The following is a 110,853-nucleotide window of genomic DNA, read 5'->3' on the forward strand; positions in this document are numbered from 1 at the left end:
CGACATCGAAAAGGCGCTGACCCGGGGGCAGAAGGCCTTCGAACCCGGGCTCCTCGCGCGCGCCAACCGCGGCTATCTCTACATCGACGAGGTGAACCTCCTCGAAGATCACATCGTCGATCTTCTGCTCGACGTCGCCCAGTCGGGCGAAAACCTCGTCGAACGCGAGGGTCTGTCGATCCGCCACCCGGCACGCTTCGTGCTCGTGGGCTCCGGCAACCCCGAAGAAGGCGAACTCCGGCCCCAGCTTCTTGACCGGTTCGGGCTTTCCGTCGAAGTCACCTCGCCGCGCGATATCGCCCAGCGCGTCGAAGTGATCCGCCGCCGCCAGGCCTACGAGGCCGACCGCGAGGGCTTCGTCAGGAAATGGGGCCGCCGCGACGCGCGGCTCAGAAGCAAGATCCTTGCCGCGCGCGACAGCCTCGCAGGCGTCGGCACCCCCGATCAGGCGCTCACCGACTGTGCAGAGCTTTGCCTTGCCCTCGGCTCCGACGGGCTCAGGGGCGAACTCACGCTGCTCCGGGCCGCCCGCGCGCTCGCGGCCTTCGAAGGCCGCGACAGCGTGACCCGCGCCGATCTGCGCAAGGCCGCGCCCATGGCGCTCCGCCACCGGCTTCGCCGCGATCCGCTCGACGAGGCCGGCTCTGGCCAGCGGGTGATGCGTGCGGTTCAGGATCTCTTCGGCAGCTTTCAGACCGCGGCCGAGTGATGGATGCCCGGGCGCTTGCCCCAGACCGGCTCGCTGGCCTCGCGCTCGCGCTCCATGCCATCGACCCCCAGGGCACCGGCGCCCTGTGGATCCGGGGCCGCGCCGGTCCCCTGCGCGACCGTGTTCTGACCCTCATCCACCGCGGAACACCGCACGCCCGCAAGATCGGGATCGAGATCAGCGACGAAGCTCTGTTCGGCGGCATCGACCTGTCGCAAACCCTGAGCCGGAACACCGTCGTCCGCATGCCGGGGTTGATGGAACGGACCAATGCACTGATCCTCGCCTCCGCCGAACGCTGCCCTGCCCGCCTCGGCGCGCATCTTTCGGCAGCAACCGACCGGGGCGCGCACAGCCTTGTCCTTCTCGACGAAGGCGCCTCGAGCGAAGAACAACCACCCGAAAGCCTTCTCGAACGCGCGGGCCTCTTCCTGTCACTCGACGGCTGGCGCGAAGTCACGCCCGTCGACCTGCCCGCAGACGGCGATGCCATCGCCCGGGCCCGCCGGCTTTGCGGCACGGTCACGATCACCGAGGATCAGGCCGCCGGCCTCGTCGAGGCCGCGGCGGGGCTTGGCATCGCCTCGCTGCGTGCACCGCTCTTCGCCATCGCCGCCGCCCGCGCCTCCGCCGCCCTCTTCGGCCGCCGCGCCGTCGATCGGGAGGATCTCGAATACGCCGCCGCGCTCGTCTTCGGCCACAAGGCAACCGTCCTGCCGCAAGACATGACAGAACCCGAAGCCGAAGCCGAACCAGAAACACGCGACGCCGAGGCAGACACGCAGGAGGATCGCGCGGGCGAAGACAATATCCCCGCCGAACTGCTTCTTCAGGCAGCCCGCGCGGCACTGACCGGCGAGGTTCTGTCGCTCTTGCGCGGCAACCAGAAACGCGCCCGCCAGGCATCCGGCGCCGGCGCAGGCTCGAAAACCCAGTCGAACCGGCGCGGCCGCCCGCTCCCGCCCCGCGCGGGCCACCCCGACAGCCAGCGCCGGGTCGATCTTGCCGCCACCCTGCGCACAGCCGCGCCGTGGCAGCCGATGCGCCAGGCCGCAACCGGCGAGACGGATCGCCTTCATATCCGCGCCTCCGATCTCAGGCTGAAACGCTACGAGGAAACCTCCGACCGCGTGCTGATCTTCGCGGTCGATGCCTCGGGCTCGCAGGCGCTTGCCCGGCTGGCCGAGGCGAAGGGTGCGGTCGAAATCCTGCTGTCCGAGGCCTATGCCCGCCGCGATCACGTGGCGCTCATCGCCTTCCGCGGCGACGGGGCCGAGATGCTGCTGCCCCCCACCCGCTCGCTGGTGCAGACGAAGCGCCGGCTGAGTGCGCTGCCGGGCGGCGGCGGCACGCCGCTCGCGGCGGGTCTCTCCATGGCCGCCGATACGGCAGACAGGGCGCGCGCCCAGGGCATGACGCCTTCGCTGATCCTCCTTACCGACGGACGCGCCAATATCGCGCTCGATGGCACGGCGAACCGCGCGGCAGCGGCGGCGGATGCCGAAAGGATCTGCCGCGCCATCGCCGCGCGCGGCACCGATACGCTGATCATCGACACCGGGATGCGGCCCAGCCGGCAGCTCGAAACCCTCGCCCCCCTGATCGACGGCACCTATATCGCGCTGCCCCGGGCGGATGCCCAGCGCCTCTCCGCCGCGGTGGCCGAAGCGCTCGGGGACTGACGGTGGACTGGGCGCGCGACAAGGCGATCTGGCCCAATTCGGCCCATTCCCGCTTTGTCGACGTGCGCCCGCACCGCTGGCATGTGCAGGAGGCGGGCAAGGGCCCGACGGTCCTTCTCCTTCACGGCGCCGGCGGGGCGACCCAAAGCTGGCGGGGGCTCTTCCCGCTCCTCGCGGAACGCTACCATGTCGTCGCCCCCGATCTGCCCGGGCAGGGCTTCACCCGCATCGGCCGCCGATTGCGCTGCGGCCTCGGCCCGATGGCCGAAGACGTGGCCGCGCTCTGCCGCCACGAAGGATGGGCGCCGGATGCCATCATCGGGCACTCCGCCGGTGCCGTCCTCGCCCTCGAGCTCACCCGCCACCTCGCGCCCCGCGCCATCGTCGGGCTGAACGCCGCACTCGGAAAATTCGAGGGCGTCGCGGGCTGGCTCTTCCCCCTCATGGCGAAGTTCATGGCGGTGAACCCGGTCATCCCCCCGCTTCTCGCGCGCATGGCGGGCGGCGAGAACCGGGCGCGCGAACTCCTCGCCTCCACCGGCTCGGCGATCGATGACGAGGGCGTCGCCCTCTATCACCGGCTGATGACCGACAGCGGGCATATCGACGGCACCCTCACCATGATGGCGCAATGGAAGATCGACGGGCTTCTGGCCCGCCTGCCGGGCATCGAAACCCCGACGCTCCTGATCGCCGGGGCCAGGGACGAAACGGTGCCCCCCAAAACCTCCGAACGCGCCGCCGCCCGCCTGCCGCACGGCACATATCGCTGCCTCGACGGCCTTGGCCACCTCGCCCATGAAGAGGCACCGGCCCTTATTTTCGACGAGATCACGCACTTTCTCGATCCGATCCTCGAAGGCCGGTCCGCCGCCACGCCCGCGCTTTACGGCTCCTGACGCATTCCCTAGTCTCCGCCGCAGGTTCAGTTTCGCGGAGTGCCCCATGACCCAGCGCCTTCACCTCGTCTTCGGCGGAGAGCTTGTCGATCCCGGCTCCACCGAGTTCGTCAATGCCGACGATATCCATATCGTCGGCATCTTCCCGAACTACGCGGCCGCCTATGACGCATGGAAAAGCGAGGCCCAGCGCACCGTCGACGACGCCCACACACGCTATTTCATCGCCCACCTGCACCGGCTGCGCGAGGAAGGGGCAGAGACGTCCAGCACCGAAGAACTCGGCGGGTGACAGGCGGGGGCCAACGCCTCTGGGTCAATATCGGCAGCGGCATGCAGGCCAATGCCCTGACCGCCCTGTTCGATCGCCTGACCGAAGATCACCCGGGGCTCGAGATCACCGTCACCGCACCGCGCAGCTTCGACGCGCGGGATGCACTCGACCGCAAGGCCCGGGTCCAGACCCGCCCGGTCGACATCCGCCAGATCTTCGACCGCTACGTGGACGAGACGAAACCGGATGTCGCCGTCTTCGCCGGCGGCGATCTTGTGTTGAGCGCGGTGCCGGCCTGCCGCGAACGCGGGATCCCCGTTATCCTCCTGTCCGCCCGGCTTCAGGACAGCGCGGGACTGCGCCAGAAATGGTCGGAATTCCGGATGCGCGCGCGGATGCGGATGTTCAGCCACGTCCTCGCCGCGACCGAAGGCGACGCGGCCCGGTTTCGCGCCGTCACCGGGCCCGAATCCCGCGTCGAGGTACTGGGCGAGCTGGGCGTCCTCGCCGATCCCCCACCCTACGACCAGGTGGAATACGACGCGCTCGCGGGGATGATCGCCGGGCGCCCGGCCTGGTCCGCCGTCGCCGTCCGGGCCGACGAGATCGCGGCCATCGAAACCGCCCAGCGCGAGGCGAGCCGCCTCTCGCACCGCCTGCTGCTGATCGCCGAACCCTCCCTACCTTCGGATGGCCCCCGCTTCGTGGAAGAGCTTGCGCGCCAGGGATGGACGGCGGCGCTTCGCTCCGAAGGCGCCGATCCCGAGGAAGAGGTTCAGATCCTGGTCGCCGACCTGCCCGGTGAACGCGGGCTCTGGTACCGCCTCGCCCCGATCACCTTCCTGGGCTCCAGCCTCGCGCCCCCGGCCGGGCCGATCAATCCGTTCGAGGCCGCCGCCCTGGGCTCCGCCATCATCCACGGCGAAGAGATGGCGGTGACCGAGGAAACCGGCCGCCTCCGCAACGCCGGGGCAAGCCGCATAGTCCGGTCCGGAACAGAGCTTGGAGAAGCGCTCGTGCTCCTGTTGTCCCCCGACCGCTGCGCGCGCCAGGCCCACCGGGCGTGGGAGGTCACTTCCGCCGGGCTCGAGGCCGCCGAACGCGCGGCAGAGGTGATCGGCAGTTATCTCGAACGGGCCCCGGCCTGATGCGCGCGCCCCGCTTCTGGAACCGCCCGACTCCGGGCTGGCAGGCCCATCTTCTGGCACCGCTCGCCGCGCTCTATGCCCGCGCCACGGCGGCGCGCGTGGCGCGCGCCCCGGATCTCGTGCCCGATCGCCCGGTGATCTGCCTCGGCAACCTGAACGCGGGCGGCACCGGCAAGACGCCGTCGGTCATCGCGCTGGCCGAAATGCTGAAGGCCTCGGGCACCGAACCCGCCATCGTCTCGCGCGGGTATGGCGGCACACTCGAAGGGCCGGCAAGGGTCGATCCCACCCGCCACTCTGCGGCAGAGGTCGGGGACGAACCGCTCCTGATCGCCGCCTTCGCCCCGGTCTGGGTCGCCCGGAATCGGGCAGAGGGGGTGCGCGCGGCGCTCGCCGAAGGCGCACCCCTCGTCATCCTCGACGATGGCCACCAGAACCCCGCGGTCGCCAAGGCGCTGTCGGTTGTCGTGGTCGACGCCGCCGTGGGTTTCGGCAACGGGTGCGTGATCCCCGCAGGCCCCTTGCGCGAACCCGTATCGGCCGGGCTCAACCGCGCCGATGCCGTCCTGTCGATCGGTCCGCCCGAGGCGCAGGCGGCGTTCCGGCAGCGCTGGGGTGCGGAAATCCCCGGCCCGCTCCTCACCGCATCGCTCCAACCCCTGCAAACCGGCCTGCCGCTTGCGGGCCTCCGCGTCCTCGCCTTCGCCGGGATCGGGCGGCCCGAAAAATTCTTCGACACGCTTCGCCGCGAACGGGCCGAGATCCTGCGCGCCGTGCCTCTCGGCGATCATCAGCCCCTGACCGAGGGCCTCATGCGCCGCCTCGAACACGACGCGTCCAGCACCGGCGCACAGCTCGTGACCACCGAAAAAGACGCGGTGCGTCTGCCGAAATCCTTCCGTCAGAAGGTGATGACGGTGCCCGTCCGCCTTGTCTTCGACGATCCCGCGGCCGTCCGCGCACTGCTCGAGGCTACGCTTTCCGGCTGATCTCCTCGCGGATTTCCGCCCCGTGCTCGTCCAGCTTGGGCGAGGCGCGCCCGATCGCAAGCTCCGCCTCCGAGAAGGTGAAGGGCGACCGCACGGTCGGCACCCCGTCCACGTCCATCCGCATACCGCGCGCCACCACCTGCGGGTCCGCGAACACGTCCGCCATGTCGTTGATCGGCCCCGCCGGCACGCCCTCCGCCTCGCAGGCGGTCAGAAGCGCATCGCGTCCGAAGGTCAGCGTCGCCGCCGTCAGCCGCGCGGTCATCTCCGCCCGGTGCGCGATCCGGTCGGCATTGGTCAGGTACTCGGGCGCCGTCGCCATCTCGTCGAGGCCGAGGATCTTGCACAACCGCCGGTACTGCGCGTCGTTGCCGGTCGCGATGATGATCCACCCGTCCTTGCAATCGAACACCTGGTAGGGCGTCAGGTTCTGATGCGCGTTCCCGATCCGCTCGGGCGCGACCCCGGTGGTCAGGTAGTTCAGCGCCTGGTTCGCCGTGATCGCCGTCGCCACGTCGAGAAGCGACATGTCGATATGCTGCCCCCGCCCCGTTTCGTCCCGCTGCCTGAGAGCCGCGAGGATGGCGGTGGTGGCATAAAGCCCGGTGAAGATATCCGTCACTGCCACACCCACCTTCTGAGGCTGGCCCACGGGATCGCCGGTGATCGACATCAGGCCCGACATGCCCTGGATGATGTAATCGTATCCCGCGCGGTGCGCATAGGGCCCGGTCTGACCGAACCCGGTGATCGAACAGTAGACGAGGCCGGGGTTGGCGGCGCGCAGGCTCTCGTAATCCAGCCCGAACTTCGCAAGGCCGCCCAGCTTGAAGTTCTCGATAAGAACATCCGCCTCGCCGATCAGCGTCTTCGCGACATCCAGGTCGCCCGCATCCTTCAGGTCGAGCGCGATCGAGCGCTTCCCCCGGTTGCAGCTGTGGAAATACGAGGCCGAGCGATCCCCCTCCCGCTCGATGAAGGGCGGGCCCCAGCGGCGGGTGTCGTCGCCCTCGGGGCTTTCGATCTTGATGACATCCGCGCCGAGGTCGGAAAGCGTCTGGCCGGCCCAGGGGCCGGCCAGGATACGCGCCAGTTCGACGACTTTGAGGCCCTTCAGAGGGGCGGTCATCACCCGCCAAGCGCGGCGTCGATCAGCCGCTTCACTTCGGGATAATTGTTGCCCGAAACCTTCTCGCCATTGATCAGGAACGAGGGCGTGGAACTGACGTCGTCCGCCGTCGCGTTCTCCTGGTAAACCGCCACCATCGCCTGCGCCATATCGGCATCCGACAGGCAGGCGGTGATCGCCTCTTCCTCAAGCCCCGCGGTCCGGCCCAGGCGGCGAAGCTCCCCGGCGATGCCCGCCGGGTCGCCACTGGCAAGCCATTCGCGCTGGTTCTGGTACAGCAGATCCGCGATCCCGAAATACCGCTCTTCCCCGCCGCAGCGGGCCAGCATCCCGGCCCACAGGCCATAGCGGTCGAAATACACTTCGCGGTAGATGAAGTTGATCTTGCCGGTATCGATGTACTCGGCCTTCATCCGCTTGAATTCATTGGCATGGAACGCCCCGCAATGGGGGCAGGTGAACGAGGCGTATTCCACCACCGTTACCGGCGCATCGGGGTTGCCGAGGGTCATCTCGGCCACCATCGAGGTGTCGACATCGCCCGCTTCCTGCGCACTCACCGCGCCAAGATCGACGCCAGGCAGGCCCGCAGGCCGGTTGCTGTTCCAGATGAAGACGCCGAGCGCGCCAAATGCGGCGACGGCAACGATCAGAAGAAGACGGTTCATAGGCGTACCTGTGTTACGAGTTGTCTCTGGAATGTATGTTCGCGCCCAAAAGCGCAAGGGCCCGCTTGAGCCCGGGGTCGGTGACGTCGGCGGTTTCCTCCGCGGCGCGGGCCTGATCGGCCTTGGACGGCATCCGCGTTTTCGCGGGCTTTGGCGCGTGCGCAAACTCCGCCTGCCCTTCGGAAAACCCCGTCGGCGCAGTCTGCGTGATCCGGATGCGCGAGATCGCGGCATAGCCGTAGCAGGCGTTGATCCGCTCCCTCAGCGCCTCTTTCTGCATCTCCACCATCGGCGCCTCGGCCCCGGTGGTCAGAAGCGTCAGGGTCGCGCCAAGGCCGCTTCGGCCATAGGTGATGTTTACAGGGCGGGTGCGCCCGGCCAGATCCGGGCCCGCGATCTCGTCCCAATGGGTCAGCACGCGCGAAACGGCAAAGCCCCGCGCCTCTCCGGCAGTGCGGATATCCTTCGAGACAAGCGCGGCCGCACGGCGAAAGCCGCGCGTTCCCTCGCGTCGCGAATTGCCCGTCTGGCCGGTCATGCGTTTCCCATTCTCTGCCCGGCGCTATTGTAAGGGTCGGCACAGGCCAGACCAGCGTAATCGGACGGGAAGGATCATAAAGATTGTGTGAGGACCGCGCAGCAAGGGAACTTCTCCACTGGTACGACCGCCACGCCCGCGCCCTACCCTGGCGCGTCGGCCCGGCAGATCGCGCGGCAGGCCACACCCCCGATCCCTACCGCGTGTGGCTGAGCGAGATCATGCTCCAGCAAACCACCGTCGCGGCGGTGAAAGGCTATTTCGAACGGTTCACGACGCTGTGGCCCACCGTCGGCGCGCTCGCGGCGGCGCCCGACGAGCAGGTCATGGGTGAATGGGCGGGCCTCGGCTATTACGCCCGCGCCCGGAACCTCCTGAAATGCGCCCGCGCGGTCCTGGCCGATCACGGCGGTGTCTTCCCCGATACGCGCGAGGCGCTTCTCACCCTGCCCGGCATAGGCCCCTACACGGCAGCGGCGATCGCCTCGATTGCCTTCGACCGGCCCGAAACCGTGGTCGACGGGAATGTCGAACGGGTCATGGCCCGGTTGCACGATCACGACACGCCGCTACCCGCCGCGAAACCCGCGCTCACCGCCTTCGCCGCCGCCCTCACCCCCGAAGAACGCCCGGGCGACTACGCCCAGGCGGTGATGGATCTGGGCGCGACGATCTGCACGCTCCGCTCGCCCGCCTGCGGGATCTGCCCCTGGATGGATCGCTGCGCGGCCCGCGCCTCGGGCCGGGCGGCAGATCTGCCCCGGAAAACCCCCAAGGCCGCCAAGCCCGTGCGCCTCGGCTACATCTACGTCGGCCGCCGGGCCGATGGCGCCTGGCTCCTCGAACGGCGCCCCGGCAAGGGGCTTCTCGGCGGCATGCTGGGCTGGCCCGGGTCGGATTGGTCCGGCGCCCCGGCAGAGGCCCCGCCCACCGACGCCCGCCACTGGCGCGATGGCGGCGCGGAGGTGCGCCACACCTTCACCCATTTTCACCTGCGCCTCGCCCTTCGGATTGCCGAGTTGCCCGTCGATACCGCCCCGGACCGGGGGGAATTCCTGCCGCAACACGCCTTCCGCCCCTCCGACCTGCCAACCGTCATGCGCAAGGCCTTCGATCTCGCATCCCCGCAGCTTGCCGGCGATTGAGCAGCGCCCCGCCCTGTCGTAGCCTGCGCCCCATGACCACGGCCACCGCGACACCGAAACCCGCAAGCCTCGGCGACGCCCTGCCCTTCTGGGCCTCGGCGGCACTCCTGCCGGTCCTCGCGCTCTCGGCCACGCTGGGCGGGCTCGCGATCTTCCTCGTTCCGATGACGACCTGGGGCTTCTTCACGATCCTCGATCTTCTGACTGGCGAGGATCGCTCGAACATCGATCCCGACACGCCCGAGGCGCGGCTTGCCTGGTACCTGCGGATCACCCGCCTCTGGCCCTGGCTCCAGCTTGCCGCACTCCTGGCGCTTCTCGCCTATGTCCCCGCCGCCCCGCACCTTTCGATGATCGAGAAATTCGGCGTCTTCTTCGGCATGGGCATCCTCGCGGGCACCATCGGCATCGTCTATGCGCACGAACTGATGCACAAACCGGGCCGCGCCGACCGGTGGCGCGCCGATATCCTGCTGGCCTCCGTCCTCTACGGGCATTTCCGCACCGAACACATGCTCGTCCACCACCGCCATGTGGGCACCCCGCGTGATCCGGTCACGGCCCCCTACGGCGAGGGCTTCCACGCCTTCTTCGCCCGCGTCCTGCCGGGCTGCTTCCGCTCCGCCCTCCGCGCCGAACGGGAAAGGCTGGCGCGAAAGGGCCTCCCCGCCACCCACATCTCGAACCCGTTCTGGCGCTACGCCGCCCTCGCGGTCGCCATGATCGCCCTCGCGATCATTCTCGGCGGCTGGCTCGGCCTCGCGCTATTTCTCTTTCAGGCCCTCGTCGCGATCTGGCAGCTCGAACTCGTCAACTACGTTGAACATTACGGGCTTACCCGGCAAACCCTGCCCGACGGTCGCTATGAACCCGTCGCCCCCCGGCACAGCTGGAACGCGACGCACCGGGGTTCGAACTGGCTTCTGATCAACCTCCAGCGCCACGCCGATCACCACGCCAAACCCGCGCGCCCCTTCCCGCTTCTGCAGGCGGGCTCCCCCGAGGAAGGCCCCGAACTTCCCTATGGCTACCCGGTGATGACGACGGCTGCGCTGGTCCCGCCGCTCTGGCGGCGGATCATGCACCCCCGCGTCAAACGCTGGCGCAAACGCTTCTATCCCGACATCACCGACTGGCCCGCCCGCGCCTGATCTCAGGTCCAGTCCAGCACGATCTTCCCCGAAGACCCGGCCCGCATCGTCTCGAACCCTTCGCGAAAATCGTCCACCTTGAAGCGATGCGTGATCACCTCCCGCACGTCGAGCCCGTTCTCCAGCATCGCAATCATCTTGTACCAGGTCTCGAAGATCTCGCGCCCGTAGACGCCCTTGAGCGTGATCGCCTTGAAGACGATGCGGCTCCAGTCAACCGGCGATTTGCCGGGCGGAATGCCCAGAAGCGCGATCCGCCCGCCCATCACCAGCGCTTCGACCATCTGGTCGAGCGCGGCCTGGCTGCCCGACATCTCAAGGCCCACGTCGAACCCCTGCTTCATCCCGAGATCGCGGATCACCTCGCCCAGATCGCGCTCCCTTGGGTCGATCGCTTCCACATCCTTCACCACCCGCCGCGCCAGGGCCAAACGGTCGGCATTGAGATCGGTGATCACGATATGCCGCGCGCCCACATGCCGCGCGACGGCCGCCGCCATAATCCCGATCGGCCCGGCGCCGGTAATCAGCACGTCCTCGCCCACCAGATCGAAGGACAGGGCGGTGTGCACCGCATTCCCCAGCGGGTCGAGAATCGCCCCGATCTCGTCGTCGATCGCGTCCGGCAGGGGCACCACGTTGAACGCCGGCAGGCGCAGGTATTCCGCGAAGGCGCCGGGTTCGTTCACCCCAATGCCCCGGGTCGCCGGATCGAGGTGAAACTTCCCCGCCCGCGACTGGCGCGACTGCTTGCCGATCAGGTGGCCTTCGCCCGACACCCGCTGCCCGATCGTCAGATCTTCGACATTCCGGCCCATATCCACGATCTCGCCTGCGAATTCGTGGCCGGTGACCAGGGGCACCGGCACCGTCCGCGCGGCCCAGTCATCCCAGTTCCAGATGTGAATATCGGTGCCGCAGATCCCGGTCTTCCTGATCCGGATCAGAACGTCTTCGGGCCCGATCTCGGGCACCGGGCGATGTTCCATCCAAAGCCCGGGTTCGGGTTTCGCCTTCACCAGCGCCTTCATCTCGTTCTGCATCACGTGGCCTCCGGTTCAAGCACAAGCCATGTCCAGGTCACACCGGCGGCGATGTTTCCGGCCTGGTGCGACGGCGCTTCGGCCCGGTGCAGAAGCGTGAACCCCGCCGCCTCCGTGCGCTGAATTTCTCTGTCGGGATCAAGCGCGAAGGTTCCAAGTTCCGGCATTGCCGGGCCAAGCCTCAGCGACAGCACGGCCCGCCCGCCCGGGGCCAGAAGCGCGGCGATGCGTTCAAGCGCCGCGTTCCGCCCGCCGGACGGCACGTGGTGCCAGACGGCATTTCCCAGTACAAGGTCGAACGCGCCCTCGATCCCGTCGAGCCGCGGCAGCGCGGCGTCGATCACCACGATCCCCCGCTCCCGCCCGCGGATCGTCTCGCGAAACTCCTCCGTCGGCTCTGCCGCGGTTACGAGATAGCCACGATCGGCCAGCCACACCGCATCCCGGCCGGTACCCGCGCCGATATCTAGGATACGGGCGGGCGGCGGCGGCAGAAACGCCGCGACCGGGGCCAGCACATCCCCCGACCGGACGGCATCGTATTTGCGCCCCAGCTCCCGCGCGTGCTCGCGGTAGACGTCCAGTGCCGTCGCAGCGTTCATGAAATCGCTCCCACCTGTCGGCCCGCATCTTCGAAGGCCTGAAGCGCGGTTTCCAGATCCTGCCGCGACAAGGCGGCATTCATTTGCGTCCTGATCCGCGCCTGGCCCTTCGGCACGACCGGAAAGAAGAACCCGGCGACATAGACGCGGCGGGCGTAAAGCGCACTCGCCATGTCCTGGCTCAGCCGCGCATCCCCCAGCATCACCGGCACGATGGGGTGTTCGCCGGGCAGAAGCTCGAACCCCGCGGCCTGAAGCCCCGCACGCCAGAAATCTGCATTCTCGAACAGCCGCGCGCGCAGGTCGTCGCCATCGGCCACGATCCGCAGCGCCTCGAGCCCCGCGCCCACCACCGCAGGCGGCAGCGAGTTCGAGAAGAGGTAAGGCCGCGCCCGCTGCCGCAGAAGATCGATCACCGGCTGCGAGGCCGCCACATAACCCCCGATCGCCCCGCCCAGCGCCTTGCCCAGCGTGCCGGTCAGAACATCGGCCTTCACCCCGAAATGCGCGGGCGTGCCGGCGCCCTTCGGCCCCATGAACCCGGTCGCATGGCAATCGTCCACCATCAGAAGCGCGTCGTACCGATCCGCCAGCGCCCGGATCTCCGGCAGGTTCGCAAGGTATCCGTCCATCGAAAACACGCCATCGGTCGCGATCATCACGAAGCGCGCGCCGTCCGCACGCGCGGCCTTCAGCTGCGCTTCCAGATCGTCCATGTCGGAATTCGCATAACGATACCGCTTCGCCTTGCAGAGCCTTATGCCGTCGATGATCGAGGCATGGTTCAGCGCATCAGATACCACCGCGTCCTCGGGGCCCAGAAGCGGCTCGAACACGCCGCCATTCGCATCGAAACAGGCGGCGAAGAGAATCGCATCCTCCTGCCCCAGAAACGCCGCCAGCGCGCGCTCGAGCTCCCGGTGCAAGCCTTGTGTCCCGCAGATGAACCTGACCGACGCCATCCCGTAGCCATGCGCATCGATTGCCGCCTTCGCCGCCGCGGCCAGCCGGGGATCGTCGGCAAGGCCGAGATAGTTGTTCGCGCAGAGGTTCAGCATATCGTGCCCGGCCACCGTGACATGTGCGCCCTGCGGCCCGGTGATCTCGCGCTCCCGCTTCAGAAGCCCGTCCGCCTCGATCTCCCGCAGGGTGGTTTTGAGGTGTTCCGTGAAATCTCCCATAGGCCGCCTCCCGAAGCCGCAGCGTCATTTGCGCGGCCGCCTTGCAGCCGGCGCGCCGCCGCCTCAGACTGCGGCGGAAGTCCCAAGGAGGCAACCATGACCGACACCGTGATTCTTTCCGGCGCCCGCACAGCCATCGGCACCTTCGGCGGCGCCCTTGCCCAGACCCCGCCCATCACACTCGGCGCCATCGCCGCGAAGGCCGCGCTCGAACGCGGCGGCGTCGAGGGCGCGCAGATCGGCCATGTCGCCTATGGCCACGTCATCAACACGGAACCGCGCGACATGTACCTCTCGCGCGTCGCGGCGATGGAGGCGGGCGTGCCCGAAACCACGCCCGCGATGAACGTGAACCGGCTCTGCGGCTCGGGCGCACAGGCGCTCGTCTCCGTCATCCAGGCGATCGAACTTGGCGACGCGGAATTCGGCCTTGCGGGCGGCGCCGAAAGCATGAGCCGCTCGCCCTACATCCTGCCCCAGGCCCGCTGGGGCCAGAAGATGGGTGATGCCGGCGCCTCCGACATGATGCTGGGCGCGCTGAATTGCCCCTTCGGCACCGGGCATATGGGCGTGACGGCGGAAAACGTGGCGAAGGAACACGGCATCAGCCGCGAGGCGCAGGATGCCTTCGCGCTGGAAAGCCAGAACCGCGCCGCGGCGGCCATCGCCGGCGGCCGCTTCAAGGATCAGATCGTGCCCGTCGAAGTGCGCGTGAAGCGCGATACCGTGGCCTTCGACACCGACGAACACCCCAAGGCCACCGATGCCGCCGCCCTCGCCGGGCTGCGCACCGTGTTCCAGAAGGACGGCACGGTGACCGCAGGCAACGCCTCGGGCATCAATGACGGCGCGGCGGCGCTGGTGCTGGCCCATGCCGATGCGGCGGAAAAGGCGGGGCTCACACCCCGTGCCCGCATCCTCGGCTACGCCCATGCGGGCGTTCGGCCCGAGGTGATGGGGATCGGCCCGGTGCCCGCGGTCGAGAACCTCCTCGCCCGCACCGGCCTCTCGATAGACGATTTCGACCTCATCGAGTCGAACGAGGCCTTCGCGGCCCAGGCCCTCGCGGTCAACAAGGGCCTCGGCCTCGACCCGGCGAAGGTGAACCCGAACGGCGGCGCCATCGCGCTCGGCCACCCCGTCGGGGCCACCGGCGCGATCCTCGCCGTCAAGGCGCTCTACGAACTCGAACGCACCGGCGGCAAACGCGCGATCGTCACCATGTGCATCGGCGGGGGCCAGGGCATCGCCATCGCGATGGAACGCCTCGGCTGACGAACACGGTTAAGCGGTTCTTTACGGAACAGGCGCAATGTGACGGCGACTGGGATTGCCCGGAGCTGTCATGCTTGAAACCGACCGGATCACCGAGACGCTGCGCTCGCGCCTTGCCACCGAAAGCCTTCTGACCCAGCGCCAGAAGGAGCTTCTGGCCGCCAACACGCGCATCGCAGAACAGGCCCGCGCGCTGAGTGACGAGGTGATCGGCCATCGCGACGCCGCCGCCCGCGCCCGGCGCGAGGCCGAAACCCTGAAAGGCCGCAACCGCACAGCGCTGATGGATCTCAGGCGCGCGACCAGCCAGGTGCAGATGGCCGAACGCCGGCTCTGGGCCGCGCTGGAGACGATCGAAGACGGGTTCGCCGTCTTCGACCAGACGGGCGCGATCATCGCCGCCAACCACGCCTTCTTCCGCCCGTTTTCGGATATGGAAGGGATCGGCCTCGGCACCACCTATGGCGAACTGGTGGATATCGCTGCGGAAGAGGGGCTAATCGATCCCTCGCCCCACAGCCGCCGCGACTGGGCGGCCTGGATGAAGGCCCGGTGGGAGGCCCGGGTGATCGAGCCCGTCACCCTGCGCTTCTTCAACGACAGCTTCGTGAAACTTTCTGAACGGCGCACCGATGACGGCGATCTCGTCATGCTGGCGGTCAACATGACCGGCACGATGCGCCGCGAAAAGGCGCTCGAGGCCGCGCGCCACAGCGCCGAGGCCGCGAACCGCGCCAAATCCTCCTTCCTCGCGAACATGAGCCACGAAATCCGCACGCCTATGAACGGCGTCCTCGCCATGGCCGATCTGATGGCGGAAGGCACGCTGGACGAGGATCAGCGGCTTTGCCTCGACACGATCCGAAGCTCGGGCGAGGCGCTGCTCGTCATCATCAACGACGTGCTCGACTATTCCAAGATCGAGGCGAAGAAACTCACGCTGGTCGAAGAGCCCTTCGATCTCGAACGTACGGTGTCCGAGGTGATCACCCTGCTCCAGCCCGCGGCCCGCGAGAAAGGGCTGTCGCTCGTCGCCGATTACGACATGTTCCTGCCAACCTCCTTCATCGGCGACAAGGGCCGGGTGCGCCAGGTGCTTCTGAACCTCGTGGGCAATGCGGTGAAATTCACCGAAAGGGGCCACGTCCTTGTCCGCATCGTCGGGTTGCCGGAGGCGGAAGGCGGCCAGATGCGCCTGCATCTTACGGTCGAAGACACCGGCATCGGGATCGAGCCCGGGCAGAAGGAGCTTATCTTCGGCGAATTCAACCAGGCCGACGGCGCCTCCACCCGGCGCTATGACGGCACCGGCCTCGGCCTGTCGATCACCCATCGCCTGGTGCGGCTGATGGGGGGCGAGATCTGGCTTGATTCGACACCGGGCGAAGGCTCGGTCTTCGGGATCTGGTTGAAACTTCCCGTGGACAACCAGAAAAGCCCGAGCCCGGCAGATCTGTCGACAGAAGGGCGGCAGGTGCTCTTGATGGATTCCGACGTGGTCAGCCGCTCGATCCTGGCAAAACAACTCATGGCGCTCGGCTTCAGTGCGCCGCACACCCTGCCTTCGGGCCACCCGGTACGCCTCGCTGCGATCGGGCCCCGCGACGTTCTGGTCCGGGCCGAGGAAAGCGGGCCGGCGGGGCGCATCCGCGTGTCCGTCGGCCCCGGCGAGGACGGGCCGTCGGCCGACCTTCAGAAACCCGTTCTGCGCGACGATCTGGTGGCGGCGCTGGGCACGCTTCTCGCAGAACCCGCCGCACCCGCGCCGCCCGAACCGGTGGTGGAGGCGGAGGCGCCGCGCCGCGCCATGCGCGTTCTGGCGGCAGAAGACAACCGCACCAACCGCATCGTTCTGGAAAAGCTTCTGAAGACGCTCGATATCGATCTGGAAATCGTCGAAGACGGGCAGATCGCGCTCGAACGCTTCACCGCCGATCCCCCGGATCTCGTCTTCACCGACATTTCCATGCCCCGGATGGACGGTTTGGAAGCGGCGCGCCGGATTCGCGCGGCGGAAGAGGCCGCGGGCCTGCCGCGCACGCCGATCGTGGCGATGACGGCGCACGCGCTCGAGGAAACCGCGCGTGATATCGCGGCGGCCGGGATCAACCACTGCCTGACGAAGCCCCTGAAGAAAACGGCGCTGGTGGAACACATCCAGATGGCCTGCCCCGACGGGGCCCGCGCGCCCCTGCCCGAACCCGAACCGGCGTGACCGCGGGGCCGCGCCGCTCAGGCGGCCTTCGCGCCAGCCTCGGGATAGGGGCGGATGAAGACGGGCCGGTCGGGCTCTGACCGGTCCGGGTCAAGCCGGTACCCCCCGGTCTCGAACGCCGCGAGTTCGGCCGCGCGGCTCACCCGGTTCTCCACCACGAAGCGCGCAAGGGCCCCCCTCGCGCGTTTCGCAAAGAAGCTCACCGTCTTCGCCGTGCCGCCGCGCTCCTCGAGGAACACCGGCGTGATCACCCGGGGCATTAGAACGCCCGCATCCACGGCCCCGAAATATTCCTGGCTCGCACAGTTCAGAAGCACATCGCTCCCCGCCGCCTCGGCGGCGGCATTCAGCGCCTTCGCGATCCGGTCGCCCCAGAAATCGTAGAGCGACGCCCCCCGCCGCGTCTTCAGCCGGCTGCCCATCTCCAGCCGGTAGGCCTGGATTGCGTCGCCGGGGCGCAGAAGCCCGTAAAGCCCCGACAGGATCCAGAGCCGCCCGTCCGCCCAGCGGAGCGCATCCGCATCGAGCGTTTTCGCCTCAAGCCCCTGGTAGGTGTCGCCTGCGAACGCGAAGGCCGCCTGCCGCGTTTCGCCCGCCCCCGGCGCATCGGAAAAGGCGCGAAACCGGTCGCGGTTCAGCCGCGCCAGATCATCCGACAGCCCCATGAGACCCTTCAGGTTCGCCAGCGACAGCTGCCGTGCATGGCCCGCCAGCCGGTTCGCATCGGCCAGGAACGCAGGCTCCGTGCCGCCCGCCGGCGCCCCCTCCCAATCGAGCCGCTTCGCCGGGGAAATCACTGTCAGCATCGCCTCACCCTCTCATTCGTCTGCCGGATCACCTAGGTGGCGCCGCCCGGGCCTCAAGAGGCCGCAAGCACATCAAGGAAGGCGGGCCCGAACCGTTCTGCCCGCCGCTCGCCCAGGATCCGTTCAAGCGCCGTCTCGTCGGGCTGGCCCAGCGCCGCGACCCGCGCGATCAGCGCCGCCGAACAGCTCATCGGCTTTTCCGTCCCCGTCTCGCCCCGCAGAAGCGAGGCCTGCGCCTCGAGCAGCCGGTCATACACCGCGCCCTCCGCCCGACCCGACAGCTTCTGGCGTGCGGGATGCACGGGCTCCGGCGCGTGGCCCGTGATCACCTCCAGAAACGTCGCGCCGTAACGGTCAAGCTTCTTCGCCCCCACCCCGCTCACCTGCGCCATCTCGTCAAGCGTCGCGGGCCGCCGTTCGGCCATCTCGATCAGCGTCCGGTCGGGGAAGACGACATAGGCCGGCACGCGCGCGGCCTCCGCCAGCGCCCGCCGCTTTGCCTTAAGCGCGGCCAGAAGCGGCGCGTCCTCTTCGGCCACAAGCGCCTTCGCCGCCGGGCGCGACGCGGCCTTGAGCGTATCCTTCCGAAGCGTGATATCGGCCTCGCCCCGCAAAATCGGGCGCGCGCGCCCGGTCATCCGAAGCGCCCCGTGGCGTTCGGGATCGGGGCGCACCAGGTCGTGCCCCATCATCTGCCGGAAGATCGCCGTCCAGGTCTTGCGGTCGACATCCCGGCCTACCCCGAAGGTCGGCAGCGCGTCATGCCCCCGGTTGCGCACCTTGTCGGTCAGCGTGCCGGTCAGGATGTCGATCAGGTGGCCCGCGCCAAAGCTTTCGCCGGTTCTGAGGATCGCCGACAGCGCCTTCTGCACCTCGACGGATCCGTCCCACGTCTCGGGCGGGCTGTCGCACAGATCGCAGTGGCCGCAAGGGCCCGCCGCCTCGCCGAAATAGCCCAGAAGCGTCTGGCGCCGGCAACTCAGCGCCTCCGCCAGACCCAGAAGCGCATTCAGCCGCCCGTGATCCACCGCCTTCCGTTCGTGCGGGGCCAGGCCCTCGTCGATCTGCGCGCGCCTCAGGCGAATGTCGTCCGCGCCAAACAGCGTCAGCGTCTCGGCCCGGGTGCCGTCACGGCCCGCGCGCCCGATTTCCTGGTAATAGGCCTCGATCGATTTCGGCAGGTCGGCATGGGCGACCCATCGGATATCGGGCTTGTCGACACCCATGCCGAAGGCGATCGTCGCGGTGACGATCAGCCCGTCCTCGGTCTGAAACCGGGCCTCGACGGCACGCCGGCTCTCGGGATCCATCCCGCCGTGATAGGCGCAGGCGCTGTGGCCTTCCCTGGCCAGCGCGGCGGCCAGGGTCTCCGTCTTCGCGCGGGTCGCGCAATAGACGATCCCCGATTGCCCCTTCCGCGCCGCCGCGAAATTCAGGATCTGCTGGCGCGGCCCGTTCTTCGTGGCGAAGGCAAGGTGGATGTTGGGCCGGTCGAAGCCCCGAAGAAACGTCTCGGGCGCGCGCCCCGCGAACAGCCGGGTCACGATTTCGGCCCGGGTTTCGGCGTCCGCCGTGGCGGTGAAGGCCGCGACGGGCACGCCCAGCGCCGCCCTCAGATCCCCGATCCGAAGGTAATCGGGCCGGAAATCATGGCCCCACTGGCTGACGCAATGGGCCTCGTCCACCGCAATCAGGTTCGTCCCGATCCGCTTCAGAAAGGCCGCCGTCCCGCCCGAGGCCAGGCGTTCCGGCGCCATGTAAAGGATCTTGAGCCGCCCGTCGCGCAGGGCCGCATGCACCGCCTCGGTCTCGGCCTCCGTATTGCCCGAGGTCAGGGCGCCCGCGGCGACACCCGCCGCCTGCAACCCCCGCACCTGATCCCGCATCAGCGCGATCAGGGGAGAGATCACCACCGTCACCCCGTCCCGCATCAGCGCGGGCAACTGGAAGCACAGCGATTTCCCGCCGCCTGTCGGCATGATCGCCAGCGTGTCGCGGCCTTCGGCCACCGCACGCACGATCTCCTCCTGCCCCGGGCGAAACTCTGAAAATCCGAATACGGTTGAAAGAAGCTCAGACGGCTCCGGCATGATCCCTGCGATTTTTAGTCAAACTGCTCGTTTCCTTGACCATCGCAGATGAAGATTCGCTGAACAAGCGCAGAAGATCAGATCATCGCCTGTGCAAGCCACGGCAGCAGGATGTCGCGCGCGATGATGATCCCGAGGAACGCCACGAGCGGCGCGAAATCCAGGCCCCCGGTCTGCGGCAGGCGCTGCCGGATCGGGCGATAAACGGGTTCGAGAAGCGCGTTCAGCCCGCTCCAGATCTGGGCCACGATCGGCTGGCGCAGGTTCAGCACCTGAAAGCTGATCAGCCAGCTGAAGATGATGTGCACGATCATGATTAAGAAGGCGACGTCCAGAAGCAGGCGCAGGATTTCGATGATCGGGTTCATGGGCTTTCTTCCGTTCGTCGTGTTCGCTGGCGGATAGGTAAGCGCGCCCGGCCCTCAGGGCAACCCGCGCGATATGGGGCATTGAAGGCGGTGCCCGCGGCTGTCAGGGTTCGCCGGGAACGGCGCGGGCAGGCATATGGACAGAAAACGCATCTGGGGCTGGTATTTCTTCGACTGGTCCAGTCAGCCCTTCGCGACGCTGATCCTCACCTTCATCTTCGCGCCCTACGTGGCGGAGGTTCTGGGCGATGGCAGCCGGGCGCAGGCCGCCTGGGGCTTCGGCGTCGCGGCGGCGGGAATCCTGATCGCGGTGCTCGCGCCGATCCTCGGCGCGCTGGCCGATACCGGGGGCAACCGGGTGCGCTGGGTCGCGGGGTTCTCGGTGCTTTACGTGATCGGAAGCGCAGGGCTCTGGTTCGCGGAACCGGGGGATTTCGATCTCTTCCGCACGATCCTCCTGTTCGGCGTGGGCCTCGTCGCGATGGAATTCGCCACGATCTTCACCAACGCGATGCTGCCCGATCTGGGGCCCCGGGAGGAGATCGGGCGGATCTCGGGCAACGGCTGGGCCTTCGGCTACCTGGGCGGGCTTCTGAGCCTCGTGATCATGCTTCTCTTCTTCGCCGAAAACGCGGCGACGGGGAAAACCCTCATCGGGCTCGATCCGCTTCTCGGCCTCGACGCGGCGGCGCGCGAGGGCACCCGCGCCGTCGGACCGCTGACGGCGATCTGGTTCGCGGTCTTCATGGTGCCGTTCTTCGTCTGGGTGCGCGATCCGCGCCGCAACCCGGTGCCGCCCGGGGCGGTGGGCCGCGCGATGCGCGATCTTCTGGCGACGCTGCGCTCGCTTCCCGGCCGCACCAGCCTGACGGCCTACCTCGCCTCGTCGATGTTCTACCGCGATGCGCTCAACGGCATGTACACCTTCGGCGGCATCTATGCCGCGGGGGTTCTGGGGTGGAGCGTCGTGGATACCGGGATCTTCGGCATCCTCGCGATCATCACCGGCGCCCTTTTCGCCTGGCTCGGGGGCCGCGCCGACAGTGCGCTGGGGCCGAAGCCCGTGATCCGCGTCTGCATCCTCATTCTCACGGCCGTGGCGGTTCTCGTCGTCTTCATCTCGCGCGACAACCTGTTCGGCATCAGGGTGGCGGAGGCGTCGCGCGCCCCCGATATCGCCTTCTACATCCTCGGCGCGCTGATCGGCGCGGCGGGCGGCTCGCTTCAGGCGGCCAGCCGGTCGATGATGGTGCGCCAGGCCGATCCCGATCGGATGACCGAGGCATTCGGGCTTTACGCCCTGGCGGGCAAGGCGACATCGTTCATCGCGCCGCTGTCGATCGGCATCGTCACCTCGGCGACCGGAAGCCAGCAGGCCGGGATCGTGCCTTTGATCGTACTCTTCCTGATCGGGCTTTTCCTGTTATGGTGGGTCAAACCAGACGGAGATCGAGCAGTCCCATGATCATCCGCACGCTTGCGATATGCCTTGCCCTTCTTGCTGCACCGGCGGGGGCCGACCCCCTGGCGAAAGAGCTTTTCGGCGCGAAACGCGCCGCAAGCCCGCACAAGCCCGCGCCCCACGGCAGCTATGCCAAGGGATGCGTCGCCGGCGCTGTGCAACTGCCCGAAACCGGGCCAACGTGGCAGGCGATGCGCCTGTCGCGGAACCGGAACTGGGGGCACCCCGACGCGATTGAATTCATTGAACGCCTGTCGCGGAAAGCCGCGCGGCAGCCGGGCTGGAACGGGCTTTACATCGGCGATATCTCCCAGCCGCGAGGCGGCCCGATGCTGACCGGCCACCGGTCGCACCAGATCGGGCTCGATATCGATATCTGGATGCGGCCGGCGGACAATCTCCAGCTGAGCGCGAAGACGCGGGAAGAAATCTCGTCGATCTCGATGCGCCGGGCCGAGGGCGCCTATGTGAACGGCAACTGGACGCGGGCACATCACGAGATTCTGAAGGCCGCGGCGAAAGACCCGGCGGTGGCGCGGATCTTCGTCTTCCCGGGCGCCAAGGTGCAGATGTGCAAGGACGAAAAGGGCGACCGCGCCTGGCTTCGCAAGATCCGGCCGTGGTGGGGGCACCACTATCACTTCCACGTGCGCCTGAATTGCCCGAGTGGCGGGCGCGGGTGCCAGGAGCAGGTGCCGCCGCCGGCGGGCGACGGGTGCAGGGATGCCGAGGACTGGGTGCGCAACATCCTGAACCCGCCGCCGCCCGACCCGAATGCGCCGCCGCCGAAACCCCGGCGCGAATACGTGATGGCGGATCTGCCCCAGGCATGCGCTCAAGTTCTTACCGCGCGCTGATCGCGGCGATATTTCTTCTCTTCTTTCATGGCGTTGGCCTGGCCCAGGCGGAGTTTCTGGGGGCCTTCACCTGGGAGCGGGAGGAAGAGTACTTCGGCGGAGTGTCGGGCTTCGATTTCTTCGACGACGGCAGCCATTTCGCCGCCGTGGGGGACAACGCCATCACGTTGATCGGAACGTTCGAGCGAACGGATGGCAGGATAACCGCAGTGACCTCTCCCTGGATCGGCGGGCTTCGGGACGTGATGGGAAACAGGGTGCAGGGCAACATGACCGATGCCGAGGGCCTGGCCCTGACACCTGACGGGCACTGGCTGGTCTCGTTCGAAGACGCGCACCGCGTGGTGGAATACGCGGATCGCGAAGCGCGCGGCCGGCCTTATCCGGTGTTCCGGATGATGCGCGATCTGGCGGAAAACCGGTCGCTCGAGGGTATCGCGGTCGATCGGGACGGGGCCATCTTTGTCCTGTCCGAAGGCCGGCTTCCGCGGACACCGGGGTTCCCTGTTTTCAGGTTCGCGGACGGGGTATGGGCCCTGTTCGCCACGCTGCCCGAAGACGGCGCCTATCGCCCAGTTGGTGCGGATTTCGGCCCGGATGGCAGGCTTTACGTGTTGTGGCGGCGGCTTGCCCTGCCCTTTCGTTTTGCCAGCCGGGTGACGCGCCATGAAGTGGGGGAGGATGGGCTGACGGGGGGCGAGCGGGTGCTGCAGACGGAGCTTGGGGCGCATGACAATCTTGAAGGGCTGGCGGTGTGGGCGGATGAAACCGGCCTGCGGCTGACGATGGTGTCGGACGATAATTACAGAGGCTTTCAACGCACCGAATTCGTGGAATACCGGCTGAGCGAATAGCTTGATCGCGCCGGGCTGCTCGGGTAGAGAGCGCCGTCCCGCCCATGCGGGGCCAAGTCTCCGAACACCTTGGAAAAACGGAACACACTGATATGACACGGCTTTTGCCCGGCATCGCCGCCATGGCGGCGGTGGTGGTGACCTCGAACATCCTCGTCCAGTTCCTCTTCGGCCAGTGGCTGACCTGGGGGGCGTTTACCTATCCGATCGCGTTTCTCGTCACCGATGTGATGAACCGCGTCTATGGCCCGGCGCTGGCGCGGAAGGTCGTTTTTGCCGGATTCCTGACCGGCGTGATCTGTTCGCTGATCGGCACGCAGATCCACGGCGAGTTCGGCCCGCTCGTCACACTGCGGATCGCGCTGGGATCCGGCATCGCGTTTCTGGTCGCGCAACTCCTTGATATATCTGTCTTTAATTCGCTGCGGGACGGGTCCTGGTGGCGGGCGCCTCTGGTGTCTTCGCTGGTGGGATCCTCCGTCGATACGGCGCTGTTCTTCACGATCGCCTTTTCCGCCGGGCTGAGCGGGCTGGAGCCGGGGAACGATGTGTCCTGGGCCAACGAGGCGCTGCCGATGCTGGGCATCGGCCCGGTTGCGCCGCTCTGGATGTCGCTGGCGGTGGCGGATTGGGGCGTGAAACTGGCGCTTGCGATGATCGCATTGGTGCCGTTTCGCATGATTGTGAGGCGGCTTACGCCACAGGTAGCGTGATTTTATTTGACAGACGCTAGATCTGTGCCAACCTTCCCGTATCGGTCAATCAGAGAAAGGAGGTGGTCCAGTGTCGAGAGTGATATTGGAGAGAGGTGTCGGAACAGTCGGAGGGACCGTCTGACGCGGGCAACCCCGCGTGGGAGAACGCTTTCGATTGGGCCGTCGGCCTAGCGCCGATCCCTAACTGGCCCATCTCTGAGATACTCGGAGGGCGACCGGAAACCCGGTCGCCCTTTCTGCATCGTACGGCCGGTTAACCGGCCGCGGCGCTTGGATTTCGGCGTACACCCGGCGTACACAGCGCGTACACACCCCGTACACATCCGGAACACTCCCATGTCGGGTATGAAAATTAACGATTCCATCGAAATCGCCGACTGGGAGGTGACGGAACAGTTCGTTCGCGCCTCGGGCCCCGGCGGCCAGAACGTGAACAAGGTGGCCTCGGCGGTGGAACTGAGGTTCGAGGCGGAGCGTTCGCCGAACCTGCCCGATCCGGTGAAACGGCGGCTGAAACGGCTGGCCGGGCGGCGCTGGACGAAGGACGGCGCGGTGGTGTTGCAGGTGTCGGAGGAGCGGAGCCAGGCGCGCAACCGCGAGATCGCGCGCGAGCGCCTTCGCGCCCTGATCGCGGCGGCGGCGGAGAAACCGAAACGGCGGGTGAAGACCCGGGTGCCGCTGGGCCAGAAGCGCAAGCGGCTGGAGGAAAAGCGGCGGCGCGGCGAGGTGAAGGCGCTGCGGGGAGAGCCGCGCGGGGAGTAGAGTTGCAAGGGGTTCGGCGCGGTTCTGGCTGTCCGTCGCGGGCCGGCCCCGCCCTTTTGGCGGCGGACCGGCGGGCAGGCCGTTCGGTTTCCGCCTCGAAGCCTCTCTGCCGGTGGCGTCCCGGTGCCGCGCGACGCCATCGCCGGACCGTGGGAGGGCGCGCCAAGGGGTGCGCGGCCTTGATTACGCCGTGCGTCCCGCAAGCCGATGACGCGGCGCGCCCGGCGGTGAGATTTCGTCTGACCGCCTGGACGCCCCGGCGGTTGGCGTGGCGGCTTTGCCGCCGGTCATGCCTTGGGTGTTCGTGGGCACGGGGCCTTCGGAGGGGCGGAGCCGCGCGGGCAGGCGAAGAAATTTCCGGGACGAGAGCGCATCGCGCCGGACTGGCGGTTTCTGGATAGTAGCGAGTCGACACCATCCGGCCGGGGGCCGGAAAAAGTAGTAGCGACTCGACACTAAGTTCGGGCCTTGGGCCGAGATAGTGTCGAGTCGACACTATCCCGTTGGCCCCTGTTCGGGGCGCCGGACCGGGGGGAGTGGCGGCCTGCGGAGCGCTTCAGAAAGCGATTAGAAATTCAGCGCGGATGCGATAATTGTGCCTTATTTTTCATCATTACCCGTTTGCACAAGTTTAAGGCGGAGCGCACGAGATTTCGTCGTTTTCCTCGCGCGCCGTTTGCGCTCCAACCCCCCGCAAACGGGAAGAGGGGAAATCCAATGAACGGAGCGGATACCGCCTGGATCATCGTGGCGACGGCGCTGGTGCTGTTCATGACGCTGCCGGGGCTGGCGCTGTTTTACGGCGGGCTCGTCAGGGCGCGGAACGTGCTGAGCGTCTTCATGCACTGCTATGCGATCGCCTGCCTGATGAGCATCCTGTGGCTTATCCTCGGCTATTCCATCGCCTTCGGATCGGGCGGGTCGGGGATCTGGGGCGGGCTAGACAAGATGTTCCTGTCGGGTGTCGATACCGAAAGCCTGTCGGGCACCCTGCCCGAGATCCTGTTCTTCGCGTTCCAGATGACATTCGCGATCATCACGCCCGCGCTGATCGTGGGCGCCTATGTGGAACGGGTGGGCTTCGGCTTCGTGCTGACCTTTTCGGCGCTCTGGATGCTTCTTGTCTATGCGCCGGTGGTGCACTGGGTCTGGGGCGGCGGGATGCTGGCCGATGGCGGGATCTTCGGGGAGACCGGCGTGCGCGATTTCGCGGGCGGGATCGTGGTGCACGAAACCGCCGGGATCGCGGCGCTGGTGATCGCGGTGTTCCTGGGCCCCCGGAAGAACCAGACGACGCCGCCGCATAACCCGGGCCTAGTGATGATCGGGGCCGCGATGCTGTGGGTCGGGTGGTTCGGGTTCAACGGCGGATCGCAGCTGGCCGCCGACGGTGGCGCGGCGATGGCGCTGACGGTGACGCATATTTCGGCCGCCGCGGCCTCGCTGACCTGGGCCCTGTGGGAGCGGATCAAGTTCGGCCGCGCCTCTCTCGTCGGCCTTGTCACGGGGACGATTGCCGGCCTCGCCTCGATCACGCCCGCAAGCGGCTTCGTCGGCCCCGTCGAGGCGCTGATCATCGGCGCGGTGGCGGGCATCCTGTGCCAGGAGGCCGTGAACCTGATCCGCAACGTCCTGAAGATCGACGACACGCTGGACGTGTTCGCGGTGCATGGCGTGGGCGGGATCTTCGGCACGACGATGATCGCCGTCTTCGGGCAGGGCACCTGGGCCGCGCAGCTTGGATCGCTTGCGATCGTGGGTGTGTTCACGGTGGTGGCGACGGCGGTGCTGGTTCTGGTGGTGCGGGCCGTTACGCCCCTTCGGGTGGACGCGGAAACCGAGACCAACGGGCTTGACCTCGAGGTGCATGGGGAGCGCGCCTACGACATCAGTTCCTGACCTCTTCGGGCGTCGGGGATACGGGCGGCCCGCCGGGTTCGGCGGGCCGTTTTTCGTTCCGGTCCCGCTCGCGGGCGCGTTACGGAAAATCACGGGGGTGTGCGGTTCGCTCGGGCACGCGGGGTTCGTGTGCGGATTCCGACGATATCTGTGCATTTCTGCACCTTTCTCGCGCTGGCCTCACAACGAAGTGCGTTGTAGTTACAGCCTTCACACCCCAGATTTCCCCTACGCCGTGCGGGCCACCGCACCACCCCCGCAACCCCTTGCCGCGACCGAGGAAGCCACGCCATGAAGATGCTGTCAGGAGCCGCGATTGCCGTCGTTCTTTGCGACCTGATGGTGCGCGCCGCCTCGCAGGGCCGCGGTATCGGATTTCTGGGCGCCGGGCGCCCGCGGGCGAAGGCCCGGTTCTCCGATAAGGGCGAGGGCGAGGACAAGCAGTACCGCGAGATCGATTTCGGCTGAGAGCCTACCGCTTGACGCGGACCCCCGCGCGCGATCTAGCCTTGGCCTGTACGATCACAGGGAGGGCGCGCCGATGCGGCTGATTCTCGGGTTTCTGGCGGCGCTGCTGGCGCTTCCGGCGGCTGCGGAGCCGGTAAACATCCGCCCCGGCATCGCAGAGGTCACGGTCGAGACGGAGGCCGGGCCGGTGGCGATCGCGCGCATCCAGGACAACGACCACGAGGTGAGCGGGGAATGGGCCCGCACGTCGCGCGCCTGCCCGCCCTTCTGCATCCAGCCGATGCGCCCGGCGGACGGGGTGACGACGATCGGCGAGCTTGAGCTTCTCGACATGCTGGCGGATCCGGAGATGACGGTGATCGACAGCCGGACCCGCGACTGGTTCGAGGGTGGCACGATCCCGGGGGCGGTGAACATTCCCTACACCGAGATTCTGGACCGGCTGGGCGACCTGGGCTGCGAGCCCGATTTCGAGGGCTGGGACTGCGCGGAGGCTGAGCCCGTGGCGCTGTTCTGCAACGGGCTCTGGTGCGGGCAATCGCCCACGGCGATCCGCAACATGATCGGCGCGGGTTACCCGCCGGAACGGATCTTCTATTACCGGGGCGGGATGCAATCCTGGCGGGTGCTGGGGCTGACGGTGACCGGCGAGAGCGGCTGACGCGCGGCGCCGGTGCCGCTAGGCTGGGGGCCGGGCGGAGAGAGCGGGGGTGCGGATGCCGAAGATTACCATTCAGGACTGGGCGGCGCATGCGGGCGGGGTGAACCCGCTTTTTGGCCGTGACGCGGGGCCCTATGCCGAGATCGTGCTGGGCGAGGCGGCGGGGCTGACGCAGTTCGGTGTGCGGCTTGAGCGGCTGCCGCCCGGGTCGCGGTCGTCAGAGCGGCACTGGCACGAGACGGAAGACGAGTTCGTCTACGTGCTGGAAGGCGAACTGGTGCTGGTGGAGGACGTTGAAACCGTGCTGCGCGCGGGCGAGGCGGCGGGGTGGCCGGCGGGGGTGGCCCTGGGGCACTGCCTGGAAAACCGGTCGGGCGCGGATGCGGTGATGCTGGTCGTCGGCACGCGGTCGGCCGCGGGGGTGGTGCATTATCCCGGCGACGACCTGGCGGTGCGGCACGGGCCGGAGGGGCGGCAGGTGGTGCGGGGGGATGGGGAGGAGGTGGGGTGAGCGCCAATGCTGCTTTTGCTGATGGCGCTTGATTTCAATCTGCGATCGCGGACTTCACCTTGGCCCGGAAAGGTTAGCACCCCAATGGATTTGATTGCAGGGTATGATGCGCCGCCAGATGCCTGGCCGTGCGTTGAAGATCCTCTTGCGCTTGCTCTCTTGATAACAAGACCTGATCGTCCAAGACAGCATTCGCCTGAAATACCAAATCGCACGTAATGTATCGTGGTCTGGAAACGAAGCGGCGCCGGTTAGCGGCAGAATGGAGCACGAGCACTTTTTGCCCGGGATCGAGGGGCTTTAGCCCCGCCGGGCAGGGCCCGACCGCCCCCCGGGCGGGCCCTTCTACAACGCCGCAATCCAGCGCGATGTCATTCGGGTTTGCGAGATAAAGCGCCCCGGCCCGGGCGTTGGCGCGCCCACCCGCGGTCGGGCCCCGCCCGGCTTTTCGCCTACCTTCAATTCCGAAACGAGCGATGCAGGAAGAGCGCAAGAGAGTGAAGTGCGATCGGACTGAACGATGGAGCAAGGATCGAGTGTTTGGACGCGGTCGAATTGCGAACCTGGCAGAATGGCACCTTCGTCCGCCCGGCGGGCCCCTAAACCACCACCTCCACCGCCTCCTGCGCGCCCACGTCGAACACCCGCTTGTAGCGGGCGATTTCATCTTTCGGGCCCATGGCCTTTCTCGGGTTGTCGGACAGTTTGACCGTGGGGCGGCCGTTGGCGGCCACCGCCTTGCAGACCAGTGAGAAGGGCGCCAGCGCGTCGTCGGGGGCGAGGCCGCGGAAATCGTTCGTCAGGAGCGTGCCCCAGCCGAAGGAGACGCGGGTGCGCCCCGAGAAGCGGGTGTGAAGATCGATGATCTTTTCGGCGTCGAGCCCGTCGGAGAAGATCACGAGTTTCTGGCGCGGATCCTCGCCGCGATCCTCCCACCAGCGGATGGCGGTTTCGGCGCCGTCGTAGGGATCGCCTGAATCGATGCGGATGCCCGTCCACCCCGCGAGCCAGTCGGGGGCGTTTTCGAGGAAGCCGTCGGTGCCGTAGGTGTCGGGCAGGATGATGCGCAGGTTGCCTTCGTGTTCCTCGTGCCAGTCGGCCAGCACATCATAGGGCGCGCGGGCCAGTGCCGCGTCGGTTTCGGCAAGGGCGGCGTAGACCATGGGAAGTTCGTGGGCGTTGGTGCCGATGGCTTCGAGATCGCGGTTCTTGGCGATCAGGCAGTTCGAGGTGCCGATGAAGGCCTCTCCCAGCCCTTCCGTCATCGCCTGCACCGCCCAGTCCTGCCAGAGGAAGGAATGGCGGCGGCGGGTGCCGAAATCGGCGATCCTGAGGCCTTCGAGCACGCGGAGGCGTTCGATCTTTTCCCAGAGCTTCGTCATGGCGCGGGCGTAGAGCACCTGAAGCTCGAACCGCCGCATCTCGCGCAACACCGCGCGGCCGCGCAGTTCCATCAGCACCGCGAGGGCGGGAATTTCCCAGAGCATGACCTCGGGCCAGGGGCCTTCGAAGGTGAGTTCGTACTGGTCGCCCCGGCGTTCAAGCTCGTAAGCCGGCAGGCGGAGGTTTTCGAACCAGTCCATGAATTCCGGCGTGAACATCTGGCGCTTGCCGTAGAAGGTGTTGCCGCGCATCCAGGTGCTTTCGCCCCGGCGCAGCGAAAGCGAACGGATGTGATCGAGCTGTTCGCGCAACTCGCCCTCGTCGATCAGCTTCGCGAGCGGCACGGATTTGGTGCGGTTGATGAGCGAGAAGGTGACGGTCGTCTCCGGGTGGTTGCGGAAGATCGACTGGCACATCAGGAGCTTGTAGAAATCGGTATCGATGAGCGAGCGGACGATCGGATCGATCTTCCACTTGTGGTTCCAGACGCGCGTGGCGATGTCGACCATGGGTTTCCTCCCCTCACCGGCCCCCTTTTACAACAGGTCGCGCGGCCCCTGTATAGCCCCCGCCCCTTGCCCCGAAAGCGCCACGATGGCGACATTTTGGCGTCGAGATTGTTTGCGATTGGGGAACAATGAGCGACGACGGGGGTGCCAGATGGCCCTGACTTACGATTTTGACATTCATTATATCATGCCGAAGGAGATCGCGGCGGACCCGCAGTTTGCGGGCCTCATGGCCGCTGCGGGGATCGATGCGAATGCGCGCGGGAACTACCGGGCGCTGTTTCGGGATATGGCGACGGTCGAGGCGCTGAGAGGCGCGGATGACGAGGTGCGGGCCTATTTCGAGGCCTCGGGCTTTGGCTTGAACGTCTATGACAGCGGCGCGGGGCCCGGGCGGTTCCCGGCCGAGGATGAGCCCGCGGTGAACGATGTGGCGTCGCGGCTGGCGGAGAACATCAAGAAATTCGACCTTAAGGGGAAGAATTTCAATGGCTTCGACATGGGGGCGTTTTGCGTTCACCTGGCGGAGATGAAGCCGTTGAAGGCGGCGGCCCCTGTGGCGGCGCCTCAGCCCGTTGCCGACAGCCCGAAGAGCAATGCCCAGGCGGGATCGCCGCTGGAGCGGATCCAGCAGAAACATGCCGCCGCAGCGGCGGATCGCGCGGCGATGGCCCCCGGGATGGCCCCCGACATGGCGATGCCCGGCATGGCCGCGCCCGGGGCGGAGACGCTTGACCCGAACGTGGGCCTTCCGACACCCGAGGCCGGTGCGGCCGGCGGCAAGGTGCGCGGCGCACCGCGCTCGGGCCTCGTGGGCGCGGCGCTTGTCTTCGGCCTTCTGGCCGTTGTGGGCATGGGCGTGGGCCTTGAGCTGATGAAGCCCGCCGAGACCGAGACGGCGATGCAGACCACCGAAGAAGGCGGGACGCTGGATCGGATCATGGGGCTGATCGAGGGGTTTACGGGGAAGGAATAGTCGTCTGCCTATAGATAGGTAGGTAAAGCCTTTTCCCGGATGGTAGCGGCCGTTCCGGATTTGGAATGGGCTGCTGGCGTCTGGTTTGAGCCGGTCTTGCCCGGAATCGAGGGCCGTCAGGCCCGCCGGGCAGGGGTTCCGAGGATCCCGCGAAAGGTCCGGTGGACCTTTCGCCCGAGGGACACCGCCCCCCCGGGCGGGCCCTGCCCGGCTTTTCGCATGTGTCAGCAAAGTCCGCATGGCAGACCCTGTGTGGCGCGCCGCCTCTGCGCCCCGCCGCGCTTGATGGCTGTCGCCACTTCCCCTGCCGGGGCCGACGCGGGGCCAAAGAATGGCCCGAATCTCCCGCGAAGCTCGGTATCGTTTTGGTTCGGGATCAATTTGGATGAAGGATATGACCTGCCCCTCGCCGGATTATTCCGGCAGCGGGGCCACGATTGACGACGTGGTGGGGTATGCGGAGGCCTATTACGAGGCGTCCAGGACATTGCGGTGCACCACGAAACGGGGCAAGGCACCCTCCTACGCGCCGTTCCGGCTGTGCGCGCTGCACGCGACGGAGTTGTACCTCAATGCGTTCCTGATGCACTGCGGAGACAGCGCAGACCGGGTTCGCGGCCGTCTTCACAGTCTTCCGGACGAACGGTTCGCCACGATATTACGGTTGACGAAGAGGACGTTGCAGAACCTCGAGGACATTACGCTTCGGCGGGAATACCTGATTTCGAGATACGGGCCCGAACAGGCCGCCAACCAATCCCCGATCAACCGGCTGGAGGCGACGCTGGGCGAGGTGCGGACAAAGGTCCGGAAGCATCTCGGCCGGGAGATCTGCACGCCAGATACCGGCGGCGCAGAGGGCTAGGGCGGATCGCCCGCCCTGCCGGGCGCGACGCGTCAGGCGATCTGCACCCCCGCCTCGGTCATCTGCGCGCGCGCCGCCGAGAGCGAGCCGTCGAGGTCGATGGCGCGGCAGAGGCTTTCGATCACGCGTGTCCTGAAGCCCAGTTTCGCCGCGTCGACGGCGGAGAAGTTCACGCAGAAATCGGTGGCGAGGCCGACGAGGGTGACGGTGTCGACGCCGCGGGTGCGGAGGTAGCCTTCGAGCCCCGTGGGCGTCGTGTGGTCGTTCTCGAAGAAGGCGGAATAGCTGTCGACCTCGGCCCGGAAGCCCTTGCGGATCACCAGATCGGCGCGGTCGGTGGCGAGGCCCGCGTGGAAGGCGGCGCCGTCGCTGCCCTGGATGCAGTGATCGGGCCAGAGCACCTGGGGGCCGTAGGGCATCTGGGTGACCGAGAAGGGTTCCGCCCCGTCATGGGACGAGGCGAAGGAGGAATGGCCCGCCGGGTGCCAATCCTGCGTCAGGACGCGGACGGGAAATTCCGGCAGAAGCGCGTTGATCGGGGCCACGATGTCATCCCCGCCCGCGACGGCAAGGGCGCCGCCCGGGCAGAAATCGTTTTGCACGTCGATGACGATGAGCGCTTCGTTGGCTGGGCGCATGGGGGCATCCTTCTGCGGTTTGCGGGGATTGGGGCGGTTCGGGGCGCGGGTGTCAACCGGGTTGGTTCGTCATCGAACCGATCGGTCGTCGCGGCCGGCGAGGAAATCGCCGAACGGCTGAAGCGCGGGGATGTGCCAGCAGAAAACCCTGACGCAGACGAGCAGCGGCACCGCCATGATCGTTCCCATGATCGACCAGAGCCAGGCCCAGAAGGCGACCGCGATCAGGATGACGACGGTGTTCAGCCGAAGCTGGCGCCCGACGAGCCAGGGCGTCACCAGTTGCCCCTCGATCGCCGTCAGGGAGAAGTAGACGGCGGCGACGATGAAGGCCTCGTACGCCGTGGGCAGCGCGACCAGCGCGACCGCGAAGGAGATCGCCACGCCCGCGATGGCCCCCAGGAAGGGAATGAAGTTGAGCGCGAAGGCCAGAAGCCCGAACGCCAGCGGGTTGGGCATGCCGACCACCGCCATCGCGATGCCGATGGCGAGGCCCAGGCCGGCGTTGATCGTCGTGACCGAAAGGAGATAGCGCGAGACCTCGCGTTCGATCTCGTAGGCTATCTGGATGGCCTTCTTCTTGTCGGCGAAGGTTGGCATGACGCCGACCAGCCGTTCGTAGAAGAGGCTGCCGGAGGCCAGGACGAAGAACATCAGGATCAGGACGAAGACCGTTTGCGCGACGATCAGGGGCGCACTCAAGGCGATGGTGGTCAGCGGGCCCTGTTCGGCAACCTCTACCTTGACCGGTTCGTCCGCGCCGGCCTCCGCCGCGCCCCCGGTGGCGCTTTCCGCCGCGTTTTCGATTTGTTTGCCGGCCTCGGTGAAGGCCTCTGCGTAGCCCGCGAGGACCCTCAGCTTGCGCTCCACCTCGCGGGTGATGGCCGGTGCGTCGTCGATCCAGCCCGAGGCGGGCACGGCGATCGAAACGGTCGTCGCGAAGATGCCCAGCAGGAGGAGGAGGACGATGCCGAGCGCGGTGACCGGTTCGGGGATGCCGCGGCGGCGGGCTGCCCTGCACACGGGGCTGAACACCAGCGCGAGAAGGAAGGCGAGGATCACCGGAACGAGAAAAACCCGCGCTATGGCGAGAGCGCCGACCAGGGCGAGCAGGCCCAGCCCGATCACCGCCCAGCCGACGGACACCGCGAAGGCATTGGACGGGAACGCCGGGCTGCCCGAGGGTTCCGGCGTTTCCCCGGCCGGTGGGCCCGAGGACGTTGGGCTTTGATCTGTGGACATTGACGGTGACCTCCGGGCCCGGATCCGCGCAGCGCACGGACCCTTGCCCCTTCATCTTTAGCGACGGCGGCTGGGGCCGGAAAGGCCGGAAGGCGCCGTGGCCCGGCGGGCACGCACCGGGCGGGCCGCGGATTATGTGGTTGCCGCACCCCGATAGGTTGTATGCTGCCGACAGGCGGGGAGACCCGATGGATCATGGCGTTTCGCCCGGCCAGGGCGGCAGGATGTTCCGAGGTGATGTAACGTGAGCCATTTGCTGCAGAATTTTCAGATCGTGCTTGTCTATGAGAACGCGCAGGTCTTCGACAGGCAGTTTGCCGATCTGTCGAAGATCGGCGGGCGGCTGAAGACGGCCCTGGCGGAGTTCGGGCCGTGGGAGACGCTGAACGGCTTCAACTCGACAAGCAGCCTCGGGATCGCCAGCGACAGCCGGAACATCACGCTGCAGCGCCATGACGTGAAGATGGCGCTGAACGGGTTTGCCGATGTTCTGGCGAATCCGCTGATCGTCAACGGGAAGCGCGCGCTTGCCAAGGCGATCGTTGAGCACCAGCGCGCGATCCTGATCGAGGTCGGCACCGGCAAGGTGCCCGGGTTCGCGCAGGCTTCGGCTGAGGCCGGGATCCTGGAGACGCTTGGCGACACGGGCAGCGCGGCCATTGGCCTGTCGGACACCCAGGCGGACCATGAAAACCGCCTTCTGTTGGCGCAGGCGGCTGCCGTCGCGATGATCCGCGAGCTTGCGCCCAGCGCCGTGCACTGGGTGCAATCCCAACAGGTGTTCGATGCCGCGGGGTTCGCGAATGTGGCCGGGGAGGGGTTTTCCCTTCCCCTGTATTGCGGGCCGTTCCTTTACGGGGGCGAGCAGTTGCCGGACGGATCGGTAAAGGCCGGGGTGCGCGCGCTGGGATCGCAGCACCTGATCGGAAAGATGGTGGTTTTCGCGCCGCATGTGCAGGCCTGGTCGCAAAGCTACATGCAGATCCTCGGCTTCGTTGCCTATTGCCGGAGCATCGGGCGGATCCTGGAGAACGGGGAAACCATGGCGCTGGAAGAGGCCGATGCGACCGTGGTGCGGGTAACCCACAAGAACGACGTGCCGCAATTGCCGACGGGTATGTGGAGCTGAGCGTCGACGGACGCCGGAATTCCGAGATCGCGCCGGATGTCGTGCAGCACGCCAACGAAGCGCATTTGCGGGACGCCATGCGCGGCGCGCGGAACGCGCTCGATCCGGCGAAGCCGTCGCGCGGCGGGTTGCTGGGGCGGCTGTTCGGATCGAAGGGGCGCTAGGGCACGGCCGGGGTTTTCATCTGCCGGGCGCGTCGGATAGAAAACGCGCCATGTATGTCGTCGCCGCGCTTTACAGGTTCACGAGGGTCGAGAACCCCGCCGGGCTGAAGCCCGCGCTTCTCGACGCCTGCGTGGCGGGCGGGGTGACGGGCACGCTGATCCTGGCCGAAGAGGGGATCAACGGCACGATCGCGGGGCCCGAGGCGGGGATCGGCGCGGTGCTGGATCATATCCGCGGCCTGCCCGGATTCGCCGCGCTGGAGGTGAAGTTTTCCACCGCCGCAGAGGCGCCGTTTCAGCGGATGAAGGTGCGGATCAAGCGCGAGATCGTGACGATGGGCCAGCCCGGGGTGGACCCGCTGGCGGCGGTGGGCCGCTATGTGGAGCCCGGCGACTGGAACGCGCTGATTTCCGCGCCCGACGTGGTGACGATCGACACGCGGAACGATTACGAGGTGGCGATCGGGAGTTTCACGGGGGCTGTCGACCCCGAAACGCGATCCTTCACCGAGTTTCCGGCGTGGTGGCGGAAGAACCGGGACCGCTTCGAGGGCAAGCGGATCGCGATGTTCTGTACCGGGGGGATCCGGTGCGAGAAATCGACGAGCTTCCTGGCGGGCGAAGGCGTGGAGGAGGTGTTTCACCTCAAGGGCGGGATCCTGAAATACCTTGAAGAGGTGCCCGAGGAAGACAGCCTGTGGGAGGGCGCGTGCTTCGTCTTCGACCGGCGGGTTTCGGTGGAGCACGGGCTGGCGGAGGGGCCGCACCGCCTGTGCCACGGCTGCCGGCGGCCGCTTCTGCCCGAAGACCTGGACCGGCCGGAATACGAGCGCGGCGTGAGTTGCCACCACTGCATCGCAGAGCATGACGCCGCCGACCGCGCGCGGTTTCGCGAGCGCCAGCGGCAGATCGACCTGAGGGCCGCGCGGGCGACGGAGGACGGGGCCGGCTGAGCCCTGTCAAGGCCACGGTTTCCAACGATTTTAAGGAAAGTCTCCGACCCGGGTTAACCCGGGCGAAACCCTGCTGACGGCATATCTCGTTTCCTGAGAAGAAGTAGTGAGTCGTCAAGTGATACGGCTGAATTGTCCCGATTTCGGGCTGCGCGATCCGCGCCGGCTTTGGCAGCGCTATGTGATGGCGCTGGGCCTCGTACTGGCCACGGTGCTTGTCGGGCACACGATGTACGGCAACGCGCTGCGCGATCTGAACCCGCTTCTGGCGTCGGTGAACGACGTGAACCAGCAGCAGATTCTGGGCAACAAGATACTTCTCGTGCTGAGGAACGAGGAACGGCGGCCGGACGGGGAGGTTCTGAACAGCCTGCGGTCGAGCGTTGATCTGTTCGAAGCCGCCCATGACCGGGCTGTCGCGGTGGCGCAGCGGGTGCCGGCGGTGCGCGCGCATTACTTCGATGCCTCGGGGCCCATGCTGGATGCCCGCGCACGGGATTTCGTGACGGCGGTGCGCGATGTGCTGCGGCAGCTTGAAGAGGGTGTGCCGCCGGATCTGGCGAACTCCGCGCTCTGGTCATTCCAGGACAACGGGTTTCAGGGATACCTGACAACCTCGGTCCGCCTGTTCGAGGAGGCCGCGCTGGAGCGGACGGCCCGGGCCTATTGGGCGCGCGACGTTCTGACGATGACCGCGCTTCTGATCCTGGTGCTGGAGGCGGTGTTCATCTTCTGGCCGATTCAGAAAGCCGTGACCTCGGCGATGGACCGGCTGTCGCGGTCGAACCGAAACCTGCGGGAGAAATCACGCGTTCTGTCCTCCTATGCCGGGCGGCTGGCCTATGCGGCGTTCAACGATCCGCTGACCGGGCTGTACAACCGCAAGAAACTTCACGACGAGCTTGAGACGCTTCTGGGCCGGGGCGACCTGGACGAGCGGCGGGTCTGCGTTCTTCACATCGACCTTGACGGGTTCAAGGAGGTGAATGACCGGTTCGGCCACGCGGTGGGCGACGCGGTGCTGAAACGGGTGGCCGAGATCATGCGCTCGCGGGTGCGATCGAGCGACCTGATCGGGCGGATCGGCGGCGACGAGTTCGTGATCGCGCTGGAGCACCGGGTGGCGGACGGGGAGGCGTGGGTCGAGGCGATTTGCGAGGAACTGATCGCGAAGATCAGCGAACCGTTGCGGGTTCTCGACGTCGAGGTGAAGATCGGGGCGAGCATCGGATACACCTATGCGACGCCGGAGATGGCGAATGCCGATGTGCTGATCTCGAATGCCGATATCGCGCTTTACAGCGCGAAGCGGGCGGGGCGCGGGCGGGCGCAGTTTTTCACCGGGTCGATGCGCGCCGGGATCGAACAGCGCCAGCGCACGATACGCGAGATAGAGGGCGCGCTTCTGACCGGGGCGTTCAAGCCCTATTTCCAGCCGCAGGTGTCGATCCGCACGGGCGCGGTTGTGGGGCTTGAGCTTCTGGCGCGGTGGCAGCATCCCGAGCGCGGGCTTCTGACGCCGGGGGATTTCCTGCCGATCGCCGAAGAGACCGGAGTGATCGACGCGATCGACACGCGGCTGACGGTGGACGGGCTTGATTTCCTGGCCTCGCTGCACGGGGCGGGATGGGACGGCCTGACGATGTCGATCAACGCCTCGGCCCGGACGATGCGGTTTTCGGACTATCCCGCGCGGCTGAAGGAAGCGGTGGTGGGGCACGGGCTCGACCCGGCGCACCTGGTGGTGGAGATCCGGGAATCGGAGCTTCTGGCCGATGGCGAGGGGCAGTTCGCGGCGAATATCCGGGCGCTGTCGGAGGCGGGTTTCCGGGTGTATGTGGACGATTTCGGCGCGGGCTATGCCTCGCTTGCGCATCTTTCGGCGCTGAACATCCACGGGCTGAAGATCGACCGGACGCTGATCGCGAACGTGGCCGCGGAACGGACGGAGCAGGTGGTGGCCGCGGTGATCGGCATGGCGGAGGCGATGAAGTTCGCGGTGGTGGCGGAAGGGGTGGAGACCCCGGCGCAGTTTTCCGCCCTGCAGCGGCTGGGAGGGCAGGCCGCGCAGGGCTTCGGCATCGCGACGCCGATGCCGATGGAGGAGGTGCGCGGCTGGCTCGACTCCTACGGCGCGCGGGAGCGGGCGGATCACGCGTAGCGCGGCCCCGGGAGGCGGGCCGCCTGCCGGGGGGATGAAGACGGCCGCCTGATCGGCGGGGGTTCGTCCCGGGGCGGGGCGGCGGTTCTTGAAGGTCGGGATCGCCGCGCGTCGGAAAGGCGGGCCGGACATGAATGCGCTGGTGGCGCGGGGAAGGCCGGCGGCGCGGAGCCATTCGACGGTGGCGCCGCGCGCGCGGGAGCTGTTTCCGGGAGGCACGCCGTCTGTGTCGGGACGGCGGCGGTGACCCCGAGGCTGATCCTTCCGGGCCGCTGACGGGCGGCGCGGGCGCAGGGCCGCGCCGGGGCCGCGATCGCGGCGCTGAGAAGGCTGGCGCCGCGGGCCGCGCGGAGCGGGCGCGATGGCGATGGCGATGGCGATGGCGATGTTGCGGAATTGCCGGCGGAGACGGTTGTGGTGGGTGATGTCATCCCCCCCCCCCCGAGGCCGGGCACGCGGATCCCGGCGGATCGCGCGGTTCCGTCGGGCCGACCAACGTGGATGAGAGCATGCAGAGGGGCGAACCCGTGCCGGTGGACAAGGCCGCGTGCGATGCGGTGACGGGCGGTATGGTGAATGGGTCCGGCGCTTCGGATGCGGAAGACGGCGGCGAGCCGGGCGGATGGGCTTCTGGCCCGGATCGTCGCGATGGTGGCGGAGGCGGGGGCGCGGAGGCGGGGGCGCGGGGTTCGCAGATGTGGCCGGGATAGGCGCAGGCCGAGGTGGAGGGGCGGCATGGTGAATGGGATCGGCGCGCTTCGGATGCGGAGGACGGCGGCGAGCGGGGCGGATGGGCTTCTGGCCCGGATCGTCGCGATGGTGGCGGAGGCGGGGGCGCGGAGGTGGGGCGCGGGGTTCGCAGATGTGGCCGGGATAGGCGCACGGGCCGAGGTGGAGGGGCGGCGCGTTCTGGTGGAAGCGCGGTGGTTCCTTCGATGCCGGAGGGACCCGGCCGGGGGCGCTGGCGGGCGAGGGCCGCGCGAACGCGGGCCGAGGCGAAACGCCTGTTCGCGTGGCGTTCGATGGGGCCGCGGTGGACGTGTCCGACCCGGTGAAACCCGGGGCGGCGGAAGCGATTGCGGCGCTTCACGGCATGGGCCTGAAAGCGGCGATGGTGACGGGCGGCACGCGCGCCACGGACAAGGCGATCGCCGCGCGTCTGGGGATCGACGTGGTGCATGCCGCGTTGAGGGCTGGCGGCACGGTGGAGGCGCCGGACGCGATCCGCGCCGGGCATGGGGTGCTGGCCGTTCCGGGCGACGGGATCGACGATGCGCCTGCGTTCGCCCGTGCCGATATCGGGCTGGTCATGGGGGCTATGGCGCTGCGTCCGGTGATCGTGGTGACGATCGCGCTGCGGTTGCGGCGGCTGAAGGAAACGCGGGGCGTGGCGGAGAGAAGGGGCCGCCCGGCAAGGACGATCCGGTATTGCGAGGAGACCGGGCGGGTGGAACCGGCGCGGACGGCGGCCGGCTATCGCGCGTTCCGGGGGAGCGGCGTGCACGCGCTGGATGTTCCAGGGGCGGGCGCGTCCGGAGCTTTGCGAGGACAACGGCCGCACGCACGCGGAGGTGAAGGAGATCGCCACGCGCCACCTGGGCGAGATCGATTGGAAGACCGGGGGATCTTCAGGGGAGGCGGACGACGCCGTCGCACCTGATCGATGCCTGCGCGGCGGATCACCGGCCGGATTGCCCGATCCTGAGATCGCCCGGGGGAGGCGGGGTGATCGGCGTTTGCCCCGGCCCGGTGACGGGCCAGGGAGGTGCCGGTTTGAGTTCTATACCCCCCGGCGCAACGCCACCATTTGCGCCAGAGCTCGATGGCCATACGGCGGTGGTTCGGCCCCTCGAGGGCCAGTCTCGGACTGTCTGTCATGGGTCGCTCGACTGCCTGCCACGGCACGGGGGGCGTCAGACGTAGCGCTCGTCCTGCGCGGCCATGTCGGCCTCGGACGTGCTTTCAAGGTATTCCCGGAACGATTTGCTGAAGCCAAGCCGCCGCTCGCGCCACCACCGCTGCGTCCCCGGCCTGTGAAAGAACCACAGGAGGTTGTCGCGGTGACCGTCCCAGAATTCATCGTCGATCATGCCGGACCGGTACTGGAAATAAGCGTTCTCGTACTTTCGAAAAAGACTGATCCCCAGATAGGCGAACTGGAGGTATTCGTCTTCGTCCAGTTGATCGGGATCCGCCATGCCGAGGGCGTAGAGTTTCGATTTCTCTTTGCTTTCGCCGACGATGGCCGCCATGTCGCCGAGCGCGGCAACGGCCGTCTGATAGGTTTGGGAGTAGGTCGCGCGGGTGCTGGCGCGGACCTGGATTGCCAGATAGACGACCGTGAGCGCGACAGCGACCGAACCGACAACGCCTGACGCGATCTGCACGAGTTCCAGTGTCACGGTGCTCACCCCGGAACCTCCCGATTTGCAGGACTTCGGATGGCGCGAGGGTATCAGCGCCCGTATTTCACGTCGCCTCACTAGTGAGTATACCTTGGCGATGGAAACGGACGGGCACGATACCAAGGGCAGGATACTTCGGGCGGCCTATGAGCTTTTCTACCGGCAGGGATTCACGCGGGTCAGCGTCGACGCGATCGCGGAGCGCGCGGGTGTCACCAAGCGGACGATCTATTATCACTTTGCCAGCAAGGACGACGTGATCGCCGCCGTGATGGAGGTGCAGCATACCTACCTGTTGCGGCAATATCAGGGCTGGGTGAACCCGTCGTCCTGCACCGCGACGGAGATTGTCGCGGATGTCTTTGCCAGGCTGCGGATCTGGGCCGATGCGCCGGACTGGCTGGGATCGGGGTTTTCGCGGGTGAGCGCCGAGCTTGCTGATATGCACGGGCATCCGGCGCGGCGGGCGGCCAGCCGGCACAAGGCCGCTGTCGAAACCTGGCTGGCAGAGAGGTTTTCCGCCACCGGCCTGGGGGATGCCAGCCAACTTGCCCGGCAGATCATGGTGCTGATCGAGGGCAGCATGAGCCTGGCACTTCTTCACGGGACCACCGAATACATCGGTTCGGCAATGGCCGCAGCGCAAAGGCTGGTCGACGCGGCGGCGCGGCCCTAGGGCATAACCGGTTCCTGCGGAAACGGCTTAGAGGGCGCGGAGCCACCATTTGCGCCAGAGCTTGATGGCCATACGGCGGTGGCTTGGCCCCTTCAGGGCCAATCTCAGAATTTCTGTCATGGGTATACTCGAATGCCTGCCGCGGCACGGGTTGGTCCCGCGCTCATGCCCGATACATCGCGCCCCGATCGCGATTCGGTCAAGTGGGACGGGGGACTGCGCCGGCGCGTGGCGCGATTCTGCAACGCAGCGGGCGGCGGAAGATTGCCGAACCTTCGGGGGGTATGGGGTGGGAACGCATCGCTCGGGCGGGCGGGGGCACCTGGCGGATCGCGACGCCTTTCGGGAAATGTTTTTGAGAACCGGCCTGCCGGGCGTACCGTGGATCGTGTCTTGCGAGTGAGGAGTCAGTTGCAAAAAAATAATTCCGAAGGGACAGACAATGAGTATTGAAACAACCGCACGGGAGTTTTTCGAAGCCTGCGAGACCGGCAAGGGCTGGGACGGGTGCAAGGATTTCTGCCACGAGGGCGCGACGTTTTCCGCGCAGGCCGATGCCCTGGCCGATGTGACCACGCTGGAAGGCTATGCCGAATGGATGAAGGGCCTGTTTACGCCCATTCCGGACGGTCACTATGAGCTCAAGGCGTTTTCCACCGATGCGGAGCGGGGGATCGTCACGGCGTTTGCGGTGTTCCACGGCACCCATTCGGTGGACGGCCCGGTGCCCGCCACCGGGAAGACGATCGCGGCGGATTACGTTTATGCCATCGCGTTCGATGGCGACAAGATCGGTCACATGACGAAGATCTGGAACGACGCGCATTCGCTGAAGCAGCTTGGCTGGGCCTGACCCGGTTTGAAGGCGCCCGCGCCGGAGAAGGCGCGGCGCCACCATTTGCGCCGGTGTAGGGCGCGGATCTTCGTTTGGGGCCGGGGTGTCATCCACGGCAAGGCCAAACGACCTACGACTTTCCTGAGACAGATCCCTGAAAGGAGGGCGATCTCATGAGCAAGGGTGCTACGAAGGAAGAACTCGAGGCCGGACGTGGGTATGAAGCGCTGTTTGTCCCCGCGCTTTTCGCGCCATGGACGCATCATCTGATCCGGGGGGCCCGCGCCGCTGAAGGTCAGAGCGTGCTGGACGTTGCGTGCGGCTCCGGCGTGCTTGCCCGCGACGTCAGATCAAGGACCGGACCTGCGGGAAGGGTTGTCGGGCTTGATCCTGCACCGGGGATGATCGCGGCCGCTTCCGAGATCGAACCCGGTATCGAATGGGTTTCGGGGGCGGTAGAAGATCTGCCCTTTGAAGACGGCACGTTTGACTGCGTCGTCTCGCAGTTCGGGATGATGTTCTTTCAGGACAAGGCCAAAGCCGCTTCGGAGATGCGCCGCGTGATCAAGCCCGGCGGGCATCTTGCGGTCGCGGTCTGGAATTCGCTGGACAGCAACCCCGCCTATAACGACATCATTGCCGTTCTGGACGAGAGGGTGAGCACCGAAGCGGGAGACGCGTTGCGCCTGCCCTACTCCCTGGGCGATGCTGACGCGGCGGTTTCGGTGTTCGAGGGTGCGGGTTTCGAGGCGGCGGCGTTCGAGACCCGGACCGAACAGGCGCGGTTTCCGACGTCACGCACGATGGTGGAAGCCGAATTGCGGGGATGGCTGCCGCTGTTCGGCATCACGCTCTCGGAAGAGAAGATCGCGGAGGTCCTGGTTCAGTCAGACAGCCGGCTGGCGGCCTATGCATCCGGGAATGGCGAGGCCGTTTTTCCGACCTCCGCCCATATCATAACCGCGAAGGCGCCGGCGTAGACAGCAAGGCCGGCAGGGCGGGGCGCGCCCCTAGAGATCGAGGTTCGCCACCGACAGTGCGTTCGTCTGGATGAACTCGCGCCGGGGTTCGACGACGTCGCCCATGAGCTTGGTGAAGAGATCGTCGGCCTCGGCCACATCCTCGACCTTGACCTGCAGGAGGGTGCGGGCCTCGGGATCGAGGGTGGTTTCCCAGAGCTGGCCGGGGTTCATTTCGCCGAGGCCCTTGTAGCGCTGGAGGGAAAGGCCGCGTTCGCCCTCTTCGAGGATCGCGTCGAGCAGATCGAGCGGCCCGTAGATCGGGATCAGCCGTTCCTTGCGGACGAGGGTGGCGGGGGCAGCGTAGACCTCCTGCAAGGCTGCGGTCAGCGCGCCGAGCCCGCGCGCCTCGGGCCCGCGGAGGACGGGGCCGTCGATGGTGCGGGTTTCCTCGACGCCGCGGACGATGCGGGAAAGGCGAAGCCCCATGTCCTGGGTCGGGCGGCCGGACCAGCCGCGCTCGTATTCGAGCGCCACGAGATCGAGCCGGGTGGCGACGCGTGTCGCGACGCCCTGAAGATCGGCGTCGACCGCGCCGGGCAGGAAGGCCCCGGCGATGGCCGCCTGTTCGAGGATCGGCCGGGCATAATGGGTGGGGAAGTTTTCGACGGCGTTGCGGGCCGCGCGCGCCTCTTCCACCACGCGGGCGAGATCCTGCCCCACGATTTCCTCGCCCGAGCCGAGCCGGAGGACGGCACCGTCGACGCCCTGCTGAATGAGGTAGTCGTCAAGTGCCGTCTGGTCCTTGAGGTACACTTCCGACTTGCCGCGCGCGACTTTGTAAAGCGGCGGCTGGGCGATGTAGAGATAGCCGCCCTCGATCAGTTCCGGCATCTGGCGGAAGAAGAAGGTAAGCAGCAGCGTGCGGATATGGGCGCCGTCGACATCGGCGTCGGTCATGATGATGACCTTGTGGTAGCGCAGCTTGGTGATGTCGAACTCATCCCGCCCGATACCGGTGCCGAGCGCCATGACGAGGTTGCCGATTTCCTGGCTGGACAGCATCCGGTCGAAGCGGGCGCGTTCGACGTTCAGGATCTTGCCCTTGAGGGGCAGGATGGCCTGGGTGCGGCGATCGCGGCCGGTTTGCGCCGAGCCCCCGGCGCTGTCGCCCTCGACGATGAAAAGCTCGCGCTTTTCGGGATCGCGTTCGGAGCATTCCTTGAGCTTGCCGGCGAGGAAGTTCACGTCGGTCGACGCCTTCTTGCGCGTCATCTCGCGCGCCTTGCGGGCGGCTTCGCGGGCCAGCGCGGCCTCGATGATCTTGCCGACGATCATCTTGGCGGGGCCGGGGTTTTCCTCGAACCATTCGGCGAGTTTTTCGTTCATCAGGCCTTCGACCGCGGGGCGCACCTCTGACGAGACGAGCTTGTCCTTGGTTTGCGACGAGAACTTGGGGTCGGGGACTTTCACGGACAGAACGCAGGTCAGCCCTTCGCGGGCGTCATCGCCGGTGAAGGAGACCTTTTCCTTCCGCGCCGCGCCCGACTGGCCGGCATAGAGGTTCAGGGTGCGGGTGAGCGCGCCCCGGAAGCCGGCGAGGTGCGTGCCCCCATCGCGCTGCGGGATGTTGTTGGTGAACGGCAGCACCATTTCGTTGTAGCTGTCGTTCCACCACATCGCGACTTCGACGGTGATGCCGTCGCGTTCGCCCTCGATGAAGATCGGTTCCTCGATCAGCGGGTGCTTGTGGCGATCGAGGTAGCGGACGAATTCGCGTACCCCGCCTTCGTAGTGCATTTCGACGGTGACCGGTTCGGCGGGGCGTTCATCGGTGAGGACGATGCGGACGCCGGAATTCAGGAAGGCGAGTTCGCGGAGGCGGTTTTCGAGCGTCTTGAAGCTGTAGTCGAGGTTCGAGAACGTCTTGGTGGAGGCAAGGAAGCGCACCTCGGTGCCCTTCTTGCCCTCGGCGTCGCCCACGACCTTGAGGTGTTCGGTGGTTTCGCCGCCTTCGAAGCGGGCGGTGTGTTCCTTCCCGTCGCGCCAGATGCGCAGTTCGAGCCAGTCCGAGAGCGCGTTCACGACCGAGACGCCGACGCCGTGGAGGCCGCCCGAGACCTTGTAGGAGTTCTGGTCGAACTTCCCGCCCGCGTGAAGCTGGGTCATGATGACTTCGGCGGCCGAAACGCCCTCTTCGGGGTGCAGATCGACGGGGATGCCGCGGCCGTTATCGTTCACCGAAACGCTGGAATCGGCGTGGATCGTGACGACCACGCGGTCGGCATGGCCCGCCAGAGCCTCGTCGATGCCGTTATCGACGACCTCGTAGACCATGTGGTGCAGGCCGGAGCCGTCGTCGGTGTCGCCGATATACATACCGGGACGCTTTCTGACCGCCTCTAAGCCTTTGAGAACCTTGATCGAATCAGCGCCGTAATCATCGGGCTGGCGGGCTGCGTCTGCCATGCAGGCCTTCCTTGCTCTTTTTCCGGATTTTATAGGCGTTTTGGGGGGTATTGTCACGCCGGACACCCCAATATTTGGTGATTTCTCGCGGTAATTGCAACGACATGCGGGGGTTTCGGGGGTCGGCGGGACTGTGCCGTGACGCTGCGTCACCGGAACCCGGGGCGTCGGGGCGACGTTTGTCCGGCATCTGCGCGTCTGAGCGCGCCTGATGTAGGAGAAAGACCGATGAAACGCACTGCCATTTTCGCCGCCGGATTTGCCTTTTCGGCATCGCTTGCCGCCGCGACGGTGGCTTTTGCTAGGGAAGAAACCGTCAGCAAAGTCGACGTCTACGCCGAAATCGAGGACGTGCAGAACGCCAACGCACTTCAGTTCTGGCCCGATATCGAGACCGATCTTCAGGCCGTCATCCAGGCGATGCTGGGCAACCGGGCGACCGATGACGGGATGGAAATGACCGTTCGGATCGACGAGGTGAGCCTGTCGGGGTCGGAGCTTCTGACCGGTGAGGGTGAATTCAACCGCCTGCAGGGCTGGGTGTACTTCAAGGAGCCGGTCGATGCCGAACCGTTGTTCCAGGCCGAGATTACCGTGGATGCCGAAACCGGCGCGATCGATCTGAGCCGGGTGGAAGGCGATGTCGTCATGATCAAGATGCCGGACATGCCCGATTTCTACACCGCGCTTCTCGTTGGCTTTGCCGATGTCGCGGTGGGCCAGATCGACGATGCGGCGGAGTACCGCCCGGTGTTCGAAGAAAACCGCTCACAGTCGAACTGACGCCGGCGCGTTGTCTGTGAGATTTGCGAAGGCCCTGTCCCCGTGTGGCGGGGCCTTTTTCCGTTTCGGGGGATCAGGTGAAGGGGATCACGAGGCCCACGGCGATCAGCATGAGCCCCGCGGCCGTGTTGGTGCGGCGCAACGCGGTGGGCGAGGTGAGAAGGCGACGCGCGCGATCGATGAAGAAGGCGAAGGCGATGTTGCCCAGAAGCGGCACGATCAGCGAGGCGGTGACGATGGCCGCGATATCGGGGCCGGTGACGCGGGTGAGATCGAAGAAGCCGGGCAGCACGCCCATGTAGAAGAGGATGGCCTTGGGGTTGCCGAGGATCACGGCGACGCCGGCGAGGAACCCCGCCCATTTGCCGGGGCGGGTGAGGCGGCTGTCGGTGGCGATCGTCTTGTCGCGGGTTTTCAGGATCAGGGCGCCCATGGCGAGGAAGACGAGGGCGGCGACGAATTTCAGCACGGTCATGGCGCCCGCGAAGGAGGAGACCACCCAGGCCACGCCGAGGATCGCGAGAAGCGGCCAGAGCACATCGCCCACGACGACGCCGAGCGCGAGGGGCCAGGCGGCGTGGAAGCCGCCCGACAGGGCGCGGGCGGTGAGCGCGACCCAGACCGGCCCCGGGGTGAGGAACAGGATCAGGAGCGCGCCGCAATAGAGCGCGAGGTCGGCGGGCGAGATCGTCATGGGTGCCGCTTAGGCCCGTGGGGGAGCGGGGGCAAGATGTGGTGTGAGGGGAAGCCGCGCGGTCGACAGGCCGTGGGCTGGCGAACCGACGGTCGGGCGGCGCGGTTTATCCCGCAGCCCCGTGTGCCGGGTATTCGGTGCGCCCAGGGTCACCATATCGCCAGACCGGGGGACGGTCTGGCGATCGCGTGGCGGCTGCGCCGCTGTTCACGCTCAGCAGCGGAGCGGGAGGGAGACTGTAGGCCCGGCGGGCCGGGGCGTTCAGAGCGCGCGGAGCGTGGAGGCGCCGTCGGTGTCGGTGAGTTCGAGGTATTGCGCGCGGTCGCCCAGGGCATCGTAGAGGCCCTTCTCGGTACCGGTGAGCCAGGCCTGGCCGCCGAGCGCGCAGATCTCGTCGTAAAGGGCCGCGCGGCGGTTCGGGTCGAGATGGGCCGCGACCTCATCGAGGAGGAGGATGGGGGCGAGGCCGGTTTCCTCGGCCAGAGCGCGGGAGTTGGCGAGGATCAGCGAGATCAGAAGCGCCTTCTGTTCGCCGGTGGAACATTGCGCGGCGTCGACGCCCTTGGCGCGGTAGATGCCGCGCAGGTCGGCGCGGTGGGGGCCGACAAGCGAGCGGCCCGCGCGCAGATCGGCCGGGCGGCTTCGGGCGAGGGCCTGGGCGAGATCTTCCGCCGCCTCGGGTTCTTCAAGCGTCAGGTCGGCGGCGGGGAAGACGGTTTCGGCATCCTCCTGCGCGCCCGCGATCCGGGCGAGCGCGGTGGCGCGGTGGGCGCGGATCTTCGTGCCGTTCTCGGCCATCTGCGCCTCAAGCGCGGCGTACCAGTGGGGATCGGTAACGCCATCCTTCAGAAGCCGGTTTCGCTCGCGCATGGCGCGGTCATAGGCGAGCGAGGCCTCGGCATGGGCGGGTTCGAAGCTGAGCGTCATGCGGTCGAGGAAGCGGCGGCGACCCTCGGCGCCCTCGATCCAGAGCCTGTCCATCGACGGCACGAGCCAGAGGATGCGGGCGATGCGGCCCAGCGCCGTCTGGGGCGCCGTCTTGCCGTCGATGCGAAGCTGGCGCGGGCTGCCCGGTTCGGCGCGGGTGTCGATCTCGTGGATCTGGGGGCCGGAGCGGAGGGTGGCGGCGATCTTCCAGCCCAGCGCCTCGGGTCGGCGGATCAGATCCTCGCTTGCCGCCCGGCGGAGGCCGCGGCCGGGGGAGAGGAGCGAGATGGCTTCGAGGATGTTGGTTTTGCCCGCGCCGTTGGGGCCGTGGATGGCGACGGGGCGCGCGTCAACCTCGATCTCCGTCCGGTGGTGGGATCGGAAATGCGAAAGCGTGAGCGACAGGATCGCGAGATCTGGCATGGGGTGTCAGCCCCCGGTCGGCACGCGCCTTGCGACAGGCCCGGTCGCCCCGGTCACACGCGCATCGGCATGACGACGAAGATCGCGCTTTTGTCGTTGCCTTCGTGCATGAGCGTCGGGCGGTCGGGCGTGTCGAAGAGGAACACCGCGTTCTCGCGATCGACCTGGCTGGCGATTTCGAGGAGGTACTTGGCGTTGAAGCCGATTTCGAGCGCCTCGTCACCATAGGCCACGGCCAGTTCCTCTTCCGCCGCGCCGCTGTCGGGGGCGTTGACGGACAGCACGAGCTTGTCTTCGCCGAGGTTCAGCTTCACCGCGCGGGAGCGTTCGGAGGAGACGGTGGCCACGCGATCGACGGCGCGGGCGAATTCGGCGGCGTCGACCTCGAGCTTGCGGGCGTTCGATTGCGGGATGACGCGGGAATAATCGGGGAAGGTGCCGTCGATGACCTTCGAGGTGAGCGTGATTTCGGGCGTGGCGAAGCGCACCTTGGTTTCGGAGACGGAGACGGCGATCTGCGCCTCGTCATCATCGAGAAGCTTGCGGAGTTCGCCGACGGTTTTGCGAGGCACGATGACGCCCGGCATGGTTTCAGCGCCCTCGGGCAGATCGGCGTCGATACGGGCGAGGCGGTGGCCGTCGGTGGCGACGCAGCGAAGCGCCTGGCCGTCTTCACCGGTCGCCACATGCATGTAGACGCCGTTGAGGTAGTAGCGGGTTTCCTCGGTCGAGATGGCGAATTTCGACTTGTCGAAGAGGCGGCGGAGAAGCGGCGCGGGGGCGGTGAAGTTCGCGTCGTAATCCGTCGATGTCATCACCGGGAAATCCTCGCGCGGGAGCGTGGCGAGGGTGAAGTGGGAGCGCCCGGCCTCGACCGACATGCGGCCCGAGGCGCCGTCATCGGCCAGCGTGACAAGCGCGCCGTCGGGCAGCTTACGGACAATTTCGTGCAGCGTGACGGCAGGCACGGTGGTGGCGCCGGCGCGTTCGACCTGGGCCGGGGCCTTGTCGACCACCTCGATATCGAGATCGGTGGCGCGGAAGGTGACGGTATCGCCGTCGGCCTCGATCAGGACATTGGCGAGGATCGGGATCGTGTTGCGCCGTTCCACAACCGATTGCGCCTGGGCCACCGCCCGGAGAAGCGCCGCGCGTTCGATGGAGAATTTCATCGCTCTCTCTTTCGTCCCTGGTGCCCGGAACTAGGTGCCCGGGACCGAGAGACTACTAGCGGTTGCGGTGAGTGCAATGGGTTTTGCACCGATTTGTGCTGGGCGTGGCGCGGGCGCGACCGAAAAGGCAGCGGTTTGGGCGGGGGTTGCGGATTCGGGGCCCGTCAGCCCTTGACCAGAAGTTCCCTGGGCACGTCTGCGAGGCATTCCGGGGCCCCGTCTGTGATGGCGATGCTTTCGGTGATCTCGAGCCCCCAATCCTCCATCCAGAGGCCTGTCATGAAATGGAAGGTCATGCCCGGTTCAAGCTCGGTGCGGTCGCCGGGGCGGAGCGACATGGTGCGCTCGCCCCAGTCGGGCGGGTAGCTGAGGCCGATGGGGTAGCCGGTGCGGTTGTCTTTCTCGATCCCCTGGCGGGCGAGGACGGCGAAGAAGGCGCGCGCGATATCCTCGCAGGTGTTACCGGGGCGGGCGGCGTCGAGCCCCGCCTCCATCCCTTCGAGCACGGCCTTTTCGGCCTCGGTCATCGCGGTCGGCGGGGTGCCGAGGAAAACGGTGCGCGAGAGCGGGCAGTGGTAGCGGTGACGGACGCCCGCGATTTCGAAGAAGGTGCCTTCGCCGTCCTTCAGAGGCGCGTCATCCCAGGTGAGATGCGGGGCGGCGGCGTCGGAGCCAGACGGCAGGAGCGGCACGATGGCGGGGTAATCGCCGCCTGCGCCGATCTCATCCGACCAGCGGACGCCTTCGGCCTGGATGCGGGCGGCGAGATCGCATTTGCGGAGGCCCGGTTCTGCGATCTCGGCGATCATGCGGTGCATGCGGGAAACGAGGTGGCCGGCCTCGCGCATGAGCGCGAGTTCGGGGGCGGATTTCACGGCGCGCTGCCAGTTCACGAGCGCGGTGGCGTCGGAGATCTTCGCATCGGGGAGCCCGACGGTCAGGTGCGCGTGGGCGGCGGCGGTGTACCAGTAATTGTCCATCTCCACCCCGATCCGGGCGGTGGCCCAGCCGCGGCGCGCGATCTCGGCGGCGAGCACCTGCATCGGGTGGCGTTCGGTGGACTGAACGTAGTGATCTTCGTAGCCGACGATATCGCCCTCGGGCAGGCGCGTGGTGCGCCGCGCCCCGGCGGCATCCTGCCCCCGGCCGAACCAGATCGGATCGTGATCGGTGTGCAGCAGGACGCATTGGTGGACGTAGAAGGACCAGCCGTCATAGCCCGTGAGCCAGGCCATGTTCGACGGGTCGGAGACGACGATCAGATCGATCCCGCGCGCGGCCATGGCGCGGCGCGTCTTGTCGACGCGGCGGGCGTATTCGGCGGCCTCGAACGGCGGCCTCACCCCGGGGACATCCCGCGCAGGCGTTCGGACCGGCGGCGCAGAAGCTCGACCGTGGTAAGAAGCGCGATGGAGATGACGACGAGGATCGTGGCGACGGCGAGGATCGTCGGGCTGATCTGTTCGCGGAGGCCGGTGAACATCTGCCAGGGCAATGTCTGCTGGTTGGCGGAGCCGACGAAGAGCACGACGACAACCTCGTCGAACGACGTGATGAAGGCGAAGAGGCCGCCCGAGATCACGCCGGGCAGGATAAGGGGCATCTGCACCTTGAAGAAGGTGCGGACGGGCCCCGCGCCCATGTTGGCGGCCGCGCGGGTGAGCGAGTTGTCGAAGCCGACCAGCGTGGCCGTCACGGTGATGATGACGAAGGGGATGCCCAGCGCCGCATGGGCGAGGACGACGCCGATATAGGTGCCCTGAAGCCCGAGGCGGGAATAGAAGAAATACATCCCCGCCGCCGAGATGATGAGCGGCACGATCATGGGTGAAATCAGGATCGCCATGATCGCACGGCGGAAGGGCACGTGGGATTGCGACAGCCCGATGGCCGCGAGCGTGCCGAGCGACACCGACAGGAGGGTGGCGGCCGGGGCGATCTGGACGGAATTTCTGAGTGCCTGCTGCCAGTCGGGGTTGGTGAAGAAATCCCTGTAGTGCTTCAGCGAATAGCCCGCCGGATCGAAAGCCAGCATTTCGGGCGTGAAGGTGAAGAAATCCTCGGCGTTGAAGGACAGCGGCATCACCACGACGATCGGCGCGATCAGGAAGAAGAAGATGATGCCGCAGATCAGAAGGAACGTGTTGTGCCAGAGAACCTGGAGCGGCGTGGCGTAGAGCGGTACGCCGGAACGGTAGCGCCCGGAGGCAACCCAGTAACTGAGCCAGCCCAGCACCACGGCGACGAGGCCGCCGCCGACCGCGCCCTTGATGCCCGCGAGCAGGAAGCCCACGATCGCGAAGACCACGACGGCGGCGATTCGGCCCTGCTTGGGCGCCAGGAAGCTGACGAGGATATAGGCCGTGAGCGCGCCGGCGATGGCGCCGGCGGCGAGGCCCAGAAGCGAACTTCCGAACGATGTGCCGAGGACGAGGCCGAAGAAGGCCCCGGCCGCAGCGACCACCGGGATGGTGAAGCTCATCAGATCGGGTTTTGCGCGGGTGTCGGTCAGGCTCATGGCGTCACCCCAGGCTCACGTTGTCGATGCCGACGATGCGGTCGTAGATCCAGTAAAGCGCGAGGACGACGACCAGAAGGATCGTGCCCAGCGCCGCCGCCAGCCCCCAGTTGAGCGAGGACGAGATGTGATAGGCGATCCGGTTCGAGATGAACGTGCCGGTGGTGCCGCCCACAAGCTCCGGCGTGATATAGTAGCCGATGGCGAGGATGAAGACGAGGATACAGCCCGCGCCGATCCCCGGCACGGATTGCGGGAAGTAGACGCGCCAGAACGCCGTCCAGTTCGTGGCGCCGAGCGATTTGGCGGCGCGGACGTAGGAGGGCGGGATCGTCTTCATCACCGAGTAGAGCGGCAGGATCATGAACGGCAGAAGAATATGCGTCATGGCGACGATGGTGCCGAACTGGTTGTTGATCATGACGAGCCGCGCGTCATCGGCGACAAGGCCCATCCAGACGAGGATGTCGTTGATCACCCCCTGCTGCTGCAGAAGCACCTTCCAGGCGCTGGTGCGGACGAGAAGCGATGTCCAGAACGGGAGAAGAACGAGGATCAGGAGCACGTTCGAGGTGCGCAAGGGCAGCGAGGCCAAGAGGAACGCGATCGGATAGCCCAGGAGCACGCAGGAGATCGTGATCACGAGGGACATGAAGAGCGTTCGCTTGAACAGGAGAATGTAGATCGCCTGATCGTCGGGCTGAGCCTCGATGCCAGACGGCGTTTTCTGCAGGTCGACCGCTGTAAGGAAGTAGCCCGGCGTGTATTCGGGCGCGAAGGCCTTGATCGTGCCCCAGACTTCGACTTCGGCCCAGTCTTCCTCGATTTCGAGGAACTGATCCTTGATCGACACGCTTTCGAAATCCGCCGCCGCGTCGATGGCGGTGGCGAGGAGATCGCCGTGGGGGCCGTCATAGCTTGAAATGAAGCCCGCCCGCTCGCTTGTCAGGTCGCGGTAGAGCATCGTGTAGAGGATATCTTCGGGTTCTTCCTCGGCGAGGACATCGTCGTTCGCCTCGGTGACGACCGCTTCCCATGCCGACCAGGCGGAGGCGGTATCGACGAGGATCTCGCGCGCGCCGTCGTCGTTCATCAGGTCGATCCAGGTGGCCGGATCTTCCCAGGCCGGATCGAGATCCTGGAACTGGTCGGTATAGATATCGGTATCCATCCGCCCGATGCCCCGGCCCGTGCGCCGGAACAGCGACGAGATGCCGGTGGTTTCGTAGTTCAGGCGGGACCCCAGACGGGTGTGTTCCTTGAACTCCTCGGCGCGGAACAGATCGATGTAGATGGCGGCGAAGACATCTTCGCCCGGCGCCTCGCCGCTTTCGTAATCCCAGTCTTCGAGCGCCACGACGGTGCGCGGCAGCGTTTCGGAGACGATCTGGTTTTCGACCGACCGGAACAGCATGTCGACGATCGGGGCGATGAAGCTGACGAGGATGAAGATCAGGAGCGGCGCGATCAGGGCGAGGGCGCGGATTTTCTGGCGGCGGAGCGCGCGGGCGAGACTTTTCTTGAGCGGGGTGCCGTCGGCGGCGAGCATCGGCCCGTCCTTGGCGCGGTCGGCGTTGCGGAGCGCGTTGTCGGGCGTCGCGCCGGTGACTTGATCGGGTCCTGCGGTGGCGTCCGTCATGTTATGTTCCCTCGACGATCACGACGTCGCTTTCGGCATTGGCGCGGCGGATCGCGGCCACTTCCTGGTAGGCCGGGTCGTCCCAGGCCGCGAGCGCCTGGGCGTAGCTGTCGAACTCGACAATCACGTGGCGCTGGAGGAGGCTGCCTTCCTTCGTGTCGGAGGTGCCGCCGCGGACGATGAAGCGCCCGCCCAAGCCTTCGATGATCGGCGTGTCGCGGCGAATATACTCCTGGTACGGCTCGGGATTGGTGACCGAGACGTGAATGATCCAGTAGCCCTTCGCCATGCGTTCTGTCCCCCGGGGTGTTTCAGTGTGCCGCCGGGCGGAAAGGCCGCCCGGCTGCGTGGTTCTGGAAGCCGGCCCTTACTGGGCGAGCCAGGCCTGGAACTTGGCGTCCAGGTCGTCGCGATAGTCAGCCCACCATTCGTAGTTGTAGAGGAAGGTGTTCTTCGCGTTTTCCGGATCGGTCGGCATGTGCGGCGCCATTTCGATGCCGAGATCGGCATGGGTCGAAACCAGCGGTGCGGACGAGGCACGGGCCGGGCCGTAAGAGATCCACTTCGCCTGGTCGGCGAGGCGCTGGGTGTCGGTCGCGAAGCGCACGAAATCCTTCACGCGGTTCAGGCGCTCTTCCGGCAGGCCGGTCGGGATGATCCAGCCGTCGAGGTCGAACACCTGGGCGTCCCAGAGCATGGCAACCGGCTGACCCTGCTCTTCGATGAGCGAGAACAGGCGGCCGTTATAGGTGGTGCCCATGACGACTTCGCCGTCGGCCAGAAGCTGCGGCGTGTCGGCGCCGGCGGACCACCAGATCACATCATCCTTGATCGTGTCGAGCTTGGCGAAAGCCTGTGCCTGGCCTTCTTCGGTTTCGAGCACGTCATAGACGTCTTCCTTGGCGACGCCGTCGCAGATCAGGGCCCATTCCATGTTGTTGATCGGGCGCTTTTCGAGCGAACGCTTGCCGGGGTAGGTTTCGGTGTCGAACATCGCGCAGATGCTGGTCGGCGGGTTATCCCCGACCATGTCGGTGCGGTAGCCGGCCGTCGTCGAGTAGACGATCTGCGGGATGTAGCAATCGGACACGATCAGATCGCCGAAATCCTCGGAGGCCGGGGTGCCGTCGGGCGCCGGGGCCAGGAGTTCGTCATGGTCGATTTCCATGGCGAGGCCTTCGTCGCAGAGGCGGATGGCGTCGGAGGCCACCACATCCACGAGATCCCAGGTGACGTTGCCCGCTTCGTTCATGGCGCGGAGCTTGGCGACGGCTTCGGCCGAGCTTTCGTCCCACACCACTTCGAGGCCGTCGTTCATCGCCTTGTAGGGATCCGAATAGGCGTTGATCTGGCTTTGCTGATATGCGCCGCCCCAGCTGACGAGCGTCATGTTGTCAGACATGGCCGCGTGGCTTCCGGCGTAGGCAACGCCTGCCACGGCGAGGGCCGCGCCGGACATCAGGATTGTCTTGGTTTTCATTCCTTGGTTTCTCCTTGCAAACATGCCCTTCTCGTTACCTCCCCCGGGTCGGGCATCGGCCCGGAGGATATCTCTCAGGCGTCAAGCGCCCGGCAATCCTCAGGGAGCCAGCCGATCTTGATCTGCTCGCCGGGCTTGAGACGCACCTGATCGGCGCGGTTCCGCGTCTTGACGATGAAATCGTCGCGTCCGGCGACCTTGAGCCGGGTGCGGAACACGTCGCCCATGTAGATGAATTCGAGCACCTCGGCATCGAGCGTGTGGGCGTCGGGGCCGAGGCCGTCGGGGTTGATTTCGACCCGCTCAGGCCGGATCGAGACGAGCGTGCGTTCGCCCACCTCCGAGACGTTCACGGGCACCGCATCGATCAGGCCGCCATCGTCGAGGCGGACGTTGGCGATGTTGCCGCTGATCGTTTCGACCTTGCCCTGCAGCGTGTTGTTCTCGCCGATGAACTGGGCGACGAAGCTGTTGAGCGGTTTTTCGTAGAGATCGTCGGGGGGTGCGAGCTGCTGGATGACCCCGTCGTCGAACACCGCCACGCGATCGGACATCGTCAGCGCCTCGGTCTGGTCGTGGGTGACGTAGACCGTGGTGATGCCGAGCTGGTGGGCGAGGTTCGTGATCTCGAACTGCATGTGTTCGCGCAGCTGCTTGTCGAGGGCGCCGAGCGGTTCGTCCATCAGCACGAGTTCCGGTTCGAACACGAGGGCGCGGGCGAGCGCGATCCGCTGTTGCTGGCCGCCCGAAAGCTGGGCGGGGCGGCGGCCGCCGAAGGCGCCCATCTGCACCATGTCGAGGGCGCGCTTGACCTTCTTTTCCCGCTCGTCCTTGCCGATCTTGCGGACTTCGAGCGGGAAGGCGAGGTTTTCGGCCACAGTCATGTGGGGAAAGAGCGCGTAGTTCTGGAACACCATCCCGATGCCGCGCTTGTGCGGCGGGATGTTGTTGATCTCTTTCCCGCCCAGGCGAATTTCGCCATGGGTGGCGGTTTCGAAACCGGCGAGCATCATCAGGCAGGTCGTCTTGCCGGATCCCGAGGGCCCCAGCATCGTCAGGAATTCACCCTTTCCGACGGAAAGGTTGAGATCCTTCACCACCAGAGTTTCGCCATCGTAGCTTTTTTGTACGCGTTCGAATTCGACGAACGCCGCACCATTGGCATCGGTTGAGGCCAAGGTCATCTCCCCAAGTTGGTCGCAGGCCCTCTGTGTGGCCTTTCGGGGGGAATAGAACAGGCCATGGCCTTGATTGCAACGGTTCGATGTCAGGTGGGTGTCTGATAGCGCTCCCATGCCTTGTATATCGGCGCCATGACGATGGGTGTCGTGTACATGGGCAGTTGATAGCCGCCGATGAAGGACAGGATCGGATCAGTGGCGCTGGCGGGCAGCGCGACGAGGAAGAGCGCGACGTTCCGGTTTCCGGCGATGATGGATTTCGGCACCGCGTCGGGGGCGCGGCCGAAAACGGCGAGGCCCAGAAGCTGAAGCCCGATGTTGACGGTGAAGGCGAGGGCGATCCAGGCGAGGGCCGTGGAGGGATCGGCGCGAAGCGTGGGCGACAGCCCGGCGAGAAGGCCCACGACGGCGATCGCCATGAGAAGCGCGCCGAGCCCGTCGAGCGCCTCGCGCGCCGGATCGGAGACCTCGCGCATCAGGATGTGGCGAAGGACGAAGGCGAGCGCCGTGGCGGCGGCTATGGTGAGGAGGAGGCGGAGGCCGGCGAGGAGGATCTGCGGCCCCTCGATCCCCGGCAGGAGCCAGAGGACGGGCAGCACTGTCAGCGGCAGCGCGGCGGTTCCGAGGATCATGAGCCGGAGCGCGGGGGCGGGATCGTGGCCGAGGAGGATGGTGAGGTTCGGGCTGCCCGAAATCGAGGGGGCCGACATCATCAGGATCACCGCGAAGACCGCCGGAAGCGCCGCGATGCCGAGCAGGAGGCACACCGCGAGGGTGAGGACGGGCAGCGCGCATTGCAGCAGAAGGACGGTGCGCACCGCGTTGGGCAGCGCCTTCAGCCCGCCCCAGGCCGCGCGCGCGCCGATCCGGAAGGCGGCGACGAAGATCATCAGCGCCACGATTTCCGGCAGCCACGGCTTCAGTGTGAGCGCGGCCCCGGGGAACAGGAACCCGGCGAGAAGCCCCGCGATCAGGCAGGCGCGCCCGTGGCGCGCCGCCCAGCGAAGCGGCGCGGCGATCACCCTAGCCGCCGGGCCGTTGCCGGATGTTATCGGGCAGCCAGGTGGCGAGTTCGGGGAAGGCGATCAGGACGAAGACCATCACCACCATGATGAGGAACATCGGGATCGCGGCGCGGGCGATGAACGTCATCTCGTGGCTGGTCATCCCCTGAAGGACGAAGAGGTTGAACCCGATGGGCGGCGTGATCTGCGCCATTTCCACCACGACGACGATGAAGATGCCGAACCAGATGATATCGATCCCGGCCTGGCGGATCATCGGCTCGACCACCGCCATGGTCAGGACGACCGAGGAGATCCCGTCGAGGAACATGCCGAGGATAATGTAGAAGACGAGGAGCGCCATCAGAAGCTCGAACCGGCTGAGTTCGAGGGAGGCGATCAGATCGGCCAGCCCGCGCGGCAGGCCGGTGAAGCCCATGGACAGCGACAGGAAGGCCGCGCCCGCGAGGATGAGCGCGATCATCGCCGAGGTGCGCACCGCGCCCATCAGGCTTTCGGTGAAGGTGCCCCAGTTGAGCGAGCCCTGGGTGGCGGCGAGGATCAGCGCGCCGATCACGCCGAAGGCGGCGGCCTCGGTCGCCGTTGCGTAACCGAGATACATCGAGCCGATGACGACGAGGATCAGGCAGATCACCGGGATCAGGAAGCGCGAGTTCGCGATCTTCTCGGCGAAGGTCATCGGCGTTTCGGGGGTTGGCGCGAAATCCTTCGAGACGAAGGACATGATCGCGACATAGGCCATGAACATCCCCGCGAGCACGAGGCCGGGGAAGATGCCCGCCATGAAAAGCTTGGTGATCGATTCGTTGATCGTGACGCCGTAGACGATCAGCGTCAGGGACGGCGGGATCATGAGCCCCAGCGTGGCCGCCCCGGCGAGTGTGCCGATGACCATGCGCTCGGGGTACTGGCGTTTGCGGAGTTCGGGGATCGACATCTTGCCGACCGTCGTCAGCGTGGCGGCGGAGGAGCCGGAGACGGCGGCGAAGACGGTGCAGCCCACGATATTGGTGTGGACGAGGCCGCCCGGCAGGCGCGCGAGCCAGGGCGAGAGGCCCCGGAACATGTCTTCGGACAATCGCGTTCGGTAGAGGATTTCGCCCATCCAGATGAAGAGCGGGAGGGCTGTGAGCGTCCAGGATGACGAGGCGCCCCAGATCCGGGTGATCATGGCGTCGCCCGGCGGGCGGGGGGTGAACATTTCCATCCCCACATAGGCCACGCCCATGAGCGCGAGGCCGACCCAGACACCCGAGCCGAGGAGGAAGAAGAGAACGAAGAGGAAGATCGCGATGGGAAGAAGCTGTTCCATGGCCCGTTACTCCGCGTGGCTCTGATCGACGAGATCGCTGCGGATGCCGTGTTCGCCCCGGAAGAGAAGCTGCACGAGGTGATCCCAGAAGGCGATGGCGAGAAGGATCGCGCCGACCGCCATGGAAATCTGCGGGATCCAGATCGGGGTTTTGTCGAGGCCCTGGCTGATCTCGTTCCAGCGCCAGGAGATGTAGGTGCCCTTCACCGCGTACCAGGCGAAATAGGTGGCGATGAGCGTGCCGACGGCGAAGCAGAAGGTTTCGCCCCAGCGGCGTTTCGAGCCCATCGCCGACAGCACCAGCGACACCCGGATATGGGCGCCGTGATTGAGCGCATAGGCGAAGGCGAAGAAGGAGGCCGCGGCCATGCAGTAGCCCGCGTAATCGGTGGCGCCGGGGAAGACCTGCCCCGTCCAGCGCGCCAGCATCTGAAGCACGATGATGGTGAGGATCGCGATCAGGAAGAGCGAGGCGATGATCCCGCCGGTGAGATAGAGTGCGTCAAGAATACGCCTGAGCGCGCGCGCTGCCGCCATTGTCCCCGTTCCCTCTTTTTTGTGGATCTGCGGGGCCGGAATCGGGGCCGTGACGGCCCCGGGCGCCCGGCCCCGCCCGTGCCGTCAGTTCGAGGCGTTGTAGGCGTCGACAATCGCCTTGCCGTCTTCGCCGGCGGTGGCGAGCCACTCTTCGGTCATCGTGGCGCCGATTTCCTTCAGCTGGCTGACCAGCGTGTCGGAGGCGTTCGTCACCGACATGCCGCCTTCCTTCAGGCCGTCGAGCGTGAACTGGGTGTAATCCTTCGAGCGGGCCAGGCCTTCGGCCTTAGCCGACGCCGCGCAGGATTCGAGCACGCCCTTCGTTTCGTCCGACAGCCCGTTCCAGGCGTCGTTGTTCACGAAGACGACGTTGCGCGGCAGCCAGGCGTCGACGATGTAGAAGTAGTTCAGATGCTCCCACACCTTGCGGTCATAGCCGGTGGCGCCCGAGGAGATCATCGAATCGGCGACGCCCGTGGCGAAGGCCTGGCTGATCTCGGCCGCTTCGATCTGGACCGGCAGCATGCCGGTCAGTTCCGCGAGCCGCGCGGTGGCGGTGGAGTAGGAGCGGAACTTCACGCCCTTCATGTCGTCGACCGAGTTGACCTCGTTGCGGAAGTAGAGGCCCTGCGGCGGCCACGGCACCGAATAGAGATAGTGCAGGTTTTCCTCGTCGAGCGCTTCGGCGACCTTCGGCCCGGCGATTTCCCAGAGCTTTTCGTGCTGGTCGAAGGACGAGACGAGGAAGGGCACCGAATCGACGCCGTAAAGAGGGTTCTCGTTCTGGTGCGCCGAGATCAGGCGTTCGCCGATGGCGGCCTGGCCGGTTTGCACGGCGCGCTTGATCTCGTTTCCGGGGAAGAGCGAGCCGGAGGGGTGGGTGACGATCTCGAGATCGCCGCCGGTGCCGTCGGTCACGCATTTGGCGAAGTTCGCGCCGACTTCCGAATGGAAGTTGGTGGCGGCATAGGCCATCGGCATATCCCACTTTTCGGCCGCGGCCGGAAGCGCGGCGGCGGCGGTGAGCGCCGTTGCTGCCAAGAGGCTGGTGAGTTTCTTCATGGTCTGTCTCCCTTGTTGAGCTTGTTGGCCGGTCGTTTCGCTGCCGGCCTCAGGCGAACCGTGCAGGCGAATATGCCGTCAGGTCAATGTTCGGCGGTCTGGCCGACATGGATTGGGCGAGAAGGCGGCCCGTGCGGGGGCCGGCCGTCAGGCCGATGTGGTGGTGTCCGAAGGCGAGGAAGGCACCTTTCGGCCCCGGGGCCTCGCCGATCACCGGGATCGAATCGGCGGGCGCGGGGCGGTGGCCCATCCATTCCTTCGTGTCGTCCCAGGTGAGGCCCGGGAAGGTGCTGGAGGCCGCGCGTTTCAGAAGATCGAAAGGCGCGCGGGAGGGCGGGGTATCGAGGCCGCCGAATTCGACCACACCGGCAAGGCGCAGGCGGCCTTCCATCGGGGTGGCGACGAACTTGCCCGAGGTGATCATCACCGGGGAGCGGGGCTGGACCGAGGGGTTCCAGAGTTCGAGGTGATAGCCGCGTTCGCTTTCGAGCGGGACGCTGAGGCCCAGGGTCTTCGACAGCGGCCCCGACCAGACGCCGGTGGCGATCACGGCGGCGTCGCAGGGGAGGGTTTCGCCGCCCGCGCGGACGCCCGTGACGCGGCCGCCCTCGCGGATAATGTCGGTGGCTTCGGCGGTGATCAGCCTTGCGCCGTTTTCGACGGCGTGGTCGGCCAGATCCTTGACGTATTGCCCCGGGTCGGCGATGCGCCCGTGCCCGCCCAGGCGGATCGCGAATTTGAACCGGTCGGCGAAGACGGGATCGTAGGCCCTGAAGGCGGCGGCATCGAGTTCGTCCCACCGATGGCCGTGGCTTTTGCGGATATCCCAGACGAAGCTGTCGCCTTCGAAGGCCGCCCTGTCCTTGTAGACGAAGACGTAATCGGACGGCACGATCCAGCGTTCGGCCTTCGTGCCCCGGGCGAGGGCCTGGTGTTCTTCAAGGCTGTCCGCGACGACCCCGTTGATGGCGCTGGCGATGCGGCGGGTGTCGGCGGGGTTGGCGTTCGAGAGGTATTTGCGCAGCCACGGCAGGAGGCGCGGCAGGTAGGACCATTTGAGGAAGAGCGGCTGGTCGGGATCGAAGAGCATCTTCGGCGCCTTGCCGATGAGGCCCGGCACGGTGACCGGCACCATCGCGCAGGTGGCGAGCACCCCGCCATTGCCGTAGCTCGTGCCTTCGCCCGGCCCGGCCCTGTCGAGAAGCGTGACCTGCCAGCCGTCGCGCTGCAGCCAGATCGCGGTGGAGACCCCGACGATCCCGGCGCCGATGATGACGGCGTGGCGCGTGGGGGTTTTGTTGTGGTCCGCCGGGCTCATTGGCCACGCTCCACATGATTCGACAGGGGTAGTCTGTCGGATTTTTGCGTTTCGTCAACGAAATGTTGATAAATTGTCATCGTTTCGTCCATTCCGCTGCCGCCACCCTGTCGGGATCGGGGCAAAGGCCGAGGCCCGGGCCGGTGGGCAGAACAAGCGCACCGTCCTTCAGTTCGATCTCGCCGTCGAGCAGATCTTCGACGAGGTAGTAGCGCGCCTGGTAGAATTCGCAGCCAAGCGTAATTTCCGGGCAGGCCGCGACCATGTGGAGGCCGGGGAGGTGGCCTAGGCCGGATTCGAACATGTCGCCGCCATAGGCGGAGAGCCCGGCCTCGGCGGCCATGCGCGCGACCTCCGCCCCCCGGACCGGGCCGCCGGATTTCATCACCTTGACCGACACGCCGTCGCAGATGCCTTCGCGGATCGCGCGGGCCATATCCTCGGGTCCGAAGACGCTTTCGTCAGCGAGGAGGGGGATGTCTGTGAGGCCGCGGAGCCGGGCCATGGTGTCGTAGTCGTGGAAGGCCACCGGCTGTTCGATGAAGGTGGGGGCGAAGCGCGCGACCTCGGGCACCTGCGCGAGCGCTTCGTCGGCGGTGAGGCCCTGGTTGTAATCGACGCGCACATCGAGTGCCGGGAAATGGGTGCGGAGGTGTTCGAGGCGGCGAAGATCGAAGGCGTGATCGCGAAAGCCCGTCTTCAGCTTCACGATGCCCACGCCGTCGGCGGTGAGGCGTTCGAGAAGGCGGATGTCCTGATCGAAATCGGGATCGGCGATGGAGACCGACAGCGGCACCGACGATTTCGGATCGGGGCCGAGGAGGCGGGCGACGGGGAGGCCGCGGACCCGGCCTTCGAGATCGAGGAGCGCGCTTTCGAGGGCCGCCTTGGCCTCTGTGCAATGGGCGACGGCGCGGCGGGCCTGTGCCATGAGCGCGGGGCGATCGGAAAGCTTGCGGCCTTCGACGAGAGGCCGGATGTAGCGATCCAGCGCCGCGAAGCTGGCTTCGGGCGAGCCGGTGAACACGGACCATGCCGCCGCTTCGCCCCAGCCTTCGGTTCCGTCTTCGAGGGTGAGGCGGAGGAGGACGACCTCGCAGGCATCGGAAACCGTGCCGATCCCGTGCGAGCGTTTCGACCGGACCGGCAGGCGGCAGTGCCAGACCCGGTAGCCGGTGATGACCTGGTCGAGATCGCTCACGCCACCCATTCCGAGACCGGGGCCGCCGCATCGTGCAGGGGCTGGGAGATCACGTCGATCAGCGCAGGGCCGTCATGGGCGAGCGCTTTCGCGATGGTGGCGTCGAGCGCGCGCGGGTCGTCCACCGTCCAGGAGGCGACGCCGAAGGCGCGGGCCACCGCGGCGTGATCGGTGACGCCGAAATCGACGTTGTGATATCGCGCGCCAAAGCCCGATTTCTGGCCCGCCTTGATCCAGCCGAAGACGGCGTTCGAGAAGACAAGCGCCTTGATCGGGAGGCCGAGGCGGACGATGGTTTCGAATTCGCCGCAGGAGAAGCCGAAGGAGCCGTCGCCCATCAGCGCGAGCACGGTGGCGTCTGGCCGCGCGACCTGGGCGCCGGCGGCGGCGGCAAGCGCGTAGCCCAGCGCGCCATGGGCGCGGTTGGTGATGAAGTGCCGCCGGACGCGGCGCCAGCGGTAATGGGCGGAGACGTAGGGACAGGGCGTGCCCGGATCGGCGCAGATCACCGCGTCTTCGGGGAGCGCGCGGGCGAGCGCCGCGATGGTTGCCTCGGGGGTAACGGGGCCCGAGGTGGCATCCGCAAGCGGGCGGAAGGCGGCAAGCTTGGCGGCCCAGGCCTTTGTCGCGAGCGCCGCGCCGCCGTGATCGGCGGCGGGCCTGTCGTCAAGCGCGGCGTTGAGCGCTTCGAGTGCCGCGCGGGCATCGGCGGCGATGGCGATTTCGGTGTCGTAATTCGCGCCGATCACCGCGGGGTCGCTGTCGATATGGGCGATGCGCTGGCCCGGGGCCGGGGAGCGCCAGCGCTCGGTCGTGACCGACCCGGCGCGGCAGCCGATGAAGAGGATGAGATCGGCGGCGTCGACGATGGCGCGGGTGGCGGGGACGCCGCCGTTCGAGCCGACGACGCCGATGGCCTGGGGATGGGTTTCTGCGATCGCGCCCTGCCCCGAGACGGTGGTGGCGACGGGCACGTTCAGGCGTTCCGCCAGTTGGCGGAGCGCGTCTTCCGCCCCCGCGATCACCGGGCCGCCACCGCAGATGACGAGGGCGCGGGAGGTTTCGGTGAGGGCGCGGGCCAGATCCTCAATCGCGGCCGGATCGGGGCTGGCGGGGAGTGCCGGGAAGCGGGTGTGGCGGGGATCGGCCCAGATCTCGCGCGCATCGGCGGGGGCTTTCTGGACATCGAAGGGGAGCGCCATGTGCACCGCGCCCGGGCGGCCCGTCGTCATCTCGCGGAACGCGCGGCGGACCATGGCGGGAAGCCGCGCGGCATCGCTGAAGGTGGCGTTCCATTTCGTCAGCGGGCGGAACAGCGCCTCCTGATCCAGTTCGGTCAGGGGGTAGCGGCCCGCGGATGTCTGCGCCACATCGGTGGTGATGGCGAGGATGGGGATCGAGCTTTCATTGGCCTCGACCACGCCGGGCAGGATGTAGGTGGCCCCGCCGCCGGACGGCCCTTCGCACACCCCCGGCTTGCCGGTGAGCCGGGCATAGGCATCGGCCATGTAGCCCGCGTGGCGTTCGTCGCGGGTGAGGATGTGATCGATCCCGGCCCCGTCGCGGGCCATCGCGTCGTAGAACGGGAGTGACGTATCCCCGCAGAGCCCGAAGATATGCCGGACCTCGTAGGCCTTTAGCATCGCGACAAGAGCATCGGCGCCGGTGGGGGTGTTGGGGGAGTGAGACATGCTGACCACACTGCTGTATACAGCATTGAATAATTGACTTCGCCGCCGCATCTGTCAACGTTCCTTTCGAAGAGGAGCCCTGTCGCAATGTCCATCCCCCGGGTCGACGCCATCTATGACGTGCTGAAGGCCAAGAGCATCGCCTTCGCCTTTCGCCCGGGCGACCGTCTGAACGAGGTTGCGCTGGCGCGGGAGCTTGAGGCGAGCCGCACGCCCTTGCGCGAGGCGCTGAACCGGCTGGTGTCGGAGGGGCTTGTGACGTTCCGGCCCGGCGAGGGGTTTTTCGCCCGGCCGCTGGAGCCGAAGACGATCTATGACCTGTACGAGCTTCGGGTGATCCTTGAAACGGCGGCGGTGCGGCTGGCGGTGGAGCGGGCCGGAGAGGCGGAGCTTGCGGCCTTCGCCGCGCGGCATGCCGATGCCGAAGCGCGGCTGAAGGGGATGACGATCGGCGAGGCGGCGGAGGATGACGAGGCGTTTCACATGGGCATCGCCCGGCTGACCGGGAACGCGGCGCTGGAGGCCCGGCTGAACGGGGTGAACGAACAGATCCGGGTGGTGCGCTGGGTCGACATGACGAAACGCATCCGCGACACGAAGACCGAACACGCCGGCATGATCGACGCGCTTCTGGCGCGGGACGGGGTGGGGGCCGCGGCGCTGATGGAGCGGCACATCACCCGGCGGATGGATCAGGTGATGGACGCGGTGCGCGAGGGCATTTCGCATATCTACATGGATGGGTCGGACGCGCTGGCGGCGCGCCCGGCGGTGGAGGCCGGCGATGCGGGTTGAGGGCCGCAAGGCGATCTATGGTGCCTCAGTCGGGATCCTGATGCTGGAGGCGCGGTTTCCGCGGATTCCGGGCGATATGGGGCATGCGGGCACCTGGGAGTTTCCGGTGCTTTACCGGGTGGTGCGCGATGCCTCGCCCGACCGGGTGGTGCGGAAGGGGGCCGAAGGGCTTTTGCCCGAGTTCATCGACGCCGCGCGGGGCCTCGAACGCGACGGGGCGGACGGGATCACCACGAATTGCGGGTTCCTCGCGCTGTTTCAGAAGGAATTGTCGGAGGCGGTGGGCATTCCGGTCGCGACATCCTCTCTCCAGCAGGTGGGGATGGTGAACGCGCTTCTGCCGGCGGGGAAGCGGGCGGGGATCCTGACGATTTCGGGTTCCACCCTGACCGAGCGGCATCTTGCGGGGGCAGGCGTGCCCGAAGGCACGCCCATCGAGACGACGGAAGGCGGCGAGAGTTTCACCGAGGCGATCCTGGGCGATGCGCTCGCCCTCGACGTGGCGGCGGCGGAGCGGGACAACGTGGCCGCCGCGCGGCGGCTGTTGGAGCGGCATCCGGAGGTGGGGGCGATCGTTCTGGAATGCACGAACATGACGCCCTATGCGCGCGCGATCCGGCGGGCCACGGGGGTGCCGGTGTTTTCGGTCGTGGGGTTCGTCACCTGGTTTCAGGCCAGCCTTCAGCCGAAGCGCTGGGCGCTGGACTAGGGTTCAGAACACCCCGAGGCTGAGGCCCGCGGCCATCGCCGCGCCAAGCTCGCGGCAGCGGGCGAGATCGGGCCCGGCAATCGTCTTTTCGGCAAGGATCGCCTCGGGCGTCTGGGCGTGGGTGCAGACGATCAGGGGTGGCTGAACCTCGCGCAGGCGCCAGCCCTGGGCGATGCGGGCGGTTTGCCGGGCCGCGCCCTCGCCATCCGACCCGGCGCAGATCATCTGGGCGTAGGGGCGGCCCTCGATCCGGCCGAGGACGGGGTAATAGCAGCGGTCGAAGAAATCCTTCATCACGCCGGAGAGGGAGGCGAGGTTTTCCGGGGCGCAGAAGAGATATCCGGCGGCGGCGAGGAGCATCTCGGGCTCGGCCGTCGCGGCGGGGATCAGCGTCGTCGGCGTCTCGTCCCGCGCGGCCTCTACGGCGGCCTCGGCCATCTGGCGGCTGCCGCCGGTGCGGGAGTGGTAGACGATGAGGAGTTCGGCCATGGGGTGAGGGAATAGCGCGGGTAGCGCGAAAACACCATGTCGAGCGGGACGGGATTTCGGGAAAGCGCTGGTGCCGCTGAAGGGACTCGAACCCCCGACCCCATCATTACGAATGACGTGCTCTACCAGCTGAGCTACAGCGGCGCCGGGGGCCTCTTAGCAGGGGTCGCGTGAGAGGGCTAGCCCGTTTTTCGGTGCTCTTCGATTTCGCCTTCCGGCGGGGCCGGTTCGGCGTCGGCGTCGATGACGACCGCCTCGTTCTGGTTGCTGGGTTCCGCTGTGGTATCCGGGGTTTCGGGGGCGTCGGGCCCGGGAGCCTCCTCCGCCGGGGCGGCGAGTTCGACGGGCTCTGCCGGCGGCTCCTCTTTCGCGGGTTCGGGCGTGCCGACGATCAGGGGCAGCATGGCGCCGCCCTGCATGGCCGTTTCGCTGCCCTGCGGGGCCTCGCGCCAGTCGAGCGAATCGAAGGCGCCGCAATTGCCGCAGACGGGCGTCCAGTGGCCCGGGATGTGCTGGCAGTTGCCGCAGACCCATTGCGGGCCGCGGGAGGCGTTCACCGCGCGGGCGAGATAGCCCTTCACGATCGAATCCCCGGCCCCCTCGCCACGTTCGATCGCGGCCATGATCGTGAGGCTGCGGGCCGTCGGCGCCTCTTCCGCCAGCGTTCCCATGGCGCGGCGGGCGTCGCCGAAGTTTTCGGCGGCGATGTTGAGTTCGGCAAGCAGCATCTTCGTTTCGGGATCGCCGGCGTGCTGGCGGGTCAGGGCCGTGAAGCGCTTGAGCCGGGCCTCGGGCGTCTCATCGGGTTCGATCGTGCCGAAGGCGGCGGCGAGATCGGGATGGGGCCGGGCGTTCCACGCCTTCGTCAGTACGCGGGCGGCGTATTTCTTCTGCCCCTTCTCGATATAGCTTTCGGCGGCCATGACGGCGGCGGGCACGAGATCGGGCGACAGCTTGTTCGCCTGGATCGCGGTTTCGCGGGCCTCGATCGACTTGCCTTCCTCGACGATGGACTTCGCCTCGCCCAGCGCGAGGACGGCGTCGCGGCGGCGGTGGACGTTGCGCGGCAGCGTGCCGTATTTGAGCTTTGCGCCAAGGGTCTGGCGCGCGCCGCTCCAATCCCCGTGATCGGCCTGGAGGCGGAGGAGGATATCCTGCGTCTCTTCATGCCGGGGTTTGAGCGCGAAGGCCTTTTCGGCGAGCTTCATCGCGGTGTCGGTGTCGCCCGCGGCGAGCTTCTGCTTCATGATCCCGCGGACGCCGACGAAACGGGTGCGCTCATCCTGCAGAAGGCGCTTGTACACCTCTTCGGCCTTGGCGCGGTCGCCTGACATTTCCGCTGCCTGGGCGGTGATGAGGTTGGTGAGTTCGGGCCGCTTGAGGTAGCGCTCGGCGCGGGCCGCCTTGGCCATGGCCGCCCTGCCCTCTCCGGACGCGAGTGCCATGAGACCGTCGGCCAGCGCCTCGAACCCCTTGCGTTCGCGCGCGCGGCCGCGCCAGCGGGTGATCGCGGTTTCATCGCCGCTGAGGAAGCGCAGGATCGCGACCGTCAGGCTGAGGAGTTTCAGGACAAGCCAGAGGGCCACCAGAAGCAGGCCGATCCCGATCAGCGCCTGAAGGGGCCCGAGGTTGAATTCGATGGTGCCGATCGCGACGCGCACGCCGCCGCCGGTTTCGAGAAGGATCCCCGCGCCCCAGGTCAGTGCCGCGATGAGGCCGATAAACAGAACGATCTTTATGAGCGACCAGAGCATGGGGCCCCCTTTAATTCGTATTGAGGCTGGAGGAGAGCTCGGAAGCGGCCTGCAAAGCTTCGAGACGGGTGTTGGCGAGGGCGATCCAGTCGGACAGGCTTTCCTGCCCCGCTTGCGGAAGACCCCCGACCTCGGCAAGGGCGGTGTCGAGATCGCCGGCGCGGAGCGCGGCCTCGACGCGGGAGAGGACCGCATCGGGATCGTCGCCCTCGCGCGGGGTGAGCGACCGGACGCCGGACTGGACGCGGAGGAAGGCCGTCAGGCGATCCAGCGGGGCCTCGCCCGTATCGGAGCGGATCGACGCCTCGAGCGCGGTGCGGGCCGCGTCGGGGAAGGCCTGCTGGATGTCGGAGAGCGTGGGAACGCCCGCATCGGCGGAGCCCGCAAGGCCGGGGGGGACGTCGACCTCGGCGATTTCGCGCACCGATGCCAGGGGTTCGGCATAGGGCCCGCCATTCTGGAGCGCGCCGGTGACCTGGGCCCAGGCGCCGCGCAGGACGGCGGCCTGTTCTTCACTGAACGCCTCTTCCGAGATGCGGGTGGCTTCCTGCCGGGCTTCGGTGATTTCGGTCTGGGCATTCGAGATGGCGGCGTTGAGCTGATCGCGGAATTCCGACAGGGCGGCGTCGAATTCATCGGCCTCGATCCCCGTGGCGGTGGGGCGCATGGCGATGGTTTCGACCCGTTCGGAGAGGGCGGAGAGCTGGCCCGAAAGCTCGTCGAGCCGGGTGGCGAGGGCCTGGGCCTCGGCCGAGACCGGCGCGACGGCGTCGCTGGCGATCTGGCCGGGATCGACGGCTTCGAGGGTTTCGATTCGGGCGGCCTGGCCGGCGATGCCACTTTCGAGCTCGGCAATGGCCGCCGCGTTATCCTCGGGCGAGAGGGCATCCGCGGTGCGCCGGTCATGCATGATGTTCGAGGCGACGAAGCCGAAGAAGGCGGCGATTGCGCCGCCCAGAAGCAGCGGGACGACGGCGGCATAGGCCGGTTTTTCGTTCGCGTTGGCCGGAACGGGCGCGGGCGGCGGCGCGGGTTTCGCGTCTTCGGCGGTGTCGGACGTACTTTCATCGTCCGGGCGATCGTCGGGGGCGTCGGTGCTTTCCGCCACGGCGGCCTCTTCGACGATTTCGCCGGTGGTTTCCTCGGGCGTGTCGCCGTCGTTCGACGGGGCCTTTTCACCCTCGGACGGGTTCGCGTCTTCGGTTGCCTCAGCTTCGGCGGATACCTCTTCGCTGGGTTCCGGGGCGTCTTCCGGGACGGGTGGTTCCGCCTCTTCCCCCGCCTCGGCCGGTGTTTCGGCAGTATCGTCCCTTCCCGGTACGTCGGCGGGTGCGTCGTCGCCCTGCCCTTCCCCGGTGCCCGGCGGCGGCGTTTCCGACACGATTTCCGCGTCTTCTATCTCGCTGGATGCCGCGTCGTCGCGTGCGGCTTCTGTCGCCTCGTCGAGCCGGTCCGTGGCGTCGGACGCGGCCTCATCGGCGTCGGGCTTGGAGTTCTTGGGCTTTCGGGCCAAGGCAGCAGCACCTCTCAACATTCGGGCGGTGACCGGAGCGCACGGTCCCGCATCCCCTAGACTGCCCGGTGACGCTCAGGAACGCGAGTCGGAATCTAATACCCGTCGCGTCAGGTCAAGCATTGCGGCGGCCGTCGGTTCCGCCGCGATGGCGCATTGGGCGGCGGGGCGCGTCCAGGCGGCGGCGGTTCGGGCGCTGATCGCGACGATATGGGGCACGATATCGGCAGGAAGCGCCCGGGCGAGGAGATCGGCGCTGCGCGGCGAGAAAAGCGGGGCGATCACGCGGGCGGCGGCGGCGGCGCGGGTGGCGATGGCCGGATCGAGGGGGCGTTCTTCCTGATCGTAGACGACATGTTCGGCGACGGTGCGCCCCTGCCCTTCCAGCGCCTGCACGAGATCGTGGCTGACGTTCCGGCCGCGCAGGTAGAACAGCGGGCCAACGGGGCGGTCGCGGGCGACGAGGCGGACGAGATCTTCCGCTGTTCCCGAGGCCGAAACCGTGGTGAAGCCCGCGGCCCGCGCCGCTTCCGCCGTGGCGTCGCCCACGCAATAGGCGCGCTGCCCGGCGGCATCGGCCACACGGGGCGGCGCGTGGCGCGAGGTGAAGAGCACGACGGCATCGGGGGCGAGTGTGACCGGATCGCCCAGAGGCACGATTTCCTGCAGCGGGGACGTCAGGATTTCGGCCCCCGCCCCGGCGAGGCCGGCGGCGAAGGCGCCCGAGGATGCTTCGGGCCGGGTCAGCAGGATGACCGTGCCGGGCCCGGTCATCCCGGGCATTGCGGATTGTATTTCGCCATGGGCGAGTGGTAATCCGCCGTGCCACCACATTGCAACAGACCAGCCCATGACCGCGCCCTTCCGGATCCTCGGAATCGAAAGCACCTGCGACGACACCGCTGCCGCCGTGGTGCAATCGGGTGCGCCGGGGGCGCGCATCCTGTCGTCGGTCGTGGTCGGGCAGGACAGCCTGCACGCGGCCTTCGGCGGCGTGGTGCCCGAGATCGCCGCGCGGGCGCATTCCGAGCGGTTGGAGGATGTGACGCGGCGGGCGCTTGACGAGGCCGGTGTCGGGCTGGACAGGATCGACGCGGTGGCCGTGTCGGCGGGGCCCGGGCTGATCGGGGGCGTTCTGTCGGGGGTGATGTTCGCGAAGGGCATCGCGGCGGGCCGCGATCTGCCGATCCTGGGGGTGAACCACCTGGCGGGCCATGCGCTGACCCCGCGGCTGACCGATGACGCGGCGTTTCCCTATCTGATGCTGCTGATCAGCGGGGGGCATTGCCAGTTCCTGATCGCCGAGGATGCGGACCGGTTTCGCCGGCTGGGCGGGACGATCGACGATGCGCCGGGCGAGGCCTTCGACAAGACCGCGCGGATCCTTGGGCTGGGCCAGCCCGGCGGCCCTGCGATCGAGGCGGCGGCGGGCGATGGCGACCCGGCGGCGCACCGCTTTCCCCGCCCGCTTCTGGACCGGGAGGGATGTGACCTGTCGTTTTCCGGGCTGAAGACCGCCGTCCTGCGGGCGCGGGATCAGGCGATGGTGGAGGGCACGCTGGCGCGGCGCGATGTGAGCGATATCGCGGCGTCGTTTCAGGCCGCCGTCACCGAGACGCTGTTGGAGAAATCGCGGCGGGCCCTTGCGGCCTACATGGCCTTGTCGCCCGCCGATCCGGTTTTCGCCGTGGCCGGTGGGGTGGCGGCGAACAAGGCGATTCGGGCTGGATTAGAGACTGTTTCCGCCGATGCGGGGGTGCGGTTCATCGCCCCGCCGTTGGCGCTTTGCACCGACAATGCGGCGATGATCGGATGGGCGGGGCTTGAGCTTCACCGGCGCGGGCATCGCGATACGCTGGACTTCGCGGCGCGGCCGCGCTGGCCGCTGGATGCCACGGCCGGGGGCATGCTCGGCTCGGGCAAGAAAGGACCGAAGGCATGACTGTTGCGGTGATCGGGGCGGGGGCGTTCGGCACGGCGCTGGCCGCGGCGCTGGCCCGGGACGGTGGGCCCGTGGTGCTTTGGGGCCGCGATGCGAAGGCCATGGCCGAGGTTGCGGAGACGCGGGTGAACGCGGGGTACCTGCCCGGAGTCGTGCTGCCTGAGGCGGTGACGGTGACGGCGGATCTGGCCGTGGCCGATGCGGAAGTTGTGCTTCTGGCCGTACCCGCGCAGCAGACGAGAGGGTTCTGGGAGGCGCATGGGCCGAAGCTTTCCGCAGGCACGGTGATCGCCTGTGCGAAAGGGATCGACCTGACCACGGGGCTTGGCCCGGCGCAGACGATAGCCTCTGCCGCACCGGAACGTGCGGTGGGCATCCTAACGGGGCCGAGTTTCGCAGATGAGCTGGGCGCCGGGCTTCCCACCGCGCTGACGCTGGCGATGGAGGATGCGGACCGGGCGGAAGCGGTGTGCCATGCGCTGAGCCGGACCGGATTAAGGCTCTATCACAGCGCAGATGTGATCGGGGCGGAGCTTGGCGGCGCGCTGAAGAACGTGGTCGCGCTGGCCGCCGGGATATGTATCGGTGCGGGTTTCGGCGAAAATGCGCGGGCAGCGGTGATCGCGCGGGGCTTTGCCGAGATGGGGCGGCTGGCCGAGGCGCTGGGCGGGCAGCGCGAGACGCTTGCGGGCCTGTCGGGGCTTGGCGATCTTGTGCTGACGGCGATGTCGGAGAAATCGCGCAACACCCGCACCGGGATCGCGATCGGGCGCGGGCAGGAGATCGACGCGTCGATTACCGTCGAGGGGATCGCCACCGCGCGGGCCGTTGCCGCGGCGGCGACGCGGCGGGCGCTGTCGCTGCCGGTGATGTCGGCCGTGGCGGGGATCGTGGACGGGCGGCTGACTGTCGAGGCCGCGAAGGATACGCTTCTGGCGCGGCCGCTGAAGCAGGAATGAGGGAAGGAGACGCCACGATGCGCTATTGGCTGTTCAAATCGGAGCCGTCGACCTGGAGCTGGGATGATCAGGTGGCGAAGGGCGATGCCGGAGAGGAATGGGACGGGGTGCGGAATTACCAGGCCCGGAACAACATGCGCGAGATGAAGGTAGGCGACCGGGGGTTTTTCTATCACTCGCAGACCGAGAAGGCGATCGTGGGGATCGTCGAGGTGATTGCCGAAAGCCATCCCGACAGCACCACCGATGACGAACGCTGGGAGTGCGTGGACATCAAGGCGGTGCAGGCGTTCGGGACGCCCGTGACGCTGGAGATGTGCAAGGGGGAGCCGCGGCTGGAAGACATGGTTCTGGTGAACAACACGCGGCTGTCGGTGCAGCCGGTGAGCGCGGCGGAATGGAAGCTGATTTGCAGGATGGGCGGCGTTTGAGGCGCGGGGTTCAGGGCGCGGCGGCGAAGACCTGATCTTCCCGCCCGAAATGGCGGGTAAGGAGGTAGTAGAGGACGGCGCGGTGCTTCGGATCGTCCGGCGCGCCGTATTCCGACAGCGCGACCTCGATCGTATCGTCAAGTTCGGGCCCATCGCGGAGGGCGAGTTTGCGGATCAGGAAGTTTTCCCTCACCTGGGCAAGATCCGCCTCTGAATCAGGGTCTATTACGGCCGTTTTCGCGTTGTAGATAAGCGGTCCGCAGCCCAGGACGACGGCTTCCAGCAAGGCGGGATCGGGCGTGACCCCGCATTTTTCGCGGAGTTCGCGGGCGTAGAGATCGGTCAGCTCTGCGCGGCGGCCCATGGTTGGCGATCCCCGTTCGGTTGCGGGGCGGAGTGTAGTCGCGCGCGGCGGTTCGGGCAATCTTGACGGCAGGCGAAACGGAACGGGCCGCGCGCTTGAGGCAAGCACGCGGCCCGTCTTTCGTGACCGGACGTGCGATCAGTAGCGGTAGTGTTCGGGCTTGAACGGCCCCTCGGGTGTCACGCCGATGTACTTGGCCTGATCCCCGGACAGTTTCGTCAGCTTGGCGCCGATCCGGCTCAGGTGCAGCGCCGCGACCTTTTCGTCGAGGTGCTTGGGCAGGATGTAGACCTTGTTTTCGTATTCGTCGCCCTTCGTCCAGAGCTCGATCTGGGCGAGCACCTGGTTGGTGAAGGAGGCCGACATCACGAAGGACGGGTGGCCGGTGGCGTTGCCGAGGTTCAAAAGGCGGCCTTCGGAGAGGAGGATGATGCGGTTGCCCGAGGGCATTTCGATCATATCCACCTGTTCCTTGATGTTCGTCCACTTGTGGTTCTTCAGGTTCGCGACCTGAATTTCGTTGTCGAAGTGGCCGATGTTGCCGACGATGGCCATATCCTTCATCTCGCGCATATGCTCGATGCGGATGACGTCCTTGTTGCCGGTGGTGGTGATGAAGATGTCGGCAGTGGCGACCTCATCCTCGAGCAGCGTGACTTCGTAGCCGTCCATGGCGGCTTGGAGGGCGCAAATCGGGTCTACTTCAGTGACTTTCACGCGCGCGCCGGCGCCGCGAAGCGAGGCGGCGGAGCCTTTGCCCACGTCGCCATAGCCGCAGACGACGGCGACCTTGCCGGCCATCATCGTATCGGTGGCGCGGCGGATGCCGTCAACGAGCGATTCCTTGCAGCCGTACTTATTGTCGAATTTCGACTTTGTGACGCTGTCGTTCACGTTGATCGCGGGGAAGGGCAGCTGGCCGTCGCGGACAAGCTGGTAGAGCCGGTTGACGCCGGTCGTCGTTTCCTCGCTGACGCCGCGGATCTGGTCGCGGATCTTTGTGAACCAGCCCGGGCTTTCCTTCATCCGCTTCTGGATCTGGGCCTTGATGACCGCTTCCTCTTCCGAGCCGGGCACGGGGATGATGTCTTCCCCCGCCTCGGCGCGGGCGCCGAGAAGCACGTAAAGCGTCGCGTCCCCGCCATCGTCGAGGATCATGTTGGGGCCGTCTTCGAACAGGAACGACTTGTCGAGGTAATCCCAGTGCTCTTCCAGGGTCTGGCCCTTGATCGCGAAGACCGGCGTGCCGCCTTCGGCGATCGCCGCCGCCGCGTGATCCTGCGTCGAGAAGATGTTGCACGATGCCCAGCGCACGTCGGCGCCCAGGGCAACGAGGGTTTCGATCAAGACGGCCGTCTGGATCGTCATGTGAAGCGAGCCGACGATGCGCGCGCCCTTCAGCGGCTGCGCCTTCCCGTATTCCTCGCGAAGGGCCATAAGGCCCGGCATTTCCGTTTCGGCGATATCAAGCTCTTTACGGCCGAACGCGGCCAGCGAGATATCCTTAACGATATAGTCCTTCGGCATTGTGACGCCCTGTTCCACGGATATGAGTCAATCCGGGCGGACTTAGCACCCCGAAGGTGAAGGGACAACAAAACTAACCGGGAATTCCTGCCGGTGTTTCCGGAAGCGCCGTGCGCCAGTCGGTGCCCGCCGCCATCACGCAGGCCATGCCGTTCGGCATGGTCATCAGGATGGTCCAGGTGCCGCTTTCGTCGGATTTCCAGACTTCGAAGATGCTTTCGGAATTGCGAAGGCCGCCGCCGGCGAAGGTTTCGCCGTAATTCTTTGTCAGGCGGTCCGTCACGATGGCACGTTCAGCGCAATTGTTCTGAGCGTGGGAACTGACAGGAGTCATCATGGCTGCTGCCGAAAGTACTGCCGATAGTGCGCGCATAGGGATCTCCTTTCCGCGGCCCGACCGTCAGGCCGCCTTAGCGCCTTGAGCTCTCCCTGATCTGCGTGTTTCTTGTGGTCGTACTTCTGAGATACGTGCGAACCGGCAATTTTCCATTAATGCGCGCTGGCACGTGATCACTCGTGAAGGATCGTAGCACGATTGCTACGTTACGCAGGAAAACGCTCATATTTTGGGCAAGATGTGGAGGATACCGTGTCCAGAAAGCCTCGGGCCTGGCAGCGCATGCTTTCGGGGCGGCGGCTGGATCTTCTGGATCCGACGCCGGTGGATGTCGAGATCGAGGATATCGCCCACGGCCTTGCTTTCGTGGCCCGCTGGAACGGTCAGACGCGGGGCGATTTTCCGTATTCGGTGGCCGAGCATTCGCTTCTGGTGGAGGATCTTTTCGGCCGGCAGAACCGCAATATGCCGACAAAGTGGCGGCTGGCGGCGCTTTTGCACGATGCCCCGGAATACGTGATCGGGGATATGATCAGCCCCGTGAAGGCGGCGGTGGGGCCGGGATATGCCGAGCTGGACGCCCGGCTTTCAGGGGCCATTCACCTGCGTTTCGGGCTTCCCGCCGCGCTGCCCCAGCAGGTGAAGCGGGCGATCAAGCGGGCGGATCGCGTGTCGGCCTGGCTGGAGGCGGTGCAGATCGCGGGGTTTTCGGAAGCGGAGGCGGACCGGTTCTTCGGCAAGCTCGACCGGGCGCTGGTGACGGGGATCAGGATCGCGCCGCGCCCGCCGGTGGAGGTGCGCGCCTCGTACATGGAGCGGCACGCGGCGCTGATGCGCGAGATCGGCTAGCTTGTGGCGCAGCGCTGGCCCGCGGCGGCGACGGGCGGAGGGGTGGCCCAGAGGCGGGCGTCGGGCGGGGCCTCGTAGCCCGCGAAGGCGCCGCCCCGGAAGTGAAGCGTCAGGCCATCGGCCCAGCGCACCGTCTGCCAGCCCGGGGCGCAGCCGGGGCTGGCGGATGCGGGCGCTGTGCCGGAAAGGCGCGTGACGGCGGCGACGGCCCCGTCGATATGGCGGCCGAAGCCGATTTCGAGGCCGGTGCCGTGGACGGCGAGCCCGGTGGAGGAGGGGGCCGCCCAGCCCGCGCGGGCCGGCGGCGTCGCCGGAACAGTCGCGCAGGCGGACAGAAGCCCGGCAACTGCGAGAAGCGAGGCGGGGCAAAGCGAGGCGGCGCGGATCACCGGGGGCTGCGTTTCGCGAGGATGCGCTGAAGCGTGCGGCGGTGCATGTTGAGCCGCCGCGCGGTTTCCGAGACGTTCCGGTCGCAGAGTTCGTAGACCCGCTGGATGTGTTCCCAGCGCACGCGGTCGGCGGACATCGGATTTTCCGGCGGTGGCGGAAGCTCATCCGAGCGGGCCAGGAGCGCGTCGGTCACGTCATTGGCGTCGGCGGGTTTCGAGAGGTAATCGGTGGCCCCGATCTTCACCGCCGCCACGGCGGTGGCGATGGCGCCGTAGCCCGTGAGGACGACAACGCGGCTGTCGGGGCGTTTTTCGCGGATCACCTCGACCACGTCGAGCCCGTTGCCATCCTCGAGCCTGAGATCGATCACCGCGTAGGCCGGGGGCCGCGACAGGGCGATGGCCCGCCCGGCGGCGACGCTTTCGGCGGTTTCCACCTCGAAGCCGCGCTTTTCCATGGCGCGTGCCAGGCGTTTCAGAAACGGTTCGTCATCATCCACGATCAGAAGCGACGGGTCGCTTCCGATATCACGGTCTGGGCCGTCCGACATTCAGGTATCCTTTTCCCTCGTTCCACCGGGACGATAGGGCGGCACCGGGGGGCGGTCAAACACCCATCACGCGGCGTCGAGGAAGCAGGCCGTGCGCGTCGCGATATCCTCTGCCGTGGCGTCGCGGCGGAAGAACTCCACGAACCCGTGTTCGGGCAGCATGAGGTAGGTGAAGGTGGAGTGATCGACGAGGTAATAGTCGGGATCGCCCTCGTTGATGCGGGCATAGGCCTTGTAGGCGGCAATGGCGGCATCGACCTGTTCTTCGGACCCGGTGAGGCCGATCATGCCGTCATGGATGTTCGAGGTGAAATCGGCGAGCACCTCGGGTGTGTCGCGGCCCGGATCGACGGAGATGAAGACCGGGCGCACATCGTGGCCCATGCCGGACAGGAGATCGACGGCATCGGCATTGCGCACCGTGTCGAGCGGGCAGACATCGGGGCAGAAGGTGTAGCCGAAATAGACCAGGGCGGGTTTGTCGAGCACATCGGCCTCGGTCACCGTTTCGCCGGTTTGCGAAACCAGCGTGAACGGCCCGCCGATTTCGGCCGCGCCGCCCGCGATCTTGGTCGTGCGGCAGGGATCGAAGCGATCGCCCCCGCCCACCAGCGCCATGTACCCGACCGTTCCCAGCCCCGCCACGGCCACCACGGCGGCGCCGATTGCGATAAGCGCCGTTTTATCCATCCGTCACCCGCAATTGATTGTTGCATTCCCTGACCGTTACCTAGGAACTGATAACCGCATTTGCGAAGCATCGAGATCACAATGGCGAACCCGACCGCAGGACTTTTTGACGCAAGTCATCGCGTGAACTGGGTGCGCCTCAGAACGCTGATCGTTCTGCGCTGGATCGCGATCGCGGGCCAGCTTGCGGCGATCACGGTGGCGCAGCGGCTGTTCGACCTGGACCTTGAGCTGGGGCTGGCCTTCCTTGCGATCGGGGCGTCGATCACCGCGAACCTGATCGCGATCTTCGTTTATCCCGAGAACAAGCGGCTTACGGAAGTCGAGGCGGCGATGCACCTGGTGTTCGACATCGTGCAGCTGTCGTTCCTTCTGTACCTGACCGGCGGGCTTCACAATCCCTTCGCGCTTCTGATGCTTGTGCCGGTTACCGTGTCGGCCATGGCGCTGCGGGCGAAAACGACGGTGGCGATCGGGGGGCTGGCGATCGTGCTGGTGACGCTTCTGGCCGAGTTGCATGTGCCCTTGCGCACGGATGCGGGCGTGCTGATGCGGTTGCCCGCGGTGTTCGTCCTGGGGTTCTGGGTGGCGATCGTGATCGGGGTGATCTTTCTGTCCGCCTTCGCGCAGCGGGTGACATCGGAGGTTTACACCATGTCGGACGCGCTGGCCGCGACGCAGATGGCGCTGGCGCGGGAACAGAAGCTGACCGATCTGGGCGGCGTCGTCGCGGCGGCGGCGCATGAGCTTGGCACGCCGCTGGCCACGATCAAGCTGGTGAGTTCGGAGCTGATCGAGGAACTGGCCGACCGGCCCGAGCTTCGCGAGGATGCGGAGCTGGTGCGCGAACAGGCGGACAGGTGCCGCGATATCCTTCGGTCGATGGGCCGGGCGGGGAAGGATGACCTTCACCTCAAGCAAAGCCCGCTGGCCGCGGTGGTGCGGGAGGCCGCGGAACCCCATGAAGACCGGGGCATCAGGATCAACTACGACGTGGCGCCGATCGAGGGGGCGGGCAGCCGGCAGCCGGTGATCCAGCGGCGGCCCGAGATCATTCACGGGCTGCGCAACCTCATTCAGAACGCCGTGGATTTCGCGAAGGAAGACATCTGGATCGATATCCACTGGGACGAAACTTCGATCATGGTGCGGATCATCGATGACGGGAAAGGGTTTCCCGCAAGCGTGCTGGGGCGGATCGGAGACCCCTATATCACCTCGCGCCCCGGAGGCATGTCGGGTGTGGCGCGGCCGGGTTACGAAGGTATGGGGCTTGGCCTGTTCATCGCGAAGACGCTTCTGGAACGGTCGGGCGCCGAGCTTGGCTTTGCGAATGGAAGCGACCCGTTCCTGGACGAGGCGCCCGGCGGCGAGCGGAGCGGGGCGATCGTCGACGCGACCTGGCCGCGCGCGATGATCGAAGTCGAGTCGCTGTCGGAGACAACGGGGCTTGGGCGAAACGTGCCGATCGACACCTGAGCCGCCGAAGTGTCAACTCTGTACGTTAACCGGATGTTAATCTTTGTTGACAATACTCTAACGCGGGAAATCCGGTGACGACACGTGCTTGCGATACACGCGGGGCTGCTACCCGTGCTCTTTGTGGCCAGTCTTACAAGCCTTTCGGCTTGCCTGATCGGATTCCTGATCACCTACAAGGCGCGGTTCGGCCGTGCCCCGTCCGAAGCGGCGGGGCCCGCGCGGATCTTTCTGTTCGACGGGGCCGATCTTGTCGACGCGACGCCGGGCGCGCATGATCTGATCGCCCGTGCAAGCCGGACCGGGACAGACTGGGACCGGCTGATGGGCGTTCTGTCCCCGCATTTTCCGAACCTCGCCGCGCTTCTTATGACGCTGGACGAGGCGCGGTTTCTTGACACCCGTTCGACGGCCGGGCGCGAGCACCTGACGGCGGAATTCGTGGAGGACCGGGTGCGTGTGACGCTGAGCGACGGGGCCGCGGTCGACGGGCGTGTCTCGCTTGACGCGATGGTCTTCCGCTCAATGCTGAGAGAGCTGGAGACGGTGCGCTCGACCGTGGACGGGGCGCAGTTCCTGGCCTGGCGCGAGCGGGCGGATGGCGAGCTTCTGTGGTCGAACCGGGCCTATCGCGAGATGCGGCGCACCCATGTCGGGGCGAAGGCGCTGGCGGACACGCCCCGGGCGCCCCTCTTCGACAGGGCGGAGCTGCGGCAGGCCCTGATGCAGGAGGGATCGCGCCGGATCCGGCCGATTGCCGCGCCGATGAAGGACGAGGCGGCGGAATGGTTCGACTGTTCGGGCCGGACGGTCGGCAGTGACCGGATCTTTTTCGCGATGCCGATCGATTCGGCGGTTCGGGCCGAGCTTCAACTGCGGGATTTCATGCAGACGCTGACCAACACGTTTTCGCACCTGACGACGGGGCTTGCGGTGTTCGGCCGGGACCGGCGGCTTGCGCTGTTCAACCCGGCGCTTGCGGATCTGACCGGGTTGCCGATCCCGTTTCTGACGACGCGGCCGTCGCTTTTCAGCCTGCTCGACCAGCTTCGCGAACGGCGGATGATCCCGGAGCCCAAGGATTACGGATCCTGGCGGCGGCAGATCGCGGATCTGGAGGCGGCCTCGCTGGACGGCACCTATACGGAGACCTGGCAACTGGCGGATGGCCGGACATTCCGCGTTTCGGGCCGGCCGCATCACAACGGGGCGCTTGCGCTTCTTTTGGAAGACATCAGTTCGGAAATGGCGCTGACCCGGCGGTTCCGGTCGGAGATCGAGCTTGGGCAGGCGGTGATCGACCATTTCGACGAGGCGGTGGCCGTCTTTTCCTCGGACGGGGGCCTGTCGCTGGTGAACAAGGCCTATCAGACGCTGTGGGGGACGAACCTTCTGGACAGGGTGAGCGCGCCCAGCGTGACGGACTTGTCGCGGGTGTGGATGAGCCGGGGCGCCTCGCCGCTTTGGGGCGAGATCCGGGATTTCGTGATGCATTCGCGGGAGCGCACTGAGTGGTCGGGGCGGGTGAATCTTGCCGACGGCACAGCGCTTGTCTGCCGCGTGGTGCCCATCGCCGCGGGATCGACCATGGTGCGGTTCCGGGAGGAGCTGGACGAGAATTCCGCGCCCGAGATCGCATCGCGCATCGCGTGATCGGCCCTTGCGGGCCCCCGGCTCTGCCGTCATTTTCCCGGTGTGGCGCAGCGAACCCATATCGAGCTTTCCCTGCCTGACGAAGACGCGACCCGGAGGGTGGCGGAGCGTCTGGCGCCGTTGCTGGACGTCGGTGACGTTCTGCTTCTGTCGGGCGAGATCGGGGCGGGGAAGACCGCGTTCGCGCGCGCGCTGATCCAGGCGCGGCTTCGCCCGGCCGGGCGGCTTGAGGATGTGCCCTCGCCGACCTTCACGCTCATCCAAACCTATGACGACGGGGTGGCCGAGATCGTGCATGCCGATCTTTACCGTCTGGGCGCGCTGGGGGAGACCGACGAACTTGGGCTGGAGGAGGCGTTCGACACGGCGATCTGCCTTGTGGAGTGGCCAGACCGGCTGGAAGGGACGGCGCCGGGGCGGGCCTTGTCGCTGGATTTCGCCCTGACCGAGACGGAAGGGGCGCGGTGGCTGGTGCTGGACGGCGCCGCGGATGTGTGGGGCGGGCGGCTTCAACAGATCGCGGCGCTTCAGGAGGCGGTGGCGTCGTGAGTGGCAAGGGCGCCTTTCTCGCCGCCCGTGGCTGGGCCGGGGCGGAGGCCGCGGCACTGGCCGGCGATGCCTCGCGCCGGTCTTACGAGCGGCTGGTGCGGGAGGACGGGGCGCGCGCCGTTCTGATGATCGCGCCCCCGGCCTCGGGCGAGGATACCGCGCCTTTCGTGGCGGTTGCCGGGCATCTCGAGCGTTGCGGGCTTGGCGCGCCGAAGATCTATGGCGCCGACCGGGAGGCGGGGTTCCTGCTTCTGGAGGATTTCGGCGATGCGCTGTTTGCGCGGGTCGCGGAGGCGACGCCCGCGCTTGAGCCTGAGATGTACCGGGCGGCGGCGGATGTGCTGATCCGGCTTCACGACCATCCCCTGCCAGAGGATGTGCCCGCCTATGACAGTGCGGCGCTGATCGAGGCGGCGCTTCTGGCCGTCACGTGGTATGCGGGCGAGGGCGCGGAGGGCGGCGGGCTGGCCGCGCGGCTGGCCGACGCGATTGCGGCGCTTGACGGGGTGACGCGGGTTCTGGCGCTGAGGGATTATCACGCGGAGAACCTGATCTGGCTTCCGGACCGGCCCGATATCCTGCGCGTCGGGCTGCTGGATTTCCAGGACGCGATGGCGGGGCATGCGGCCTATGATCTTGTTTCGCTGTTGCAGGATGCGCGGCGGGATGTGGACCCGGAGGTGTCGGAGGCGACGTTCCGCCATTTCCTTGACCGGTCGAGGCATGGGGCGGAGGCGTTCGGGCTGGCCTATGCGACGCTGGGCGCCCAGCGCAACCTGCGCATCCTCGGGGTGTTCGCCCGGCTGTGCCTGAGGGATGAGAAGCCGCAGTACCTGCGCCTGATCCCGCGCGTCTGGGGGCATCTGGAGGCGGCGCTGTCGCATCCGAAGCTTTCGGCGCTTCGGGCGGAGGTGATGCGTGTTCTGCCTGCCCCGGATGCCACTCACCTTGGATCGCTGGAGGCGCGATGCGGCCAGATGCGGCCATGATCTTCTGTGCCGGGTTCGGCACGCGGATGGGGGCGCTGACCGCGGACCTGCCGAAACCGCTGTTGCGGGTCGGGGGTGAGACGCTGTTCGACCGGATGCACGGGCTGGCGCGCAAGGCGGGAATCGGGCGCGTCGTCATCAATGCCCATTACCGCGCCGAGGCGATGGAGGCGCATGTCGCCGGGATGGATATCGCGGTGTCGCGGGAGGCGCCGGAGATCCTTGAGACCGGGGGCGGGCTGAAGGCCGCGCTGCCGCTTCTTGGGGAGGGGCCGGTTTATACCGCCAATCCCGATGTCGTATGGGCGGGGCCGAACCCATTCGAGATCGTCGCCGGGGCGTGGGCGGAGGATATCGACGCGCTTCTTCTCTGTGTGCCAGTCGCCCGGGCGATCGGGCGGGAGACGGGGGATTTCGCGGAGACGGCTGACGGGAGCCTCCGGCGGCAGGGGCCGGTGATCTATGGGGGGATGCAGATCATCCGGCCCGGGGTTGTGGCCCGGATGGCGGAGGAGCGGTTTTCCCTGAACCTCGTATGGGATGCGCTGATGGCGGAGGGGCGCGTGCGTTATTCGCTTTATCCCGGGTGGTGGTGCGATGTGGGCACGCCGGAGGGGATCGGGCAGGCGGAACAGCTGATCGAAGACCATGCCGGCGCTTGAGGGAGGGGCCCGGATTTACGGGACACCGCCCGGGGCCGATCTGCCCCGGATCCTCGTGGAAGCGCTTGTCGCCAGGAAAGACGATGCGCCCGAGGGGCTGGCGCGCACGACGCTTCTTCTGAACACCCGGCGGCTTGAAAGGCGGGTGAGGGCGCTGTTCGATGGCCACGCGCCGCTTCTTCTGCCGCGGATCGATCTTGTCACCGACCTTGCGCACCTGACGGGCCTTGCCCCGGGGGGAACCGACCTGCGGCGGTTTCTGAGCCTCGCGCAGGTGCTGGACGAGACGCTGGCGCGGATCCCCGACCTCGCCCATCCGGCGGCGGCGGTGGACCTGGCGCAGAGTATCGGCGCGCTTCTGGACGAGATGGCCGTCGAGCGGGTGGCGATCGAGGCGCTGGAGGATGTGGCGCTTGAGAACCAGTCGGAACACTGGGACAGGAACCGCCGGCTTCTGGGGGCGATCGGGGCCTATCTGGCCGCCGATCCGGCGCTGGGGGGCGCGGCGGCGCGCAATCGGGAGGCGACCGACCGGCTGATCGCCGCGTGGCGGGTCGCGCCGCCCCGGTACCCGGTGATCCTTGCCGGATCGACCGGATCGCGGGGCACCACGTTCGATCTTATGTGCGCGGTGGCGGGTTTGCCGCAAGGGGCGGTCATCCTGCCCGGGTTCGATTTCGATCTGCCCGCGTCGACATGGGACGCGCTGAGGGCGGACCGGTTCGACCCGGTGGAGGACCATCCGCAATACCGCTTCGCGCGGCTTCTGAGCGCGCTGGATATGTCGCCCGACGCGGTGCGCCCGCTTGGCGACGTTGCCGAGGGGGGGGGGCGGCGGGCGCTTGTTTCGCTTTGCCTGCGGCCCGCGCCGGTGACCGATGCCTGGCTGGCGGAGGGGCCGGGCCTTGGGGATCTGGCCGCAGCCGTCGATGGCGTGACGCTTCTGGAGGCGGCGACGCTTCGGGACGAGGCGGAGGCGATCGCGCTGTGTCTTCGCGGCGTGGTGGAGGAAGGGAAGACGGGGGCCGTCATCACCTCGAACCGGGTGCTGACGCGCCGGATCGCAGCGGCGCTGGACCGCTGGGGGATCGTGCCGGATGACAGCGCGGGCGAACCCTTGGGGCAGACGCCGCCGGGGCGGCTTGTCTTGCAGGTGGCGGAATTGCGCGGGGCACCAGTGGCGGCGGAAGAGCTTGTGGCGCTGCTGAAGCATCCGCTGGTGGCGGTCGGCGAAGGGCGCGGGGCGCATCTGCGGCTGACGCGGGAACTGGAACTGTGGCTGAGGGGGGAGGCGGTTCCCTTCGTCGACGGGGCCGTTCTGGAGCAGTGGATCGCAGGAACGGCGCGCGAGGATGCGGGCGGCTGGGCGGCGTGGCTGGGCGGGATCTTCGCCGGGCTCGGCCCCGGGCCCGCGCCGGTTTCGGAGCATGCCGCGCGCACGCTGGCGACCTGCGGGACACTGGCCGCCGGGCCGGCGGAGGCGGCGGCTGGCGCGCCGGAGTGGGAGGACGAGGCGGGGCTTGCCACGCTTTCCGTGCTTGACAGCCTGCGGGCCGAAAGCGCGCCCGATCATATCGTGGGGGCCGATGGCTGGCGGCGACTGGCCGAAGCCGCGATCCGCGCGAAGGACGTGCGCGAGGCGGTGATCACCGATCCGCGCGTGATGATCTGGGGGCCGCTGGAGGCGCGGGTGCATGGGGCGGATGTGGTGGTGCTGGCCGGTCTGAACGAGGGGACATGGCCCGAGGCGCCGTCGCCCGACCCCTGGCTGAACCGGCCGATGCGGCGGGCGCTTGGGCTTTTGTCGCCGGAACGGTCGGTCGGGCTGGCCGCGCATGACTTTCAGAGTGCGGTGACGACGGGCGAGGTGGTTCTGAGCCGCGCGGTGCAGGAGGACGGGGCGGTGACCGTGCCGTCGCGGTGGCTGAGCCGGATGACGAACCTGCTTCAGGGCCTGCCTGAGACGGGAGGCGAGGAGGCGCTTTCGGAGATGCGGGCGCGGGGCGAGACCTGGCTCGCCCGGGTGAGGGAGATGCGGCGGGTCGCGCCGGTATCGCCGGAGCCCCGGCCCGCACCGCGCCCGCCGGTGGAGGTGCGGCCCAAGCGGCTTCCCGTCACCGCGATCCAGCGGCTGATCCGGGATCCTTATGCGGTTTATGCCCGCTATGTGCTGCGGCTGAGGCCCGTGGGCCCGTTGCGCCAGATCTCGGACCCGGCCTTGCGCGGGCAGATCCTGCACGAGATCTTCGACCGCTTCACGCGCGAAGCCCGCCGCGAAAGCGCGGGGGCAGAGGAGGCCCGGCTTCTGACCCTGTCGCACGAGGTTCTGGAGGCGCGGGTGCCCTGGCCCGCCGCACGGCGGCTTTGGCACGCGCGGATCGGGCGGATTGCCGAAGCCTTCGTGGCCTGGGATCTGGACCAGCGGGCAAGGCGGGCGGCGGTGATATTGGAGACCAAGGGACAGGTGACGATCCCGGAGATCGCGTTCAACCTTGAAGGGCGGGCGGACCGGATCACCACCTTCGTCGACGGCACGCTTGAAGTGGTGGATTTCAAGACGGGGAAGGCGCCGACGCGCAAGGAGATCGAGCATTTCGACCGGCAACTTGTGCTTGAGGCGCTGATTGCCGAGGCAGGCGGGTTTCGAGACGTGCCCGCCGCGCCCGTGGCCTCGGTCGCGCATATCGGGCTGAGCCCCGAGTTCGCGCTTTCGGTGCATGGGATCGGGGATGGGGACGAACTGTTCGACCTGGGCGAGGTGCGGCGGGGGCTGATCACGCTGATCGCCGCCTATCAGCGGGAGGACCAGGGTTATGCCGCGCGGCGGGCGATGGCGTCGGTGCGGTTCGAGGGCGATTACGATCACCTCGCCCGGCTTGGGGAATGGGATGACGAGGCCCGGCCTGTGCCGGTGACGCTGAGATGACCGGGCCCGATCCCGCCACGCTTGCGCAGATCCGCGCCGCCGACCCCGCCGGATCGACCTGGCTTTCGGCAAATGCCGGATCGGGGAAGACGCGGGTGCTGACCGACCGGGTGGCGCGGCTTCTTCTGGATCTGGTGCCGCCGCAGAACATCCTGTGCCTGACCTTCACGAAGGCCGCCGCCGGGGAGATGCAGAACCGGCTTTTCGCGCGGCTGGGCGGGTGGTCGATGCTGCCGGATGCCGATCTGGAGGCGGAGCTGGATCGGCTTGGCTATGCCGGCGAACGGGATCTTCAGCGGGCGCGGACGCTGTTTGCGCGGGCGATCGAAACCCCCGGCGGGCTGAAGATACAGACGATCCATTCCTTCTGTGCCGCCGTGCTGCGCCAGTTTCCGCTGGAAGCGGGGGTAACGCCCGGGTTTCGGGAGCTTGACGAGCGGACGCAGGGGCATCTGATCGAGGCGGCGCTGGACCGGGTGGCGGAGGGCGACCCGGAGCGCGCAGTGTCGCGTCTGGCCGCGCTGGCGCCGACCGTCGATATCGCCGCGCTGGCAGCGGAGATCGTGCGGCGGCGGGAGTATTTCGCCGATGCGCCGGAGGAGGCGGGCTTGCGCCGGGCCTGCGGCGCGCCTTCGGAGGCCGGGTGGCTGGCGCTGTGCGATGCGGCGCGGCTGGATGCAGGGGTGGCGGGGCGGCTTCTGACGGCGCTCGCCGGAGGCAGCCCGAACGATCAGAAGGCGGCGGCGGCGTTTCAGGATATCGCGCTTGATGCGCCCGATCCGGTGCGCGATCTGCCGGTGCTGGAAAAGCTCCTGCTCTATGGGCCGAAAGCCAAGGCGGGGCCCTTTTCAGCGAAGATCGGCGCTTTTCCCACGAAGGATACCCAAAAGGCGCTTGGGCCCGACATGGATGCGATCGAAGCGTTCATGGGGGCCGTCGAGGCGGCGCGGCCCGCGCGGCTGGCCCGGCACCTTTTCGACCGGACGCGCGCCTTGCATGCCTTCGCCGCACCGCTTCTTGCGGAGTATGCCGAGGAAAAGCGCGCGCGCGGGATGGTGGATTTCGACGACCTGATCCACCTGACCCGCAGGCTTCTGGCGGAACGGACGACGTCGGACTGGGTGCGCTTCAAGCTGGATGGCCGGATCGATCACGTGCTGGTGGACGAGGCGCAGGATACGAGCCCGAGCCAGTGGGCGGTGATCGAGAGCCTGGTGGAGGAGTTCGGATCGGGAGAGGGCGCGCGCGATCTGCACCGCACGCTCTTCGTCGTGGGGGACAAGAAACAGTCGATCTATTCGTTTCAGGGCGCGGATGCGCGGGGGTTCGACACGAAGCGGCAGAGCTTTTCGGAGCGGTTGCGCCCGGCGGGGGGGCTGTCGTCGCGGGAGCTGCTTTATTCGTTCCGGTCGTCGCCCGCGATCCTGCGCGCCGTCGACACGGTTTCGTCCGGTACGAGCCTTGCGGATGGCACGGGCAGCCTGCACCGGGCCTATTTCTCGGGCCTGCCGGGGCGAGTGGACCTTTGGCCGCTGGTGGAGCCCGAGGACACGCCGGAGGAGGCGCCCTGGTTCGATCCGGTGGACCGGATTGCGCCGAACCATCCCGCGCAGCGGCTGGCGGAGGGCATCGCGGAGTGGATCCGCGGCCTCGTGACCGATCCCGCGGCGGTCATCCCCACGAGCGATGGCGGGGCGCGGCGGATCACCGAAGGCGATTTCCTGATCCTCGTGCAGGGGCGGACCGGGACGGGGGGCCTTTTCAACCGGCTGATCATGGCCTGCAAGGCGCGCGGGCTGAGGGTGGCGGGGGCGGACCGCATGAAGATCCGGTCCGAGCTTGCGGTGAAGGATCTTCTGGCGCTTCTGTCCTTCCTCGCCCTTCCGGAGGACGATCTTTCGCTGGCGGCCGCGCTGCGCTCCCCCCTGTTCGGGTGGTCGGAGCAGGATCTGTTCACGGCAGCGCATGGGCGGGGGGGCCGCTATCTCTGGCAGGTGCTGCGGGAGCGCGCGGATCATGCGGAGACGATGGCCGCGCTTGATGATCTGCGGCGCGCGGCGGATTTTTCCCGGCCCTACGAGATTCTCGAACGCATCCTCGGGCGGCATGGCGGACGGGCGAAGCTTGTCGCGCGGCTGGGCGAGGAAGTGGAGGACGGGATCGACGAGCTCTTGCGGCAGGCGCTTGACTATGAGCGCGCGGCGGTGCCGTCGCTGACCGGGTTTCTGACCTGGCTGGAAGGAGAGGACCTGGAGGTCAAGCGTTCGTCGGAGGGGGCCGGCGGGCAGATCCAGGTGATGACCGTGCACGGGGCGAAGGGGCTGGAACGGCCGATCGTCATCCTGCCCGACACGATGCGCAGGGAAGAGCGTGTGCGGGACGAGATCTTGCCCGATGCAACCGGCGTGCCGCTGTGGCGGCCCGGAAGCGAGGACGTGCCGGACGCGATGCGCGTGACGCTGGAGGATGCGAAGGCGGCGGCGCGGGAGGAACGCGACCGGCTTCTTTACGTGGCGATGACACGGGCGGAAACCTGGCTGGTGGTGGCCGGAGCCGGGGAAGCCGCGAAGCGGGACGGTACGTGGTACGGCCATGTCGAAACGGCGCTGGGAGAGATCGGGGCGGCGGAGATCGATGGCATTCGTCGGTTCGAAAGCGATGGCTGGCCGGAGGTGGCGACGACGGCAGAGACGGAGGCGCCGGGGGCGGAGGTGACGCTGCCCGACTGGGTGGCACGCGCGCCGGTGCCCGCGCCGGAGGCGGACGAGGCCCTGTCGCCGTCGGACCTTGGCGGGACGAAGGTTCTGCCCGACGAGGCCGTCGAACCCGGGGCGCTTGACGCCGCGCTGAAGCGGGGGCGGCAGATCCACCTTCTTCTGGAGCACCTGCCCGGGGTTCCGGCGGCGGAGCGGGGGGCGCGGGCCGTGGCGCTTCTTGCCCTGGGCGTCGATGCGGCATCGGAGGAGGAAGCCGCGGGGTTTGCGGCCGAGGTCGGGCGGATCCTCGATGCGCCTGCGCTGGCGTCGGTTTTTGGGGAAGGGGCGCTTGCGGAAGTTCCGTTCACGGCGCGGCCCGCGGCCCTTGGCGGGCGGCAGGTCAGGGGTGCGATCGACCGGCTTGTCTTTGCCGAAGACGGGCTTCTTGCCGTCGATTTCAAGACGAACCGGATCGTTCCCGAGACCCCCGGCGAGGTGCCCGAGGGCCTGCTTCGCCAGTTGGGCGCCTATGTGGCAGCGCTTTCGGAGATCTATCCGGGCCGGCCAGTCCGGCCCGCGATCCTGTGGACGGCGAATGCCACCCTGATGGTGCTTCCCAACGATATCGTGATGGAGGCCCTGGGGCGTGCGGCTACATCTTGACGTTCCGCGGCTGCGTTCCTAGGTTTTCCCTTCAATTCGAATCCCGCGTCAGGAGAAGCCAAATGGGCACCGTCGCCGTAACGGACGAAACCTTCGATGCCGAAGTTCGGCAGTCGGACATCCCCGTCGTAGTCGATTTCTGGGCAGAGTGGTGTGGCCCCTGCAAGCAGATCGGCCCGGCGCTCGAAGAGCTGAGCGCGGAGTACGAGGGCAAGGTGAAGATCGTGAAGGTCAACGTCGACGACAACCCGAACTCTCCCGCCCAGATGGGGGTGCGCGGCATTCCGGCGCTGTTCATGTTCAAGGACGGCCAGGTCGTGTCGAACAAGGTGGGCGCGGCGCCGAAAGCGGCGCTTGAAACCTGGATCAAGGAAGCGATCTGATCCGCCACCCGCCAGGGATGACCGGAAGGGCGCTGTCTGGCGCCCTTTTCTTTTGGCGATCCGGGCGTCAGCGGTTGCGGCCCGTCGGGTGCAGCGCCATATAGGCCCGCGAACATGAATTCGGAGCTTTCGGATGTCTGACGCATTTCCCGGCTGGCACGGGACAACCATCATCGGCGTGCGCAAGGGCGGCTCTGTCGTCATCGCGGGCGACGGGCAGGTGAGCCTGGGCCAGACCGTCATCAAGGGCACCGCACGCAAGGTGCGGCGGATTTCGCCGGGCGGATCGGATGTGCTGGTGGGGTTCGCGGGATCGACGGCGGATGCCTTCACGCTGCTGGAGCGGCTGGAAAAGAAGCTGGAAGCCGCGCCGGGGCAGTTGCAGCGGGCCTGCGTGGAACTTGCGAAGGACTGGCGGACCGACAAGTACCTTCAGAAGCTGGAAGCGATGCTGATCGTATCGGATGGCAGGGATCTTCTGGTGGTGACGGGGGCGGGCGACGTTCTGGAACCCGAGCATGACGTGACCGCGATCGGATCGGGCGGGAACTATGCGCTTGCCGCCGGGCGGGCCTTGATGGACGGCGATCTTTCGGCAGAAGAGGTGGCGCGGCGCGCCATGGCGATTGCCGCCGATATCTGTGTCTACACGAACGGAAGCCTTACGGTGGAGACGATCACGCCATGAGCGAACTGACCCCGCGCGAGATCGTATCGGAACTCGACCGTTTCATCATCGGGCAGAAGGACGCCAAGCGCGCCGTGGCCGTCGCGCTGCGCAACCGCTGGCGGCGCAAGCAGCTGTCGCAGGAGATGCAGGACGAGGTTTACCCCAAGAACATCCTGATGATCGGCCCGACGGGTGTTGGGAAGACCGAGATCTCGCGGCGGCTGGCGAAGCTGGCCCGTGCGCCGTTCCTGAAGGTGGAGGCCACGAAATTCACCGAGGTCGGCTATGTCGGCCGGGATGTGGAGCAGATCATCCGCGACCTCGTGGAAGCTGCGATCACGATGATGCGCGAGCAGATGCGCGAGGATGTGAAGGCGCGCGCCCAGCAGAATGCCGAAAACCGGGTGCTGGAGGCGATCGCGGGCGAGACCGCGCGGGAGCAGACGCGCGAGATGTTTCGCGAGAAGCTTCGCAATGGCGAGCTTGACGACACGATGATCGAGCTGGACGTAGCCGATACGGCGAGCCCGTTCCCCAATCTCGAGATTCCGGGCATGCAGCCGGGCCAGGGCCCCGGCATGAACCTGGGCGATATCTTCGGGCAGGCCTTCAAGGGCCGCACCAAGCGGCAGAAGATGACGGTGGCCGAAAGCTACGACATCCTCGTGACGGAAGAGGCCGACAAGCTTCTGGATGACGAGGTGGTGAAGCGCAACGCGGTCGAAGCCGTGGAGCAGAACGGCATCGTCTTCCTCGACGAGATCGACAAGGTGGCCGCGCGGTCGGAAACCCGTGGCGCCGATGTGAGCCGCGAAGGTGTGCAGCGCGATCTTCTGCCCCTGATCGAGGGCACGACGGTGTCGACGAAATACGGCCCCGTCAAAACCGATCATGTGCTTTTCATCGCGTCGGGTGCGTTTCACGTGGCGAAGCCGTCGGATCTTCTGCCCGAATTGCAGGGCCGGCTTCCCATTCGCGTGGAGCTTCGCGCGCTGACCGAAGAGGATTTCGTGCGCATCCTGACCGAGACGGACAATGCGCTGACACTGCAGTATTCGGCGCTGATGGGGACGGAAAACCTGACCGTCAGCTTCACCGAAGACGGGATCGCGGCGCTGGCGCGGATCGCGGCGCAGGTGAACCAGTCGGTCGAGAATATCGGGGCGCGGCGGCTTTACACGGTTCTGGAACGGGTGTTCGAGGATCTGAGTTTCACCGCCCCCGACCGGGCCGGCGAAACGGTAACCATCGATGGGGCCTTCGTCGAAAAGCATCTTGGCGATCTGTCGGCGGATACCGACCTGAGCCGGTACGTGCTGTGATGTGCGCGCGCGGGTCTGCCGCGTGACGCTTGGCGCATTCCTCGTCCGGAACCGGGCGTTCCTGGGCGCGGGCGCGCTTCTGACCTTTCTGTCGAGTTTCGGGCAGACCTATTTCATCTCGGTCTTTTCCGGCGAGATCCGCGAGGCGTTCGGGCTGAGCCATGGCGACTGGGGCGGGATCTATGCCGCCGGCACGATCGCCTCTGCCATCGTCATGGTCTGGCTTGGGGCGCTGACCGACCACTACCGGGTGCGGGCGCTGGCGGGGTTCGTTCTGGTCGGGCTTGCGGTCGCCTGCCTCGTGATGGCGCTGAACCCGCTGGTCTGGATCCTGCCCGTCGGTGTCTTTCTGCTGCGGCTGTTCGGACAGGGCATGGCGAGCCACGTGGCGACGGTGGCCATCGCGCGGTGGTTTGTCGCCACGCGCGGGCGGGCGCTGGCGATCGCGTCGCTGGGTTTCGCAGCGGGGGAGGCGGTTCTTCCGCTTCTGTTCGTTTTCCTTCTGAGGATGACGGAGTGGCGGCTTCTCTGGATCGGTGCCGCTGTGGTTTCGGTTCTGATGATCCCGCTGATCATCCGGCTTTTGCAGGCGGAGCGGACGCCGAAATCCGTCGCCGAAGAGACCGAGGCGTTTGGCATGCGCGGGCTGCACTGGACGCGGCGGGCGGCGGTCGGGCACTGGGTGTTCTGGATCATGGTGCCCGCGATGCTCGGACCGGCGGCCTTCACCACGGCGTTTTTCTTTCATCACGTGCATATCGCCGAAGTGAAGGGATGGTCGCACCTCGATCTGGTGGCGCTGTTCCCCGTCTATACGCTGGCCGGGGTGATCGCGATGTTCGTCTCCGGTTTTCTGATCGACCGGTTCGGGAGTTCGGTGATCGCGGCGGTGACACAGGCGCCTTTCGCGCTTGGCTACCTGATCTTCGGGCTGACCGATACGCTGGCGCTGGGGGCGGTCGGTATCGTCTGTATCGCCGTCGCGGCGGGGATGAACACCACGATGCTGGGGGCGATCTGGGCGGAATATTACGGGACGCGGTTCATGGGATCGATCAAGGCGCTGGCCATGGCGGTGATGGTTCTCGGGTCCGCGCTGGGGCCTGCCGTGACGGGGTATGCCATCGATCTTGGGATCGACTTTCCCGATCAGCTGACGGTGATCGCGCTGTGGTTCTGCGGCGTCTGCGTTCTGGTTTCCGTGGGGCTTTACCGCGCGCGGCGGTTATTTGCGCTGACGCCGGAGGTAGACGTAATACGCCCCTGAACCGCCGTGGCGCTGATGCGCCTCGGTCACGTCCTGGACGATTGCGGCCATGGGGCCCTGGCGGAGCCAGATCGGCACCTGCCGGCGGAGAAGCCCGGGGCGGCGGGGCACCGGATCGTCATCGTACTGGCCGCGGCCCTTGCCGGTGATCACGAGAACGAGGCGGCGGCCCGCGGCATGGTTTTGCAGGATGAAGCCCTGAAGGGCGGGTTGGGCATCGGCGAGCGTGAGGCCGTGCAGATCGATCCGCGCCTCGGGTTTCAGCTTGCCGCGCTGGAGGTTGCGCTGAAGCTTGCGGTCGAGGTTCGGGGCGGCGGGGGCGGCCGGCAGGCTTGCCGTCCGGTTCTTGAGGTGGCCGCGGCTGCCGATCGCGAAATCTTCGGGCAGTTCGGCCCTCGGGGCGGGTTTCGGGGCGGCGGGGGCGGTGGGCTGAAGCAGGGTCTTGGCCTTGGCGGCGGCCCGTTTCGGGGTGTTCGGGAGCGGCGTGACCTTTGCGGCCACCCGATCCCAGAGCGCCTGTTCCTGGGTGCTGGGCTTTCGTCCGCCGCGACCGCGCACCGGATCAGCCTTCGCCCGTCAGGCGAAGCGCCTCTTCAACCGGAAGAAGAACGATCATGCGCCCCGGATCCCGGACCTTTCCCGCCGCGCGCCCGGCCTCGGCCCCGGTGCCGAAAAAGATATCCGCGCGCTGGGCACCCTTGATGGCCGAGCCCGTATCCTGCGCGATCATCAGGCGGCGGAAGGGCGTTGCGCCATCGGTTTCGATCCAGACCGGGGCGCCGAGCGTCACGTATTCGGGATCGACGGCGATGGAGCGCAGTGTCGTGACCGAGCGGTTCATCGCACCGAGCGGGCCGGCCGACGAAGGCACAGCCGTCACCTCGCGGAAAAAGATATAGGAGGGGTTGTGCCGGAGGAGGCGCGCGCCCTCTTCGGGGTTCTGGCGCACCCAGTTGCGGATCGTCGCCGCGGACACCTGGTGCGACTGGAAAAGGCCCCGGCGGACCATTTCGTTTCCGACCGAGCGGTAATCGTGCCCGTTCCGCCCGCCATAGCCCACGCGGATGCCGGTGCCGTCGGGCAGGCGGATCCGGCCCGAGCCCTGGATCTGGAGGAAGAACACGTCGACGGGATCGTCGATCCAGGCGATTTCGAGGCCCCGGCCCGAGAGAAGCCCCTGTTCCTCGATCTCCCCCCGGCTGTACCAGCGCGATCCGGCCTGCACCTCGGGCGGTTTGCGGTAGATCGGCCAGCGGTGGGTGGCGGTGCGGACCTTCGAGCCCGAGAGTTCGGGTTCGTAATAGCCGGTGAAAAGCCCCGCCAGGCCGTCTTCGATCAGGACGGGGCGGAAGAACACCTCGAAAAACGAGCGGTCCGCGCCCTGATCCTGCGCCGCGGCGCAGATCGCCTCCCAGTGGCGGCCTTCGAGATCGGTGCAGGTTTCGAGGAAGGTGGTGACGGCGGCGGCGTGATCGTCTTCCGCCCAGCCATCGAGATCGGACCAGTCAAGCAGGGTATGGGTGGAAGCGGCGATGGCCTGTCCCCCGAAAAGGGCGAGCGAGAGCGTCAGCGCCGCAAGTCGTGCATGGATCATTCGCCGGTCGCGACAAGCACCCAGTTCGGATCGTTCGACCCCATGATGCGGCTGAACGTCCAGCCGTCGCGGTGGCGCTTGATCTCGCTTGCGTTGCCTTCGACGATCTCGCCATCGGCGTTGCGGACGACCGATGTCATCTCGCCGATGAAGCGGACGGTGACTTCGCCCTCGTTTGTCGCGCGATCGAAGCTTGCATTCTGAAGCGAAACCTCGCGGACACCGATGAAGTTCGCCTCGACCGTCAGGCCTTCGCGTTCGCGTTCCGCAATCACGGAATCGAAGGCTTCGGCCACCTCGGCGGAGAGGAAGGAACGCACGTCTTCGAGATCGCCGTTTTCGAAGGCCATGAGGATCATCTCGTAGGCGCCGCGTGCGCCGCCGAGGAATTCGGACACGCTGAAGCCCGGTTCGGCCATCTTCATCGCGGCCAGCGCCTTTGCGGCATCGGATCCATCTTCGACGTGATCCGTGATGTCGCGATCCGGCCCGCCTTCGATCACATCGAACTCAGGGCGGCCGCGGCGGCGCGACACATCGTTGTCCGATACGGAGGCAGGCGGTTTTTCAAAACCATCGCGGGTTCCAAGCACGCTCCGCAAACGCAGGATCAGGAATACGGCAATGCCCGCGAGGACAAGCAGTTGAATGATTGCGGAGCTCATAGAATCCTCTTTATGCAACAGCCGGTGTTGGTATTGCGTCACCGGTTCTTATGTAGGTCACGGGTGGTGCGAAGTCTACCACACCACAGGCAAGGCTTTGGATGACATGTGGTTGTTGGCTCTCTTTATTGCGGTTCCGTTGATCGAGATCGCGCTGTTCATACAGATCGGAGGCGCGATCGGCCTGTGGCCGACGCTTCTGGTGGTGGTGCTGACGGCGATTGCCGGGACGGCCCTTGTGCGAAGCCAGGGCCTTCATGCGTTGAGTTCGCTGAAGTCGTCGGTCAACGAATTGCGCGATCCGTCGGAGCCGCTGGCCCATGGCGCGATGATCCTGTTTTCCGGCGCGCTTCTTCTGACGCCAGGGTTTTTCACCGACACGGTCGGTTTCCTGCTTCTCGTGCCCGGTGTGCGAAACTGGGTGATCGCGCGGGTCCGCGAGCGCGTTCAGGTGACGCAGTTCGAGTACGGGACGCGGGCGCCGCACGAGCCCCGGCCCGACGATGTGATCGACGGCGAATACGAGGAGGTCGGGCCGGAGCCGCGGCGCGACCCCAACCGCCCCTCGAAACCCTCGGGCTGGACACAGCATTGAGGGTCTTCCGCCGCTCTGCTAAGTGCGCGGGCAACAGATTTTCGATTGGGAGCCATCCATGACCGACGGTACGAACGGCAACGCAGCGCCGGGAGGCGCACAGGCGCCGCTGAAGATGCAGATCCTCGCCCAGTATATTCGCGACATGTCATTCGAGAATGTCGTGGCGCAGAAGGGCGTTCAGGGCGAAGTGACCCCGGATGTGCAGGTTCAGGTCGCGCTTGACGCCAAGAAGCGGCCGGTTCCGAACCAGTACGAGGTGATCACGAAGTACAACGTGACCTCGCGCAACACCGCCGACAAATCGCCGCTGTACGTGTGCGAGCTGGAATATGCCGGGATCTTCTCGATCGAAAATCTCCCGGAAGAACAATTGCATCCGTTCCTCATGATCGAATGCCCGCGGATGCTGTTCCCCTATGCGCGCCGGATCGTCAGCGACGTGACGCGCGACGGGGGTTTCCCGCAGCTGAACATCGACAACATCGATTTCGTGCAGCTGTATCGCCAGACGCTTTTGCAGCGGCAGGCACAGCAGAAGGCCGAAGAGGGCGCGGCGGCCGACGGCGGGAACGGCGAGGCCTAAAGCCTTACCAGAGCGATTTGTCGCCCATCTGCGCCACGAAAGCGGCATGGGCGGCTGCTTCCGCCTCGGTCAGGCGGGAGGGAAGCGGGTTGGGCCGCGGGCGCGGACGCCAGACCGTTTCGGTGCCGGCGGAGGACGCGGCCGGGCCGCTGGAGGACAGCGCGAAATCCGGCTGCCGCCCGCCGATCAGTTCAAGATAGACCTCGGCCAGGATTTCACTGTCGAGCAGCGCGCCGTGCAGCGTTCGGGACGAGTTGTCGATCCCGAACCGGCGGCAGAGGGCATCGAGCGAGGCCGGGCTTCCGGGAAAGCGGCGGCGGGCGATTGCGAGCGTATCGATGGCGCGATCATCTGGGATGCGCGGCAGGTTCAGCCACGAAAGTTCGGCATTCAGGAATTTCATGTCGAAGGTGGCGTTGTGGATCACGAGCGGCGCGTCTTCCACGAAATCGAGAAACGCCTGCGCGATGTCGCGGAAGACGGGTTTGTCGGCCAGAAATTCGTCGCCCAGCCCGTGAACCGCGAACGCCTCTTCAGGCATGGAGCGTTCCGGGTTGATGTACTGGTGATAGGTTCGGCCCGTTGCGATGTGGCCGCGCAGTTCGACCGCCCCGATCTCGACAATCCGGTCGCCTGTTTCCGGATCGAAACCGGTTGTTTCCGTATCGAGAACAATTTCACGCATGGAGTTCTGCCCGTATCGCTTTGACGATATCCTCGACGGTTCGGCGGGCGCCTTCAAGGGTAGAGGTTTCGATCACGTAATCCGCGCGCGCGGCCTTTTCCGCGTTCGGCATCTGGCGGGCGAGGATTGCGTCGAATTTCTGCGTCGTCATGCCCGGGCGCTCGAGGACGCGGGCGCGCTGAACTTCCGCCGGGACGGAGACGACGGCGACGGCGTCGACCGTGTGTACGAGCCCCGTTTCATAGAGAAGCGGGATGTCGAGCAGGACGATGTCGGAGGTTGCTTCCGCGATGAACCGGGCGCGGTCTGCGGCGACGAGCGGGTGCACGATGGCCTCGAGCCGGGCGAGGTTGGCCGTGTCTTCCATGATCCAGGCGGACAGCACCTGACGATCCACCCGGCCCGCCGCATCCACCGCGGCCGGGCAGAGCGGGGCGATCAGCGGCCCGGCCGGCCCGCCTTCAGCATAAAGGCGGTGCACGGCGGCATCGGCATCCCAGACATCTATTCCGAGATCCGCGAACATCGCGGCCGTCGTCGTCTTTCCCATCCCGATGGAACCGGTGAGGCCGAGGCGAAACGGTGTGGCGCGCGCGTTCATGTCTGGCGCAGAACGACCTTGCGGGTTTCCTCGTCGACCGTGGGGCGCACCCCGAACCAGCGTTCGAATCCCGGCGCGCCCTGGTGGAGCAGCATTCCGAGACCGTCGACCGCGATGCAGCCCGCCTCGCGCGCTTCATTCAGAAGCCGGGTTTCGAGGGGCGAATAGACGAGATCGAGCACTACCGAGCCGGGCGAGAGCCCGTCGAGGGGAATGCGAAGCTCGGGCTTGCCTGTCATCCCGAGCGAGGTGGTGTTCACGATGAGGGCCGCGCCGTCAAGCGCGTTGCCGGCCTGCACCCAGTCGAACACCTCGATCCGGTTGCCGAATTCAGCGCGGAGCGCCTCGGCCCGCGTGCGGGTGCGGTTCGTCAGGCGGATCGACGGGACATTCGCCGCGATCAGGGCGGAAAGAACGGCCCGCGCCGCACCGCCGGCGCCGATCACCGCCGCGGGGCCCATGTCGGGCGTCCAGTCGGGGGCGCCTGCCCGCAGGCTATCCATGAACCCCTGCCCGTCCGTATTGTCAGCGAAAAGGCGGCCGTCCTTCTGCCATGTGAGCGTGTTCGCCGCACCGATGAGGGAGGCGCGATCGGTAACGGTATCGGCCAAGGACAGAACCGCGACCTTGTGGGGGATCGTGACGTTGATGCCAACGAAGCCGAGCATGGGAAGGGTTTTCAGCGCGGTCGGCAGATCTTCCTGCGCGATATCCATCGGGATGTAATATCCCGCGATGGCATGGCGCCGAAGCCAGTAGGTGTGAAGGCGCGGCGAGAGGGAATGCGATACCGGCGACCCGATCACGCCTGCCAAGGGTATTCTGTTGTTGGTCATGTCCCTGTCTCCCCCCGCAGGGTGAGGTAGGACAAAACCTCCAGCAGGGGAAGCCCGAGGATTGCGAAGTGCGATCCGTGGATCTGCGCGAAAAGCTGTGCCCCGTCGTTTTCGATCTGGTAACAGCCGACGCTGGAGGCGACGCGGGGCCAGGCGGTTTCGAGATAGGAGGTGATCCGGTCGGGGGAAAGCGCACGCATTGTCATGCGCACCGAACTGACCTGGCGCCAGACGGGCCGGGCCTCTTCGAAGATGACGGCGGCCGAATGGAGGAGGTGCGTTTTCCCGCTGAGCTCTTCAAGCTGGGCCTGGGCTGCATCGCGGTTTTCGGCTTTCGAGAACAGGCGCCCGTCGCATTCGAGAACCTGATCGGCGCCAAGCACCAGCCGGTCGGGAAAGCGCGCGGCGATGCGGGCGGCTTTCAATTCCGCGAGCGCATCGGCCACATCGCGGGCCTTGTGACCATCCGCGAGAAGCGCGGCCTTGACGGTTTCCTCGTCGATGCGGGCCGGATGAACCTCGCAAGCCACGCCGTTCCGCTCCAGCATCTCGCGGCGAATTTCGGATCCCGAGGCAAGGATCAGGGGATGAACCATGGTGAAACCCTGTGGACAACGCGTGGGATTCATAGCGCCGGATCGGGACGAAACGCCATGCCCAGGCGCCGCGCGCGATTTTCGCGACTTCATCCCGGGTTAACCGTCGGTTCATCCCATGTGGAAAATGCGGAAGGGCGGTGCGGTGAACAGATCAGGAGAAGTCTGCAAGGGTTACGCCATCGCTTAGGATGAAAGTTAACATTCTGTAAACGTTAGTTAATTATTGATGTATTCCCTGACGGAAACCGCAAACGAAAAGCCATGAGCGCCAAACGCTTGTGGACCCTTCTGTGGATGAAGAAGTTATCCCCGTTATCCACGGTCCCTATAAAGAACCAAATCTTTTCTCTTTCATATTTATTTATTTTTGGAGATGACACGGGACATGGCCGGGATGCTTGCAGATCTCTACCCGTGGGTGAAGTCGTTTCATGTGATCTCTGTGATCGCGTGGATGGCGGGGCTGTTCTATCTGCCGAGGCTGTTCGTCTATCACACCGAACAGGTCGAGCTTGGATCGAAGACGGACGACATGTTCAAGACGATGGAACGACGTCTGCTCAGGGCGATCATGAACCCGTCGATGATCGCAAGCTGGGGGTTCGGCCTTCTTCTTGTTCTGACGCCGGGGATTGTCGACTGGTCGACGGTTTGGCCCTGGACGAAGCTTGCCGCGATCCTGGGCATGACCTGGTTTCACATGTGGTGCGCCGCGCGGCGCCGTGCCTTTGCCGAGGGCCGGAACGATCGTGATGGGCGGCATTACCGGATCATGAACGAGGTGCCGACGCTGTTGCTTCTCGTCATCGTTTTCTCGGTGATCGCGCGGCCGTTCTGAGTTTGGTTGACTCAAGGAAGGCGCTTACCTATCTAGGCCCTCACACCCGTCCGGGTGTGGACCATCCCGTTTTGTGAAGCTTGCGGCCCTCGCGTTGCCGCGCTCAGGATTTCTTTCCCATGACCACTGACCGTCTGAATCTGTCCGAGCTCAAATCCCAGAGCCCGAAGGATCTTCTTACCCTCGCCGAAGAGCTTGAGATCGAGAACGCCTCGACCATGCGCAAGGGCGAGATGATGTTCTCGATCCTGAAGGAGCGCGCGGACGAGGACTGGATCATCGGCGGCGAAGGCGTGCTTGAGGTTCTGCAGGACGGGTTCGGGTTCCTCCGCTCGCCCGAGGCGAACTACCTTCCGGGGCCCGACGACATCTATGTGTCGCCTGACATGATCCGGCAGTATTCGCTTCGGTCCGGGGATTCGGTGGAAGGGGAGATCCGGGCGCCGGGAGAGAACGAACGCTATTTCGCGCTGACCAACGTTGAAAGCATCAACTTCGAGGATCCGGAACGCGCGCGTCACAAGGTTGCCTTCGACAACCTGACCCCGCTTTATCCTGACGAGCGGCTGAAGATGGAAATCGAGGATCCGACGATCAAGGATCGGTCGGCCCGGATCATCGATCTTGTGTCGCCGATCGGGAAGGGCCAGCGGTGCCTGATCGTGGCGCCGCCGCGGACAGGCAAGACGGTGCTTCTTCAGAACATCGCGCATTCGATCGAGGCGAACCATCCGGAATGCTACCTGATCGTTCTTCTGATCGACGAACGGCCCGAGGAAGTGACGGACATGCAGCGTTCGGTGAAGGGGGAGGTGATTTCATCGACCTTCGACGAACCGGCGACGCGGCACGTGGCTGTTTCGGAAATGGTGATCGAGAAGGCGAAGCGGCTTGTGGAGCACAAGCGGGATGTCGTGATTCTGCTTGATTCCATCACGCGCCTGGGGCGCGCGTTCAACACGGTGGTGCCGTCGTCGGGCAAGGTGCTGACCGGTGGTGTGGATGCGAATGCGCTGCAGCGCCCGAAGAGGTTCTTCGGCGCCGCGCGGAATATCGAGGAAGGCGGAAGCCTGACGATCATCGCAACCGCACTGATCGACACCGGCAGCCGGATGGACGAAGTTATCTTCGAAGAATTCAAGGGCACCGGTAACTCGGAAATCGTGCTGGACCGGAAGGTTGCGGACAAGCGGGTGTTCCCGGCGATCGACATCCTGAAATCCGGTACGCGGAAGGAGGATCTGCTGGTCGACAAGGTGGACTTGCAGAAGACCTTCGTGCTGCGCCGGATCCTGAACCCGATGGGGACGACGGATGCGATCGAATTCCTGCTGTCGAAGTTGAAGCAGACCAAGACCAACTCAGAGTTCTTCGATTCGATGAACACCTGACTTATTGTTTAATAACAATAGGTTAAATACGTGGACACGATTTTTGCACTGGCGTCGGCGCAGGGCCGGGCGGGGGTTGCGGTTATTCGCATCTCGGGCCCCGGGGCGCAGGATGCCGCGCGGCATCTGACCGGCGCGGCGGCGCCCCATCGGACAACGGCGCTGCGGCGGCTGACGGATGCCGCGGGTGTGCATCTGGATACCGGGGTGGTGATCGGGTTCGCGGAAGGCCAGAGCTTTACCGGCGAAGAGACGGTCGAGTTCCAGGTGCACGGATCGGTGGCGATCACCTCGGCCATCCTGCGGGAGCTTGGGACGCTGCCGGGGCTGCGGCTGGCGGAGCCCGGGGAATTCACGCGCCGGGCGCTGGAAAACGAGCGGCTGGATCTGACCCAGGTGGAGGGCCTGGCGGATCTTATCGAGGCGGAGACGGAGGCGCAGCGGCGGCAATCTCTGAAGCTTCTGGATGGCGGGCTTTCGGCGGCGGCGGAGCGGTGGCGCGCGCTGATTATCCGGGCGCTGGCGCTGATCGAGGCAACGATTGATTTCTCGGACGAGGAGCTGCCGGAGGAGACGTTTCGCGAGGCGCTGGGCCCGCTTGAGGAGCTTCGCGCCGCGCTTGAGGCCGAGGTGCGCGGGGCAGCGATTTCGGAACGTGTGCGCGAGGGGTTCGAGGTTGCGCTTGTCGGGCGCCCGAATGTCGGCAAATCGACGCTTCTGAACTGCCTGGCGGGGCGGGAGGCGGCGATCACCTCGGACATCGCGGGGACGACGCGCGATGTGATCGAGGTGCGGATGGATCTTATGGGGATCCCTGTCACGCTTCTTGACACGGCGGGCCTGCGCCCGACGGAGGACCAGATCGAGCGGCTGGGGATCGACCGCACGGTTTCGCGTTCGGAGGCGAGCGATATTCGTGTGATCCTGCTTGATCCCGAGGAGCCGGCGCCGCCGCTTGCGCCGCGGGAGGGCGACATCGTGCTTCACGGCAAGGGAGATCTGCCGGGCATGCCGGAGCCATCGGTTTCCGGGAAGACCGGCGCGGGGGTGGATCAGCTGGTGGAGGCGCTGGGGCGCACGCTGTCGGACCGGGTGGCGCAATCGGGCACGGCCATTCGCCAGCGCCAGCGGCTGGCAATCGAAGAGGCGGTGGCCTATGTAAGCGCGGCGATTCTGGAGGTTGAGTCTGGCCCCGCGCGCGCCGAACTTGCGGCGGAGCACCTGTACCGCGCGCTTCACGCGCTGGATGCGCTGATCGGGCGGGTGGATGTGGAGCGGGTTCTGGACGAGATCTTCGCGAGTTTCTGTCTCGGCAAATAGGTGGAGTGTTTCACGTGAAACATCCGGCATTCGATGTGATCGTGGTGGGTGGCGGCCACGCGGGGGCCGAGGCGGCCCATGCGGCCGCGCGCGCCGCTGCGCGTGTTGCGCTGGTGACGCTGCGCCGTGACGGGATTGGCGTGATGTCCTGCAACCCGGCGATCGGGGGGCTGGGCAAGGGCCACCTCGTGCGCGAGATCGATGCGCTGGACGGGGTGATGGGCCGGGTGGCGGATGCTGCCGGGATTCAGTTTCGCCTTCTGAACCGGAAGAAGGGGCCGGCGGTGCAGGGCCCGCGCGCGCAATCGGACCGCGCGGTGTACCGGTCTGCCATGCTGGCGGAGATCGCGGCGATGACGGGCCTCGAGATCATCGAGGGCGAGGTTGCCGATCTGGTGATGGTGGGCGAACGGGTGACGGGGGTGCGGCTGGCCGATGGGGCCGAGATTTCGGCCCCGGCGGTGGTTCTGACGACGGGTACCTTCCTGAACGGGGTGATCCACATCGGGCATGAAACCCGTGCCGGGGGCCGCGTGGGCGAGGCGCCCTCGATCGCGCTGGCCGAGCGGCTTTACGGGTTCGGCCTGCCGATGGGCCGCTTGAAGACGGGCACGCCGCCGCGGTTGAACGGCAAGACGATCGATTGGGATCGCCTGGAACCGCAGCCGGGGGATGATGACCCGGTGCTGTTTTCGTTCCTGAACCGCACGCCGCCCCTGCGCCAGGTGGCCTGCGCGATCACGCATACGAATGAGCGGACGCACGATATCATTCGCGAGAACCTTGGGTCGTCCGCGATGTATGGGGGCAAGATCGACGGGGTGGGCCCGCGCTATTGCCCGTCGATCGAGGACAAGATTACGCGGTTTGCGGACAAGACCTCGCACCAGATCTTTCTTGAACCCGAAGGGCTTGAAACCGATACGGTGTATCCGAACGGCATTTCCACTTCGCTTCCCGCGGATGTGCAGGAGGCCTATGTGCGATCCATCGTGGGGCTTGAGCGCGCGGAGATCCTGCAGCCCGGTTATGCGATCGAGTACGACTATGTCGATCCGCGCGCCCTGACCGAAACCCTGGAGATGCGGGATGTGCCGGGCCTGTACCTGGCGGGGCAGATCAACGGAACCACGGGATATGAAGAGGCTGCGGCGCAGGGGCTTGTTGCGGGCCTGAACGCTGCCCTGGCCGTGGCCGGGTGGGAGAAAGCGGTGTTCACGCGGCGCAGTTCCTACATCGGGGTGCTGGTAGATGATCTGATCACGCGGGGGGTGACGGAGCCCTACCGCATGTTCACATCGCGCGCGGAATTCCGGCTTTCGCTTCGGGCGGATAATGCGGATCAGCGGCTGACGCCGATGGGAATAGCGCTTGGCTGCGTGTCTGAGGGGCGGAAGGCGGCGTTTGAAGAAAAAGCGGCGGACATCGCCGCGGCAACGGATGCGCTGGCCGGCCGGCACTTCACGCCCGGGGCGTTGCGCGCCGCAGGGGTGAATATCGCGTCAGATGGTGGGCGGCGGTCGGCGCTGGAACTGCTGGCGTTTCCCGATGTCGATGTGGAATTGCTGCGCGGGATCGATCCGGAGATGGAGGAGATCGACGCGGAAATCGCGGAGCAGGTGAAGCGCGACGCGACATATGCGCATTACATCGCGCGGCAAACACGAGATGTAGAGGCTCTGCAGCGCGACGAGCAGCGGCGCATTCCGGCAGATCTGAGCTATCGCGCGCTCGGCGGACTGTCGAACGAGATGGTTTCGAAGCTGGAAGCAGCGCGACCCGAGACGCTGGCGCAAGCTTCGCGGATCGAGGGGATCACCCCGGCGGCGCTGACGCTGATCCTGGCGGCGATCCGCAAGCAGGAGCGACAGTCGGCGTGACCGGCGCGCGGAATCGCCTGGCCGAGACCTTCGATGTTTCACGTGAAACACTCGCGCGGCTCGATGCCTATGAGGCGCAGCTTCAGAAGTGGTCGCCCAAGATCAACCTCGTATCGAAAACGACGCTGGGCGATGCGTGGGAGCGGCACTTTCTGGATTCCGCGCAACTTTCGCGGCTTGCGCCCGAAGGGCCGCTTGAATGGGTGGATCTGGGTTCGGGGGGCGGGTTTCCGGGCCTCGTGGTGTCGATCCTGCGGCCCGAAGTGCGGATGACGCTGATCGAAAGCGACCGGCGGAAATCGGTATTTCTGAATACGGTGATCCGCGAGGTCGGGGCCAATGCGCGGGTGATCACCGCGCGGATCGAGGATGTTGAGCCGCAAGGGGCGGATGTGGTGAGCGCCCGGGCGCTCGCCGCGCTTGAGACGCTTCTCGACCATGCGCTGCGCCACGGATCGCCGGAATGCGTTGCCCTCTTCCCCCGCGGCGCGCAAAGCGCGTCGGATGTTTCGAAGGCACTTGAAACGCACAGGTTTCATTGCGAAACACATCCCAGCCTCAGCAGTGAGGACGGATCCATCCTTCGCATCATGGAGTTCGCGCGTGTCTGATCCAAGCCGGCCACCGGGCCCCAGAATCATCGCGGTGGCCAATCAGAAAGGCGGGGTGGGGAAAACAACGACGGCGATCAACCTGGGTGCGGCGCTGGCCGAGCAGGGGCACCGCGTTCTGCTGATCGATCTTGATCCCCAGGGGAATGCGTCGACCGGGCTTGGCCTGACCGTGGCGGAGCGTCGGTATACGACATATGACCTGATCCTCGACGAGGCGGAGCTGAGCGATGTGATCCACGAGACGACGACGGCGAACCTCTGGATTGCGCCGTCGACCACGGATCTGAGTTCGGCCGATATCGAGCTTGTGGCGAACGAGAAGCGTTCCTTCCTTCTGTATGATGCGCTGCGCCAGCCGGATATGGACCAGTTCGCTTTCGACTATGTGCTGATCGATTGCCCGCCGTCGCTCAGCCTTCTGACCGTCAATGCGCTGGTTGCATCGCATTCGGTGCTTGTGCCGCTTCAAAGCGAGTTCTTCGCGCTCGAAGGGTTGTCGCAGCTTATGCTGACGGTGCGGCAGGTGCGCGATTCCGCCAACCCGAACCTGCGGATAGAGGGCATCGTTCTGACCATGTTCGATGGCCGCAACAACCTGAGCCAGATGGTGGAAGAGGATGCGCGCGAGACGCTGGGAGAGATGGTGTTCGATACGATCGTGCCGCGAAACGTGCGGCTGAGCGAGGCGCCGTCTTACGCGATCCCGGTGCTGCAGTATGACAGCCGGTCGAAGGGCGCGGAGGCTTATCGAGCGCTTGCTCAAGAAATCGTGGGAAGGCATACTGAAACCACCAGATAATGTGGGGCGACACAATGGCCGAGAAAAGAGAACGCAAGGCACTGAAGCGCGGACTGTCGGCCCTTATGGCGGATGTCGCCCCGACGCCCCCGGCGGGCGAAGAGCCGGCGCGCAGCGCGGATATCGTCGTGCCGGTCGATCAGATCTCTCCCAACCCCGATCAGCCGCGGCGCATCTTTCAGCCCGGTGCGCTTGAGGAACTGGCGTCGTCGATCCGGGAGAAGGGGATCATCCAGCCCCTGATCCTGCGCCGCGATCCGGCGGATGAGGGGCGGTTCCAGATCGTGGCGGGGGAACGGCGCTGGCGCGCGGCGCAGATGGCGCAGGTGCATGCCGTGCCGGCGATCATCCGCGAGTTCGATGATACCGAAGTTCTCGAGATCGCGATCATCGAGAATATCCAGCGGGCCGATCTGAACGCGATGGAAGAGGCGGCGGGGTATCGCCAGTTGATGGAGCGGTTCGGGCATACGCAGGAGCGGCTTGCCGAGGCGCTGGGGAAGAGCCGGAGCCATATCGCGAATACCATGCGGCTTCTGGATCTGCCGATGGAGATTCAGACGCTGGTGCAGGACGGGAAGCTGACGGCGGGCCATGCCCGGGCGCTGATCACGGCGGAGGATCCGCTTGGGCTCGCCGGCCTGATCGTGCGCAAGGGGCTTTCGGTGCGGGAAGCGGAGCGGCTGGCGAAGAAGCCGAAGGCCAGCGCGCCCAAGCCGGCGGCGCCCCAGAAAGATGCCGATACGCGGGCGCTGGAAAGCGATCTGTCGGCGGCGCTGTCGATGGGCGTATCGATCGATCATACGCCAGGAGAAGAGGCAGGGCGGATCACGATCCGTTACAAGACGCTCGATGATCTTGATGAGCTTTGCCGCAGGCTGACGGCGCAGGGAGAGTGACCACTCAGGCGAAGATCTCTCGCAGGATGGCGTCGAGGAGCGGCCGCCCCTTCGGTGTGAGCCTGAGGGCGGTTTGATCCCTTTCAAGCCAGCCGTCTTCAGCTAATTTATTGATCTTCTTATAAATTTCTGCCTCAATCGGATAGGATTGAAGCCGATCAGCGGAAATTCCGTCTCGCAGCCTGAGCCCCATGACGAAAGCTTCGAGAATCTCTTCTTCCTTCGACAGAAGCGCGCGCGGCGTTTCGCCTGACCCGGACCTTACATCCTCTAGCCAGGCCCCCGGCGCGCGGCGCGTCTCGGTGGCGAACCGTTGCCCCCCGATGGTCAGGCGGCCGTGGGCGCCGGGGCCGATGCCGGCATAATCGCCGCCCGTCCAGTAGATCATGTTGTGCCGGGATTCCTCGCCCGGGCGCGCGTGGTTCGAGGTTTCATAGGCCGGAAGCCCCGCCGTTTCCGTCAGGCTTTGGGTGATGTCGAACATATCCGCCGCGCGATCCTGATCCGGCAGGCCCGACAGGCCCCCCGCCGCATGGCGTGCACCGAAGGCTGTGCCCGGTTCGATCGTCAGTTGATAGAGGGAGAGGTGGGACGTGCCGAAGCTCAGCGCCCGGCGGAGTTCCCGTTCCCAGGTTTCCGGGGACTGATCCTGCCGGGCATAGATCAGATCGAAGCTTGCCCGACCGAAGACGGTGAGCGCGGTGTCGAGCGCAGCAAGGCCCTCGTCCACAGAATGAAGCCGGCCGAGGCGTTTCAGATCGTCGTCATCGAGCGCCTGAAGGCCGAGCGAGACGCGGTTGACGCCCGCGGCCCTGAGATCTTGAAAGCGGGCCTTTTCCACCGAGGTCGGGTTCGCCTCGAGCGTGATTTCAAGATCGTTCGTGGTGCGCCAGCCCGCGCGGATATCGTCGATCACCTGTGCGACCGTCGCGGGCTCCATCAGGCTGGGCGTGCCACCGCCGAAAAAGATCGTGGAGACGACGCGATCTGGGAGTTCCGTTGCGAGGCGGGCGATTTCGGCACGATAGGCGGCGCGCCATGCGTCATGGTCTATTCCGGCCGAAACGTGGCTGTTGAAGTCGCAATAGGGGCATTTGGCCGCGCAAAACGGCCAATGCACGTAAATGCCGAAGGACGGAGGGGGTTGATCAGCCAAAGGTGCCTTGCACGAGCTTGGCGAAGGCATCGGCGCGGTGAGACATGGCGTGTTTTGCCGCGGGCTCCATCTCGCCGAAGGTGATGTCGTGGCCTTCGGGGATGAAGACGGGATCGAAACCGAAGCCGTTCGTTCCCCGCGGGGGCCAGGTGATGCGGCCTTCCACGCTGCCTTCGAACACCGCATCCGTTCCATCGGGCCAGGCAAGGCAGAGCGTGCAGACGAAGCGCGCGGTGAAGGGTGCCGCCGCCCCGGTGTTCTGAAGTTCCGTCCAGACCCTCTCCATCGCCATGTAGAAATCACGGCCCTCGGGCGTTTCCGCCCAGTCGGCGGTGTAGACGCCGGGCGCGCCATCCAGCACCGCCACTTCGAGGCCACTGTCATCGGAAAGCGCGGGCATGCCCGAAGCGCGGGCGGCCGCATGGGCCTTGATGCGCGCGTTGCCCGCGAAAGTGGTTTCGGTTTCTTCGGGAACCGCGAGGTTCAGATCGCCCGCCGACGTGACCATCACCCCGCGCGGTTCCAGCAGCGCCGCGATTTCGCGCACCTTGCCCGCGTTGTGGGACGCGATCACGAGCGTCTGGCCGTCGAGCCTCATGCGCCGGTCGCCGCCTTCTGGCTTGCCACGAGGCTGTCGGTGCCCCTGCGGGCGAGATCGAGAAGCGCCGTCATCTGATCGGTGCTGAAGGTGCCGCCTTCGGCGGACATCTGAACCTCGACCAGCTGGCCCGTGCCCGTGATCACGAAGTTTCCGTCAACGCCCGCCTCGCTGTCTTCGGGATAGTCGAGATCAAGGAGAGGCTGGCCCGCATAGATCCCGCAGGAAACCGCGGCGACATGATCGATCATGGGATCGGACAGGACATCGCCTGCCTTCATCAGCTTGTTGACCGCAAGCCGCAGTGCGACCCACCCGCCGGTGATCGAGGCGCAGCGCGTGCCGCCGTCAGCCTGGATAACATCGCAATCGACGGTGATCTGGCGTTCGCCAAGGGCCACGCGATCGATCCCGGCGCGCAGCGAGCGGCCGATAAGCCGTTGAATCTCTTGCGTGCGACCGGACTGGCCGGCCTTCGCTTCGCGGCGCATGCGCGAATGGGTGGATCGGGGCAGCATCCCGTATTCCGCCGTTACCCAGCCCAATCCGCTGTTCTTCAGAAACGGGGGCACGCGTTCGTCGACGCTGGCGGTGCACAGAACATGGGTGTCGCCGCACCTGATCAGACAACTGCCTTCCGCGTGGCGCGTCACATCCGTTTCGATCGAAACGGGGCGCATTTCATCTATTTGCCGTCCGGAAGGCCGCATCACTCTCTCCATCCTAAGGGGGTGCGGTCAGATAGCGGGTGCGCGATGGTCGATGCAAGCCTGATTGAAATTCCCGTCAGCCGCATTTAACTCGTGGATGGCCTCAACGTGGGATGAGATGGCGCGCAACGCGGACATTCTGGACGAGCTTAACGACCGCAGCCGCGAGGTGTTTCGGCGGGTGGTGGAAGGCTATCTTCTGTCCGGCGATCCAGTGGGCAGCCGGACGCTGACGCGAACCATGTCGGAAAAGGTAAGCGCCGCGACCGTGCGAAACGTGATGCAGGACCTGGAGTTTCTGGGCCTGCTGGACAGCCCGCATATTTCGGCAGGGCGGGTGCCCACCGAAAAGGGGCTTCGGATGTTCGTTGACGGGCTTCTCGAGGTTACCGAGCTGTCCGAAGAGGAGCGTCACAAGATCGAGGCGACGCTTGGCCCGAAGGCGGCGGATGTTCAGGGGCTTCTCGACCAGGTGGGTTCGGCGCTTTCGGGCCTGACACAGGGTGCGAGCCTTGTTCTGACCCCGAAATACGAAGCGCCGATTCGGCATCTTGAGTTCGTGTCGCTGGCGCAGGACAGGGCGCTTGTCGTCGTGGTGTTCGCCGACGGCCATGTCGAGAACCGCGTTTTCACGCCGCCGCCGGGGCAAACGCCGGCATCGATGCGGGAGGCCGCGAATTTCTTCAACGCTTTCGCGGAGGGCCGGACGCTTTCGGAAGTGCGCGCCACCATCGCGAGGGAAATCGACGCGCGGCGTCAGGAGCTTGATGCGCTGGCGCAGGACATGGTGCAAAGCGGCCTTGCCGTCTGGGAGAACGAGGGCGAGGGCACGGAACGCCTGATCGTGCGCGGCCGCGCCAACCTTCTGGAAGGCCAGGAAACGGAGCAGGATTTCGAGCGCATCCGCCAGCTTTTCGACGACCTGGAGCGCAAGAAGGATATCGCGAACTTCCTTGAACTGACGGAACAGGGCGAGGGCGTACGCATTTTCATCGGATCGGAGAACAAACTCTTCTCACTTTCCGGTTCCTCTTTGGTCGTGTCTCCGTATATGAACGCTGACCGAAAGATTGTCGGGGCGGTGGGCGTGATTGGGCCCACCCGGCTCAACTATGGACGAATCGTGCCGATCGTGGATTACACCGCACAACTCGTCGGGCGGATGCTCTCTGCTAAGGAGTAATGAGGCGCAGAATGGCGAAATCGCAGGAACAGGACATTCAGGACGACGCGACGGAGGCCGAAGCGGCCGAGGCCGCGGATGGCGAGGGCACGCCCCTCGATATCGACGATGCTGTCGACGAAGTTGAAATGCTTCAGGGCCAGCTTGATGAAATGCGCGACCGGTTCATGCGCGCGCTGGCCGATGCCGAGAACATGCGCAAGCGTTCGGAACGCGACCGGCGCGAGGCAGAGCAATACGGCGGATCGAAGCTGGCGCGTGACATGCTGCCGGTCTACGACAACCTGTACCGGGCGCTGGAAGCCGTGCGGGACGAG

At 66.7% G+C, this 110,853-nt stretch carries 109 protein-coding genes and 1 tRNA gene (2 of these 110 running past the window's edge); 59 read left to right on the forward strand and 51 right to left on the reverse strand.

Going from position 1 to position 110,853, the window contains the following annotated elements; genetic code table 11:
- The 6 genes in view from bchI to lpxK are tightly spaced (at most 46 nt apart) and all read left to right on the forward strand, a layout consistent with a single transcriptional unit that may run on beyond the window.
- On the forward strand, positions 1–709 hold the 3' portion of the coding sequence (gene bchI, locus RXV90_RS03480) for a magnesium chelatase ATPase subunit I (protein WP_316646902.1). It extends 317 nt beyond the left edge of the window; the window shows 709 of its 1,026 coding nt (coding positions 318–1,026); its start codon lies beyond the left edge, outside the window; the stop codon is at positions 707–709.
- Positions 709–2,391, forward strand: coding sequence for a magnesium chelatase subunit D (locus tag RXV90_RS03485; RefSeq protein WP_316646903.1), 1,683 nt, complete (start codon positions 709–711; stop codon positions 2,389–2,391). Before bchI ends, RXV90_RS03485 begins: the two co-directional genes overlap by 1 nt.
- Before the next feature lie 2 nt (positions 2,392–2,393).
- Positions 2,394–3,290: an alpha/beta fold hydrolase BchO gene (gene bchO, locus RXV90_RS03490; protein ID WP_316646906.1), complete on the forward strand. Its 897-nt coding sequence runs from the start codon at positions 2,394–2,396 to the stop codon at positions 3,288–3,290.
- A gap of 46 nt (positions 3,291–3,336) precedes the next feature.
- Complete coding sequence (locus RXV90_RS03495) at positions 3,337–3,582, forward strand: DUF4170 domain-containing protein (RefSeq protein ID WP_316646907.1); 246 nt, start codon at positions 3,337–3,339, stop codon at positions 3,580–3,582.
- Positions 3,579–4,712: a 3-deoxy-D-manno-octulosonic acid transferase gene (locus tag RXV90_RS03500; RefSeq protein ID WP_316646908.1), complete on the forward strand. Its 1,134-nt coding sequence runs from the start codon at positions 3,579–3,581 to the stop codon at positions 4,710–4,712. The genes RXV90_RS03495 and RXV90_RS03500 overlap by 4 nt, the downstream gene beginning before the upstream one ends.
- Positions 4,712–5,701: a tetraacyldisaccharide 4'-kinase gene (gene lpxK / locus RXV90_RS03505; protein WP_316646909.1), complete on the forward strand. Its 990-nt coding sequence runs from the start codon at positions 4,712–4,714 to the stop codon at positions 5,699–5,701. The genes RXV90_RS03500 and lpxK overlap by 1 nt, the downstream gene beginning before the upstream one ends.
- On the opposite strand, the gene RXV90_RS03510 is transcribed toward lpxK, so the two are convergent.
- From RXV90_RS03510 to RXV90_RS03520, 3 genes are read right to left on the reverse strand one after another with little or no spacing between them, the layout of a single operon-like run.
- On the reverse strand, positions 5,685–6,830 hold the full coding sequence (locus RXV90_RS03510; protein WP_316646910.1) for a CaiB/BaiF CoA transferase family protein: 1,146 nt from the start codon (positions 6,828–6,830) through the stop codon (positions 5,685–5,687). The two genes, lpxK and RXV90_RS03510, sit on opposite strands and share 17 nt — an antisense overlap.
- Positions 6,830–7,498, reverse strand: coding sequence for a DsbA family protein (locus tag RXV90_RS03515; RefSeq protein WP_316646912.1), 669 nt, complete (start codon positions 7,496–7,498; stop codon positions 6,830–6,832). Before RXV90_RS03515 ends, RXV90_RS03510 begins: the two co-directional genes overlap by 1 nt.
- Before the next feature lie 13 nt (positions 7,499–7,511).
- Complete coding sequence (locus RXV90_RS03520) at positions 7,512–8,036, reverse strand: DUF721 domain-containing protein (RefSeq protein ID WP_316646913.1); 525 nt, start codon at positions 8,034–8,036, stop codon at positions 7,512–7,514.
- Between the two features lie 83 nt (positions 8,037–8,119).
- On the opposite strand from RXV90_RS03520, the gene mutY reads away from it, so the two are divergent.
- Together mutY and RXV90_RS03530 are read left to right on the forward strand one after the other, a co-directional pair.
- Positions 8,120–9,181: an A/G-specific adenine glycosylase gene (gene mutY / locus RXV90_RS03525; RefSeq protein WP_316646915.1), complete on the forward strand. Its 1,062-nt coding sequence runs from the start codon at positions 8,120–8,122 to the stop codon at positions 9,179–9,181.
- Positions 9,182–9,213: 32 nt separating this feature from the next.
- Complete coding sequence (locus RXV90_RS03530) at positions 9,214–10,332, forward strand: alkane 1-monooxygenase (protein ID WP_316646916.1); 1,119 nt, start codon at positions 9,214–9,216, stop codon at positions 10,330–10,332.
- A gap of 2 nt (positions 10,333–10,334) precedes the next feature.
- Here RXV90_RS03530 and tdh read toward each other — a convergent pair whose 3' ends face one another.
- The 3 genes from tdh to RXV90_RS03545 are packed head-to-tail and all read right to left on the reverse strand — an operon-like array spanning position 10,335 to position 13,158.
- A complete protein-coding gene (gene tdh / locus RXV90_RS03535) occupies positions 10,335–11,363 on the reverse strand; it encodes an L-threonine 3-dehydrogenase (RefSeq protein ID WP_316647162.1) in 1,029 nt (342 codons plus the stop codon).
- 11 nt (positions 11,364–11,374) lie between these two features.
- Positions 11,375–11,977 carry a class I SAM-dependent methyltransferase gene (locus tag RXV90_RS03540; RefSeq protein ID WP_316646917.1) on the reverse strand — a complete coding sequence of 201 codons (603 nt, stop codon included), beginning with the start codon at positions 11,975–11,977 and terminating at the stop codon, positions 11,375–11,377.
- Positions 11,974–13,158 (reverse strand): glycine C-acetyltransferase, encoded by a 1,185-nt coding sequence (locus RXV90_RS03545; RefSeq protein WP_316646918.1) that lies wholly within the window; start codon positions 13,156–13,158, stop codon positions 11,974–11,976. Before RXV90_RS03545 ends, RXV90_RS03540 begins: the two co-directional genes overlap by 4 nt.
- Positions 13,159–13,254: 96 nt before the next feature.
- On the opposite strand from RXV90_RS03545, the gene RXV90_RS03550 reads away from it, so the two are divergent.
- Together RXV90_RS03550 and RXV90_RS03555 are read left to right on the forward strand one after the other, a co-directional pair.
- Positions 13,255–14,433: an acetyl-CoA C-acyltransferase family protein gene (locus RXV90_RS03550; RefSeq protein ID WP_316646919.1), complete on the forward strand. Its 1,179-nt coding sequence runs from the start codon at positions 13,255–13,257 to the stop codon at positions 14,431–14,433.
- A 70-nt stretch (positions 14,434–14,503) separates the two neighbouring features.
- Positions 14,504–16,648, forward strand: a complete 2,145-nt coding sequence (locus tag RXV90_RS03555; RefSeq protein WP_316646920.1) for an ATP-binding protein — start codon at positions 14,504–14,506, stop codon at positions 16,646–16,648.
- Between the two features lie 17 nt (positions 16,649–16,665).
- Here the strand turns inward: RXV90_RS03555 and yaaA are convergent, their stop codons facing one another.
- The 3 genes from yaaA to RXV90_RS03570 all read right to left on the reverse strand — a co-directional run bounded on the left by yaaA (position 16,666) and on the right by RXV90_RS03570 (position 19,912).
- Complete coding sequence (gene yaaA / locus RXV90_RS03560; protein WP_316646921.1) at positions 16,666–17,454, reverse strand: peroxide stress protein YaaA; 789 nt, start codon at positions 17,452–17,454, stop codon at positions 16,666–16,668.
- Positions 17,455–17,507: 53 nt separating this feature from the next.
- Entirely contained in the window at positions 17,508–19,544 is a 2,037-nt protein-coding gene (gene recQ, locus RXV90_RS03565) for a DNA helicase RecQ (protein WP_316646922.1), read from the reverse strand.
- Between the two features lie 77 nt (positions 19,545–19,621).
- Positions 19,622–19,912: a YggT family protein gene (locus RXV90_RS03570; RefSeq protein WP_316646923.1), complete on the reverse strand. Its 291-nt coding sequence runs from the start codon at positions 19,910–19,912 to the stop codon at positions 19,622–19,624.
- 136 nt (positions 19,913–20,048) lie between these two features.
- On the opposite strand from RXV90_RS03570, the gene RXV90_RS03575 reads away from it, so the two are divergent.
- From RXV90_RS03575 to RXV90_RS03615, 9 genes are all read left to right on the forward strand, one after another.
- Positions 20,049–21,377 (forward strand): MFS transporter, encoded by a 1,329-nt coding sequence (locus RXV90_RS03575; RefSeq protein WP_316646924.1) that lies wholly within the window; start codon positions 20,049–20,051, stop codon positions 21,375–21,377.
- Complete coding sequence (gene mepA, locus RXV90_RS03580) at positions 21,374–22,231, forward strand: penicillin-insensitive murein endopeptidase (RefSeq protein ID WP_316646925.1); 858 nt, start codon at positions 21,374–21,376, stop codon at positions 22,229–22,231. Before RXV90_RS03575 ends, mepA begins: the two co-directional genes overlap by 4 nt.
- On the forward strand, positions 22,204–23,085 hold the full coding sequence (locus RXV90_RS03585; RefSeq protein ID WP_316646926.1) for an esterase-like activity of phytase family protein: 882 nt from the start codon (positions 22,204–22,206) through the stop codon (positions 23,083–23,085). Before mepA ends, RXV90_RS03585 begins: the two co-directional genes overlap by 28 nt.
- 92 nt (positions 23,086–23,177) lie before the next feature.
- On the forward strand, positions 23,178–23,798 hold the full coding sequence (locus RXV90_RS03590; protein WP_316646927.1) for a queuosine precursor transporter: 621 nt from the start codon (positions 23,178–23,180) through the stop codon (positions 23,796–23,798).
- Between the two features lie 348 nt (positions 23,799–24,146).
- Positions 24,147–24,563 (forward strand): alternative ribosome rescue aminoacyl-tRNA hydrolase ArfB, encoded by a 417-nt coding sequence (arfB, locus tag RXV90_RS03595; RefSeq protein WP_316647165.1) that lies wholly within the window; start codon positions 24,147–24,149, stop codon positions 24,561–24,563.
- A 717-nt stretch (positions 24,564–25,280) separates the two neighbouring features.
- The gene (locus tag RXV90_RS03600; protein WP_316646928.1) at positions 25,281–26,462 is read left to right on the forward strand and encodes an ammonium transporter; all 1,182 of its coding nucleotides are present in this window, start codon (positions 25,281–25,283) and stop codon (positions 26,460–26,462) included.
- A gap of 291 nt (positions 26,463–26,753) precedes the next feature.
- Positions 26,754–26,930: a hypothetical protein gene (locus tag RXV90_RS03605; RefSeq protein WP_316646929.1), complete on the forward strand. Its 177-nt coding sequence runs from the start codon at positions 26,754–26,756 to the stop codon at positions 26,928–26,930.
- A gap of 73 nt (positions 26,931–27,003) precedes the next feature.
- Positions 27,004–27,591: a rhodanese-like domain-containing protein gene (locus RXV90_RS03610; RefSeq protein WP_316646930.1), complete on the forward strand. Its 588-nt coding sequence runs from the start codon at positions 27,004–27,006 to the stop codon at positions 27,589–27,591.
- Positions 27,592–27,646: 55 nt separating this feature from the next.
- Positions 27,647–28,102: a cupin domain-containing protein gene (locus RXV90_RS03615; RefSeq protein WP_316646931.1), complete on the forward strand. Its 456-nt coding sequence runs from the start codon at positions 27,647–27,649 to the stop codon at positions 28,100–28,102.
- 599 nt (positions 28,103–28,701) lie between these two features.
- Here the strand turns inward: RXV90_RS03615 and pncB are convergent.
- Positions 28,702–29,994 (reverse strand): nicotinate phosphoribosyltransferase, encoded by a 1,293-nt coding sequence (gene pncB / locus RXV90_RS03620; RefSeq protein WP_316646933.1) that lies wholly within the window; start codon positions 29,992–29,994, stop codon positions 28,702–28,704.
- A gap of 187 nt (positions 29,995–30,181) precedes the next feature.
- Here pncB and RXV90_RS03625 point away from each other — a divergent pair, with 187 nt between their 5' ends.
- Positions 30,182–30,970 carry a hypothetical protein gene (locus tag RXV90_RS03625; protein WP_316646934.1) on the forward strand — a complete coding sequence of 263 codons (789 nt, stop codon included), beginning with the start codon at positions 30,182–30,184 and terminating at the stop codon, positions 30,968–30,970.
- A 385-nt stretch (positions 30,971–31,355) separates the two neighbouring features.
- Positions 31,356–31,835 (forward strand): HEPN domain-containing protein, encoded by a 480-nt coding sequence (locus RXV90_RS03630; protein ID WP_316646935.1) that lies wholly within the window; start codon positions 31,356–31,358, stop codon positions 31,833–31,835.
- Between the two features lie 32 nt (positions 31,836–31,867).
- On the opposite strand, the gene pncA is transcribed toward RXV90_RS03630, so the two are convergent.
- Positions 31,868–32,473 carry a bifunctional nicotinamidase/pyrazinamidase gene (gene pncA / locus RXV90_RS03635; protein WP_316646937.1) on the reverse strand — a complete coding sequence of 202 codons (606 nt, stop codon included), beginning with the start codon at positions 32,471–32,473 and terminating at the stop codon, positions 31,868–31,870.
- Positions 32,474–32,542: 69 nt separating this feature from the next.
- A complete protein-coding gene (locus RXV90_RS03640) occupies positions 32,543–33,715 on the reverse strand; it encodes an AI-2E family transporter (protein ID WP_316646939.1) in 1,173 nt (390 codons plus the stop codon).
- A gap of 244 nt (positions 33,716–33,959) precedes the next feature.
- On the opposite strand from RXV90_RS03640, the gene RXV90_RS03645 reads away from it, so the two are divergent.
- The 6 genes from RXV90_RS03645 to RXV90_RS03670 all read left to right on the forward strand — a co-directional run bounded on the left by RXV90_RS03645 (position 33,960) and on the right by RXV90_RS03670 (position 39,782).
- On the forward strand, positions 33,960–34,844 hold the full coding sequence (locus RXV90_RS03645; RefSeq protein WP_316646940.1) for a hypothetical protein: 885 nt from the start codon (positions 33,960–33,962) through the stop codon (positions 34,842–34,844).
- On the forward strand, positions 34,835–35,008 hold the full coding sequence (locus RXV90_RS03650; RefSeq protein WP_316646941.1) for a hypothetical protein: 174 nt from the start codon (positions 34,835–34,837) through the stop codon (positions 35,006–35,008). Before RXV90_RS03645 ends, RXV90_RS03650 begins: the two co-directional genes overlap by 10 nt.
- Positions 35,009–35,058: 50 nt before the next feature.
- Positions 35,059–35,961 (forward strand): oxygen-dependent tRNA uridine(34) hydroxylase TrhO, encoded by a 903-nt coding sequence (gene trhO / locus RXV90_RS03655; protein WP_316646942.1) that lies wholly within the window; start codon positions 35,059–35,061, stop codon positions 35,959–35,961.
- 118 nt (positions 35,962–36,079) lie between these two features.
- On the forward strand, positions 36,080–38,122 hold the full coding sequence (locus RXV90_RS03660; RefSeq protein ID WP_316646943.1) for a putative bifunctional diguanylate cyclase/phosphodiesterase: 2,043 nt from the start codon (positions 36,080–36,082) through the stop codon (positions 38,120–38,122).
- A 509-nt stretch (positions 38,123–38,631) separates the two neighbouring features.
- Positions 38,632–38,832: a hypothetical protein gene (locus tag RXV90_RS03665; RefSeq protein ID WP_316646944.1), complete on the forward strand. Its 201-nt coding sequence runs from the start codon at positions 38,632–38,634 to the stop codon at positions 38,830–38,832.
- Between the two features lie 251 nt (positions 38,833–39,083).
- Positions 39,084–39,782, forward strand: coding sequence for an HAD family hydrolase (locus tag RXV90_RS03670; protein WP_410482340.1), 699 nt, complete (start codon positions 39,084–39,086; stop codon positions 39,780–39,782).
- Positions 39,783–40,035: 253 nt separating this feature from the next.
- Here RXV90_RS03670 and RXV90_RS03675 read toward each other — a convergent pair whose 3' ends face one another.
- Entirely contained in the window at positions 40,036–40,533 is a 498-nt protein-coding gene (locus tag RXV90_RS03675) for a hypothetical protein (protein WP_316646946.1), read from the reverse strand.
- Between the two features lie 91 nt (positions 40,534–40,624).
- Here RXV90_RS03675 and RXV90_RS03680 point away from each other — a divergent pair, with 91 nt between their 5' ends.
- From RXV90_RS03680 to RXV90_RS03690, 3 genes are all read left to right on the forward strand, one after another.
- The gene (locus RXV90_RS03680; protein ID WP_316647167.1) at positions 40,625–41,203 is read left to right on the forward strand and encodes a TetR/AcrR family transcriptional regulator; all 579 of its coding nucleotides are present in this window, start codon (positions 40,625–40,627) and stop codon (positions 41,201–41,203) included.
- A 442-nt stretch (positions 41,204–41,645) separates the two neighbouring features.
- Positions 41,646–42,056: an ester cyclase gene (locus RXV90_RS03685; RefSeq protein WP_316646948.1), complete on the forward strand. Its 411-nt coding sequence runs from the start codon at positions 41,646–41,648 to the stop codon at positions 42,054–42,056.
- Between the two features lie 155 nt (positions 42,057–42,211).
- Positions 42,212–43,018 (forward strand): class I SAM-dependent methyltransferase, encoded by an 807-nt coding sequence (locus RXV90_RS03690; RefSeq protein WP_316646950.1) that lies wholly within the window; start codon positions 42,212–42,214, stop codon positions 43,016–43,018.
- A 30-nt stretch (positions 43,019–43,048) separates the two neighbouring features.
- Here RXV90_RS03690 and gyrB read toward each other — a convergent pair whose 3' ends face one another.
- Positions 43,049–45,466: a DNA topoisomerase (ATP-hydrolyzing) subunit B gene (gene gyrB / locus RXV90_RS03695; protein WP_316646951.1), complete on the reverse strand. Its 2,418-nt coding sequence runs from the start codon at positions 45,464–45,466 to the stop codon at positions 43,049–43,051.
- Positions 45,467–45,694: 228 nt separating this feature from the next.
- Between gyrB and RXV90_RS03700 the strand changes: the two genes are divergently transcribed.
- Positions 45,695–46,249, forward strand: a complete 555-nt coding sequence (locus tag RXV90_RS03700) for a hotdog family protein (RefSeq protein ID WP_316646952.1) — start codon at positions 45,695–45,697, stop codon at positions 46,247–46,249.
- Positions 46,250–46,322: 73 nt separating this feature from the next.
- Here the strand turns inward: RXV90_RS03700 and RXV90_RS03705 are convergent, their stop codons facing one another.
- The 16 genes from RXV90_RS03705 to RXV90_RS03780 all read right to left on the reverse strand — a co-directional run bounded on the left by RXV90_RS03705 (position 46,323) and on the right by RXV90_RS03780 (position 64,429).
- Positions 46,323–46,943, reverse strand: coding sequence for a LysE family translocator (locus tag RXV90_RS03705; protein WP_316646953.1), 621 nt, complete (start codon positions 46,941–46,943; stop codon positions 46,323–46,325).
- 261 nt (positions 46,944–47,204) lie between these two features.
- The gene (gene recF, locus RXV90_RS03710; protein ID WP_316646954.1) at positions 47,205–48,293 is read right to left on the reverse strand and encodes a DNA replication/repair protein RecF; all 1,089 of its coding nucleotides are present in this window, start codon (positions 48,291–48,293) and stop codon (positions 47,205–47,207) included.
- 53 nt (positions 48,294–48,346) lie between these two features.
- Positions 48,347–49,465: a DNA polymerase III subunit beta gene (gene dnaN / locus RXV90_RS03715; RefSeq protein WP_316646956.1), complete on the reverse strand. Its 1,119-nt coding sequence runs from the start codon at positions 49,463–49,465 to the stop codon at positions 48,347–48,349.
- Positions 49,466–49,629: 164 nt separating this feature from the next.
- Complete coding sequence (gene doeA / locus RXV90_RS03720; RefSeq protein ID WP_316646958.1) at positions 49,630–50,808, reverse strand: ectoine hydrolase DoeA; 1,179 nt, start codon at positions 50,806–50,808, stop codon at positions 49,630–49,632.
- The gene (locus RXV90_RS03725) at positions 50,805–51,983 is read right to left on the reverse strand and encodes an ABC transporter permease (RefSeq protein ID WP_316646959.1); all 1,179 of its coding nucleotides are present in this window, start codon (positions 51,981–51,983) and stop codon (positions 50,805–50,807) included. Before RXV90_RS03725 ends, doeA begins: the two co-directional genes overlap by 4 nt.
- Positions 51,984–51,987: 4 nt before the next feature.
- Positions 51,988–53,622: an ABC transporter permease gene (locus tag RXV90_RS03730; protein ID WP_316646960.1), complete on the reverse strand. Its 1,635-nt coding sequence runs from the start codon at positions 53,620–53,622 to the stop codon at positions 51,988–51,990.
- Between the two features lies 1 nt (position 53,623).
- The gene (locus RXV90_RS03735) at positions 53,624–53,911 is read right to left on the reverse strand and encodes a DUF1330 domain-containing protein (RefSeq protein ID WP_316646961.1); all 288 of its coding nucleotides are present in this window, start codon (positions 53,909–53,911) and stop codon (positions 53,624–53,626) included.
- A gap of 78 nt (positions 53,912–53,989) precedes the next feature.
- The gene (locus tag RXV90_RS03740) at positions 53,990–55,102 is read right to left on the reverse strand and encodes an extracellular solute-binding protein (RefSeq protein WP_316646962.1); all 1,113 of its coding nucleotides are present in this window, start codon (positions 55,100–55,102) and stop codon (positions 53,990–53,992) included.
- Between the two features lie 74 nt (positions 55,103–55,176).
- On the reverse strand, positions 55,177–56,286 hold the full coding sequence (locus RXV90_RS03745) for an ABC transporter ATP-binding protein (protein WP_410482337.1): 1,110 nt from the start codon (positions 56,284–56,286) through the stop codon (positions 55,177–55,179).
- Between the two features lie 83 nt (positions 56,287–56,369).
- Complete coding sequence (locus RXV90_RS03750; RefSeq protein ID WP_316646963.1) at positions 56,370–57,305, reverse strand: hypothetical protein; 936 nt, start codon at positions 57,303–57,305, stop codon at positions 56,370–56,372.
- A gap of 1 nt (position 57,306) precedes the next feature.
- Positions 57,307–58,620, reverse strand: a complete 1,314-nt coding sequence (locus RXV90_RS03755) for a TRAP transporter large permease (RefSeq protein ID WP_316646965.1) — start codon at positions 58,618–58,620, stop codon at positions 57,307–57,309.
- Between the two features lie 6 nt (positions 58,621–58,626).
- Entirely contained in the window at positions 58,627–59,157 is a 531-nt protein-coding gene (locus tag RXV90_RS03760) for a TRAP transporter small permease (RefSeq protein WP_316646966.1), read from the reverse strand.
- An 84-nt stretch (positions 59,158–59,241) separates the two neighbouring features.
- Positions 59,242–60,219: a TRAP transporter substrate-binding protein gene (locus tag RXV90_RS03765; protein WP_316646967.1), complete on the reverse strand. Its 978-nt coding sequence runs from the start codon at positions 60,217–60,219 to the stop codon at positions 59,242–59,244.
- Positions 60,220–60,268: 49 nt separating this feature from the next.
- The gene (locus RXV90_RS03770; protein ID WP_316646968.1) at positions 60,269–61,537 is read right to left on the reverse strand and encodes an NAD(P)/FAD-dependent oxidoreductase; all 1,269 of its coding nucleotides are present in this window, start codon (positions 61,535–61,537) and stop codon (positions 60,269–60,271) included.
- A 76-nt stretch (positions 61,538–61,613) separates the two neighbouring features.
- Complete coding sequence (locus RXV90_RS03775) at positions 61,614–62,738, reverse strand: enolase C-terminal domain-like protein (protein WP_316646970.1); 1,125 nt, start codon at positions 62,736–62,738, stop codon at positions 61,614–61,616.
- On the reverse strand, positions 62,735–64,429 hold the full coding sequence (locus tag RXV90_RS03780; RefSeq protein ID WP_316646971.1) for a thiamine pyrophosphate-binding protein: 1,695 nt from the start codon (positions 64,427–64,429) through the stop codon (positions 62,735–62,737). The genes RXV90_RS03775 and RXV90_RS03780 overlap by 4 nt, the downstream gene beginning before the upstream one ends.
- Before the next feature lie 87 nt (positions 64,430–64,516).
- Here RXV90_RS03780 and RXV90_RS03785 point away from each other — a divergent pair, with 87 nt between their 5' ends.
- Entirely contained in the window at positions 64,517–65,224 is a 708-nt protein-coding gene (locus RXV90_RS03785; protein ID WP_316646973.1) for a GntR family transcriptional regulator, read from the forward strand.
- On the forward strand, positions 65,214–65,933 hold the full coding sequence (locus tag RXV90_RS03790; protein ID WP_316646974.1) for an aspartate/glutamate racemase family protein: 720 nt from the start codon (positions 65,214–65,216) through the stop codon (positions 65,931–65,933). Before RXV90_RS03785 ends, RXV90_RS03790 begins: the two co-directional genes overlap by 11 nt.
- Before the next feature lie 3 nt (positions 65,934–65,936).
- Here RXV90_RS03790 and RXV90_RS03795 read toward each other — a convergent pair whose 3' ends face one another.
- The 5 genes from RXV90_RS03795 to RXV90_RS03815 all read right to left on the reverse strand — a co-directional run bounded on the left by RXV90_RS03795 (position 65,937) and on the right by RXV90_RS03815 (position 70,541).
- The gene (locus RXV90_RS03795) at positions 65,937–66,422 is read right to left on the reverse strand and encodes a flavodoxin family protein (RefSeq protein ID WP_316646975.1); all 486 of its coding nucleotides are present in this window, start codon (positions 66,420–66,422) and stop codon (positions 65,937–65,939) included.
- Positions 66,423–66,490: 68 nt separating this feature from the next.
- Positions 66,491–66,566 (reverse strand) — tRNA-Thr (locus RXV90_RS03800).
- Between the two features lie 35 nt (positions 66,567–66,601).
- Positions 66,602–68,176, reverse strand: a complete 1,575-nt coding sequence (locus RXV90_RS03805; protein WP_316646976.1) for a heme biosynthesis protein HemY — start codon at positions 68,174–68,176, stop codon at positions 66,602–66,604.
- A gap of 10 nt (positions 68,177–68,186) precedes the next feature.
- Positions 68,187–69,689: a mitofilin family membrane protein gene (locus tag RXV90_RS03810; protein WP_316646977.1), complete on the reverse strand. Its 1,503-nt coding sequence runs from the start codon at positions 69,687–69,689 to the stop codon at positions 68,187–68,189.
- A gap of 75 nt (positions 69,690–69,764) precedes the next feature.
- Positions 69,765–70,541 carry a uroporphyrinogen-III synthase gene (locus RXV90_RS03815; RefSeq protein WP_316646980.1) on the reverse strand — a complete coding sequence of 259 codons (777 nt, stop codon included), beginning with the start codon at positions 70,539–70,541 and terminating at the stop codon, positions 69,765–69,767.
- Here RXV90_RS03815 and tsaD point away from each other — a divergent pair.
- Genes tsaD through RXV90_RS03830 form a run of 3 tightly spaced genes read left to right on the forward strand, consistent with a single transcriptional unit; the run spans position 70,540 to position 73,021 of the window.
- A complete protein-coding gene (tsaD, locus tag RXV90_RS03820) occupies positions 70,540–71,631 on the forward strand; it encodes a tRNA (adenosine(37)-N6)-threonylcarbamoyltransferase complex transferase subunit TsaD (protein ID WP_316646982.1) in 1,092 nt (363 codons plus the stop codon). The genes RXV90_RS03815 and tsaD overlap by 2 nt on opposite strands.
- Positions 71,628–72,590: an NAD(P)H-dependent glycerol-3-phosphate dehydrogenase gene (locus RXV90_RS03825; protein ID WP_316646984.1), complete on the forward strand. Its 963-nt coding sequence runs from the start codon at positions 71,628–71,630 to the stop codon at positions 72,588–72,590. Before tsaD ends, RXV90_RS03825 begins: the two co-directional genes overlap by 4 nt.
- Before the next feature lie 17 nt (positions 72,591–72,607).
- Positions 72,608–73,021 carry an EVE domain-containing protein gene (locus tag RXV90_RS03830; RefSeq protein WP_316646986.1) on the forward strand — a complete coding sequence of 138 codons (414 nt, stop codon included), beginning with the start codon at positions 72,608–72,610 and terminating at the stop codon, positions 73,019–73,021.
- A 10-nt stretch (positions 73,022–73,031) separates the two neighbouring features.
- On the opposite strand, the gene RXV90_RS03835 is transcribed toward RXV90_RS03830, so the two are convergent.
- The 3 genes from RXV90_RS03835 to RXV90_RS03845 form a co-directional block, all read right to left on the reverse strand.
- Positions 73,032–73,385: a DUF2853 family protein gene (locus tag RXV90_RS03835; RefSeq protein WP_316646988.1), complete on the reverse strand. Its 354-nt coding sequence runs from the start codon at positions 73,383–73,385 to the stop codon at positions 73,032–73,034.
- A gap of 138 nt (positions 73,386–73,523) precedes the next feature.
- The gene (gene ahcY / locus RXV90_RS03840; protein ID WP_316646989.1) at positions 73,524–74,912 is read right to left on the reverse strand and encodes an adenosylhomocysteinase; all 1,389 of its coding nucleotides are present in this window, start codon (positions 74,910–74,912) and stop codon (positions 73,524–73,526) included.
- Positions 74,913–74,985: 73 nt separating this feature from the next.
- Entirely contained in the window at positions 74,986–75,195 is a 210-nt protein-coding gene (locus tag RXV90_RS03845; RefSeq protein ID WP_316646991.1) for a hypothetical protein, read from the reverse strand.
- Positions 75,196–75,501: 306 nt separating this feature from the next.
- Here RXV90_RS03845 and RXV90_RS03850 point away from each other — a divergent pair, with 306 nt between their 5' ends.
- Positions 75,502–76,098, forward strand: a complete 597-nt coding sequence (locus RXV90_RS03850; RefSeq protein ID WP_316646993.1) for an HD family hydrolase — start codon at positions 75,502–75,504, stop codon at positions 76,096–76,098.
- Here the strand turns inward: RXV90_RS03850 and RXV90_RS03855 are convergent.
- From RXV90_RS03855 to RXV90_RS03865, 3 genes are all read right to left on the reverse strand, one after another.
- Complete coding sequence (locus RXV90_RS03855) at positions 76,095–76,487, reverse strand: hypothetical protein (protein WP_316646994.1); 393 nt, start codon at positions 76,485–76,487, stop codon at positions 76,095–76,097. The genes RXV90_RS03850 and RXV90_RS03855 overlap by 4 nt on opposite strands.
- On the reverse strand, positions 76,484–77,038 hold the full coding sequence (locus tag RXV90_RS03860; RefSeq protein ID WP_316646996.1) for an ActR/PrrA/RegA family redox response regulator transcription factor: 555 nt from the start codon (positions 77,036–77,038) through the stop codon (positions 76,484–76,486). Before RXV90_RS03860 ends, RXV90_RS03855 begins: the two co-directional genes overlap by 4 nt.
- Before the next feature lie 66 nt (positions 77,039–77,104).
- Positions 77,105–77,728, reverse strand: a complete 624-nt coding sequence (locus RXV90_RS03865) for an SCO family protein (RefSeq protein WP_316646998.1) — start codon at positions 77,726–77,728, stop codon at positions 77,105–77,107.
- A gap of 81 nt (positions 77,729–77,809) precedes the next feature.
- Here RXV90_RS03865 and regB point away from each other — a divergent pair, with 81 nt between their 5' ends.
- The 11 genes from regB to RXV90_RS03920 all read left to right on the forward strand — a co-directional run bounded on the left by regB (position 77,810) and on the right by RXV90_RS03920 (position 92,987).
- Entirely contained in the window at positions 77,810–79,207 is a 1,398-nt protein-coding gene (regB, locus tag RXV90_RS03870) for a sensor histidine kinase RegB (protein WP_316646999.1), read from the forward strand.
- 123 nt (positions 79,208–79,330) lie between these two features.
- Positions 79,331–80,860 carry a PAS-domain containing protein gene (locus RXV90_RS03875; RefSeq protein WP_316647000.1) on the forward strand — a complete coding sequence of 510 codons (1,530 nt, stop codon included), beginning with the start codon at positions 79,331–79,333 and terminating at the stop codon, positions 80,858–80,860.
- Positions 80,861–80,902: 42 nt separating this feature from the next.
- Positions 80,903–81,409, forward strand: a complete 507-nt coding sequence (gene tsaE / locus RXV90_RS03880; protein WP_316647001.1) for a tRNA (adenosine(37)-N6)-threonylcarbamoyltransferase complex ATPase subunit type 1 TsaE — start codon at positions 80,903–80,905, stop codon at positions 81,407–81,409.
- On the forward strand, positions 81,406–82,398 hold the full coding sequence (locus tag RXV90_RS03885) for an aminoglycoside phosphotransferase family protein (RefSeq protein ID WP_316647002.1): 993 nt from the start codon (positions 81,406–81,408) through the stop codon (positions 82,396–82,398). Before tsaE ends, RXV90_RS03885 begins: the two co-directional genes overlap by 4 nt.
- The gene (locus RXV90_RS03890) at positions 82,377–83,060 is read left to right on the forward strand and encodes a nucleotidyltransferase family protein (RefSeq protein ID WP_316647003.1); all 684 of its coding nucleotides are present in this window, start codon (positions 82,377–82,379) and stop codon (positions 83,058–83,060) included. The genes RXV90_RS03885 and RXV90_RS03890 overlap by 22 nt, the downstream gene beginning before the upstream one ends.
- Entirely contained in the window at positions 83,047–85,986 is a 2,940-nt protein-coding gene (locus RXV90_RS03895; protein WP_316647004.1) for a PD-(D/E)XK nuclease family protein, read from the forward strand. The genes RXV90_RS03890 and RXV90_RS03895 overlap by 14 nt, the downstream gene beginning before the upstream one ends.
- Positions 85,983–89,345 (forward strand): double-strand break repair helicase AddA, encoded by a 3,363-nt coding sequence (gene addA / locus RXV90_RS03900; RefSeq protein ID WP_316647005.1) that lies wholly within the window; start codon positions 85,983–85,985, stop codon positions 89,343–89,345. Before RXV90_RS03895 ends, addA begins: the two co-directional genes overlap by 4 nt.
- 62 nt (positions 89,346–89,407) lie before the next feature.
- Positions 89,408–89,728: a thioredoxin gene (gene trxA / locus RXV90_RS03905; RefSeq protein ID WP_316647006.1), complete on the forward strand. Its 321-nt coding sequence runs from the start codon at positions 89,408–89,410 to the stop codon at positions 89,726–89,728.
- Between the two features lie 133 nt (positions 89,729–89,861).
- A complete protein-coding gene (gene hslV / locus RXV90_RS03910) occupies positions 89,862–90,416 on the forward strand; it encodes an ATP-dependent protease subunit HslV (protein ID WP_316647007.1) in 555 nt (184 codons plus the stop codon).
- A complete protein-coding gene (gene hslU / locus RXV90_RS03915) occupies positions 90,413–91,720 on the forward strand; it encodes an ATP-dependent protease ATPase subunit HslU (protein ID WP_316647009.1) in 1,308 nt (435 codons plus the stop codon). Before hslV ends, hslU begins: the two co-directional genes overlap by 4 nt.
- 1 nt (position 91,721) lies before the next feature.
- A complete protein-coding gene (locus tag RXV90_RS03920; RefSeq protein WP_316647010.1) occupies positions 91,722–92,987 on the forward strand; it encodes an MFS transporter in 1,266 nt (421 codons plus the stop codon).
- Here the strand turns inward: RXV90_RS03920 and RXV90_RS03925 are convergent.
- The 3 genes from RXV90_RS03925 to RXV90_RS03935 are packed head-to-tail and all read right to left on the reverse strand — an operon-like array spanning position 92,946 to position 95,246.
- A complete protein-coding gene (locus tag RXV90_RS03925) occupies positions 92,946–93,545 on the reverse strand; it encodes a Smr/MutS family protein (protein WP_316647011.1) in 600 nt (199 codons plus the stop codon). The genes RXV90_RS03920 and RXV90_RS03925 overlap by 42 nt on opposite strands.
- 4 nt (positions 93,546–93,549) lie before the next feature.
- Positions 93,550–94,581, reverse strand: a complete 1,032-nt coding sequence (mltA, locus tag RXV90_RS03930) for a murein transglycosylase A (protein ID WP_316647012.1) — start codon at positions 94,579–94,581, stop codon at positions 93,550–93,552.
- Positions 94,578–95,246 carry a Tim44/TimA family putative adaptor protein gene (locus RXV90_RS03935; protein WP_316647013.1) on the reverse strand — a complete coding sequence of 223 codons (669 nt, stop codon included), beginning with the start codon at positions 95,244–95,246 and terminating at the stop codon, positions 94,578–94,580. Before RXV90_RS03935 ends, mltA begins: the two co-directional genes overlap by 4 nt.
- A 106-nt stretch (positions 95,247–95,352) precedes the next feature.
- Here RXV90_RS03935 and RXV90_RS03940 point away from each other — a divergent pair, with 106 nt between their 5' ends.
- Positions 95,353–95,841, forward strand: a complete 489-nt coding sequence (locus RXV90_RS03940; RefSeq protein ID WP_316647014.1) for an FxsA family protein — start codon at positions 95,353–95,355, stop codon at positions 95,839–95,841.
- 58 nt (positions 95,842–95,899) lie between these two features.
- Positions 95,900–96,427 carry a protein-export chaperone SecB gene (gene secB, locus RXV90_RS03945; protein WP_316647015.1) on the forward strand — a complete coding sequence of 176 codons (528 nt, stop codon included), beginning with the start codon at positions 95,900–95,902 and terminating at the stop codon, positions 96,425–96,427.
- A 4-nt stretch (positions 96,428–96,431) separates the two neighbouring features.
- Here secB and dnaQ read toward each other — a convergent pair whose 3' ends face one another.
- Genes dnaQ through RXV90_RS03965 form a run of 4 tightly spaced genes read right to left on the reverse strand, consistent with a single transcriptional unit; the run spans position 96,432 to position 99,145 of the window.
- Positions 96,432–97,112, reverse strand: coding sequence for a DNA polymerase III subunit epsilon (gene dnaQ / locus RXV90_RS03950; RefSeq protein WP_316647016.1), 681 nt, complete (start codon positions 97,110–97,112; stop codon positions 96,432–96,434).
- The gene (gene coaE / locus RXV90_RS03955) at positions 97,105–97,713 is read right to left on the reverse strand and encodes a dephospho-CoA kinase (protein ID WP_316647018.1); all 609 of its coding nucleotides are present in this window, start codon (positions 97,711–97,713) and stop codon (positions 97,105–97,107) included. The genes dnaQ and coaE overlap by 8 nt, the downstream gene beginning before the upstream one ends.
- Positions 97,710–98,549, reverse strand: a complete 840-nt coding sequence (locus RXV90_RS03960) for a shikimate dehydrogenase (protein ID WP_316647020.1) — start codon at positions 98,547–98,549, stop codon at positions 97,710–97,712. Before RXV90_RS03960 ends, coaE begins: the two co-directional genes overlap by 4 nt.
- A complete protein-coding gene (locus RXV90_RS03965; protein ID WP_316647021.1) occupies positions 98,546–99,145 on the reverse strand; it encodes a Maf family protein in 600 nt (199 codons plus the stop codon). Before RXV90_RS03965 ends, RXV90_RS03960 begins: the two co-directional genes overlap by 4 nt.
- A 388-nt stretch (positions 99,146–99,533) precedes the next feature.
- On the opposite strand from RXV90_RS03965, the gene hemJ reads away from it, so the two are divergent.
- From hemJ to RXV90_RS04000, 7 genes are all read left to right on the forward strand, one after another.
- Complete coding sequence (gene hemJ / locus RXV90_RS03970; protein ID WP_316647023.1) at positions 99,534–99,986, forward strand: protoporphyrinogen oxidase HemJ; 453 nt, start codon at positions 99,534–99,536, stop codon at positions 99,984–99,986.
- 119 nt (positions 99,987–100,105) lie between these two features.
- On the forward strand, positions 100,106–101,377 hold the full coding sequence (gene rho, locus RXV90_RS03975) for a transcription termination factor Rho (protein ID WP_316647024.1): 1,272 nt from the start codon (positions 100,106–100,108) through the stop codon (positions 101,375–101,377).
- A 30-nt stretch (positions 101,378–101,407) separates the two neighbouring features.
- Complete coding sequence (gene mnmE / locus RXV90_RS03980; RefSeq protein ID WP_316647025.1) at positions 101,408–102,697, forward strand: tRNA uridine-5-carboxymethylaminomethyl(34) synthesis GTPase MnmE; 1,290 nt, start codon at positions 101,408–101,410, stop codon at positions 102,695–102,697.
- 14 nt (positions 102,698–102,711) lie between these two features.
- The gene (mnmG, locus tag RXV90_RS03985) at positions 102,712–104,577 is read left to right on the forward strand and encodes a tRNA uridine-5-carboxymethylaminomethyl(34) synthesis enzyme MnmG (RefSeq protein ID WP_316647026.1); all 1,866 of its coding nucleotides are present in this window, start codon (positions 102,712–102,714) and stop codon (positions 104,575–104,577) included.
- Positions 104,574–105,188 (forward strand): 16S rRNA (guanine(527)-N(7))-methyltransferase RsmG, encoded by a 615-nt coding sequence (gene rsmG, locus RXV90_RS03990; RefSeq protein ID WP_316647027.1) that lies wholly within the window; start codon positions 104,574–104,576, stop codon positions 105,186–105,188. Before mnmG ends, rsmG begins: the two co-directional genes overlap by 4 nt.
- A complete protein-coding gene (locus RXV90_RS03995; protein WP_316647028.1) occupies positions 105,181–105,990 on the forward strand; it encodes a ParA family protein in 810 nt (269 codons plus the stop codon). Before rsmG ends, RXV90_RS03995 begins: the two co-directional genes overlap by 8 nt.
- A gap of 14 nt (positions 105,991–106,004) precedes the next feature.
- Positions 106,005–106,889 carry a ParB/RepB/Spo0J family partition protein gene (locus tag RXV90_RS04000; protein ID WP_316647029.1) on the forward strand — a complete coding sequence of 295 codons (885 nt, stop codon included), beginning with the start codon at positions 106,005–106,007 and terminating at the stop codon, positions 106,887–106,889.
- A gap of 4 nt (positions 106,890–106,893) precedes the next feature.
- Here RXV90_RS04000 and hemW read toward each other — a convergent pair whose 3' ends face one another.
- The 3 genes from hemW to rph are packed head-to-tail and all read right to left on the reverse strand — an operon-like array spanning position 106,894 to position 109,353.
- Positions 106,894–108,075, reverse strand: a complete 1,182-nt coding sequence (gene hemW / locus RXV90_RS04005; protein WP_410482338.1) for a radical SAM family heme chaperone HemW — start codon at positions 108,073–108,075, stop codon at positions 106,894–106,896.
- Entirely contained in the window at positions 108,038–108,643 is a 606-nt protein-coding gene (rdgB, locus tag RXV90_RS04010; protein ID WP_316647031.1) for an RdgB/HAM1 family non-canonical purine NTP pyrophosphatase, read from the reverse strand. Before rdgB ends, hemW begins: the two co-directional genes overlap by 38 nt.
- A complete protein-coding gene (gene rph, locus RXV90_RS04015; protein WP_316647033.1) occupies positions 108,640–109,353 on the reverse strand; it encodes a ribonuclease PH in 714 nt (237 codons plus the stop codon). Before rph ends, rdgB begins: the two co-directional genes overlap by 4 nt.
- Positions 109,354–109,471: 118 nt before the next feature.
- On the opposite strand from rph, the gene hrcA reads away from it, so the two are divergent.
- Both hrcA and grpE read left to right on the forward strand, forming a co-directional pair.
- Positions 109,472–110,536 (forward strand): heat-inducible transcriptional repressor HrcA, encoded by a 1,065-nt coding sequence (gene hrcA / locus RXV90_RS04020; RefSeq protein ID WP_316647034.1) that lies wholly within the window; start codon positions 109,472–109,474, stop codon positions 110,534–110,536.
- A gap of 11 nt (positions 110,537–110,547) precedes the next feature.
- Positions 110,548–110,853, forward strand: partial view of a nucleotide exchange factor GrpE gene (grpE, locus tag RXV90_RS04025; protein ID WP_316647036.1) — the 5' portion only. 264 nt of this gene lie beyond the right edge of the window; the window shows 306 of its 570 coding nt (coding positions 1–306); the start codon lies at positions 110,548–110,550; its stop codon lies off the right edge, out of view.

This window comes from Ovoidimarina sediminis, from assembly GCF_032586175.1.
In the GTDB taxonomy this organism is placed as follows: Bacteria; Pseudomonadota; Alphaproteobacteria; order Rhodobacterales; family Rhodobacteraceae; genus Ovoidimarina; species Ovoidimarina sediminis.

What these genes read in the sequence shown, in the direction of transcription:
- ahcY (WP_316646989.1), bottom strand. Translation starts at nt 74,912, where the DNA reads ATGCCGAAGGACTATATCGTTAAGGATATCTCGCTGGCCGCGTTCGGC.
- RXV90_RS03705 (WP_316646953.1), bottom strand. Translation starts at nt 46,943, where the DNA reads ATGACGATCTCGCCCGCCGACCTCGCGCTCTATTGCGGCGCGCTCCTG.
- rho (WP_316647024.1), top strand. Translation starts at nt 100,106, where the DNA reads ATGACCACTGACCGTCTGAATCTGTCCGAGCTCAAATCCCAGAGCCCG.
- RXV90_RS03690 (WP_316646950.1), top strand. Translation starts at nt 42,212, where the DNA reads ATGAGCAAGGGTGCTACGAAGGAAGAACTCGAGGCCGGACGTGGGTAT.
- RXV90_RS03570 (WP_316646923.1), bottom strand. Translation starts at nt 19,912, where the DNA reads ATGAACCCGATCATCGAAATCCTGCGCCTGCTTCTGGACGTCGCCTTC.
- regB (WP_316646999.1), top strand. Translation starts at nt 77,810, where the DNA reads ATGGCGAACCCGACCGCAGGACTTTTTGACGCAAGTCATCGCGTGAAC.
- RXV90_RS03590 (WP_316646927.1), top strand. Translation starts at nt 23,178, where the DNA reads ATGACACGGCTTTTGCCCGGCATCGCCGCCATGGCGGCGGTGGTGGTG.
- RXV90_RS03795 (WP_316646975.1), bottom strand. Translation starts at nt 66,422, where the DNA reads ATGGCCGAACTCCTCATCGTCTACCACTCCCGCACCGGCGGCAGCCGC.
- pncA (WP_316646937.1), bottom strand. Translation starts at nt 32,473, where the DNA reads ATGCGCCCAGCCAACGAAGCGCTCATCGTCATCGACGTGCAAAACGAT.
- gyrB (WP_316646951.1), bottom strand. Translation starts at nt 45,466, where the DNA reads ATGGCAGACGCAGCCCGCCAGCCCGATGATTACGGCGCTGATTCGATC.
- hslU (WP_316647009.1), top strand. Translation starts at nt 90,413, where the DNA reads ATGAGCGAACTGACCCCGCGCGAGATCGTATCGGAACTCGACCGTTTC.
- trhO (WP_316646942.1), top strand. Translation starts at nt 35,059, where the DNA reads ATGTATGTCGTCGCCGCGCTTTACAGGTTCACGAGGGTCGAGAACCCC.
- RXV90_RS03485 (WP_316646903.1), top strand. Translation starts at nt 709, where the DNA reads ATGGATGCCCGGGCGCTTGCCCCAGACCGGCTCGCTGGCCTCGCGCTC.
- RXV90_RS03785 (WP_316646973.1), top strand. Translation starts at nt 64,517, where the DNA reads ATGTCCATCCCCCGGGTCGACGCCATCTATGACGTGCTGAAGGCCAAG.
- RXV90_RS03735 (WP_316646961.1), bottom strand. Translation starts at nt 53,911, where the DNA reads ATGGCGAAGGGCTACTGGATCATTCACGTCTCGGTCACCAATCCCGAG.
- RXV90_RS03515 (WP_316646912.1), bottom strand. Translation starts at nt 7,498, where the DNA reads ATGAACCGTCTTCTTCTGATCGTTGCCGTCGCCGCATTTGGCGCGCTC.
- arfB (WP_316647165.1), top strand. Translation starts at nt 24,147, where the DNA reads ATGAAAATTAACGATTCCATCGAAATCGCCGACTGGGAGGTGACGGAA.
- RXV90_RS03730 (WP_316646960.1), bottom strand. Translation starts at nt 53,622, where the DNA reads ATGACGGACGCCACCGCAGGACCCGATCAAGTCACCGGCGCGACGCCC.
- coaE (WP_316647018.1), bottom strand. Translation starts at nt 97,713, where the DNA reads ATGAACGCGCGCGCCACACCGTTTCGCCTCGGCCTCACCGGTTCCATC.
- hrcA (WP_316647034.1), top strand. Translation starts at nt 109,472, where the DNA reads ATGGCGCGCAACGCGGACATTCTGGACGAGCTTAACGACCGCAGCCGC.
- RXV90_RS03630 (WP_316646935.1), top strand. Translation starts at nt 31,356, where the DNA reads ATGAAGGATATGACCTGCCCCTCGCCGGATTATTCCGGCAGCGGGGCC.
- hemJ (WP_316647023.1), top strand. Translation starts at nt 99,534, where the DNA reads ATGGCCGGGATGCTTGCAGATCTCTACCCGTGGGTGAAGTCGTTTCAT.
- RXV90_RS03665 (WP_316646944.1), top strand. Translation starts at nt 38,632, where the DNA reads ATGCAGAGGGGCGAACCCGTGCCGGTGGACAAGGCCGCGTGCGATGCG.
- RXV90_RS03495 (WP_316646907.1), top strand. Translation starts at nt 3,337, where the DNA reads ATGACCCAGCGCCTTCACCTCGTCTTCGGCGGAGAGCTTGTCGATCCC.
- lpxK (WP_316646909.1), top strand. Translation starts at nt 4,712, where the DNA reads ATGCGCGCGCCCCGCTTCTGGAACCGCCCGACTCCGGGCTGGCAGGCC.
- RXV90_RS03860 (WP_316646996.1), bottom strand. Translation starts at nt 77,038, where the DNA reads ATGTCGGACGGCCCAGACCGTGATATCGGAAGCGACCCGTCGCTTCTG.
- RXV90_RS03960 (WP_316647020.1), bottom strand. Translation starts at nt 98,549, where the DNA reads ATGACCAACAACAGAATACCCTTGGCAGGCGTGATCGGGTCGCCGGTA.
- mepA (WP_316646925.1), top strand. Translation starts at nt 21,374, where the DNA reads ATGATCATCCGCACGCTTGCGATATGCCTTGCCCTTCTTGCTGCACCG.
- RXV90_RS03940 (WP_316647014.1), top strand. Translation starts at nt 95,353, where the DNA reads ATGTGGTTGTTGGCTCTCTTTATTGCGGTTCCGTTGATCGAGATCGCG.
- recQ (WP_316646922.1), bottom strand. Translation starts at nt 19,544, where the DNA reads ATGCCGGAGCCGTCTGAGCTTCTTTCAACCGTATTCGGATTTTCAGAG.
- RXV90_RS03530 (WP_316646916.1), top strand. Translation starts at nt 9,214, where the DNA reads ATGACCACGGCCACCGCGACACCGAAACCCGCAAGCCTCGGCGACGCC.
- RXV90_RS03790 (WP_316646974.1), top strand. Translation starts at nt 65,214, where the DNA reads ATGCGGGTTGAGGGCCGCAAGGCGATCTATGGTGCCTCAGTCGGGATC.
- dnaQ (WP_316647016.1), bottom strand. Translation starts at nt 97,112, where the DNA reads ATGCGTGAAATTGTTCTCGATACGGAAACAACCGGTTTCGATCCGGAA.
- pncB (WP_316646933.1), bottom strand. Translation starts at nt 29,994, where the DNA reads ATGGTCGACATCGCCACGCGCGTCTGGAACCACAAGTGGAAGATCGAT.
- RXV90_RS03520 (WP_316646913.1), bottom strand. Translation starts at nt 8,036, where the DNA reads ATGACCGGCCAGACGGGCAATTCGCGACGCGAGGGAACGCGCGGCTTT.
- hemW (WP_410482338.1), bottom strand. Translation starts at nt 108,075, where the DNA reads ATGCCTTCGCCAAGCTCGTGCAAGGCACCTTTGGCTGATCAACCCCCT.
- RXV90_RS03700 (WP_316646952.1), top strand. Translation starts at nt 45,695, where the DNA reads ATGAAACGCACTGCCATTTTCGCCGCCGGATTTGCCTTTTCGGCATCG.
- RXV90_RS03755 (WP_316646965.1), bottom strand. Translation starts at nt 58,620, where the DNA reads ATGGAACAGCTTCTTCCCATCGCGATCTTCCTCTTCGTTCTCTTCTTC.
- RXV90_RS03935 (WP_316647013.1), bottom strand. Translation starts at nt 95,246, where the DNA reads ATGAGCTCCGCAATCATTCAACTGCTTGTCCTCGCGGGCATTGCCGTA.
- RXV90_RS03765 (WP_316646967.1), bottom strand. Translation starts at nt 60,219, where the DNA reads ATGAAGAAACTCACCAGCCTCTTGGCAGCAACGGCGCTCACCGCCGCC.
- RXV90_RS03555 (WP_316646920.1), top strand. Translation starts at nt 14,504, where the DNA reads ATGCTTGAAACCGACCGGATCACCGAGACGCTGCGCTCGCGCCTTGCC.
- RXV90_RS03740 (WP_316646962.1), bottom strand. Translation starts at nt 55,102, where the DNA reads ATGAAAACCAAGACAATCCTGATGTCCGGCGCGGCCCTCGCCGTGGCA.
- RXV90_RS03625 (WP_316646934.1), top strand. Translation starts at nt 30,182, where the DNA reads ATGCCGAAGGAGATCGCGGCGGACCCGCAGTTTGCGGGCCTCATGGCC.
- tdh (WP_316647162.1), bottom strand. Translation starts at nt 11,363, where the DNA reads ATGAAGGCGCTGGTGAAGGCGAAACCCGAACCCGGGCTTTGGATGGAA.
- RXV90_RS03805 (WP_316646976.1), bottom strand. Translation starts at nt 68,176, where the DNA reads ATGCTCTGGTCGCTCATAAAGATCGTTCTGTTTATCGGCCTCATCGCG.
- RXV90_RS03610 (WP_316646930.1), top strand. Translation starts at nt 27,004, where the DNA reads ATGCGGCTGATTCTCGGGTTTCTGGCGGCGCTGCTGGCGCTTCCGGCG.
- RXV90_RS03745 (WP_410482337.1), bottom strand. Translation starts at nt 56,286, where the DNA reads ATGACCTTGGCCTCAACCGATGCCAATGGTGCGGCGTTCGTCGAATTC.
- RXV90_RS03550 (WP_316646919.1), top strand. Translation starts at nt 13,255, where the DNA reads ATGACCGACACCGTGATTCTTTCCGGCGCCCGCACAGCCATCGGCACC.
- rph (WP_316647033.1), bottom strand. Translation starts at nt 109,353, where the DNA reads ATGCGGCCTTCCGGACGGCAAATAGATGAAATGCGCCCCGTTTCGATC.
- RXV90_RS03600 (WP_316646928.1), top strand. Translation starts at nt 25,281, where the DNA reads ATGAACGGAGCGGATACCGCCTGGATCATCGTGGCGACGGCGCTGGTG.
- secB (WP_316647015.1), top strand. Translation starts at nt 95,900, where the DNA reads ATGACCGACGGTACGAACGGCAACGCAGCGCCGGGAGGCGCACAGGCG.
- RXV90_RS03965 (WP_316647021.1), bottom strand. Translation starts at nt 99,145, where the DNA reads ATGGTTCATCCCCTGATCCTTGCCTCGGGATCCGAAATTCGCCGCGAG.
- rdgB (WP_316647031.1), bottom strand. Translation starts at nt 108,643, where the DNA reads ATGAGGCTCGACGGCCAGACGCTCGTGATCGCGTCCCACAACGCGGGC.
- dnaN (WP_316646956.1), bottom strand. Translation starts at nt 49,465, where the DNA reads ATGAAATTCTCCATCGAACGCGCGGCGCTTCTCCGGGCGGTGGCCCAG.
- RXV90_RS03780 (WP_316646971.1), bottom strand. Translation starts at nt 64,429, where the DNA reads ATGTCTCACTCCCCCAACACCCCCACCGGCGCCGATGCTCTTGTCGCG.
- addA (WP_316647005.1), top strand. Translation starts at nt 85,983, where the DNA reads ATGACCGGGCCCGATCCCGCCACGCTTGCGCAGATCCGCGCCGCCGAC.
- RXV90_RS03640 (WP_316646939.1), bottom strand. Translation starts at nt 33,715, where the DNA reads ATGTCCACAGATCAAAGCCCAACGTCCTCGGGCCCACCGGCCGGGGAA.
- RXV90_RS03685 (WP_316646948.1), top strand. Translation starts at nt 41,646, where the DNA reads ATGAGTATTGAAACAACCGCACGGGAGTTTTTCGAAGCCTGCGAGACC.
- RXV90_RS03725 (WP_316646959.1), bottom strand. Translation starts at nt 51,983, where the DNA reads ATGAGCCTGACCGACACCCGCGCAAAACCCGATCTGATGAGCTTCACC.
- RXV90_RS03815 (WP_316646980.1), bottom strand. Translation starts at nt 70,541, where the DNA reads ATGGGCTGGTCTGTTGCAATGTGGTGGCACGGCGGATTACCACTCGCC.
- hslV (WP_316647007.1), top strand. Translation starts at nt 89,862, where the DNA reads ATGTCTGACGCATTTCCCGGCTGGCACGGGACAACCATCATCGGCGTG.
- RXV90_RS03545 (WP_316646918.1), bottom strand. Translation starts at nt 13,158, where the DNA reads ATGGGAGATTTCACGGAACACCTCAAAACCACCCTGCGGGAGATCGAG.
- RXV90_RS03605 (WP_316646929.1), top strand. Translation starts at nt 26,754, where the DNA reads ATGAAGATGCTGTCAGGAGCCGCGATTGCCGTCGTTCTTTGCGACCTG.
- RXV90_RS03760 (WP_316646966.1), bottom strand. Translation starts at nt 59,157, where the DNA reads ATGGCGGCAGCGCGCGCGCTCAGGCGTATTCTTGACGCACTCTATCTC.
- RXV90_RS03830 (WP_316646986.1), top strand. Translation starts at nt 72,608, where the DNA reads ATGCGCTATTGGCTGTTCAAATCGGAGCCGTCGACCTGGAGCTGGGAT.
- mltA (WP_316647012.1), bottom strand. Translation starts at nt 94,581, where the DNA reads ATGATCCATGCACGACTTGCGGCGCTGACGCTCTCGCTCGCCCTTTTC.
- RXV90_RS03510 (WP_316646910.1), bottom strand. Translation starts at nt 6,830, where the DNA reads ATGACCGCCCCTCTGAAGGGCCTCAAAGTCGTCGAACTGGCGCGTATC.
- tsaD (WP_316646982.1), top strand. Translation starts at nt 70,540, where the DNA reads ATGACCGCGCCCTTCCGGATCCTCGGAATCGAAAGCACCTGCGACGAC.
- RXV90_RS03865 (WP_316646998.1), bottom strand. Translation starts at nt 77,728, where the DNA reads ATGGATAAAACGGCGCTTATCGCAATCGGCGCCGCCGTGGTGGCCGTG.
- RXV90_RS03835 (WP_316646988.1), bottom strand. Translation starts at nt 73,385, where the DNA reads ATGGGCCGCCGCGCAGAGCTGACCGATCTCTACGCCCGCGAACTCCGC.
- RXV90_RS04000 (WP_316647029.1), top strand. Translation starts at nt 106,005, where the DNA reads ATGGCCGAGAAAAGAGAACGCAAGGCACTGAAGCGCGGACTGTCGGCC.
- RXV90_RS03770 (WP_316646968.1), bottom strand. Translation starts at nt 61,537, where the DNA reads ATGAGCCCGGCGGACCACAACAAAACCCCCACGCGCCACGCCGTCATC.
- RXV90_RS03895 (WP_316647004.1), top strand. Translation starts at nt 83,047, where the DNA reads ATGCCGGCGCTTGAGGGAGGGGCCCGGATTTACGGGACACCGCCCGGG.
- RXV90_RS03890 (WP_316647003.1), top strand. Translation starts at nt 82,377, where the DNA reads ATGCGGCCAGATGCGGCCATGATCTTCTGTGCCGGGTTCGGCACGCGG.
- RXV90_RS03825 (WP_316646984.1), top strand. Translation starts at nt 71,628, where the DNA reads ATGACTGTTGCGGTGATCGGGGCGGGGGCGTTCGGCACGGCGCTGGCC.
- yaaA (WP_316646921.1), bottom strand. Translation starts at nt 17,454, where the DNA reads ATGCTGACAGTGATTTCCCCGGCGAAGCGGCTCGATTGGGAGGGGGCG.
- trxA (WP_316647006.1), top strand. Translation starts at nt 89,408, where the DNA reads ATGGGCACCGTCGCCGTAACGGACGAAACCTTCGATGCCGAAGTTCGG.
- RXV90_RS03575 (WP_316646924.1), top strand. Translation starts at nt 20,049, where the DNA reads ATGGACAGAAAACGCATCTGGGGCTGGTATTTCTTCGACTGGTCCAGT.
- RXV90_RS03585 (WP_316646926.1), top strand. Translation starts at nt 22,204, where the DNA reads ATGCGCTCAAGTTCTTACCGCGCGCTGATCGCGGCGATATTTCTTCTC.
- RXV90_RS03615 (WP_316646931.1), top strand. Translation starts at nt 27,647, where the DNA reads ATGCCGAAGATTACCATTCAGGACTGGGCGGCGCATGCGGGCGGGGTG.
- RXV90_RS03540 (WP_316646917.1), bottom strand. Translation starts at nt 11,977, where the DNA reads ATGAACGCTGCGACGGCACTGGACGTCTACCGCGAGCACGCGCGGGAG.
- recF (WP_316646954.1), bottom strand. Translation starts at nt 48,293, where the DNA reads ATGCCAGATCTCGCGATCCTGTCGCTCACGCTTTCGCATTTCCGATCC.
- RXV90_RS03680 (WP_316647167.1), top strand. Translation starts at nt 40,625, where the DNA reads ATGGAAACGGACGGGCACGATACCAAGGGCAGGATACTTCGGGCGGCC.